General features: G+C 65.5%; 92 protein-coding genes, 1 tRNA gene, 2 pseudogenes and 1 other annotated feature (1 of these 96 running past the window's edge). Of the genes and pseudogenes, 58 read left to right on the forward strand and 37 right to left on the reverse strand.

Going from position 1 to position 115,343, the window contains the following annotated elements:
* Positions 1-195: 195 nt before the first annotated feature.
* Positions 196-2,295 carry an AAA family ATPase gene (locus tag AC56LR_RS09225; RefSeq protein ID WP_497129712.1) on the reverse strand — a complete coding sequence of 700 codons (2,100 nt, stop codon included), beginning with the start codon at positions 2,293-2,295 and terminating at the stop codon, positions 196-198.
* Between the two features lie 147 nt (positions 2,296-2,442).
* Between AC56LR_RS09225 and AC56LR_RS09230 the strand changes: the two genes are divergently transcribed.
* The 4 genes from AC56LR_RS09230 to AC56LR_RS09245 all read left to right on the forward strand — a co-directional run bounded on the left by AC56LR_RS09230 (position 2,443) and on the right by AC56LR_RS09245 (position 5,247).
* Positions 2,443-2,718: a hypothetical protein gene (locus AC56LR_RS09230; RefSeq protein WP_497129713.1), complete on the forward strand. Its 276-nt coding sequence runs from the start codon at positions 2,443-2,445 to the stop codon at positions 2,716-2,718.
* The gene (locus AC56LR_RS09235) at positions 2,718-3,725 is read left to right on the forward strand and encodes a helix-turn-helix transcriptional regulator (protein WP_497129714.1); all 1,008 of its coding nucleotides are present in this window, start codon (positions 2,718-2,720) and stop codon (positions 3,723-3,725) included. The genes AC56LR_RS09230 and AC56LR_RS09235 overlap by 1 nt, the downstream gene beginning before the upstream one ends.
* Before the next feature lie 101 nt (positions 3,726-3,826).
* The gene (locus AC56LR_RS09240) at positions 3,827-4,327 is read left to right on the forward strand and encodes a putative molybdenum carrier protein (RefSeq protein ID WP_497129715.1); all 501 of its coding nucleotides are present in this window, start codon (positions 3,827-3,829) and stop codon (positions 4,325-4,327) included.
* Positions 4,324-5,247: a hypothetical protein gene (locus AC56LR_RS09245; protein WP_497129716.1), complete on the forward strand. Its 924-nt coding sequence runs from the start codon at positions 4,324-4,326 to the stop codon at positions 5,245-5,247. Before AC56LR_RS09240 ends, AC56LR_RS09245 begins: the two co-directional genes overlap by 4 nt.
* Here AC56LR_RS09245 and AC56LR_RS09250 read toward each other — a convergent pair.
* Positions 5,231-6,094 carry an SIR2 family NAD-dependent protein deacylase gene (locus AC56LR_RS09250; protein WP_497129717.1) on the reverse strand — a complete coding sequence of 288 codons (864 nt, stop codon included), beginning with the start codon at positions 6,092-6,094 and terminating at the stop codon, positions 5,231-5,233. The two genes, AC56LR_RS09245 and AC56LR_RS09250, sit on opposite strands and share 17 nt — an antisense overlap.
* A gap of 191 nt (positions 6,095-6,285) precedes the next feature.
* Here AC56LR_RS09250 and AC56LR_RS09255 point away from each other — a divergent pair, with 191 nt between their 5' ends.
* The 7 genes from AC56LR_RS09255 (at position 6,286) to AC56LR_RS09285 (ending at position 20,744) form a co-directional block, all read left to right on the forward strand.
* Positions 6,286-8,100, forward strand: a complete 1,815-nt coding sequence (locus AC56LR_RS09255) for a hypothetical protein (protein ID WP_497129718.1) — start codon at positions 6,286-6,288, stop codon at positions 8,098-8,100.
* 195 nt (positions 8,101-8,295) lie between these two features.
* On the forward strand, positions 8,296-11,760 hold the full coding sequence (gene recC / locus AC56LR_RS09260) for an exodeoxyribonuclease V subunit gamma (RefSeq protein WP_497129719.1): 3,465 nt from the start codon (positions 8,296-8,298) through the stop codon (positions 11,758-11,760).
* Positions 11,757-15,404, forward strand: coding sequence for an exodeoxyribonuclease V subunit beta (recB, locus tag AC56LR_RS09265; protein ID WP_497129720.1), 3,648 nt, complete (start codon positions 11,757-11,759; stop codon positions 15,402-15,404). Before recC ends, recB begins: the two co-directional genes overlap by 4 nt.
* On the forward strand, positions 15,401-17,353 hold the full coding sequence (gene recD / locus AC56LR_RS09270; RefSeq protein ID WP_497129721.1) for an exodeoxyribonuclease V subunit alpha: 1,953 nt from the start codon (positions 15,401-15,403) through the stop codon (positions 17,351-17,353). Before recB ends, recD begins: the two co-directional genes overlap by 4 nt.
* A gap of 85 nt (positions 17,354-17,438) precedes the next feature.
* Positions 17,439-19,223: an McrB family protein gene (locus AC56LR_RS09275; protein WP_497129722.1), complete on the forward strand. Its 1,785-nt coding sequence runs from the start codon at positions 17,439-17,441 to the stop codon at positions 19,221-19,223.
* Entirely contained in the window at positions 19,220-20,593 is a 1,374-nt protein-coding gene (locus AC56LR_RS09280; protein ID WP_497129723.1) for a 5-methylcytosine restriction system specificity protein McrC, read from the forward strand. The genes AC56LR_RS09275 and AC56LR_RS09280 overlap by 4 nt, the downstream gene beginning before the upstream one ends.
* A 77-nt stretch (positions 20,594-20,670) precedes the next feature.
* Positions 20,671-20,744: transfer RNA gene (locus AC56LR_RS09285), tRNA-Cys, on the forward strand.
* Between the two features lie 54 nt (positions 20,745-20,798).
* On the opposite strand, the gene AC56LR_RS09290 is transcribed toward AC56LR_RS09285, so the two are convergent.
* The 4 genes from AC56LR_RS09290 to AC56LR_RS09305 form a co-directional block, all read right to left on the reverse strand.
* Positions 20,799-21,143: a four-helix bundle copper-binding protein gene (locus AC56LR_RS09290; protein WP_497129724.1), complete on the reverse strand. Its 345-nt coding sequence runs from the start codon at positions 21,141-21,143 to the stop codon at positions 20,799-20,801.
* Between the two features lie 150 nt (positions 21,144-21,293).
* Complete coding sequence (locus AC56LR_RS09295) at positions 21,294-23,084, reverse strand: hypothetical protein (RefSeq protein ID WP_497129725.1); 1,791 nt, start codon at positions 23,082-23,084, stop codon at positions 21,294-21,296.
* A gap of 12 nt (positions 23,085-23,096) precedes the next feature.
* Complete coding sequence (locus tag AC56LR_RS09300; RefSeq protein ID WP_497129726.1) at positions 23,097-26,090, reverse strand: caspase family protein; 2,994 nt, start codon at positions 26,088-26,090, stop codon at positions 23,097-23,099.
* A 203-nt stretch (positions 26,091-26,293) separates the two neighbouring features.
* A complete protein-coding gene (locus AC56LR_RS09305) occupies positions 26,294-27,139 on the reverse strand; it encodes an AraC family transcriptional regulator (protein WP_497129727.1) in 846 nt (281 codons plus the stop codon).
* An 87-nt stretch (positions 27,140-27,226) separates the two neighbouring features.
* Here AC56LR_RS09305 and AC56LR_RS09310 point away from each other — a divergent pair, with 87 nt between their 5' ends.
* On the forward strand, positions 27,227-28,441 hold the full coding sequence (locus AC56LR_RS09310) for an MFS transporter (protein WP_497129728.1): 1,215 nt from the start codon (positions 27,227-27,229) through the stop codon (positions 28,439-28,441).
* Positions 28,442-28,447: 6 nt separating this feature from the next.
* Here the strand turns inward: AC56LR_RS09310 and AC56LR_RS09315 are convergent, their stop codons facing one another.
* Entirely contained in the window at positions 28,448-29,341 is an 894-nt protein-coding gene (locus AC56LR_RS09315) for a LysR family transcriptional regulator (protein ID WP_497129729.1), read from the reverse strand.
* A gap of 241 nt (positions 29,342-29,582) precedes the next feature.
* On the opposite strand from AC56LR_RS09315, the gene AC56LR_RS09320 reads away from it, so the two are divergent.
* Positions 29,583-30,569: an aldo/keto reductase gene (locus tag AC56LR_RS09320; RefSeq protein ID WP_497129990.1), complete on the forward strand. Its 987-nt coding sequence runs from the start codon at positions 29,583-29,585 to the stop codon at positions 30,567-30,569.
* On the opposite strand, the gene AC56LR_RS09325 is transcribed toward AC56LR_RS09320, so the two are convergent.
* The gene (locus tag AC56LR_RS09325) at positions 30,557-30,910 is read right to left on the reverse strand and encodes a hypothetical protein (protein WP_497129730.1); all 354 of its coding nucleotides are present in this window, start codon (positions 30,908-30,910) and stop codon (positions 30,557-30,559) included. The genes AC56LR_RS09320 and AC56LR_RS09325 overlap by 13 nt on opposite strands.
* A 36-nt stretch (positions 30,911-30,946) precedes the next feature.
* A complete protein-coding gene (locus AC56LR_RS09330) occupies positions 30,947-31,300 on the reverse strand; it encodes a hypothetical protein (RefSeq protein WP_497129731.1) in 354 nt (117 codons plus the stop codon).
* Between the two features lie 236 nt (positions 31,301-31,536).
* Here AC56LR_RS09330 and AC56LR_RS09335 point away from each other — a divergent pair, with 236 nt between their 5' ends.
* Positions 31,537-34,527, forward strand: coding sequence for a PAS domain-containing hybrid sensor histidine kinase/response regulator (locus tag AC56LR_RS09335; RefSeq protein WP_497129733.1), 2,991 nt, complete (start codon positions 31,537-31,539; stop codon positions 34,525-34,527).
* 50 nt (positions 34,528-34,577) lie between these two features.
* Here AC56LR_RS09335 and paoC read toward each other — a convergent pair whose 3' ends face one another.
* The 4 genes from paoC to AC56LR_RS09355 form a co-directional block, all read right to left on the reverse strand.
* A complete protein-coding gene (gene paoC / locus AC56LR_RS09340) occupies positions 34,578-36,842 on the reverse strand; it encodes an aldehyde oxidoreductase molybdenum-binding subunit PaoC (RefSeq protein WP_497129735.1) in 2,265 nt (754 codons plus the stop codon).
* Positions 36,839-37,801: an FAD binding domain-containing protein gene (locus AC56LR_RS09345; RefSeq protein WP_497129737.1), complete on the reverse strand. Its 963-nt coding sequence runs from the start codon at positions 37,799-37,801 to the stop codon at positions 36,839-36,841. The genes paoC and AC56LR_RS09345 overlap by 4 nt, the downstream gene beginning before the upstream one ends.
* Positions 37,798-38,469, reverse strand: a complete 672-nt coding sequence (gene paoA / locus AC56LR_RS09350) for an aldehyde dehydrogenase iron-sulfur subunit PaoA (protein WP_497129739.1) — start codon at positions 38,467-38,469, stop codon at positions 37,798-37,800. Before paoA ends, AC56LR_RS09345 begins: the two co-directional genes overlap by 4 nt.
* Before the next feature lie 256 nt (positions 38,470-38,725).
* A complete protein-coding gene (locus AC56LR_RS09355; RefSeq protein WP_497129741.1) occupies positions 38,726-39,946 on the reverse strand; it encodes a metal-dependent hydrolase in 1,221 nt (406 codons plus the stop codon).
* 237 nt (positions 39,947-40,183) lie between these two features.
* Between AC56LR_RS09355 and AC56LR_RS09360 the strand changes: the two genes are divergently transcribed.
* Entirely contained in the window at positions 40,184-41,176 is a 993-nt protein-coding gene (locus tag AC56LR_RS09360; RefSeq protein ID WP_497129743.1) for a hypothetical protein, read from the forward strand.
* Positions 41,173-43,539, forward strand: coding sequence for a heavy metal translocating P-type ATPase (locus tag AC56LR_RS09365; RefSeq protein ID WP_497129745.1), 2,367 nt, complete (start codon positions 41,173-41,175; stop codon positions 43,537-43,539). Before AC56LR_RS09360 ends, AC56LR_RS09365 begins: the two co-directional genes overlap by 4 nt.
* A 19-nt stretch (positions 43,540-43,558) precedes the next feature.
* On the opposite strand, the gene AC56LR_RS09370 is transcribed toward AC56LR_RS09365, so the two are convergent.
* Together AC56LR_RS09370 and AC56LR_RS09375 are read right to left on the reverse strand one after the other, a co-directional pair.
* On the reverse strand, positions 43,559-43,957 hold the full coding sequence (locus AC56LR_RS09370) for a TraR/DksA family transcriptional regulator (protein WP_497129747.1): 399 nt from the start codon (positions 43,955-43,957) through the stop codon (positions 43,559-43,561).
* Positions 43,958-44,063: 106 nt separating this feature from the next.
* Complete coding sequence (locus tag AC56LR_RS09375; protein ID WP_497129748.1) at positions 44,064-44,519, reverse strand: hypothetical protein; 456 nt, start codon at positions 44,517-44,519, stop codon at positions 44,064-44,066.
* Positions 44,520-44,723: 204 nt separating this feature from the next.
* On the opposite strand from AC56LR_RS09375, the gene AC56LR_RS09380 reads away from it, so the two are divergent.
* From AC56LR_RS09380 to AC56LR_RS09390, 3 genes are all read left to right on the forward strand, one after another.
* Positions 44,724-46,556 carry a DUF885 domain-containing protein gene (locus tag AC56LR_RS09380; protein WP_497129750.1) on the forward strand — a complete coding sequence of 611 codons (1,833 nt, stop codon included), beginning with the start codon at positions 44,724-44,726 and terminating at the stop codon, positions 46,554-46,556.
* A gap of 90 nt (positions 46,557-46,646) precedes the next feature.
* Complete coding sequence (locus AC56LR_RS09385; protein WP_497129751.1) at positions 46,647-47,075, forward strand: VOC family protein; 429 nt, start codon at positions 46,647-46,649, stop codon at positions 47,073-47,075.
* Between the two features lie 43 nt (positions 47,076-47,118).
* Positions 47,119-47,952, forward strand: coding sequence for a metallophosphoesterase (locus AC56LR_RS09390; protein ID WP_497129753.1), 834 nt, complete (start codon positions 47,119-47,121; stop codon positions 47,950-47,952).
* An 86-nt stretch (positions 47,953-48,038) separates the two neighbouring features.
* Here the strand turns inward: AC56LR_RS09390 and AC56LR_RS09395 are convergent, their stop codons facing one another.
* A complete protein-coding gene (locus AC56LR_RS09395) occupies positions 48,039-49,613 on the reverse strand; it encodes a hypothetical protein (protein ID WP_497129754.1) in 1,575 nt (524 codons plus the stop codon).
* A gap of 289 nt (positions 49,614-49,902) precedes the next feature.
* Between AC56LR_RS09395 and AC56LR_RS09400 the strand changes: the two genes are divergently transcribed.
* The 17 genes from AC56LR_RS09400 (at position 49,903) to pncB (ending at position 65,960) form a co-directional block, all read left to right on the forward strand.
* Positions 49,903-51,369 carry a cytochrome ubiquinol oxidase subunit I gene (locus AC56LR_RS09400; RefSeq protein WP_497129756.1) on the forward strand — a complete coding sequence of 489 codons (1,467 nt, stop codon included), beginning with the start codon at positions 49,903-49,905 and terminating at the stop codon, positions 51,367-51,369.
* A 2-nt stretch (positions 51,370-51,371) separates the two neighbouring features.
* Positions 51,372-52,391, forward strand: coding sequence for a cytochrome d ubiquinol oxidase subunit II (cydB, locus tag AC56LR_RS09405; protein WP_497129758.1), 1,020 nt, complete (start codon positions 51,372-51,374; stop codon positions 52,389-52,391).
* Entirely contained in the window at positions 52,391-52,534 is a 144-nt protein-coding gene (locus AC56LR_RS09410) for a DUF2474 domain-containing protein (protein WP_497129759.1), read from the forward strand. Before cydB ends, AC56LR_RS09410 begins: the two co-directional genes overlap by 1 nt.
* Before the next feature lie 110 nt (positions 52,535-52,644).
* The gene (locus AC56LR_RS09415; protein ID WP_497129761.1) at positions 52,645-53,337 is read left to right on the forward strand and encodes a TorD/DmsD family molecular chaperone; all 693 of its coding nucleotides are present in this window, start codon (positions 52,645-52,647) and stop codon (positions 53,335-53,337) included.
* A 19-nt stretch (positions 53,338-53,356) separates the two neighbouring features.
* Positions 53,357-53,617 carry a formate dehydrogenase gene (locus tag AC56LR_RS09420; protein ID WP_497129763.1) on the forward strand — a complete coding sequence of 87 codons (261 nt, stop codon included), beginning with the start codon at positions 53,357-53,359 and terminating at the stop codon, positions 53,615-53,617.
* Between the two features lie 40 nt (positions 53,618-53,657).
* Positions 53,658-56,480 (forward strand): formate dehydrogenase subunit alpha, encoded by a 2,823-nt coding sequence (locus AC56LR_RS09425; RefSeq protein ID WP_497129764.1) that lies wholly within the window; start codon positions 53,658-53,660, stop codon positions 56,478-56,480.
* A gap of 51 nt (positions 56,481-56,531) precedes the next feature.
* Positions 56,532-57,215 (forward strand): formate dehydrogenase FDH3 subunit beta, encoded by a 684-nt coding sequence (fdh3B, locus tag AC56LR_RS09430; protein WP_497129766.1) that lies wholly within the window; start codon positions 56,532-56,534, stop codon positions 57,213-57,215.
* Positions 57,212-57,442: a hypothetical protein gene (locus AC56LR_RS09435; RefSeq protein ID WP_497129767.1), complete on the forward strand. Its 231-nt coding sequence runs from the start codon at positions 57,212-57,214 to the stop codon at positions 57,440-57,442. The genes fdh3B and AC56LR_RS09435 overlap by 4 nt, the downstream gene beginning before the upstream one ends.
* 9 nt (positions 57,443-57,451) lie before the next feature.
* Positions 57,452-58,567, forward strand: coding sequence for a formate dehydrogenase subunit gamma (locus AC56LR_RS09440; RefSeq protein WP_497129769.1), 1,116 nt, complete (start codon positions 57,452-57,454; stop codon positions 58,565-58,567).
* Positions 58,568-58,575: 8 nt separating this feature from the next.
* On the forward strand, positions 58,576-59,028 hold the full coding sequence (locus AC56LR_RS09445; RefSeq protein WP_497129771.1) for a hypothetical protein: 453 nt from the start codon (positions 58,576-58,578) through the stop codon (positions 59,026-59,028).
* Positions 59,028-59,588 (forward strand): hypothetical protein, encoded by a 561-nt coding sequence (locus AC56LR_RS09450; protein WP_497129773.1) that lies wholly within the window; start codon positions 59,028-59,030, stop codon positions 59,586-59,588. Before AC56LR_RS09445 ends, AC56LR_RS09450 begins: the two co-directional genes overlap by 1 nt.
* A gap of 2 nt (positions 59,589-59,590) precedes the next feature.
* Entirely contained in the window at positions 59,591-60,025 is a 435-nt protein-coding gene (locus AC56LR_RS09455) for a DUF3305 domain-containing protein (RefSeq protein ID WP_497129774.1), read from the forward strand.
* Between the two features lie 12 nt (positions 60,026-60,037).
* Positions 60,038-60,553, forward strand: coding sequence for a DUF3306 domain-containing protein (locus AC56LR_RS09460; RefSeq protein ID WP_497129776.1), 516 nt, complete (start codon positions 60,038-60,040; stop codon positions 60,551-60,553).
* Positions 60,550-62,217, forward strand: a complete 1,668-nt coding sequence (locus AC56LR_RS09465) for a 4Fe-4S binding protein (protein WP_497129778.1) — start codon at positions 60,550-60,552, stop codon at positions 62,215-62,217. Before AC56LR_RS09460 ends, AC56LR_RS09465 begins: the two co-directional genes overlap by 4 nt.
* 306 nt (positions 62,218-62,523) lie before the next feature.
* Positions 62,524-64,209 (forward strand): AMP-binding protein, encoded by a 1,686-nt coding sequence (locus AC56LR_RS09470; RefSeq protein ID WP_497129780.1) that lies wholly within the window; start codon positions 62,524-62,526, stop codon positions 64,207-64,209.
* A gap of 42 nt (positions 64,210-64,251) precedes the next feature.
* Complete coding sequence (locus AC56LR_RS09475; protein WP_497129781.1) at positions 64,252-64,752, forward strand: SET domain-containing protein; 501 nt, start codon at positions 64,252-64,254, stop codon at positions 64,750-64,752.
* Positions 64,753-64,760: 8 nt separating this feature from the next.
* Positions 64,761-65,960: a nicotinate phosphoribosyltransferase gene (pncB, locus tag AC56LR_RS09480; RefSeq protein WP_497129992.1), complete on the forward strand. Its 1,200-nt coding sequence runs from the start codon at positions 64,761-64,763 to the stop codon at positions 65,958-65,960.
* Here the strand turns inward: pncB and AC56LR_RS09485 are convergent.
* The gene (locus tag AC56LR_RS09485; protein ID WP_497129782.1) at positions 65,957-66,121 is read right to left on the reverse strand and encodes a hypothetical protein; all 165 of its coding nucleotides are present in this window, start codon (positions 66,119-66,121) and stop codon (positions 65,957-65,959) included. The two genes, pncB and AC56LR_RS09485, sit on opposite strands and share 4 nt — an antisense overlap.
* A 262-nt stretch (positions 66,122-66,383) precedes the next feature.
* On the opposite strand from AC56LR_RS09485, the gene AC56LR_RS09490 reads away from it, so the two are divergent.
* Together AC56LR_RS09490 and AC56LR_RS09495 are read left to right on the forward strand one after the other, a co-directional pair.
* On the forward strand, positions 66,384-67,133 hold the full coding sequence (locus AC56LR_RS09490; protein ID WP_497129784.1) for a GAF domain-containing protein: 750 nt from the start codon (positions 66,384-66,386) through the stop codon (positions 67,131-67,133).
* 87 nt (positions 67,134-67,220) lie between these two features.
* The gene (locus AC56LR_RS09495) at positions 67,221-67,679 is read left to right on the forward strand and encodes a DUF4019 domain-containing protein (protein WP_497129786.1); all 459 of its coding nucleotides are present in this window, start codon (positions 67,221-67,223) and stop codon (positions 67,677-67,679) included.
* A 1-nt stretch (position 67,680) separates the two neighbouring features.
* On the opposite strand, the gene AC56LR_RS09500 is transcribed toward AC56LR_RS09495, so the two are convergent.
* Both AC56LR_RS09500 and AC56LR_RS09505 read right to left on the reverse strand, forming a co-directional pair.
* Entirely contained in the window at positions 67,681-68,871 is a 1,191-nt protein-coding gene (locus tag AC56LR_RS09500; RefSeq protein ID WP_497129994.1) for a DNA topoisomerase IB, read from the reverse strand.
* Positions 68,872-68,950: 79 nt separating this feature from the next.
* Complete coding sequence (locus AC56LR_RS09505; RefSeq protein WP_497129788.1) at positions 68,951-71,200, reverse strand: hybrid sensor histidine kinase/response regulator; 2,250 nt, start codon at positions 71,198-71,200, stop codon at positions 68,951-68,953.
* Positions 71,201-71,401: 201 nt separating this feature from the next.
* On the opposite strand from AC56LR_RS09505, the gene AC56LR_RS09510 reads away from it, so the two are divergent.
* Genes AC56LR_RS09510 through AC56LR_RS09530 form a run of 5 tightly spaced genes read left to right on the forward strand, consistent with a single transcriptional unit; the run spans position 71,402 to position 76,602 of the window.
* Positions 71,402-73,786 carry a bifunctional salicylyl-CoA 5-hydroxylase/oxidoreductase gene (locus tag AC56LR_RS09510; protein ID WP_497129790.1) on the forward strand — a complete coding sequence of 795 codons (2,385 nt, stop codon included), beginning with the start codon at positions 71,402-71,404 and terminating at the stop codon, positions 73,784-73,786.
* Positions 73,787-73,811: 25 nt separating this feature from the next.
* Positions 73,812-74,666, forward strand: a complete 855-nt coding sequence (locus AC56LR_RS09515; RefSeq protein ID WP_497129792.1) for an enoyl-CoA hydratase family protein — start codon at positions 73,812-73,814, stop codon at positions 74,664-74,666.
* Position 74,667: 1 nt separating this feature from the next.
* Positions 74,668-75,834: an acyl-CoA dehydrogenase family protein gene (locus AC56LR_RS09520; RefSeq protein WP_497129794.1), complete on the forward strand. Its 1,167-nt coding sequence runs from the start codon at positions 74,668-74,670 to the stop codon at positions 75,832-75,834.
* Entirely contained in the window at positions 75,834-76,232 is a 399-nt protein-coding gene (locus tag AC56LR_RS09525; protein WP_497129996.1) for a RidA family protein, read from the forward strand. Before AC56LR_RS09520 ends, AC56LR_RS09525 begins: the two co-directional genes overlap by 1 nt.
* Before the next feature lie 46 nt (positions 76,233-76,278).
* Entirely contained in the window at positions 76,279-76,602 is a 324-nt protein-coding gene (locus AC56LR_RS09530) for a hypothetical protein (protein ID WP_497129795.1), read from the forward strand.
* Positions 76,603-76,731: 129 nt separating this feature from the next.
* On the opposite strand, the gene AC56LR_RS09535 is transcribed toward AC56LR_RS09530, so the two are convergent.
* Entirely contained in the window at positions 76,732-78,972 is a 2,241-nt protein-coding gene (locus AC56LR_RS09535) for a xanthine dehydrogenase family protein molybdopterin-binding subunit (protein ID WP_497129796.1), read from the reverse strand.
* A complete protein-coding gene (locus AC56LR_RS09540) occupies positions 78,969-79,448 on the reverse strand; it encodes a (2Fe-2S)-binding protein (RefSeq protein ID WP_497129797.1) in 480 nt (159 codons plus the stop codon). The genes AC56LR_RS09535 and AC56LR_RS09540 overlap by 4 nt, the downstream gene beginning before the upstream one ends.
* Positions 79,449-79,646: 198 nt before the next feature.
* On the opposite strand from AC56LR_RS09540, the gene AC56LR_RS09545 reads away from it, so the two are divergent.
* Positions 79,647-81,629 (forward strand): diguanylate cyclase domain-containing protein, encoded by a 1,983-nt coding sequence (locus AC56LR_RS09545; protein WP_497129799.1) that lies wholly within the window; start codon positions 79,647-79,649, stop codon positions 81,627-81,629.
* A 203-nt stretch (positions 81,630-81,832) separates the two neighbouring features.
* On the opposite strand, the gene AC56LR_RS09550 is transcribed toward AC56LR_RS09545, so the two are convergent.
* The 7 genes from AC56LR_RS09550 to AC56LR_RS09580 form a co-directional block, all read right to left on the reverse strand.
* Positions 81,833-83,170: an erythromycin esterase family protein gene (locus AC56LR_RS09550; RefSeq protein WP_497129801.1), complete on the reverse strand. Its 1,338-nt coding sequence runs from the start codon at positions 83,168-83,170 to the stop codon at positions 81,833-81,835.
* Between the two features lie 3 nt (positions 83,171-83,173).
* Positions 83,174-83,944 (reverse strand): hypothetical protein, encoded by a 771-nt coding sequence (locus AC56LR_RS09555; RefSeq protein WP_497129802.1) that lies wholly within the window; start codon positions 83,942-83,944, stop codon positions 83,174-83,176.
* A gap of 66 nt (positions 83,945-84,010) precedes the next feature.
* A complete protein-coding gene (locus tag AC56LR_RS09560; RefSeq protein WP_497129804.1) occupies positions 84,011-84,694 on the reverse strand; it encodes a phosphoribosyltransferase in 684 nt (227 codons plus the stop codon).
* A gap of 58 nt (positions 84,695-84,752) precedes the next feature.
* Entirely contained in the window at positions 84,753-85,223 is a 471-nt protein-coding gene (locus AC56LR_RS09565; RefSeq protein ID WP_497129805.1) for an Hsp20/alpha crystallin family protein, read from the reverse strand.
* Between the two features lie 102 nt (positions 85,224-85,325).
* Positions 85,326-86,213, reverse strand: a complete 888-nt coding sequence (gene fghA / locus AC56LR_RS09570; protein ID WP_497129806.1) for an S-formylglutathione hydrolase — start codon at positions 86,211-86,213, stop codon at positions 85,326-85,328.
* A gap of 59 nt (positions 86,214-86,272) precedes the next feature.
* Positions 86,273-86,863 (reverse strand): chromate transporter, encoded by a 591-nt coding sequence (locus AC56LR_RS09575; RefSeq protein WP_497129808.1) that lies wholly within the window; start codon positions 86,861-86,863, stop codon positions 86,273-86,275.
* Positions 86,860-87,495 (reverse strand): chromate transporter, encoded by a 636-nt coding sequence (locus AC56LR_RS09580; RefSeq protein ID WP_497129809.1) that lies wholly within the window; start codon positions 87,493-87,495, stop codon positions 86,860-86,862. Before AC56LR_RS09580 ends, AC56LR_RS09575 begins: the two co-directional genes overlap by 4 nt.
* A 172-nt stretch (positions 87,496-87,667) precedes the next feature.
* Between AC56LR_RS09580 and AC56LR_RS09585 the strand changes: the two genes are divergently transcribed.
* Together AC56LR_RS09585 and AC56LR_RS09590 are read left to right on the forward strand one after the other, a co-directional pair.
* The gene (locus tag AC56LR_RS09585; protein WP_497129811.1) at positions 87,668-87,904 is read left to right on the forward strand and encodes a hypothetical protein; all 237 of its coding nucleotides are present in this window, start codon (positions 87,668-87,670) and stop codon (positions 87,902-87,904) included.
* Between the two features lie 413 nt (positions 87,905-88,317).
* Entirely contained in the window at positions 88,318-90,417 is a 2,100-nt protein-coding gene (locus tag AC56LR_RS09590) for an ATP-dependent helicase (RefSeq protein WP_497129813.1), read from the forward strand.
* Positions 90,418-90,790: 373 nt separating this feature from the next.
* Here AC56LR_RS09590 and AC56LR_RS09595 read toward each other — a convergent pair whose 3' ends face one another.
* Together AC56LR_RS09595 and AC56LR_RS09600 are read right to left on the reverse strand one after the other, a co-directional pair.
* Positions 90,791-90,982, reverse strand: coding sequence for a hypothetical protein (locus tag AC56LR_RS09595; protein WP_497129815.1), 192 nt, complete (start codon positions 90,980-90,982; stop codon positions 90,791-90,793).
* 592 nt (positions 90,983-91,574) lie between these two features.
* Positions 91,575-91,823, reverse strand: a complete 249-nt coding sequence (locus AC56LR_RS09600) for a hypothetical protein (protein WP_497129816.1) — start codon at positions 91,821-91,823, stop codon at positions 91,575-91,577.
* A 45-nt stretch (positions 91,824-91,868) separates the two neighbouring features.
* Here AC56LR_RS09600 and AC56LR_RS09605 point away from each other — a divergent pair, with 45 nt between their 5' ends.
* Both AC56LR_RS09605 and AC56LR_RS09610 read left to right on the forward strand, forming a co-directional pair.
* Complete coding sequence (locus tag AC56LR_RS09605) at positions 91,869-92,057, forward strand: helix-turn-helix domain-containing protein (RefSeq protein ID WP_497129818.1); 189 nt, start codon at positions 91,869-91,871, stop codon at positions 92,055-92,057.
* Positions 92,058-92,060: 3 nt separating this feature from the next.
* A complete protein-coding gene (locus tag AC56LR_RS09610) occupies positions 92,061-92,291 on the forward strand; it encodes a transposase (protein WP_497129997.1) in 231 nt (76 codons plus the stop codon).
* Between the two features lie 341 nt (positions 92,292-92,632).
* On the opposite strand, the gene AC56LR_RS09615 is transcribed toward AC56LR_RS09610, so the two are convergent.
* From AC56LR_RS09615 to AC56LR_RS09640, 6 genes are all read right to left on the reverse strand, one after another.
* Positions 92,633-95,041 (reverse strand): heavy metal translocating P-type ATPase, encoded by a 2,409-nt coding sequence (locus AC56LR_RS09615; protein ID WP_497129820.1) that lies wholly within the window; start codon positions 95,039-95,041, stop codon positions 92,633-92,635.
* A gap of 327 nt (positions 95,042-95,368) precedes the next feature.
* Positions 95,369-96,130, reverse strand: a complete 762-nt coding sequence (locus tag AC56LR_RS09620) for a copper resistance protein B (RefSeq protein ID WP_497129821.1) — start codon at positions 96,128-96,130, stop codon at positions 95,369-95,371.
* Positions 96,127-98,061, reverse strand: a complete 1,935-nt coding sequence (locus tag AC56LR_RS09625) for a copper resistance system multicopper oxidase (protein WP_497129822.1) — start codon at positions 98,059-98,061, stop codon at positions 96,127-96,129. Before AC56LR_RS09625 ends, AC56LR_RS09620 begins: the two co-directional genes overlap by 4 nt.
* Entirely contained in the window at positions 98,058-98,525 is a 468-nt protein-coding gene (locus AC56LR_RS09630) for a four-helix bundle copper-binding protein (RefSeq protein WP_497129824.1), read from the reverse strand. The genes AC56LR_RS09625 and AC56LR_RS09630 overlap by 4 nt, the downstream gene beginning before the upstream one ends.
* Positions 98,526-99,577: 1,052 nt before the next feature.
* Complete coding sequence (locus AC56LR_RS09635; protein ID WP_497129825.1) at positions 99,578-100,327, reverse strand: hypothetical protein; 750 nt, start codon at positions 100,325-100,327, stop codon at positions 99,578-99,580.
* Between the two features lie 3 nt (positions 100,328-100,330).
* On the reverse strand, positions 100,331-102,169 hold the full coding sequence (locus AC56LR_RS09640) for a 2Fe-2S iron-sulfur cluster-binding protein (RefSeq protein WP_497129827.1): 1,839 nt from the start codon (positions 102,167-102,169) through the stop codon (positions 100,331-100,333).
* Between the two features lie 900 nt (positions 102,170-103,069).
* On the opposite strand from AC56LR_RS09640, the gene AC56LR_RS09645 reads away from it, so the two are divergent.
* From AC56LR_RS09645 to AC56LR_RS09680, 8 genes and pseudogenes are all read left to right on the forward strand, one after another.
* Positions 103,070-103,561, forward strand: coding sequence for a hypothetical protein (locus tag AC56LR_RS09645; RefSeq protein WP_497129829.1), 492 nt, complete (start codon positions 103,070-103,072; stop codon positions 103,559-103,561).
* A gap of 308 nt (positions 103,562-103,869) precedes the next feature.
* The gene (locus AC56LR_RS09650; protein ID WP_497129831.1) at positions 103,870-104,094 is read left to right on the forward strand and encodes a DUF2933 domain-containing protein; all 225 of its coding nucleotides are present in this window, start codon (positions 103,870-103,872) and stop codon (positions 104,092-104,094) included.
* Between the two features lie 88 nt (positions 104,095-104,182).
* Positions 104,183-104,848: a methyltransferase family protein gene (locus tag AC56LR_RS09655; protein WP_497129833.1), complete on the forward strand. Its 666-nt coding sequence runs from the start codon at positions 104,183-104,185 to the stop codon at positions 104,846-104,848.
* Positions 104,849-104,921: 73 nt separating this feature from the next.
* Positions 104,922-106,223, forward strand: a complete 1,302-nt coding sequence (locus tag AC56LR_RS09660; RefSeq protein ID WP_497129835.1) for a family 1 glycosylhydrolase — start codon at positions 104,922-104,924, stop codon at positions 106,221-106,223.
* A gap of 273 nt (positions 106,224-106,496) precedes the next feature.
* Positions 106,497-106,775: a periplasmic Cu(I)/Cu(II)-binding protein CopK gene (copK, locus tag AC56LR_RS09665; protein WP_497129836.1), complete on the forward strand. Its 279-nt coding sequence runs from the start codon at positions 106,497-106,499 to the stop codon at positions 106,773-106,775.
* Positions 106,776-107,667: 892 nt separating this feature from the next.
* A pseudogene (locus AC56LR_RS09670) lies at positions 107,668-108,888 on the forward strand (IS3 family transposase).
* Positions 107,946-108,062: a sequence feature (AL1L pseudoknot), on the forward strand. It overlaps the preceding pseudogene by 117 nt.
* An 80-nt stretch (positions 108,889-108,968) precedes the next feature.
* Positions 108,969-111,761 carry a cation-translocating P-type ATPase gene (locus AC56LR_RS09675; protein WP_497129838.1) on the forward strand — a complete coding sequence of 931 codons (2,793 nt, stop codon included), beginning with the start codon at positions 108,969-108,971 and terminating at the stop codon, positions 111,759-111,761.
* Positions 111,762-112,035: 274 nt separating this feature from the next.
* Positions 112,036-112,275, forward strand: a pseudogene (locus tag AC56LR_RS09680) (transposase); the annotation flags it as partial.
* Here AC56LR_RS09680 and AC56LR_RS09685 read toward each other — a convergent pair.
* Positions 112,271-112,801: a response regulator gene (locus tag AC56LR_RS09685; protein WP_497129840.1), complete on the reverse strand. Its 531-nt coding sequence runs from the start codon at positions 112,799-112,801 to the stop codon at positions 112,271-112,273. The pseudogene AC56LR_RS09680 and the gene AC56LR_RS09685 sit on opposite strands and share 5 nt — an antisense overlap.
* Before the next feature lie 415 nt (positions 112,802-113,216).
* Here AC56LR_RS09685 and AC56LR_RS09690 point away from each other — a divergent pair, with 415 nt between their 5' ends.
* Together AC56LR_RS09690 and AC56LR_RS09695 are read left to right on the forward strand one after the other, a co-directional pair.
* Positions 113,217-114,272, forward strand: coding sequence for an NAD(P)-dependent alcohol dehydrogenase (locus tag AC56LR_RS09690; RefSeq protein ID WP_497129841.1), 1,056 nt, complete (start codon positions 113,217-113,219; stop codon positions 114,270-114,272).
* Positions 114,273-114,315: 43 nt separating this feature from the next.
* On the forward strand, positions 114,316-115,343 hold the 5' end (the start) of the coding sequence (locus AC56LR_RS09695; RefSeq protein WP_497129843.1) for a bifunctional acetate--CoA ligase family protein/GNAT family N-acetyltransferase. It continues 1,663 nt past the right edge of the window; only the first 1,028 of its 2,691 coding nucleotides appear in the window; it begins with the start codon at positions 114,316-114,318; the stop codon falls past the right edge of the window.

The raw sequence follows: 115,343 nt of genomic DNA on the forward strand, positions 1-115,343 counted from the left end.
GATAGAAGGTGGTGAGACGCCAGCGTCTCACGAACAGATGACCAAGCGCTTCAATGCACCAAAGTACAGGAGAGACGAAAACTACGAATCTCACTTGACAGTCATCATAGAAGGGTGGGCAAGTCCCTTGCCCACGCTACGGTTCTCACTAATTGACCGGCATTAGGGCATGGCGCTTCCTGCTGGTGCGAATGATCAGCGCAGGAAGCCGATTGCCGACGCCACCGGCGCTTTCAGCGTGCACTCCTGCGCAAGTGCCTGGACGAAGGCCTCCGTCGAGGTGATCGGGCGGAAGCGGTGCTGGCGGACCACGGCCGCGAAGTCGCCGGGAGTGAGATTGCGCAATGCACGCAAGCGCTCAAGCCCGGCCGCGGTCGCCGGCGCGAGTTCCAGGCTTGCCACGTAGCGTGCAAGCAGCAGCGCCGACTGGTCCGGCAGCAGGAAATCGAAGCACACCTTCAAGTCGAACCGGCGCAAGGCCGCGGGATCGAGGCCGCCCATCAGGTTGGTCGACGCGATGAACACACCGGAGTACGCCTCCATGCGGGTCAACATTTCATTGACCATCGTTACCTCCCATGACTGGCGCGCATGGGCGCGGTCCTGCAGGAAGCTGTCCACCTCGTCGATCAGCAGCAGGCCGTTTTCGCTTTCGGCCCGGCGGAACGCGGCGGCGATGTTCTTTTCGCTCTCGCCCACCCATTTCGAGATCAGGTCGGACGCCGTGTACAGCAGGAGCGGCATTCCCAGGCGTTCGGCAAGCCAGCGGCCATAGGCAGTCTTCCCGGTGCCCGGCGGGCCGTACAGGCACAGCCTGGCACGACGGTTGGCGGCCAGCCCGTCGGCAAGCTGCAGCATGTCGGTATCGGCATTGAGCAGCGCAGCGTCGTACTCGGCCGGCAGACGCGCCGCATCGCCTTGCCGCAGCGAGTCGTGTCCCTGGGCTTCGAGCGATTGGTCGATCAGGAATTCGACGGCGCGCGCCGCGCCTGCGGAATCGAGCCGGCTCCCGATCGTGCGCACCACATCGGCCGCGCGGCTGACCACCGCCGGCGCCAGTTGCGGCGAGGACGCCACGCGCCGGATGGCGGTATCGTCGAGCACCCCGGCGCAGGCCTGGCGCACGATGCGTTCACGCTGCTGGCGCGGCGGCACCGGCATCTCGATCACCATGTCGAAGCGCCGCAGGAAGGCCGGGTCGATGCCGTCGATCGTGTTGGACAGCCACAGGGCCGGGACGGAATTTTGTTCCAGCGTGCGGTTGAGCCAGGCCTTGCGCTTTTGCGCCGTGCTCATGCGGCCGAACAGCCGGTCGCCGTCATTGAAGACATCTTCCACTTCATCGAACAGAATCATGGCATTGCGTTCGCCGAAAAAGCTTTGCGCGGCGCGGAAAGCACGAAGGCGCCGTTCGCCCAGCACCGGATCGCCGTCGGAATCTTCACTGGCCACTTCGAACAGTTCGCATTCCAGTGCTTCGGCCAGCGCGCGTGCCAGTTCGCTCTTGCCGGTGCCTGGTGCACCATGCAGGAAGATATTCACGCCCACGCGTCCCGTTGCCAAGGCCTGCTCGAGGTAAGGCGTCAACAGCGCCAGGGACTGGTCGAGATGCCCGTAGTCGGACAGCGCGAGCAGCGCCGGCGTACTGGGCCTGACCGTGTCCTTCAACAGGGTCAGCGGGTCGGCTTCTCCGCCCAGGATCAGGTCTGCAAAACTGTCGGACAGCAGGTCGAGCTTGCCGCGCAGGTAGCCGCTGCTGCCGCGGTCGATCGACAGCAGGCCGGAGCGGGCCAGCACACCCTGCGCACCGAGCGCGCTTTGTACGCATCGGCGGTCGAGGGCAAGCACGCAGGCCAATGCCTCGACGACCTTGAGCGTATTGAGCTGCCCGAGGATATCGCCGCAGTCGTCGAGCACCCTGTCGTGGTGGATCAACGCCGCAAACTCGAGGATACGGCAGTCGACCTCGGACAGCCCGACCAGCTGCGACAGCCGGGCCATGTTGGAACGCAAACCAGGGGGCGGTGCAAGCTGTGGTGCACGCGCCTCGGCTGCCGCGTGCAGCTCGCGCAGCTGGGTGCGAACGGCAGCGCTGTCGAAGTCCAGTTCGTCGTTGTCCAGCCAGTCGCCCACGCCAAGGCGCCGTGCTACCGAGTCCTCCGAAAAGCCGTTACGCAAGACAAACTCTTTATGAGCTGACAAGGGAACGAGGATGCGCAACATCCAAAGCTCGGCAATGGAGTCGATCTCCTTGAGCGAAGGATATTGGGAAGCGCTGCGACGACGGGTTTTCATGAAAATCCTCCTTGAGAGCTACTCATCATAACGAGGCATGCGACAGCCTGTGTCGCATGCATGAACCCCCATGTGTTCCGATGGCAACATTTTTGGTAACATGGCACTCCAAACCGACAAGAGGCGCCGACAAGCACGGTGCATGGCATGCCTGGACTGATTGAACATATCGATGCGATCGCGCGTGCGAAGAAGCGCGCCGCGCTGTACCTGGAATTCCCCTACCTCGGGCAGGTCTATCTGGACGTGCCGTATGACGAGGCCCTGCCTGAGTACCGCATGCAGCGCGATTTTCTCGAGCTGCCGGATGAAACGATGCGCCAGCCCGGCGTGCGTTTTTGCGTCATGCCGCTGGACTACGCGATGCACAATGCCGGGCATGACGAGCCCGGGTACTGGAAGCGCTGGGCGGAGATGTTCTGATGGCGACCAACCAGCAGTCGCTGCTGCGCCAATGGCATATGCTGCGCATGGTGCCGCGTGCACCGGCAAGGATTTCGGCCAGCGAGCTGACCACCCGCTTGCGCGCATCCGACTTCCCGGTAGCCAAACGCACCGTCGAGCGCGACCTCCAGGAATTGTCCGCGGTCTTTCCCATCGTCGCCGACACGCGGGACCGGCCTTACGGGTGGAGCTGGCTGCGCGAGGCGTCGAGCTTCGACCTTCCCGGCCTGACGGTGCCGGAAGCCTTGACGCTCGCGCTCGTCGAGCAGCATCTGCGCCATCATCTTCCACCGGTTACCGTGGCCGCGCTGCAGCCGCATTTCCAGTCCGCGGCCCGCACCTTGTCGACCGTGGGGGATTCGGCGCCGTCGCGCGCATGGCTGGGCAAGGTGCGCAGCGTCGCGCCGCAACAGCCGCTGCTCTCGCCGCGCATGGACGAGGAGTGCCAGCGCCTGGTATACCTGGCGCTCATGCAGGACCGGCAGCTCAAGCTGCACTACCAGAAGCGCGACGCCGACCTGCCGACCCTGTACGCCGCGGTTCACCCGCTCGCGGTGGTGCAGCGTGGCGGCCTGGTGTACCTGGTGTGCATGTTCGGCGACTACGAAGACGTCCGGACGCTGGCGCTCCACCGCGTCAGGCAAGCCGAGGTCCTCTACGACCCGTGCCGTGGCAAACAGGACTTCGACATCGACGCGTACATCGCGTCGGGCCAGTTCGGCGTGATTGCAGGCGCGCCCATCGGCTTGCGCGCCGTGTTCCAGCGCGCCGCCGGCGAGCATTTGTACGAGACCCCGCTCAGCGCCGACCAGGTGCTCACTGCCGGCGCCGACGGACGCCTGCATCTGAGCGCCACCGTGCCGAACACACGTGAACTCGTGTGGTGGCTACTGGGATTCGGCGACGGCGTGGTGGTCGATGAGCCGGCCGGCCTGCGCCAGGAAATCGCCGGGATCGCGGCGCGGCTCGCCACCGCCTATGCATGACCGGAACCGCGCACGCAACGGGGCCGCCGCGGCGCCGTGCGACAGCTCCTGTCGCAGGCCTCGATAGACTGGGCGCCTGACGAGAACGGCATGGAGGACGGATGGATGATGTGTATGTGACGGCGGACGGTTTCAGGATCGTCTCGGGTGGGCAAACAGGCGCCGACCGCGCCGGGCTCGACTGGGCAATCGGCAACGGCCTGCGCCATGGCGGCTGGTGCCCCCGTGGCCGGAAGACCGAAAACGGCGTTCTGCCCGAGGCCTACCTGCTGACGGAAACGCCCGGCGCCGGTTACCTGCAACGCACCGAGTGGAACGTGCGCGACAGTGACGCGACCCTGATCTTCACTCTCGACGATCGACTCGACGGCGGCTCGAAGCGCACTGCGGCGTTCGCGGACAGCCTGGGCAAGCCCTGGTTGCATGTCCGCCCCGGCGTGCACCCGAAGTATGTCGCGCGCTTCCTGCTGCGGCACGGTGTCGCGACCCTGAACATCGCAGGCAAGCGCGCATCGACGGCGCCCGGTATCGAGCAGTTCGTGCACGAGATGTTGTCGCAGGCCGTGCGTGTGAACCAGGTCCCGGCTTGCGCGCAGTCATGATGAATCGCGACCTGGACGAATTTGTCCGTTGCGAACTGTCGCAGTTGAGCGCCGGCGCACATGCGCACGACGCCGAAATCCCGCTCCCGCGCCGCCTGTTCTATCCGTGCGATGCGGCCGAACTGGACGTCGCAATGCGCAGTAGCGCCATTCCCGCCATCGAATGGCGCCTTGGCCTGGATGGGCCTCTGGTCCATTACGGTGTCGGCTTGGTCCGCTCGTTCCTGGGCGCCGCGCCCGAGCCGACCGGTGACGGGCTGCGGCGCCGGTTCCGGGACGATGTTTCCACGCATTTCGATCCCCGCGGGACGCACTTCGACGGCTTTGTCTGCCGCCTGTTCGACCTCGGTAACGGCAGCCCCCAGGACGGCTTGCCGGGTTACGCGCTGGGCATCCCGGGCGACGCCCTGGCGGCGCACGGCGGGACGGCTGCCGGCCCAGGGGCAGTGCGCCTGGCCAGCGCCATTTATTCGGGCGAGCGGCAACGCGCCATCGTGGAGGCCCTGTATCGGCGCTACGAGAACTATCTCGTCACTGCGGTCGAGCGCTTCGGCGAAGGCTGTGCGGACGAGGTGTCGGCAGCCTGCACCGACCGCTTCCGCCGCGATATCGGGGCCTGCATGATGCGGTTTCGCGCCCCGGGCCTGTCCGGCGAGCGCGAGTGGATCGCCGTCGCGCTTGCCGGCGACGATGGGCGGGCGCAACCGGTCCGCTTCGACGTCCGCGCGAACCGCCTGGTGCCTGTCCTTGCCCTCGACCTCGCCGCGCCCGGCCTGCCTCGCGGCAGACGCTCCCTTGTCGACGTCATTGCGGTCGGCCCCTCGCTGCCGTCTGGATCGACGCGCGAAGCCTTGCAGGCTTACCTGCGCTGGCAGGGCCTGCCCGGTGTCGCGGTCGTGGACTTCAACGCCTTGCCGTAAGCAGGCGGTCGATGGCCGACAAGGTGGCCAGTGCGCCCCCTGCGATGCCCACCCCGCGCCCTGGTCCGACCTGCGGTTCGCGTGGATTGATGCGGACCAGCGCCGTATTCTCCCGTCGGGCCAGCCGCTCTGAAAAATGCCGGACCGTGGGGATGTCGAGGCCGGCGCCGATCTCGATGACGACCGGGCGCCGGACCCGCTCGATCCAGGCCTGCCGTGACAGCGCCTGCCGCGCATGCGCGGCGTCGATCCATTCCGAATCGTTGAACATGAGGATGTTCGGCCGCGCCAGTGAGCCGCAGTGCGGGCACAGCGGAAGTGGGCTGACCAGTTGGCAGCGCGCGCCGTCGACGACCGGGACGTAGCCTGAAGCGGGCCATACAGCGTTGGAACATGGCCGAAGGCATTGCAAAGCGTGGATGGACCCGTGGCATTCATCGATCTCTCCGGCCCCGAATCCTGCCCGCAGAAAATGACCGTCCACGTTGCTCGTGAACACGATGCCGGCGAACGGCTTCGATGCGGCCCAGCGCCTGAGCAGCGCATAGCCGGCGTGCGGAGAGGCCTTCCGGTACAGGGCCAGCCTGTGCCCGTAGAAACCCCAGGCGCGCCGCGGATGTTCGTAAAACGCTGCGGGGGAAGCTATATCCATGAACGCGATGCCGCTCGCCGCCAGCGCCGGATAGGCTCGCCAGAATCCGGCGTTGCCACGAAAGTCCGGCAGTCCCGAGTCCACACCCATGCCGGCGCCGGCCGCGATCACCAGGCCGTCCGCCTGGTCGATGAGTTCGGCCGCACGCGCCACGGCCAGCGGATCGGCCGGTTTCCGGCAGTCGGGGTCATCCATTGTATATTCCTCTCGGCCCTGGTTCACATTGCCCGGTGTGCTGTGGCGGCACCGGAGCGGCGCGCCCAGTATCGCCCGGTCCGCGACAAGCGCTGTCGCGGGCGCTCCGGGCAAACCTCGCCTCGCCATGCGACGCCAGTTGTCGCCGGCCCCGTCACACTGCCGGCTGATCGTTCTGCCGCCCCTCCATCATGCACGCTCCTCTTGCCGACCTGTCGCTTTATTTCTCCCGATGCATGCATTGGGTCGCGCGCGACTTCGCTTGCGGACCGCTGCGGTTCCTGCTGATGCATGTGACCGCGGATCCGGCCGGTGTGCTCGAGGATAAAGCGGACTGCCGCTCCCTGGCTTCGGCGCGCTGCGTGCTGCGCAGCGGAACGGTCTATGCGATCGGGTTGCAGGGGCCCCGTGACGCACTCGCGGGAGCGTGCGGCGTCCTGGCCCGTACACTGCCGCAACATGGTTATGACGAAAGCTTCTTCGCCGGCCTCGACCGGGAAATCGCCGAGGCCTTGCGGGCGGCGGGGTATGGCGCGGTCCGGGCCCGGCTGGAGAGGAACGCCGCGGTGCGCCCGCGCCCGGTCCTGGCCGCCGCCCAGGTCGAATGGATGCTGCTGACCGTCGCCACCCGCGTGCGGGCCGCGCGCGGCGAGGATCCACCGGCCTGGCGGGACGATGCAGGACGCGCTCCGTCCGATCCCCGGAAGGACGGAGAGGATCCGGCAATCGGCGCGTACGAGCAGGTCCTTGACGTCCACGCGCTTGCCTACCAGGCGAGCGCCCGGACCGTCTGCGGCCTTGCGCTTGACCGCCTGGCGGTATACAACTTCGTCGCGGCGCGCCCTGGCCGCAGCCGCTACCGGTCCCAGGCCCTGCGTGCGTCGCCGTGGCTGCTGCCGATGCTGACCGCACCCGGGCGCGGCCGCATCTTGCGCGAGGTGGTGGCCATCCGCGCGGCGATCGATGAGGCTTTGCCTTTGTACGAGGCCGTTGCCGACGCCTTCGACGCGTCGCGCGAGGTGGTTCGATGGTTGAGCCGCAGGCCGCTGCCCGCCACCTGGCAACTCAACGAAGTGCGCTTGCGCAGGTTGCTCGCCGCGCTGTCGTGGCTCCCGCCTGAACGCCGCCCCGGGTCATGCGCGCAGTTCGAGGAGCTCGTGCAGCTGTGCACCACGCTGGCCAAGGTCTTCCGTTTTCACGACCATGGCGATCTCACCACGCCGGCCTGGTCGGCGCGTCACGGCCCGTGCATGCGGCGCTGGCTGGCCGAGTGCCTGCAGCCGGGCCGGGTGCAGGACGCGATGCGGCGCGACCCACGCGGATTTGCCGCCGACTGTGCCGATGCGTCCGACTTCGTGGGTACGCTGGTCGAGGCCGCGCAGGACCGGCATGGCAGCGAAAACGAAGCCGCTGTGGCTTGTACGATGCGCTGGGCGGCCGGGATCAGCCTGCGGCGCCTGCTGGAACTGTCACGGCAGTGGCACGCGCACGTCGTTCGCGCGGCGGAGGCGCCGGTCGACCGGGACGTCGTTGCGAACTGGCCTGCGGTTCTTCCCGAATCGATGCGGTTCGGGGAGAGGACGGTGGTCGAGCTGACGGACAGCGCTCGGCTTGCCGCGGAGGGGCGCTTGATGAGGCACTGTGTCGGCTTGTACGACCAGGCCTGTTACCGGGGCCACAGCGCCATCGTCTCGCTGCGCGAGGCATCGGGCGCGGTGCGTTCGACCGCCGAGCTGCGGCTGGTCGAGGAGGGCGGCATGCGCGTCGCCGTCGAGCAGCACCGGGCTGCGGAGAACCGGGCGCCGGACGGCGAGTGCGCGCGCGCGCTCGAGGCGCTCGTGCGGCACCTGAACGCCGGCAGCGCCGAGCCGCTGCTGCGCGCGCGCAGCCTGTTCCAGCGCCAGCACCGGGAACGGCAGCACCGTGAGCAGCGCGGGCGTCGAGGGCAGGCGCACGAGGCCGCGTGGCGCCTTGCCGGGTGTGACCTGGACCGGTTCGCGGCGTGAAGGCGCAAGCGGACCCGTCGCTTTTGTCTCGAATTGGCCTCGTCAGACTTTGCTCTTGGGAAATTTTGTTACATAATTAGATCGGTATGAATTTTAGTGCAGTTCGGGCAATCGACTGTTGCCTGATCCCGGCGGGGATGCGCGTGCGTGCGCTTGCCGCCACATCGTCGTTCCCCCTTCTCATATTGCAGGCATATGGCATCAAATCTCGCTCCCGGTTTTCTCGCCATCCACAGTGACCGGATGGAGCATCTGCGTGATACCGTCTTCGGCTGGCTGCAAGCGAACCCCTTGCCACCCCTGGACCAGGAAGTTTTCCTGGTCCAATCGAACGGTGTCGCCGAGTGGCTCAAGATGTCGATGGCCGACCGGATGGGCGTCTGTTCCGGGGTCCAGGTCACCTTGCCCGCGCGTTTCCTGTGGCAGGCCTACCGCCAGGTGCTCGGCCCGCGCCAGGTGCCGCGCCATTCTCCCTACGATCGCCAGCCGCTGACCTGGCGGCTGATGCAGCTGTTGCCTGCGCTGCTGGGGGAGCCTGGCTTTGCCCCGCTGGCGTATTTCCTGCAAGACGGCTCGTTCGAGCGGCGCCTGCAGCTGGCCCGGAAACTGGCCGACCTGTACGACCAGTACCAGGTCTATCGCGCCAACTGGCTGGCGGCGTGGGCCGACGGGGAAGAGGTGCTGATCGACGCCAACGGACAGCGGCTGGCGCTGGCCGCGGACCAGTGCTGGCAGGCGCGCCTGTGGCGGGCGCTGCGCGAGGCATGCGCCGACGAGCTGCGCGCAAGCGGGCGTGCGGACGTGCACCGCCAGTTCGTCGACACGCTGCAGGGCGGCGACACGGCGGCGGCCGGCAGGCTGCCTTCGCGGGTCGTGTTGTTCGGTGTGGCGTCGCTCCCCTACCAGACGCTCGAAGCGCTGGGCGCGCTGGCCCGCCATAGCCAGGTCATCGTGGCGGCGCCGAACCCGTGCCAGTACTACTGGGGCGATATCATCAGCGGCCGGGAACTGCTCAAGGCCCAGCGCCGCCACCAGCCGCATTCTCCGCGCAGCGGCAGCCTGGCGCAGGTTCCGTTCGAACAGATGCATGCACACTGTCATCCGCTGCTGTCCGGCTGGGGGCGGCTGGGACGCGATTTCATACGGATGCTGGACGAATTCGACGACGTGCATGCGACGCGACGTGCGTTTCCGCTGCTGCGCGTGGACGTGTTCAGCGAAGGGCAGGGCACCACGCTGCTGGGCCAGGTGCAGGCCGCGATCCGCGAGATGCAGCCCGTACCGGGAGAACACGAGGCACGGCCCGTCCTGTCCCCGTCCGACACCTCGATCTGCTTCCACGTGGCGCACAGCGCGCAGCGCGAGGTCGAGATCCTGCACGACCAGTTGCTCGGCATGTTTTCGGAGAACGCGGCCGGCGGGCGCGAGCTGCATCCACGCGACGTGATCGTGATGGTGCCCGAAGTCGACAAGTTTGCGGCCGCGATCCGTGCCGTGTTCGGCCAGTACCCGCGCGGCGATCAACGCCATATCCCCTTCGAGATCGTCGACGTGTCGTCGCGCCGCACCGATCCGGTGCTGGTGGCGCTCGACTGGCTGCTGCGGCTGCCGCAACAACGATGCTTGCAGAGCGAGGTGCGCGACCTGCTGGACGTGCCCGCCATCGCGGCACGCTTCGGGATCGCGCAGCACGACCTGCCGCGCGTGGCGCAGTGGGTCGAAGCGGCAGGGGTGCGCTGGGGGCTGGACGGGGAGCACCGGGCGGCCCTGGAACTGGCGTCGGCGGGCGAGCAGAACGCCTGGCTGTTCGGCATGCGGCGCATGTTGCTCGGCTACGCAAACGGCGCCATGGAGCATTACGACGGCATCGAGCCTCTGGCGCAGGTCGGTGGCCTGGACGCCGCGCTTGCGGGATCGCTGGCGCGGCTCGTCGACAGCCTCTCGACCTGGCGGCATGAGCTCGCGCGCCCGCGCAGCCCCGCCGACTGGGTTGCGTGCGCCGGGCGGCTGCTGCACGCCTTCTTCAGGGCCACCGACGAGGACGATCGCCTGACCCTGGCGCAGCTTCACGGCGCGCTGCAGGCTTGGCTGGCGCACTGCGACGGCGCCGCCTTCGGCGATCCGGTCCCGGTCGCGATCCTGCGCGAAGCCTGGCTCGGGCCGCTGGACGACAAGGCGCTGCACCACCGCTTCATTTCCGGCGGCGTAACCTTCTGCACCTTGATGCCGATGCGCGCGCTGCCCTACAGGGTCGTCTGCCTGCTCGGCATGAACGACGGCGATTTCCCGCGTCGTGGCCAGCGTGCCGACTTCGACTTGCTGGCCCTGCCGGGGATGGCCCACCCGGGAGACCGCTCGCGGCGCGAAGATGACCGCTACCTGATGCTCGAGGCGCTGCTGTCGGCACGCGACCGGCTCTACATCAGCTGGGTCGGCAAAAGCGTGCGCGACAATAGCGCGCAGCCGCCGTCGGTGCTGGTGGCGCAACTGCGCGATTACCTGAAGGCCGGTTGGCAGGGGCTGGACCTGGACCGGCTGACGGTCGAGCATTTCCTGCAGCCGTTCTCGCGCCATTATTTCGAGCAGGAGAGCTTGCGCACCTTCGCGACCGAATGGCGGGCCGCGCACGACGGTGCGGCCGGCAGCGCACCAGCCGCCTTGCCGGCCTATACGGAGGAGGGCGCCGCGGCCTTGAGCGTCACCGAGCTGGCGTATTTCATGAAGCAGCCGGTCAAGCAATTCTTCCGGCGCCGCCTGAAAGTCCAGTTCAGGGAGCATGCGCTCGCCGGCGTCGATGACGAGCCGTTTGCGCTGAACAAGCTCCAGGCTTACCAGATCGGCCAGGAGCTGCTTGCCGACAGTGGAACTCCAGAGCCGCAGGATGAGGTTCGGCAGCGCATGGCCGGCAGGCTGGCGCGCATGCAGCGCGAGGGGCGCTTTCCGATAGGCCAGCTGGCGCTCAGGCTGCAGGACAAACTGGTGGAGGAACTGGCCCCCGTCCGGCTGGCATGGCTGGCGCTCGACCAGCGCCTTCCGCGCAGCGCCGACAAGGTGCGCGTGACGCTGCGTTGCGCCGGCCTGGCGCTCGAGGACTGGATCGACCAGATGCGCGAGGAGGGCGCCGGCAAGGCATGGATGACGGTCACGGCGAGCCGGGTACGCACCGGCAAGGCCGTCAAGGTCGACAAGAAGCAGCTGCGCCCGGAGAAATTGGTCGATGCCTACGTGCGCCAGCTGGTACTGGCCGCGCAAGGGCAGGCCGTGACGGGCTACCTGGTGGCGCGCGATTGCATCGTCGAGTTTCTCCCGCTGGGGCAGGCCGAGGCGCAGGCGCGGCTCGATATCCTGACCGGGCTGTGGCGGCGCGGCATGGATGCACCCTTGCCGACCGCCTGCCGGACTGCGCTTGCCCTGCTGGCGAAAGGCGCTGGCGACGCACGCAAGGCCTTTGACGGTTCGGGCTTCGAGATCGAGGGCATGAAGGCCGAGCGCGCCGAGCCCTGCCTGTCGCGTTTGTGGGCCGATTACGGCGAGCTCGCCGCCGAGCCGGAATTCGAGGACGTGTCCGAAGCGCTGTACCGCCCGCTGCTCGACTGGATTGCCTGCAGCGTCCAGCCCCATCCCCTGAACCACGTGTTTGAACAGGCCTGCGCCGAATGAGCCATCGACTGAACCCGCTTTCTTTCCCGCTGCATGGGACGCGCCTGATCGAGGCCAGTGCCGGCACCGGCAAAACCTGGACCATCGCAGCCTTGTACGTGCGCCTCGTGCTCGGCCATGGCGACGCCCGGACCGGGCTTGGACGTGCTCTGCAGCCTGCCGAGATCCTGGTAATGACCTTCACCAGGGCCGCAACCCGGGAGCTGTCGGACCGCATTCGCGAGCGCCTGGTCGAAGCGGCGCGGTGCTTCCGCGGCGCATCTGCACAGGACGCCGACCCCTACCTGGCGGCGCTGCTCGACGAGTACCGCGGCGATCCGGCCGGCCGCGAGCAGGCTGCCTACCGCCTGGCGCTTGCTGCCGAGGCCATGGACGAATCGGCCGTCTCCACGATCGACGCCTGGTGCTACCGGATGCTGGGCGAACATGCCTTCGACAGCGGCGCCCTGTTCGACGAGGAGCTGGTCGAGAGCGAGCGCGCCTTGTACGGCGTCGCCCTGCGCGACTATTGGCGCAGCCACGTGTACGCGTTGACGAGCGAGCAGTTCGATCAGGTCCCCGGCCGCTGGCGCGACCTGGGCAGTTTCGACAAGGCCGTGCGCGGCCTGGTCGAACGGGCCAGCCTGATCGAGCAAGCGCACTTGGGCAAACCCCTGTCGGACGTGCTGGCCCTCGCCGCGCAGCACATCCTGCGGCAATGTCCGGATCGGCAGGTGTGGGCGGAGCACGCTCGCCTGATGGAAGACTGGTTCAGGCAGCACGAAGGGCGCATCAACGCCAACATTTACCAGCCGGCGACGGTGGATCGCTTCTTTGCGGCACTGCGCGAGTGGGGGCGCAACGACACCCAGGCCAGGCCGGGGGCCGGTTTTTACGCCAACGACGCGTGGTCGAAGTGGGAGACCGGCAAACTGCTCGGCGCGCTCACGGGCGCCCCCGATACGCCCGTGCCGGCCGGTTTCGCGCAGCTCCCCGAGCTCAAGCGCCAGTTTGACACATTGCCGCCGATCGCCCCATTCGTGCTCGCGCATGCCGCCGGCGCGATTGCCGCGCGCATGCAGGAACTCAAGGCGGCCGCACGCACCTTCGGCTTTGCCGACATGCTCGCGCGCCTGAAACGGGCATTGGAAGGCGAGAACGGCGCAGCCTTGCGAAGCCGCATCCTGGCGCGCTACCCGGTTGCCATGATCGACGAATTCCAGGACACGTCGCCTGACCAGTACGCCATTTTCGACATGCTCTACAAGGTGTCTGGCAATGATGCGTACACCGGCCTGTTCCTGATCGGCGACCCGAAGCAGGCGATCTACGGTTTCCGCGGGGCCGACATCCACAGCTACCTGGCGGCGCGCCGCGCCACCGAAGGGCGGCATTATTGGCTGGCGCGGAACTTCCGCTCGACCACCCCGCTCGTGAGCGCGGTGAACCAGCTGTTCGCGCACGCCGAAGGGCAGGGCGGGCAGCCGGGCCATCCGAAAGGCGCATTCGGCTTTCGCGACGGCGGGCACAACGCGCTGCCCTTCCTGGCGGTCGAGGCCAAGGGCCGGGACGAGCGCCTGGTGCGCGCCGGCGCTGGCGTCCCGGCGATGACCATCTGGGCCGGCGCGGCCGACGGCTACGAGAATGCCGACGACATGCAGTCGCAATTCGCAAGCTGCTGCGCGGAACAGATCGTCGCCTTGCTCAACGATGATTCGGCCGGGTTCGACTCTGCGCAAGGAATGCGCCGTCTTGCGCCTGCCGACTTCGCCATCCTGGTCAAGGATCGCTTCGAGGCCGCAGTCATGCAGCGCGCCTTGCGCGCACGCGGCGTGCCGAGTGTCTACCTGTCCGACAGCGACTCCGTATTCGAGAGCGAGGAGGCAACCGACCTGCTGCGCTGGCTCCAGGCGGTCGCCAGCCCGCTCGACGCCTCCCTGGTGCGCTGCGCGCTGGCCACGCGTACGGTCGGCATGCCGCTGGCCGCACTGGCTGCGCTGACGACGGATGACCTGGCGTGGGAGGCGCGGGTTGAACAGCTCAAGTCGTTCAAGCAGGTATGGCAGCGTCACGGAGTACTGGCGATGCTGCGCCGGTTCATACATGAATTGCAGCTGCCCGGCCACCTGCTGGGCAGGCGCGACGGCGAGCGCAGCCTGACCAACCTGCTGCACCTGGCCGAACTGCTGCAGCGCGAGAGCCAGCATCTCGATGGCGAGCAGGGCCTGGTACGCTGGCTCGGCGAGCAGATCCAGAATAGCCTCGAGGTGGGTGAAGAGCACATTCTGCGCCTCGAAAGCGATGCGCAACTGGTCAAGATCGTGACCATCCATAAATCCAAGGGCCTCGAATATCCGCTGGTGTTCCTGCCGTTCGCCGCCGCCTGCCGGCCGGTCACCGCGCAGAAGCGGACCTACCTCGAGTACATGGACCGCGAAGCCGGCTGCCGCAAGATCGATTTCGGGCTTTCCGACGAGGTCTGCGCGATCGCCGACCAGGCCCGCCTGGAAGAGGACATCCGCCTGCTGTACGTCGCGCTGACGCGGGCGCGCCATGCCGTCTGGATCGGCGTCGCCGATGTCGGCGGCAAGTGCCGGCTATCCGCCTTCGGCTACCTTGCCGCCGGCGGCATGGCGCTGCCCGCGGCAGAACTGAAAGCCGCGCTCGGGCGGATGTCGGGCCGCTGCGAGCACATCGAGGTCGTCGACGTGCCTGCGGCAGCGGCTGAAACCTCGCTGTCCCGTACCGGCCGGTTGCCGCCGCTGCGGCAGCTGGAAGAATTCCATTGCGAGTTCGAGCGCAACTGGTCGGTGGCGAGCTACTCTGCCATCGTGAAATCACTCGGCCGGGCGCGTTCGCCGGCCACGCAGACCGAGCAAAAAATGTCGGAACAGACCGGCGCCGCCGCCACGCCGGACGTCGCCGGGCCGAGCGCCTGGCATCGCTTTCCGCGCGGCGCCTTGCCCGGCCTGTTCATTCACGAGATGCTCGAGTGGATGATGGATGAAGGCCTGGAGCAGGTGGACCAGCCATCCTGCCGCGAACAGTTGCGTGCACGCTGCGCCCGCGGTGCGTGGCAGGGCTGGCAGGACGAGGTGGCGGACTGGATGGTTCATGCGGCGGGAACGACGCTGCCGCCGCTGGGAACGTCCCTGTCGCGCCTGGGCCAGGCGCGCGCCGAGACCGAGTTCTGGCTGCCGACCCGCGGCTTGCAGACGCTCGAACTCGACCGGCTGTGCCGGACGCACCTGCTCCCCGGCCTGGCGCGGCCTGCGCTGTCGGAGCGGCAACTCACTGGCATGCTGCACGGTTTCATCGACCTGGTGTTCGAGCACGACGGACGCTACTGGATCCTCGACTACAAGACCAATGCGCTCGGCGGCGACGACAGCGCTTACCACATCGGCGCGCTGCAGGCGGCGGTGGCGGACAAGCGCTACGAAGTGCAGGGCGTCATCTATCTGCTGGCCTTGCACCGCATGCTCAAGAGCCGGCTCGGGGCGTCCTACGACCCGGCGCGCCAGCTCGGCGGCGCGCTGTTCCTGTTCCTGCGCGGCGTGGGCAACCATGTCACGCGCGGATGCTGTCCCCTGGTTGCCGACCTCGTCCTGCTGGACAAACTCGATCGCCTGCTTCCCACCGCCCAACTGGAGTGCGCCCGATGACGGCTGCCGTTTTACTCGATGAACTCGACGCCTGCGCCGACGATGGCGTCCTGCGCAGCCTGGGCTGCGCGTTTGCGCGCTTCATTGCGTCCCTGGCCGAGACGCCGCCGTGCGTGCTGCTGACCTGCGTGATCCTGTCGGAACTGGAGAGCCGCGGCGACACCTGCCTGTTGCTGGACGACCTGGTCGAGGAGCCTTGCGCACGCTTGAACCTGTCTCCGGAACACTGCGCGCGCCTGCATGCGGCCATGGGGGATTTTCCCGGATCGCGCCAGGCCTGGGCCGACGCGCTCACCGGTTGCGCACAGGTGTATGCACCCGGCAAGGAGGACCTGAGCCAGCCCCTGGTTCTGGAAAACGGACGGCTCTACCTGCGCCGCTTCTGGCGCGACGAGCGCAGTATCGCGCGGCTGGTCGCGCAGCGCACGGCTGCGCAGCGGGAAGTCGATCCGGCGCAGACCAAGGCTTTGCTCGACCGCTTGTTCGAGCGCACCCCGGGCGACACGGAGCCGGACTGGCAAAAGATCGCCTGCGCCGTCGCTGCGCGCAGCACGCTCTCGATCATCACCGGCGGTCCAGGCACCGGCAAGACCTACACCGTGGCGCGGCTGCTGGCGCTCGTGCATGCGCTGGCGCCCGATCCCGGACGCTTGCGCTTCGCACTGGCCGCTCCCTCGGGCAAGGCCGCGGTCCGGCTGAAACAGTCGATCGACCAGGCGCTGCAGGGCCTGACGGACGTGTCCGGCGGCGGCATCGACGTGGCGGGCCTGATGGCGAGCCTGCCGACGGCGCGTACCTTGCATAGCCTGCTGGGTGCAAACCCTGCCACGCGTTCGGTGCGCCACCATGCAAGCAATCTGCTGGAGGTTGACGTCCTGGTCGTCGACGAGGCGTCGATGGTGCACCTGGAAATGATGGCGGACTTGCTCGAAGCACTGCCGCCGACCGCCATGCTGGTGCTACTGGGCGACAAGGACCAGCTGTCGTCCGTGGAAGCCGGCGCCATCCTCGGCGACCTGTGCGAAGGCGCGCAATACGGACGGTTTGCGCAGGCCACCGCCGACTACGTGTGGAATGCTTGCGGGGAGCGCTTGCCCCAGGAAATGGTGAGCGGCGGGACGCCGCTGGCCCAGTCCACGATCATGTTGCGCAAGAGCCGCCGCTTCGGGGGCGCGATCGGCGCTCTGGCGCTGGCCGTCAACGCCGGCCAGGCGGACGCAGCCCAGGCCATCCTGCGCCAGGAGGACCGCGACGCCGTGACCTGGCGCGAGCGCGCCCGCCCCGGCGATATTCTCGATCTCGCCCTGGCTGGCCGGCCCGGCGCGGAAGGGGGCTATGCGACCTACCTGAAGCTGGCACAGGCTGGCCCGGCAGCGCAGGACGCAGCCGGGCATACGGCCTGGGTCAGCACGGTACTGAACGCCTTCGACAGCTTTCGCGTGCTGTGCGCGGTGCGCCAGGGAGACTGGGGCGTGGAGGGCGTGAACGGGGCGATCGAACAATGCCTGGTGCAGCAAGGCCTGATCGTGCGCAGCGGCGAATGGTATGCGGGCCGCCCGGTGATGGTCACGCAAAACGATTACGGCGTCGGCGTGTTCAACGGCGACGTCGGCATCGCGCTTCCCGACGCCAGCGGCGAGGGACGGCTGCGCGTGTACTTCCAGAGCGGAGAGCGGGTGAGCAGCGTGTTGCCCACGCGGCTGCCGCATATCGAGACGGCGTACGCGATGACGGTCCACAAAGTGCAGGGTTCGGAATTTGCCCACACCGCCCTCGTGTTGCCTGCGAAGCCGAACGGCGTCGTCGTACGCGAATTGATCTATACCGGCATCACGCGCGCACGGCAGTGTTTCACGCTTGTTACGCCCGATGCCCGGCAGCTTGCCGACGGTATCGGCCGGCAGACGAAGCGCGTCAGCGGTCTGCGCGGATTCATCGGCGGCATGTGAATGAGCTCGGCAAATTTTCTTATGACCCCACAACATCAACAAGGTTCAACATGGCAGTAGATCAGAAAACAGCCGGTATCCCGGAATGCACGCTCAACGAAATTCACGTGGGCGCCCGCCGCATCGCCGCCGCGCGCATGCCGATGCCGGAGGCGCGATGAGCCGGGCAGGTGAGGGGGACCGGGACGCCCTGAAGCAGGACTGGGACGACTTCAAGCGCAAACCGCTCGACGAGCGCGTGGCGGAGGAATGGCGCGCGTTTCTGGAATGGAAAAACGAACACCCGATCGGCACGATGGCGCTCGAACGCTACACGGCCCTGCTCGCGGAAGGCGGGGGGACCTATTTCACCAACCTCATCGAGCGCAAGACCGCGCATTGCGGGCGGTTCCGGGCCGCCAGCAGCGCCAGCTACGGGATCTATCGCACCTGGGCCAATGACGGCAGCGGCGACGACGCCCCGGTGTTCTCGATTCCGTCGTCGAGGAAGGGGCGCGCAAGCAAAGAGCGGGAGCTGATCACCAATCCAAGGGCAAGCGGGTATTTCGAGACGGAAGTTCGTCCCGTGCTCGCGGCGCTGTCCGCTTATGAAGACCTCGAGCAATGGCGCCCGCTGGACATCAACTTCGCCCGCAAGGTCGCCTACATGTACAACCCGCAGCGCATGCTGGCGCTGTACAAGAGCGAAGTCATACGCAGGATCGAAGGTTTTCTGGGCATCCAGGAGACGCGCATTGCCGGTTACAAGGACACGGCGGCGATCAAGAGCAGGCTCACCGAAGCATGGGACGTCGGCACGGAGGACACGTGCTCCTGGAGCATCGATGAACTGCGCGAATGGGGGCTGGACGACGACGGCATTCTCCTGACGCGCGAATTCGAAGTCAGCCAGAAGATGTCGGCCTTCCTGTACCTGCGCTTCGGCGCCACCCTGGACTTCGAGCACAAGAACCAGGTCTTCCACGGGCCGCCGGGAACCGGCAAGACGCACCGGGTCACCGAAGCGATCGCGCAGCGCGCCATTCTGGAAAACCGCAGTGTCGACGCGATGAGCAGGATCGTGCAGTTCCACCCGAGCTATTCGTACGAGGACTTCATCGAAGGACTGAAACCGGTCAACAGCCCCGGCGGCGGCATCGCCCTCGTCCATACGCCCGGCATCTTCATGCGCTTTTGCGAGGAGGCGATGACGGCCCTGCGCGAGGACCGGAGGGCCAGGGTAAAGCATCCCCGGACCTTCTATTTTGTGGCCGATGAAATCAACCGGGCGGAATTGTCCCGCGTGCTGGGTGAAGTGCTGGTTTGCCTGGAAGAGTCCAAGCGTATCGACTTCGACAGCGACGGCCAGGAAACCGGCTTGCGCGTCACCACCCAGTATGGCTACATGGCGGCCCAAGCGAACACCGGCGAGGCCCGGCCCGGCTTCGGTGTGCCTGCGAATCTGTATTTCATCGGTACCATGAACGACATCGACCGGAGCATCGACAGCTTCGACATGGCGCTTCGCCGGCGCTTCGCCTGGGTGAAAACCGGATGCGACTACGAAGTGATCCGGGAATCGGTCAACGCCGACCCGCACGCGGAAACCTATGAAGCCATGTGCAAGGAACTGAACGCCTTCATTCGCGACAAGCTCCAGCTGGGAGAAAGTTATGAAATCGGCCAGGCCTATTTCATGACGATTGCCGAGCGCGGGATCTCCGAGTCCGCACTGGGCGATCTGTTCGACACACGGATCGGGCCGCTGTTGCACGAGTATCTGCGCGCAGAGCACAGCCCCAAGGAGATCAAGGACAATCTGAAGCAGGCTCGCGATATCTTCTCGCTCAATGCAGCGGCGAGGCGGGGCGGGCGCGCAGCCACCAAATGATCAGGCTGCCCGACAATTGCCAGTGGCTTGCGCTGTCAGGCCTGGGGGCGGCGAAGGACAGGGCGGGGATGCTCACCTTGGGCACCTACCTGGCCGGCGGCAACCGCCTGTTCTCGTTCCACGACGCGGACGCGCAGCGGCGCGGCAACCGCAAGCGCGAAGACGAACTGATTGTCGCCTTGATGGACAAGGCCGGCGAGGGGCAGGCTGTCCAGACCGGTAATTACGTGGGCCGCTTTACGTTCCAGAAGCTGCAGTTCGATATCCGCTCGCGATTCGGTAACGCATTCATGCAGCGGATGCTCAATTTTGCCAACGATATCTACGTCGACGATGGATTCGCTGCAGCCGAGCGAGTCGATGCCGGGGAGGCCGATTACGCGCGCGCGCTGCTTTACATGATGTTCGTCCAGGCGCTGGAAAAGGCGTTCTTGCTGGGGCTGCCGAAAGCCTACCGGAGTGTGCAGCACCACGGGCTGGCGCTGCGCGGACGCATCGACATACCCCGCTTCGTCCGGCACGACCTGCCTTTCACCGGCAAGGTTTCCACCATCGCGCGCGAACAGGCGCCCAGCCAGCCCATCATCGATGTCTTGAACAAGGCAATCACGGTCATCGACGGCGGCGGAGACGGCGGCAGTCAGATGCTGCAGCGCATTGCCCATGTCAGGACGCAGCTGAATCAACTGCGCTCGCACCAACCCGTCCGCCGCGCGACAATCGGCAAGGCGAAAAACGACAAGGCGCTGCTCAACCCGGTGTTTGCCTCGTACCGGAAAGTGCTCGAACTGGCCGAGATGATCATCGAACTCGAATGCGCGCGCGAATCCAGCGACGGGAATACCGCCACGCCGGGCTTCCTGATCAATGTGGCCGACTTGTTCGAGATTTACGTGGGCAAACTGCTGGCGCGCCATTTTCCGGAGTGGCGGGTAGGATCCCCGGCGATCCTCCTGCATACGGGCCGGTTTTACCAGCGCAACATCATTCCCGACATCGTCATGGAGCATGCGGACGGGGAGCGCATCGCGGTGCTCGATACAAAATACAAGCGCATGCATTTTCGCGGACGCGACCAGTTCGGCATGGGCGACGTCGACCGCGAGGACTTTTTCCAGATCGCGACCTACATGAGCCATTTCACGCATCTGCCCGGCAAGCGCCTGGTCCTGGGTGGCCTGCTGTATCCGCTCGCCACCCAACCTCAGGCCGAGCTCTGCTACGACCGCTGGATGGGGAACGCGCAGACCTCGTTCATCGTCGATGGGGTCGTCGTGCCGGAAGCGGCCGAGGCCAGCTTCGCCGAAGTGGTCGCCGCGGAGGGAGAGTTCGTCGATCGCCTCGCGCGGCTTCTCGACGAAGGGCAGTGAGCCATCGGACGCCTTATATCGATATGCATTTGACGACGCACATGGACGGCCGGAGGGGCCGGCCTAGAATAGGTTCTGGCGAGGTAGCAAAGAGGTTATGCAACGGCCTGCAAAGCCGGAGAGACAGGTTCGATTCCTGTCCTCGCCTCCAGTTTCAACGGGCCCATCCGGGCCCATTATCGTTTCCGCCGCTCTTCACTCCGGCTCAGATATGCCGTTCTTTCGCATGCTTGTCGCACTCGGCGGCGCAGCGCTCGCAGGCGGCCTGGCAGTCGGCGCAATGCCGGTGCATCGCGGCGTGCTGCGCGCATTTCGCCGCGCAGGCGCGGCAGATGTGGGCGCACAGGGCGCAGAAATCGCCATGGTGGCTCGATCCGCGCGCCAGCACGTTCAGGGTCGCGGTGCAGATGTCGGCGCAGTCGAGGGTGATCAGCGCGCAGTCATTCCTGCCCTCGCGTATGTCGGCGGCCGCACAGGCCTGGCAGGCCCGCAGTGCGTCCTCGCAGGCTTCGATGCACGACTGGATATTGGCTTGTTCCGATCCGCTCATCACGCGTCTCCTTGTTGGGTTGATAATAGACAGATCCTGGCGCAATGGTTTCTTGCCGAGCGTCCGATACCATGGTGAAACCTTGCCAGGCGCCGGACGCAAGCTGCCGGCTTGCCCCGGCGGGGCGCGGCATCATTGCTTTGCTCGTCCTCACTGGTGCAGGATCTGGAACATCGACTTGCGCATCCGATAGCGCTTGCCTTCCAGGCTCCAGTAGCGCCGGCCCGCCTTTGATGCCATGAAGGCGAGCCGGCGCGCCGGCCGGTCCTTGCCGACCGCGCTCTTGGACACGATGTAGCGGATCGCGCCGTCGGGACCGAGGATCACGGTCGCGCCCCCGAACAGCGCATAGGCAGGCTGGCCGCCCCGAGCCGGCACGATGCAGCGCTGGGTGATTTCCGCCACCAGGTCGAACACGATCTCGCGGTCCGGCCCGATCCTGCGCGAGGCCCGGATCGAGGCGACCTGCGGCAGTTCCGCACTGGCGCCTTCCAGCCCGGGCGCGCCTTCAAGCGTCAATCCGAATTCCTGCAGATGCTCCGGCCGGGTGGCGAATTCGCCCAGTATGGCGGCCTGCCTTTCCAGTTCCCGGGCGCCGGCCGGGCAGGCCGGGTCGCTGCCGAAGCGCAGGTGGGCGAAATCGAGCTCCTCGATGGGACTGAGCGCGAGCCGCGGCGCGCGCCACAGCAGCGCATGTTCGGACAGGGTGCCGACGTCCTCCGGGTAGATGCGGCGCTTCATGAAGGCATCGACCAGCGCTTCGCGATAGGCCCAGGGGTCGAGCGGCACCAGGTCGTGGTCGGCCGTGACCAGGGCGCGCAGGTATTCGCCCAGGTGGATGTCGACCGGCGGGCAGTAGTCGATCGCGCGGATGACCAGGGCCTGGAACTGGCGCGCGAGGCTGGTTGCGGCTTCGGTCAGCAGCTCGGCCAGGTCGTGGGCCAGTTCGCCCGGCGGCAGGATGCCGCTGCCCTTGCTGGCCAGGCGCCGCAAGCGTTCGGTCTTGCGCCGGAACACGGTGAGGTAGGCCTCGAACACGGCGCCGGCCAGCACGCTGCCGATCTCGTGGGCCTCGGCGTCCGGGTCGTAGGCCCGTGCGCTCATCACGTCGCGCACATACTGCCTGCCGCTGGCCATGCCCAGTTGCTGGCCCAGCACGCCCAGCAGGCTGGACTCGTCGAGCATCCCGTGCGACTTGCGGATGGCGACCGCGACCACCTCCTTGTAGCGCATGCGCTGGAAGATCGTGACCAGGTCGCAGAAGCCTTCGTGGAAGCCCGCCACGTCGGGGCCGGTCGGGATGCTGAAATTCGACCGCAGGCCGTCCAGCAGGGCATGGGTGATTTCGTGCGCGACGACGTCGTGCGACAGGCAGGCGAACACCGTCTCGCCGGGCAGCGCGCGCGCCGAGCGGGTCGAGCCGGGCATCGCGACATAGCCGAAGCCGATGCAGCCTTCGAGCTTGTCGTAGTAGGCGTTCGCCGCCCGGAAGGCGAACGGACGCAGGTGGAGCAGGTGGTCCTCGCCGCGCGGCCTGAAGCCCCAGGACAACTGGCGCCCGAGCGCATCCCGGAAGCTGGCGCAGACGCTGCTGCAGACGGCATACACCATCTGCTCGTGGAAGCGCGGGTCGGCGGGCGAGGGATCGTAGCCGTCCTTGAGCAGCACGTGCACGTCGTCGAGATCGGCCTTTTTGTAGAGCACCGCCTGGCCGTAGTCGTAGCCGTCGACCTTGAACAGGCGTCCCTGCGGGCCCGGCTCGAGCGGCTCGTAGGGCACCTCGATGCAGGCGACCGATCCTTCCAGGCGCGAGGCGGTCGGGTCAAGCGTCAACACGCGGAGCAGCCGGTACTGCGGATCGCTGGGCCGCCGCCGGTAGGCCGCCGGGATCGGGCGGGTTACCGACGGGGCGATACGGTAGCGCAGCGCGTGCGCGGCCATGAAGCTCACCCCTCAGTGTGGCGGTCCGTATTGCTGGAGCAGCTGCTTCATGCCCTGGATCAGGAGCTGGGCCTCGCCGCTCCACGCCGGCCGGGAAGCGCCCATCGCAGCCTGTGCCTGCAGCGGCGCGAGCAGGCCGAGCGCCGCAGCTCCTTCGCTGCTGTAGAGCCGCGGCTGCTGGCGCGGCGAGGGGCCGAATTCCTGGGTGACCAGGCGCGCGAAGTCGGCGTTGCTGATGCTGCCCGGGCTGCCCGCCATGCGTCCCAGCACCCCGGTCGCGCGCAGGGTGAATTCTCCCTGGCCGCGGCTCTCCCAGGCCTTTTCGCTCGACAGGCAGGCCGCGAACACGACTTCGCGCATGCGCGCCGGGCCGCGCGGGAGCGTCCGGCCCTGGGGCGCGCCGGCGCGGTAGCGCCGGTGGGCGTTCTGCAGCTCGGGACCGGCAACGATGAAGCGCGCGCGGTCGCCCGGGTCGTGGGCCGTATTGCTGGGGTTCTTGCCGACCCCGAAGCGCGAGGCCGTGCCGGAGTGGCAGCAGTCCATGAAGCAGGTCAGGTTGACCCCTTCGGGCAGCAGGTCGAAGATCCGGCCGATGTCGTCGTCGAGGATCAGGGCGCCGGTCTCGTAGTCCACCGGGCAGATCGCCTCGTCGTCGGCGGGCGTGTCGCCGCCCGCCTCGTCGCCGCCCAGGTCGATCACCGTGGTGCCATGCCCGGCATACTGGAACACGATGACGTCGCCCGGCCGGCTGCCCTGCACCAGCTGCCTGAGCTGCTCCAGGATCGCATCGTGGGTGGCATGCTCGTTGAGCAGGGTGGCGATGTCCTCGAAGCCGAGCCGGCCCAGGGTGCGCGTCCATGCCTCGACGTCGGCCAGGCAGCCGGTGAGGGGATAGGTCGGATAGCGGTTGATGCCCACGCACAGGGCGCGCCGGCGCCCGCCGCCCATGGCCGACGCCTGGAGTACAGTTGCGGCGCCGGGGTAGTAGCCGCCCCCATTGCCGCCGTTGCCGCCATTGGCGTGCTGGCCGCTGCCCGGGACCGCCTCGGCAACCAGGGCCGGGGCGGGGCGCAGCAGGATGTCGGTCGGCAGCGCGACTTCCAGGTTCCAGGCGTCGACGCCGCGGCCGCCATCCAGGCCCGGGCGGTATTCGACGATGCGGTCGGCGTCCGAGCGCGCCAGGATGCGGCGCGCGATGCTGCCCATGGTGGCGGGGTCGTCGTCGAAACCGCCATGGGTGCCGGAGCGCGATGCGCTGCGGCCCTGGTCCGCCGCGGTTTTCGACCAGACCACGTCGGCCGCCGGCGGCCTGCCGTCCAGGCCGAACAGCGCAATGAGCTCGCGGTCCGCGCGCAGGCTTTCTTCCAGTCCCAGTAACGGCGTGCGGCGCTGGGGCTCGAGCGCGTGGTGGATCAGGTAGAGCAGCGACTTGCGATAGATCCCGGCGCAGTTGTCATCGAGCTCGTAATCCTTGTGCATGGCGTAGACCGTCAGCTGTTTGACGCCCGGCTGGTCGGGTTTGAGGAAACGGGCCAGCGTCGCCTTGAACAGGTCGGTGCGGATCGCCGGCGCCATCAGGTGTACCGACTCGAAGGGACCGGCGCCGAACTGCAGTACGCGGGGAATGAAATAGGCCTGGAAGATCGCCCCGGCGCTGTGGCCGACGGCATGCAGTTCTACTCCCTCGCGGTGCAGCCTGCAGAAATCGCGCAGCTTTTGCGCGACATAGCAGGCGCCGCCCTGGAAGCGGCCGTCGCCCTCGTTGCCGTTGCCGATGACATCCAGGGCCGACGCGCGTTGCGCGCTGAGCTTCATGGCGCCCCAGACGTGCTGGCCCTGCAGGGCCCGCACCCCTTCCTCGATCAGGGGATCGGTCAGCAAATCGAACACGTCGCGCGGCACGCCGCGGGTGGCGCCGTCGCGCACCCGCCGCAGCAGCTGGCCGATGGTTTCAAAAGCGCCGGTCTCCCACACGAAGTAAAGCGGGTAGATATTGTTGGCCATCCACCAGTCCACGCTCTTCTGGGCGATCGCCAGGCCTGCCGCCTCGTTCACCAGGCCGCCGTGGGCCTGGACCACGATCCGCAAGGGCAGCTCGAGCGCCTGCGCGCGTTTGAACGCGGCCTCCAGGTGCTCGCCGAAGATCGCATCGACGTCGCCCTGCGAGGTCGTGTACTCGCCCTCGTCGGAGAGTTCGCCCATGGTCAGGTTGACCAGGTGCGGCCGCAGTGCGGCCAGCTGGGCCGCCGTAGGGCCGGCCCGGCGCGCGGCGCCGATCTCGATGGGGCGGTCGGCGCGCATTTCGCCCTCGTCGATGCCGGGCGCCGCGCGGGTATGGGCGCAGGCCTCGGCATCCTCGGGATCGCGCTGCGATGCCGGCACCCTGCCGAGATCTTCCAGCGCCTCGGCGATGCTGCGGGCGTCCGGGTCGTCGATGGCTTCGTCGGCGAAGGTGGCGCTGCGGCTGCGTGGTCCCCATTGTTCGGGCTGGTCATGCTCGCGCTGGACGTCGGCCAGGATCGCGCGGTAGTCGATGCTGCTGCCGGGGCAGGACTTGCTGGACAACATATTGTGGAACATCAGGCTGCCCGGCGCCAGGCCGAAGCGCTTCTGCACCAGGGCGATCACCTTGATGACGGCATCGCGCTGCGGGCCGTCGAAGGGGTCGCAGCCCTTGTCGAAGTCGCCGATCATCTCGAACATGAAGGGACCGGCGTGGCTGTCGCCGTTCTGCCCGGTGGCGCTGGCCGGCGCGGCATTCCAGTTGCGTCCCAGCCAGATGAAGCCTTGCGGGTCGATCGTGATGTGCTGGGCGATGTCCGACCATTTGTTGTGCTGGGTGTGATAAGTCCACATCGAGACGATCGACTCGTGGCCCCTGAACTGGCTGTGGTTCGGGCGCCAGGTATGGTGCATGTGGACGGCGTTGATCTTGCGGGTGAAGGGGAAACGCTGGAGCAATGTGGCGAACTGGTCCAGCGTGAGCCGCTTGAACGGGGCGGGCATGAGCGTCCTCCATTGTCTGGCACCGGCCGCGACCCCGGCCGTTGGGAATCGTCCTTGCGGGCGGCCCCGGAAACTCAGCAAAAAACGGGGGGGCTCTACCGTAAATTTATGCACGATGGGTTGATTCTGCTCCAAATGCCATGACAAAAAAACACCGCGGACCGTGTCGCGGTGTAAAAACAACAAGGAAAAAGTTCAAACTATTAGGGGAGATTGACTTCTGCTTCTCCCTGGCGCCCGGACGCGCACTGCTGGCCGCGCCGCTGCTCGCCGGCGAAGAAGGCCGATGGCGTGGTCCCAAAGGTCTTCCTGAACATCGCCGTGAAGGCCGATTGGCTGGCATAGCCCAGCTGCTGCGCCACCTGCCACAGCGGCAGGCCGCGCGCGATCAGCGAGGCCCCGTGCGCGAGCCGCACCTGCTGGCGCCACTGGCCGAAACTCATTCCCAGTTCGCGCTCGAACAGCCGCGCCAGCGTGCGCTCGGATGCGCCCACCTCGCTGGCCCAGTTGCCCAGGGTCTGGGTGTCGCCCGGCTTGTCGATGAGTGCCTGGCACAGGCCGCGCAGCCGCTTGTCGCGCGGCAGCGGCACCCGGATCGGCCGGGTCGGCGCACGCGCCAGTTCGTCCAGGATCAGCTCCCCGACCAGGGTGGCCCGCCGGGGAGGCAAGGCTGCGCCGCCGGCCACCATCACCGCGAGCAGTTCGCGCAGCAGGCTGCTTACTTCCACCACGCGGCAGGTCTCGCCCGGGAACAGGGCGCGCGAAGCGTGGATGCGCAAGGGGCTCAGGCATGCCGGCTCCAGCAGCGTGACCTCGTGCTCGATATGTGGCGCGATCCAGATCGCCCGCTGCGGCGGCACGATCCAGCTGCTGCCGTCGGCGCTCACCCGCAGCATCCCGTTGGCGGCATAGGTCAGCTGCGCCCATTCGTGGCTGTGGGCGCCGATCGAGACGTCGGCCGGCAGGTTGCGCGAGGCCAGGGTGACCGGACAGGCGTCGGTCGGCCCGGGGCCGGGAATGGGCGGTAAGAGCGGGCGCGGCAGCGACATGGCAGGTTCTCGACAAATCTTGACGCGCTATCTTAAATCGGACGCCCGGGATCTGCCTACACTGGGATCTTCGATAAAGGGCATGGCATGGACAACAACAACACCCTGCGGCAGGACGCCCGCGTGATCGGCCTGGTGGGCCTGGCGCACGGCACCTCGCACTTCTACCACCTGATCCTGGCGGCGCTGATCCCCTGGCTCAAGCCCGCCTTCGGCCTGAGCTACACCGAGCTGGGCCTGTTGATGACCATGTTCTTCGTGGTCTCCGGCATCGGGCAGGCACTGGCCGGCTTCGTGGTCGACCGCTTTGGCGCCCGCGCGGTGCTGTTCTTCGGGATCTCGATGCTGGGCGTGTCGGCCGTGGTGCTCTCCGGCGCCGACAGCTATGCGGGCCTGGTGGCCGGCGCCCTGATCGCCGGCGCCGGCAATGCGATCTTCCACCCGGCCGACTACACGCTGCTCAACCAGCGCGTCTCTCCCGCCCGGCTGGCGCACGGCTTTTCGGTGCACGGCATCGTCGGCAATATCGGCTGGGCCGCGGCGCCGGTCTTCCTGGCTTCGATCGCCGCGGTGCAGGGCTGGCGCACCGCGCTGCTGGCGGCGGCCGGGCTGCCGCTGGCGGTGCTGGTGCTGCTGGTGCTGAACCGCCACGCGCTGTATCCCGACCCGATCGTGCGCCATGCCGCGGGCACGCAGGGCAATACGCTGGCGTTTCTCAAGCTGCGCGCGGTGTGGCTGTGCTTCGCCTTCTTCCTCCTCACCGCGGTCGCCCTGGGCGGCATCCAGAGCTTTGCGACGATCAGCCTGGAGTCGCTGTACGGGATCTCGCATGCGCTTGCCACCAGTTCGTATACCGCCTACATGCTGGCTTCGGCGCTGGGCATGGTGGCGGGCGGTTTCCTCGGTGCGGGCTCAAGCCACCATGACCGCACCGTGGCGCTGGCCTTCAGCGTTGCCGCGCTGCTGGCGCTGGTACTGGCCTTCGGCGCGGGCCCTGGCTGGATGGCATTGCCGCTGATGGGATTGATCGGCCTGTGCTCGGGCGTGGCCGGGCCCTCGCGCGACCTGATGATCCGCGCCGCCGCGCCGCAGGGGGCGACCGGGCGCGTGTACGGCGTCGTGTATTCGGGACTGGACAGCGGGCTGGCGATCGGGCCGCTGCTGTTCGGGCTGGTGATGGATGCGGGACGCCCTGGCTGGGTGTTCGCCGGCGTGGCGCTGTTCCAGGCGCTGGCGATCGCCACGGCGGTGGGCGTGGGCGGGACCACCCGCGCGCGCCAGTTGCAGGCGGCCGGCGCTTGAGCCGCTTCAGGCGCGAAACTTCAAGGCATCGACCAGCAGGGAAAATGCGGCGGTGGGCTGGCGGCGGCTCGGATAGTAAAGGTGGTACCCGGACAGCGACACCGACCAGTCGGCCAGGACGCGCACCAGTCTTCCCGCAGCAAGGTGCTGGCCGACGACGTCCTCGGGCAGGTAGCCCAGTCCCAAGCCGGCAAGCGCGGCGTCGAGTTGCAGCGTCATCGTGTTGAACGACAAGGGGCCCGCGGGCCGCAACTTCAGTTCGTGGCCGTCCTTGACGAAGGGCCAGGACCACACTCCCCCGGAAGTCGGCAGGCGCAGGGAAATGCACAGATGCCTGGTGAGCTCGTGCGGCGTGCGGGGGCTGCCATGCCGCGCGAAATACGCCGGCGTGCCGACCACGCATTGCTGGAAATCCGGCCCGATGCGCACCGCAATCATGTCTTGCGCCACCTGTTCGCCCAGGCGAATGCCGGCATCGAATCGCTCCGCGACGATGTCGGCGAGGCTGTAATCGTTGATCAGCTCGACCGCGATGTCGGGATAGTCGGGCAGCAGCCTGGCCAGCGCCGGGAGCACGATGGTGTGGGAAGCGTGTTCGACCGACGTGATGCGCAGGCTTCCGGCCGGCTTGTCGCGGTAATCGCCCAGGTCGGCCAGGCTCGCGGCGATCCCGTCGAAATGCGGCCCGATCGATTGCAGCAGCCGTTGGCCCGCTTCCGTGGTGGAGACGCTGCGCGTGGTCCGGGTCAGCAAACGCACCCCCAGCCGCGCTTCGAGCGCCGTGATTTTTGCGCTGAGGGCAGGTTGCGACATGCCCAGCTGCGCCGCTGCGCGGGTGAAGCTGCGCTGGCTGGCCACGGCCAGGAAAGCAGCGAGGTCGTCCAGGCTCTCTTTCGTCATCTATAACCGGTTCTTATAAGTGTCAGAGCATTATCGCATCTAATCATATGGATCGCGCGCTGCTATCTTGATCGTCCTGGGGCCGTCATGGCCCGCTTCCAACAGCAAGGACCAACTTATGGCAACGAACAACGAACGCCGCGCATTCATGAAGGACGCGATGGCAGTGGGCGCGGCAGTCGCCGCAGCGCCGGCCATCAAGGCCCACCCGACCGGTCACCCCGCCACCAAAGGAAACGATATGAACCAGCGCAGCCTGGGAACGATGCAGGTCTCGCCACTCGGCCTGGGATGCATGAATGTGGCCGGCAACTACAATGCGCCGGTTCCGAGGGCCCAGGCGATCAGGACCATCCGCGCGGCCTTCGAGAACGGGGTGAGCTTCTTCGATACCGCCGAGGTCTACGGACCCTACACCAGCGAGGAATTCGTCGGCGAGGCCCTCGCGCCCTTCCGCGACAAGGTGCAGATCGCCACCAAGTTCGGCTTTGCCATCGACGGCACGACAGCTTTGAACAGCCGTCCCGAGCATATCCGCCGGGTGGTGGAAGCCTCCCTCAAGCGCCTGCGCACCGATCGCATCGACCTGTATTACCAGCATCGCGTCGACCCCGGGGTGCGGATCGAAGAGGTGGCCGGCGCGGTCAAGGACCTGATCAAGCAGGGCAAGGTGCTGCATTTCGGCCTGTCGGAAGCGAGCGCCGCGACCATCCGGCGGGCGCATGCGGTGCAGAGGGTCGCGGCAGTGCAGTCGGAGTATTCGCTGTGGACCCGCAACGTTGAACTCAACGGCGTGCTGGATACCTGCAAGGCGCTGGGCATCGGCTTCGTGCCGTGGTCTCCGCTCGGCGCGGGCTTCCTGACCGGCACCATCGACACCAGGACGACCTTCGATCCGGCGCTCGATTTCCGTGCGGGCTTCCCGCGCTTCTCTAAAGACTTCTTGAAGCTCAACATGCCCATCGCGGACTGGCTCAGGACCTATGCGGCCGGGAAGGGCGCGACGCCGGCGCAGGTGGCCCTGGCCTGGCTGCTGGCCAAGGGCCCGCACATCGTCCCCATTCCCGGTACGCGCAGCGAGGCGCACCTGCTTGAAAACCTGGGCGCGCAGCGCCTGCGCCTGAGCGCGGCCGACGTGCAGGAAATCGAAACCGTTCTCTCGCGCTACCCGGTGTACGGGGACCGCATGGGCAAGGACCACATGAGCAGCATCGACTACAGCGTGTGAGGATGCTCGGCTTCCGGCTCGGGCAGGAAGCTCGCGCGCGCGTCCTCCACCACCGACAGGATGGTGCGCACGCAGGCCATGGTCGGGGCGCCCGAGTGCGCGTCGGCGCCCTTCGCATATTCGCGGGCGATGCGCGTCGCCGCCGCCGCGCCCCCGGGCACCTGCTCGCGGAACAGCCGCATCAGGGTCACCACCGTCTCATGCAGCGCATGGTGGGCCGAGCGGGCGATGTTGCGGCTCCCCCCATTCTGGTGGAGCGAGTCGGCGACGACCTGTTCGAGCTGGCGTTCTGCCCTGGCGATGAGCATGGCAACCTGGCCGGGAGTGTACGAAATTCGCATGGGTGCTTACCTTGTGGTGCGTGGACGTGTCGTGCTTCATGCCGCTTCCTTTGCGCAGGAGCCGGCAGCCAGGGGCGCCGTGGCCGCCGGGCGCGGCATGACCCGCGAGGGCCGCACCCGGGGCGGCGGTGGCGGCGGGGAGAAGGGCCGGATCTGGGTCAGGGTGCCCTTGAAGGGCGCCACCGTATCCTCGATCTCGACAGCCTCGCCGCGCAGTCCGCGCAGGAACTGGGCGATCGCGATTCTGACCAGCGTGCGGTTGGTGAGTTCCGCGCCCTGGCCGACTTTGCGGCTGTGATGGAGATAGGTCGAGGTCACGCCATCCGGCGCGGTGATGTCGACCTTCTTCGGCAGGGAAAAGCCGTAGCGCCCGCTGGCCCAAAGCTTCACCAGGCAATCGCCGCTGTGTGGAGTTGAAAAGCTGAAGTTCATGCATTTATCGTAAGCCCGGCAGCGCGACTGCACGACTCGAAATTGTTCCAAACCGTAACGGGCGAAACAACGGTTTCCGTAGAGAACGCCAGGCTTGCAGTTGTGCCGTATAGCAACATCCGTATCGCGCTCGTCCGTGATGCCGGCCCCCTCCGCTATACTGTGCGGCACTTCACTCCGATCCCATTGACGACATGCACGCTGCCGATTGCGACAAGTTCTCGCCTGCCCCGGCAGCCTTCCTGGCCGGCGGCGGCGAAATGGGTGCGCTGATACGCGCCTTCGACTGGCGCACCACGCCGCTGGGCGATCCCGAGCTCTGGCCGGCGGCCCTGCGCACCACGCTGCGGCTGCTGCTGTCCTCGCACCACCCGATGTTCATCTGGTGGGGCCCCGAACTCATCCAGTTCTACAACGACGCCTACCGCGCCACGCTGGACACGGCGCGCCACCCCGCGGCCCTGGGCCAGCGCGGACGCGAATGCTGGAACGAGGCGTGGCCGATCATCGGGCCGCAAATCGCGCAGGTGATGTCCGGCGGCGCGGCCACCTGGCACGAACACCAGCTGGTGCCGCTGGTACGCAACGGCGTCCTGAGCGACGCCTGGTGGACCTATGGCTACAGTCCGATCGAAGACGGCGGCGGCGTGCGCGGCGTGCTGGCGATCTGCAACGACGTCACGCAGGAGCACCGCAACGCGAGGGCCCTGCAGGAGCTGAACCGCCGGCTCGAGCAGGAAGTGGCGCAGCGCAAGCTGGCCGAGGCCGGGCTGGCGCGCGCCAAGGCGGAAACCGAAGCGGCGCTGGCCGCCGCCGAGCAGCGGCTGGCGCGCCAGGTCGAGGAATGGCAGGACCTGCTCGCGGTGAGCCGCCGGTTCGAGCAGCGCCACCGCCTGTACGAAACCTTCCTTTCGCACACGCCCGACCTGGCCTATGTGTTCGACCTCGAGCACCGCTTCACCTATGCCAACGAAGTGCTGCTCAGGATGTGGGGCCGCAGCTGGGACGATTCGATCGGGAAGACCTGCCTCGAGCTGGGCTACGAGCCCTGGCACGCCGAGATGCACGGACGCGAGATCGAGCAGGTCAAGGCGAGCAAGGCGCCGATCAAGGGCGTGGTGCCGTTCGACGGCACCTTCGGGCGCCGCATGTACGAATACATCTTCGTCCCCGTCATCGGTCCCGATGGCGAAGTCGAGGCAGTAGCCGGCACCACGCGCGACATTACCGAGCGCCTGCAGTCGGAAGAAGCGATCCGCCAGAACGAGGAGCGTTTCCGCTCGCTGATCGTGGCCTCGACCCAGGTGGTCTGGCACTGCGGTCCGGACGGCGCGATCGAAGCCGACTCCCCGACCTGGCGCGCCTACACCGGCCAGACCTACGAGCAATGGAAGGGATATGGCTGGGTCGATGCGGTCCACCCGGACGACCGGGGGCCGGCGCTGGCGCGCTGGAAGCGCTGCGTTGCCGAAAAACGGCTGTACGAGGGCAAGCAGCGCCTGCGCAGCGCCGGCGGCGAGTATCGCTGGACGGCGGCGCGCGCGGTGCCGATCGTCGGCCAGGACGGCGAGGTGCGCGAATGGGTTGGCACGACCAGCGACATCCACGACCGCCGCCAGGCCGAGATGGACCGGCAGCGCTTCGTTTCGCTGGCCGAGCGCAGCGAAGACTTCATCGGCATGGCGGGCCTTGACCTGCAGCCCTTCTTCCTGAACCCGGCCGCGGTGCGCCTGGTCGGCGCCGCCTCGCTGGACGAGGCCATGGCCACCCCGGTCGCCGGCTTCTTCTTCCCGGAAGACCGCGCTTTCATTACCGACGAGTTCCTGCCGCGCGTGGCGCGCGAAGGGCATGCCGAGACCGAGATCCGGATGCGCCATTTCCGCAGCGGCGAAGCGGTCTGGATGATCTATACCGTGTACGTGATCCGCGACGCCGGCGGCGAACCGGAAGGCTATGCCACCGTCAGCCGCAACATCAACGAGCGCAAGCTGGCCGAAGAACGCCTGCGCCAGGCGACCGTGGACCTGCTCGATGCGAACAACCGCAAGACCCGCTTCCTGGCGACGCTGGCGCACGAGCTGCGTAACCCGCTGGCCCCGCTGCGCACCGGCCTGGACCTGATGCAGCTGCCCGGCTGCACCCCGCAGGCGCTGGAGAGGGCGCGCGCGATGATGGACCGCCAGCTGCGCCAGATGGTGCACCTGATCGACGACCTGATGGACATTGCACGGATCGACAGCGGCAAGATCGAACTCAAGCCCGAACGCATCGCGCTGCGCCAGGTGATCGCAATCGCGATCGAAGGCGTCATGCCCATGGTGGACCGGGCCGGACACCGGCTCGAGGTCGACCTGCCAGCCGACGACGTGTGGCTCGATGCCGACCAGACCCGGCTGGCGCAGGTCCTCACCAACCTGCTGACCAATGCCTGCAAGTACACGCCGGCCGGGGGGACGGTGTCGCTGGCGGCCGCCGTCGATGCAGGTAGGGGTGCGCCCGAACTCGTGTTGTCGGTACGCGATTCCGGCATCGGCATTCCGCACGACGCGCTCGAAAACGTGTTCGAGATGTTCAGCCAGGTCTCGCAGAATATCGAGCGCGCCCAGGGCGGCCTCGGGATCGGGCTGGCGCTGGTGCGCAGCCTGGTGCAGATGCATGGCGGCACGATCAGCGCCGCCAGCGCCGGCGTGGGGCAGGGCAGTACCTTTACCCTGCGGCTGCCATTGGCATCGCCGTTGCCGGCGTCGCTGCCGGGCGGGGACGGCGGGCCGGCGACGCCGGACGGCCGCACACCGGCGCGCACCGGTGCGGCGAGCGCGCTGCGCATCCTGGTGGCGGACGACAACCGCGACGCCGCCACCATGCTGGCGGCCGTGCTGGGCGCACGCGGCCATCGGGTGACGCTGGCGCACGAAGGCGCCGAAGCGCTGGCGCTGGCGCGAGCGGCAACCTACGATTTGCTGATCCTGGATATCGGCATGCCGGGAATGTCGGGCTACGAGCTGGCGCGTGCGGTCCGCAGCTTGCCGCACCTCGACGGCGCGCTGGTGGCCGCGCATACCGGCTGGGGCGCGGAACACGACCGCAGCCAGGCGCATGCCGCGGGCTTCGACGCCCACTTGACCAAGCCGGCGGGGCTCGACGAGATCGATGCCCTGCTGGGCAGGTTGAACCGGGGAGCGTAAGGTGGGCGGGAGAACCCGCCCACCTTGCGAAGATCAACACCCGTTCAGGGTCACACCGGCATCGGCATCTTCGTAATGAGCTTGTCCAGCGTGATCGGATACTCGCGCACCCGCACGCCGGTGGCGTTGTAGACCGCGTTCGCGATCGCCGCCGCTACCCCGCAGATGCCCAGCTCGGCGATGCCCTTGGCCTTCATTGGGGAAGACGTCGCATCCGTCTCGTCCAGGAAGATGACCTCCTGGTGCGGGATGTCGGCATGCACCGGCACCTCGTAGCCGGCCAGGTCGTGGTTGACGAAATAGCCGAGCCGCTTGTCCACCGCGAGTTCTTCCATCAGGGCCGCGCCCGCGCCCATGGTCATGGCGCCGATCACCTGGCTGCGCGCGGTCTTCGGGTTCAGGATGCGGCCGGCCGCGCACACCGCCAGCATGCGGCGGATGCGCACCTCGCAGGTCACGCTGTCGACCGCCACTTCCACGAAGTGGGCGCCAAAAGTCGATTGCTGGAAGCGCTTGTGGATGTCGCCGTATTCGATCAGGTCTTCGGCCACCAGTTCGCGCTCGCCCACGGCCTCGGACAGCGGCAGGCTGCGCTCGCCGGAGCGCACCAGGCCATCGGCGAAGATGGCGCGCGCCGGGTCGAAGCCCACCTTGGCGGCGATGGCTTCGCGCAGCTTCATGCAGGCCGCGTACACGCCGGCCGCCGAGTTGTTGCCGCCCCACTGGCCGCCCGACCCGCACGAGGCCGGGAAGCTCGAGTCGCCCAGCCGCACCTTCACCTTGTCCATCGGGATGCCCATGGTCTCGCTGGCCGTCTGCGCCAGGATGGTATAGCTGCCGGTGCCGATGTCGGTCATGTCGGTTTCCACCGTCAGGATGCCGCGCCGGTCCAGGCGCACGCGCGCGGCCGACTTCATCAGCAGGTTGTCGCGGAAGGCCGAGGCCATGCCCATGCCGACCAGCCAGCGGCCATCGCGCACCTTGCCCGGCTGGCTGGATCGCTTGTCCCAGCCGAACTGCTTGGCGCCGGTCTGCAGGCACTGCACGAACTGGCGCTTCGAGAACGGCGGATGCGGATTGTGCTTGCTCTTTTCCTCGGGCTTTTTCGACTGCGGGTCGGCGCCGGCGGGTTTTTCCGGATTGTCCGGCACCACCTGGGTGTCGTTCAGGATGCGGAACTGCACCGGGTCCATGCCGAGCTTTTCCGCCATCTCGTCCATCGCGATTTCGAGGGCCGCCATGCCGGGCGCTTCGCCCGGCGCGCGCATCGCATTGGCTTCGGGCAGGTCCATCTCGACCACCCGGTTGGCAGTCATGCGGTGCTCGCCCGCGTACAGCGAGCGGGTCTGGGTCGCCGCGTTTTCCGGGCTGCCGCTTGGCAGGTTGCCCGAGGCGCTTTCGTGGCCGATGGCGGTGATTTTTCCCTCCCGGGTGGCGCCGATGCGGATGCGCTGGTAGGTGGCCGAGCGGTGGGTGGTGTTGTTCGGGATCAGGGCGCGCTGCAGGCTCACCTTGACCGGGCGGCCCGCCGCCTTCGCGCCCAGCGCGGCCAGCACGGCGTCGGCGCGCAGGAACAGTTTGGAGCCGAACCCGCCGCCGATATACGGCGACATCACGCGCACTTTGGCCTTCGGGATGCCGAGGGTCTTGGCCAGGTCGCCCACGCTCCAGGCCACCATCTGGTTCGAGGTCCACAGGGTGAGGGCGTCGCCGTCCCAGGCGGCGACGCTGGCATGCGGCTCCATCATCGAATGCGATTCGTGCGCGGTGGCGTATTCGGCGTCGTGGCGCACCGCGCTCGATGCAAACGCGCCGGTGAAGTTGCCGACGCTGGTCTCGGCGACATCGCCCTTCTTGGGCGCGGTCGCCTTGTTCTTGACCGCGTGCAGGTCGAACACGCCCTTGTCGCGCTCGTAGCGCACGCGCACCAGGTGGGCGGCGTCGCGCGCCTGCTCGAAGGTTTCGGCCACCACCAGGGCCACTGCCTGGTGGTAGTGCTCGACGCGCGGGCCGGCCAGCAGCATCGCGGTATTGAAATTGCCCTTGTTGATCTTGCCGGCATTGGCGGCGGTGACCACCGCGATCACGCCCGGCGCGGCTTTCGCGGCGGCGGCGTCGATCGAGACGATGCGGCCCTTGGGGATGCTCGAGCCGAGCACGTAGCCGTGCGCCTGGTTCGGCACCACGTCGTGGCGGTCCATCGCATACGGCGCCGTGCCGGTGGTCTTGAGCGGGCCGTCGATGCGGCTGAGCGGCTGGCCGACGACCTTGAGCTGGTCGATCGGGTTGGTCGTTGCGGGTTCGTTGAATTTCACAGCGGGCCTCCCTGGGCTTTTGCGTCAGCGATGATGGACGCCAGCGTGCGTTCCACGAGCGGCAGCTTGAATGCGTTGTCTTCGGTCGTGCGTGCGCCCTGCAGCAGCGCGCCGGCGAAGGCCTGGGCGCCGCGCGCGAGCAGGCTTTCCGCGGCTTCCACGCGCCATGGCTTGTGCGCCACGCCGCCGAGGGCCACCCGGCCGCCGCCGGGCGTGATGACGGCAGCCACCGACACCAGGGCGAAGGCGTAGGAAGCGCGGTCGCGCACCTTGCGGTAGACCTGCACGCCGCCCAGCGGCGCCGGCAGCGTGACGGCGGTGATCAGTTCACCGGGCTGCAGGTTGTGGTCGATGTGCGGGGTCTTGCCCGGCAACCGGTGGAAATCCGCGATCGGGATGATGCGGGTGGCGCCGCCCGGGTTGATGGTCTCGACCTGGGCGTCGAGCACCCGCATGGCCACCGCCATGTCGCTCGGGTGGGTGGCGATACAGGCATCGCTCTGGCCGACGATGGCGTGCAGCCGGGTGAAACCGCCAATGGCGCTGCAGCCGCTGCCCGGGTTGCGCTTGTTGCAGGGCTGGTTGGTGTCGTAGAAATACGGGCAGCGGGTGCGTTGCAGCAGGTTGCCGGCGGTGGTGGCCTGGTTGCGCAGCTGGCCCGAGGCGCCGGCCAGCAGGGCGCGCGCCAGCACGCCGTAGTCGCGCCGCACGCGCATGTCGGCGGCCAGGTCGGAATTGCGCACCAGGGCGCCGATGCGCAGGCCGCCGTTCGCCAGCGGCTCGATGCGGTCGAGCGCGAGGTCGTTGACGTCGATCAGGTGGGTCGGCGTTTCGATCTGCAGCTTCATCAGGTCGAGCAAATTGGTGCCGCCGGCAATGAAGCGCGCGCCCGGGGTGCGGGCGGCGCTGGCCGCGGCTTCGGCCGGGGTTTTCGCGCGTTCGTAGGTAAAGGCTTTCATCGCCTGGCTCCCGCTGCGCTCGAGGGCATGCCGGCAACTTCGGCGATCGCTTCCTGGATGTTGGAATAGGCGCCGCAGCGGCACAGGTTGCCGCTCATGCGCTCGCGGAACTCCATGTCGCCGGGTTGGGTGCCGGCAGTCAGGTCGGCCGTCACATGGCTCGGCATCCCGGCCCGTACTTCGTCCAGCATGCCCACGGCCGAGCAGATCTGGCCCGGGGTGCAGAAGCCGCACTGGAAGCCGTCGTGCTTGATGAAGGCGGCCTGCAGCGGGTGCAGGCTGCCCGGCGTGCCGAGGCCTTCGATGGTGGTGATGTCATGGCCTTCCTGCATCACCGCCAGCGTCAGGCAGGAGGTGGTGCGGCGGCCGTCGATCAGCACCGTGCAGGCGCCGCACTGGCCCTGGTCGCAGCCCTTCTTGGAACCGGTCAGCTGCAGCCGCTCGCGCAGGGCGTCGAGCAGGGTGGTGCGGGGGTCGACCATCAGCTGGTGCTCCTTGCCGTTCACGCGCAGCAGCACACTCATCAATGCGGGCGTGGTGCGCGCCGGGGCCGACGGGGCCGCGGCGGCTGCCGCTTGCGGCGCGAATCCGGAGGCCGCGGCGACGCCGCCGACGGCGGCCGTCGAGGCCTTGAGCAACTGGCGCCTGTTTGGATCGAAGTCGGGCATCGGTATTCCTTTCTGGAGAGTGTTTGGACGAGCGCGTGCTGGGAGTCAGGGGATTACAGGAACATAACGCTTTTCGTATTTGGGCGGCGTGCAGTTCGCTTGACGGCTTCCAGCGCCCACGGCGTGTCCGCCACGCGATACGCGGCCGCACCATGGTAGAGCGTGCGAGGCGTGCGCACGCATGGCGGAAATGTTAAGGCTTATGAATGCCCGTCATGAATGGGCACGATGGTTGATGACTCGGGGTCAGTAAGCCTCAAGGGGTGGCGTGCGTCTGCCCCAGCAGGTCGGCGCGCGGATAGCCCCAGCGGGCCACCGGCGCCGGGCAGGGCTGGCCGGCCGACTGCGCATACGGCAGGGTCGAGAAATTCGGCTCGCCGGGCGCGCCGAAGCGCAGGTCGGTGGCGCTGCCCCCAAGCAGCGAGGGCACCCGCGCAAAGCGCAGCCAGGCATCCAGATGGCAGTTGGCCTTTTGCAGGCTGCGCAAGCCGGCCAGGCTGCCGGTCTCGCTGAATTTCCAGGCGAGGTCCGGGGCCGTCGCGCCCGGCTGGCCGCCGAACCGCGCCGGGCAGTGCGATACCGGGGCGATGCCGGGCGCAAGGCTCAGTACGCCGACGCGCAGCATATAGTTGCCGGCAGCCGGGCCTTCGCTGACGATCGCGAAAGACCAGCACAGCGGATTGGCAGGGAACGAGGACAGCGGGATGTCGAGCACGCGGCTGCCCGGAGCGGTGTGGGCCAGTGCGGCGCGGATCTCGCCGCGCGCCAGCTGTCCGGCCACGGCCTGGATGCCGACGAAGCCGATGCAGGCGGCGACCGCCGCCACCAGGCCAGCACGCGGCCCGGCGCGGTGGGCGGCCCCGACCAGCAGCATGATGCCCCCAAGAGCCGCCACCGAACCCCATTGCAGCAGCCCGAGCCAGGCAAACAGCAGCGGCATGGCGCCGAAGAAGGCCAGCGACAGCCGGCGCAGGCGGCGATTGCGGGCCGCCAGGGCCAGCGCGCACCCGAGCGCGGTCCAGAACACCGGCTCGACGATGAACACCAGGTCGCCGTAGAACCAGCGCGCATCGAAGGGGTAGAACGGGTGGACGCCGTACACGTTCAGGGCGTCGAAGGCCAGGTGCAGCGCCATGCCGAGCAGGGCGGTGCCCAGCATGGCATACCTCGCCTTGCGATCGGTGTGCAGCAGCCGGCGCGCGCCCGGCCACAGCAGCCAGGTCAGGGCCAGCAGCAGCGCGACTTGCGGCAGCGCATACAGCAGCGTGTGGGTATGGCCGCGGTGGTGGACCAGGTAGCCGAGCGGCGCCGGCAGCAGCGGCGTGAGCACCAGGTCGAGATCGGGAAAATTGCTGGCGAGCAGACCGGTGACGAGCAGGGCGCGGCGGCGCAGGTGGCCGTGGGCAGCGTTGCGCGGGGCGGGCAGGGCGCGTTCCGCCAGTTCCCCGAGTGCGAGGCCGACGAGCGAGTGGGTCATGTTATCCATGGCGCGAGCTTACACGAATGACAAGTTCTTGACGTAGATCAAACTTCGGTCTGGAGCACGCGCCGTGCGGCAAAATGGGTCTCCGGCAGGGCTGTCCAAGGCGGAATAAAATTTCCCGTGAGCATTTGATACAGGTCAACAGTTCCAGCGACGCGGCTCAATACACTGCGTGATGACCGGGCCGGGTTTGCACTTGCGCAAACCGGCGGACGCTGGAGCAGACACCTCATGCATGCAGACACCTACGCGGGCGCGGCCCGCACGCCGCCTTCGCCACCGGCGGCGCTTCTTGCTCCGGCCCCCGCCGCCGGCCATCACGCTTACCTGGAAGCGCCCGCCCGCCTGCCCCCGTGCAGCCCGCGCCTGCTGTCCCTGCGGATGCACATCCCGTGCTTCGACGAGATGCCGGTGCCGGTCTTCGGCGGGCTGGCGACCTATCTTGCCTACCTCAAGCGCGAAGCGGCCATGCGTGCCGCCCTGCTGGACGGAACCGAGGAGGTCGCGCAACTGCGTTTCGACGGCCTCTCGCCGGCCTGCCTGGACGCCGCGCAACTGGAGGGCCTGATCGCCCACCTGCGCCGCCATTTCCGTTTCGCTTCCGATGAAGCGGGCGAGTTCGAGGTAAGGGCCGACCCGCGCGGCGCCAGTCCCGAGCGCATCGCCCGGCTGCGTCGCCTCGGATTCAATTGCATCGGCCTCGACGTGCGCGACGATGGCGCCGAACCGGCGCGCGTGCGCGGGGTCGCCGCGGCCGCGCGCGCCGCGGGCTTCCGTTCGCTGCGCGTGGTGCTCGGCTACGGGCTGCCGGGGCAGGGCGCCGACCTGCTGCGCCGCATGCTCGCCACCATCGTCAAGGCCGGTCCGGACCGGGTCACGCTGCGGCCCCACGGAGGCGGCGCATGCGGCGGGGTCGCGCAGCGCATGCGCCTGCAGGGCGTCGAGCAACTGCGCGCCGCCGGCTATGTGGACATCGGCGGCGACTGCTACGCCCTGCCGGACGGCCAATTGGCCGGGGCGCCCCGCGATGCCTGCGCGCCGTCTTCCGTGTTCGGCATCCCCCTGCATGGGGTGGCGCAGACCGTCGGCTGCGGCGTGGCGGCAATCGGCATGACTGGTGCGCTGCGCAGCCGCAACGTGGCCGCCCCTGGCGACTACTACGCCCTGTTGGAGCGCAACGAACTGCCGCTCGCGCGCGGCCTGCACGGCATGGCGGCGGCATGAAAACCATCCAGGGACTGTGCCATCGCGCCGCGAGCCTCGGCCTGCCGGTCGCCGGCCCGCAGCGGCGGCGCGCACCGGAGACTGCGCCGGCCCGCATCCGGCCCGGCGACCAGGGCAGCCCCACGCACGGCGCCGCCGCCGCCCATGCCGAACCGGAGACGGCGGCCGCGGACGGCGCCGGCGGGCGCAGCAGGACGCGCCCGCCGGCCGGCCAGGCCGGCTTCACCATTGACGGCATGCGCGGGGCGGCCTGCGCCTGGCTGATCGAACGGCGCCTGCGCCGGGTGCCGGGCGTGCGGCGGGTGGCGGTCGACGTCGGCGCCGCCCGCGCCTGGGTGCGCTGGGACCCGGAAGCCTGCGGCCTGCGCACCGTGCTGCGCGCGCTGCGCGGACTCGGTTACGGCGCCTGGCCCTATGACGAACGGCGCCATGGGGCGCGCCTGGAGCGCGCCTGGCGCAAGCTGGGGCGGCGCCTGTTCGTGGCCGGCCTGGCGCTGGCGCAGCTGATGATGTACGCGCTGCCGGCCTGGCTCGCGGGCGAGGGGGCGGCAGTGCGCACCGGCGCCGGCGCGGTGGCGCTGGTGCACTGGATCTCGCTGGCGCTGGCGCTGCCGGTGGTGTGCTATTCGGCGCTGCCGTTCTACCTGGGCGCATGGCGCGACCTGCGGCGCGGCCTGCCGGGCGCGGACGTGCCGGTGGCGCTGGGCATCGGCGCCGTCTTCGCCTGCAGCTGCGCCAGCCTGGCCACGGGCCGGGGCGAGGTGCATTTCGTGGCCCTGGTGGCCTTCATCTTCCTGCTGCTGGGCAGCCGCTGGCTGGAACAGGATGCACGGCGCCGCACGACCGAGGCGCTGGACGCCTTCCGCGACGGCCTGCCGGCCGCCGCCCTGCGCCTGCGCGGCGACCCGGCCGCGCGCGACACCGACACCGTGGCGGCGTCAACCCTGAAGGCGGGCGACCTGGTGCTGGTGCAGCCGGGCCAGGCGGTGCCCGCCGACGGCGTGATGGTGGAAGGCGTGACCGAGATCGACCTGGCCCTGCTCACCGGCGAGAGCCGCACCCAGCGCAAGAGCGCGGGCGACAACCTGCCGGGCGGTGCGGTCAACGTGGCCCAGGCCATCGTGGTGCGGCTCACCGCCGGCGCCTGCGACAGCACGCTGGCGATGCTGGTGGGACTGGCCGAAAGCGCGGGCCAGGGCAAACCGGTGGCGGCGCAGTGGCCCGAGCGCATCGGCGTCTGGTTCGTGCCGGCGCTGCTGCTGCTCGATGCGGCCGTATTCTGCATCTGGCAGGCGGTCGACCCGGCGCGCGCCTGGCAGGCCGCGATCGCGGTGCTGGTAGTGTCCTGCCCGTGCGCGCTGTCGCTGGCCACGCCCGCGGCGCTGGCGGCGGCCACCGGCCGGCTGCTGCGCGGCGACGTGCTGGCGGTGGCGCCGCACACGCTCGAGACCTTCGAGCGCGCCACCCACATCGTCTTCGACAAGACCGGCACGCTGACCCTGGGCCGCCCGGTGCTGCACCAGACGCTCCCGGTCGGCCCGCTCGGCGCCGCCCACTGCCTGCGCATCGCCGCCGCACTCGAAGCGGACAATGCGCACCCGATCGGCGTGGCCCTGCGCGCGGCCAGCGGCGCCCCCGGCCTGGCGGCGCGCCGGCTGGTCTATGAAGTGGGGCAGGGCATCGAGGGCAGTATCGACGGCGTGCTGTACCGCGTCGGCAGCGCCGCCTTCGTGGCCGGACTGGCGGGCGGGATCGCGCGTTCGGCCGCGCCGCCGGGCACCACCTCGGTCTGGCTGGGCAGCAGCGGCGCCTGGCTGGCCCGCTTCGACCTGCAGGACGTGCTGCGCGACGATGCCGCCGCCGTGGTGCAGCGCTTCCGCAAGGGCGGCAAGACCATCGTGCTGCTCAGCGGCGACGATGGCCGCGCCACCCAGGCCGTGGCCAGCCGGCTCGGCATCGCCAGCGCTTTCGGCGGCAGGCTGCCGGGCGAGAAACTGGCCTTCGTGCAGAAGCTGCAGCAGGAGGGGGCGGTGGTGGCGATGGTGGGCGACGGCGTCAATGATGCGGCGGTGATGCGCGGCGCCGACGTCTCGTTCGCGATGGGACACGGCGCCGAGCTGGCCCAGCTGCATGCCGACGGCATCCTGCTGGGTGACGGCCTGGCCCCGCTGGCGGACGCCGCCGACACCGCGCGCCGCACGCTCGCGGTGATCCGCCAGAACCTGGCCTGGGGGGCGATCTACAACCTGGTGGCGATTCCGGCGGCAGCCGCGGGCATCCTCAGCCCCTGGCTGGCCGGCGTCGGCATGGCCGCCAGTTCGGCGCTGGTGGTGCTCAACGCGCTGCGCCTGAGGAAGAACTGAGTCCCCGACGCCGGGGCGCCTACATCGACGGGCCGCGGCCGGTGTGCTGGTCTTTCTCGAGCTGTTCCTGGCAGGCGATGCACAGGCGCACGGTAGGCGTGGCCAGCAGACGCGCCTCCGGGATGTCGCAGCCGCAGGATTCGCAGATGCCTGCCCCGCCCGATTCGAGCTTGCCGATGGCGACGTCGATCTCGTGCAGCAGCGCCGATTCGTGGTCGGCCAGGTGTTGCTCGTTATGGCTGAGCATCTCGGACTGGGGCGCGTCATCGGACTGGCCCTGGTGGGCCAGCGGGCCGATGGCCGGCGCTTCGTCGTCCGCCGAACCGGTGCGCGCGCGCAGCGACTTCAGCAGGTCTTCGCGCGCCTGGTGCAGGCGCTGGCTCAATTGTTCGGATACCGAATGCGATAGAGGCGGCATTAGCTTGCTCCCGTTCGACGATGGAAGATAGGTCAGGTGTGTCGAATCGAGTCTAAACGATAACGCCCTGAGTGCGCGCACGGCCCGGGCCTTGCCGGCCCCGGGGCTAGGGCGAGACGGCGGCCAGCACCACGATGTTGAGCAGCAGGAAGGCGGCCACCGCCGCCAGGCCGGTCACCAGGGCCAGGCCCCAGGTGCGGCGCGCATAAGCTTCGCCATGGTGCAGCGCCACGTGTTTCACTTGTGCATGGGCCGACATGCAGTACCAGACGGCCAGCAGCGCCAGGCTCACCGAGGACGGGATGCTGAAATCCGAGCCGATCGCGGTAGCGATCGCCACCACGACCAGGTTCACCAGGCTGACCACGCAGATGGCGACCACCCAGGCCTGGGCTTGCCTGGCCTTTTCCGGGTAGCCGAGCCGCTCCCAGTTGCGCGCGTGCAGCCAGGCGCCGAAGGCGGGCGTGAGCAGCAGGCTCCAGAGCGCCGCGGCCATCGGGTTCCACAGGGCGATGGCGTCGTCGCCGGCGGCTGCGGCGGTCTTGCTGGCGGTGGTGTCCATCGGTCTCTCCGGTAGTTGCGATATGGAAAGATCTTAGGCCAGGCCGCGGGGGCGGCCTTGATGCCCGGCAGCCAACGGCCAGCGCCGGCGCAACAGCCCTGTACGTACTACGTGCGCATTGTTGAACTGCTCTTTTCCATGTTAGATTCCCCGGCGGAAAAGCACGGCAAGAATCCACGATCAACGACAAGGAAGAGACAAACGATGCCATCCCCAAGCCAGCGCAGCCTGCGCGCCCTCATCGGCGCCCTGTTCATCCCCGCCGCGATCGCCGTGGCCAGCCTGCCGACTGTGGCGCTCGCGGCGCCTGCTGCGAAGGCGGCCGCCGCCAAGCCGAACAAGGCCTTCGATACGTGGGCCGACAAGTTCGCCGAGGACTGGGTACGCCTGAATCCCCAGGGCGCAACGGCCACGCAATACTTCAGCGGCGCCGAACAGGCCAAACTGGACCGCGAGCTGACGCCGCTGACCAAAGCGCAGCGCCAGAAGACGCTGGCGCACGCCAAAGCGGGCCTGGCGCGCCTGGACAAATGGATGGCCGGCCCGCTCGACGAGAACCAGCGCGTATCAGCCGCCGTCATGCGCTGGTCGCTGCAGAACGTGGTGGCCAACGAGCCCTTCGAGGACCATTCCTTCATCTTCTCGCAGTTCAGCGGCGTGCAGGTCGGCCTGGTCAACTTCATGACCACCACCCACCCGCTGCGCAACGCGCAGGACGTCGACAGCTATCTGGCGCGCCTGGAGCAGGTCGGCTCCCGCATGGACGAAGCGCTGGCGCGTGCGCGCGATGCCGCTGCCCGCTCCCTGATTCCGCCGCGCTTCATCCTCGAGCGCGCCCAGTACCAGGTCGACACCTTCCTCAAGCCTGCCGCTGCCGACAATGTGCTGGTCACCTCGCTGGCGCAGCGCACCGAGAAGATGGAAGGCTTGAGCGTCGATGCGCGCAAGGCCGCACTGGCGCGCGCCGCCCAGATCGTGGAAGCGCGCATCCGCCCGGCCTACAAGCGCGTGCAGGACTTCATGCTCGAGATCCACCCGCGCACCGGCGACGTGGCCGGCATCTCGCGCCTGCCCAACGGCGCCGCGGCCTATGCGCGCGCGGTCGAGAACTTCACCAGCACCAGGCTGACGCCGAACGAGATCCACGAGATCGGCCTGCGCGAAGTGGCGCGCATCGAAGGCGAGATGGACCGCCATTTGCGCTCGCTCGGCCTGACGCAAGGGAACATCGAAGAGCGCATGAAGCAGCTCGATGCGCGCTTCCAGCCGAAGGGCGAGGGCGACCCGCGCCCGGCGATTCTGGCCAGCTATGTCGAGATGGTGAAGGACGCCGAACGCAGGAGCGCCCCGCTGTTCAACCTCAAGCCGCGCGCACCGGTCGACGTGCGCCGCGAGCCGCCGCTGACCGAACCGTCGGCCGCCGCGCACTACTCGATGCCGGCGCCGGACGGCACCCGTCCCGGCATCTTCTGGGTGCCGATGCGCGGCCCGACCTTCGACATGATCCGCATGCGCAGCCTGTCCTACCACGAGGCGGTGCCGGGCCATCACTTCCAGCTGGCGATCCAGCAGGAGCTGACCGGCATCCCGAAATTCCGCAGCCAGCGCATCTTCAGCGGCGGCAGCGCCCATGCCGAGGGCTGGGCGCTGTACACCGAGCGCCTGGCGGTGGAGCAGGGCTGGTACGAAGGCGACGTGCCGGGCCTGCTGGGCGCGCTCGGCTCGGAACTGTTCCGCGCACGCCGCCTGGTGGTCGACACCGGCCTGCACTCGAAGGGCTGGACCCGCCAGCAAGGCATCGACTACGGCATCGGCGCCCAGGAAGTCGAGCGCTACGTGGCCTGGCCGGGCCAGGCCAACGCCTACATGATCGGCATGCTGCGCATCGTCGAGCTGCGCGAAAAGGCCAAGAAGGAACTGGGCAGCAAGTTCTCGCTGCCGGGCTTCCATGACATGGTGCTGGGTGCGGGCTCGGTGCCGCTGGACGTGCTGGGCGAACTGGTGGACAGCTGGATTGCTCGCCAGAAGAAGGCCTGAGCTGCTCCCGTCCCGGCGTGCGGATGTCTACCGCCGCCGGGTGCGTCCAGGTGCAGTCTTTCTCATGATCGTCTTCTCCAGGAGAGTAGGATGGAAACAATGAAATTGCATCGCGGGCGCCTGATCGACCACGTCCAGCTGGTGGTGCGCGACTTGGCCGCTTCCCAGGCCTTCTACAAGGCGGTGTTCGCGGTCCTGGCGGTGCCGCTGGGCGGGGCCGGCGACGGCTGGTTCTGGTACGACGAACTGTTCGTTTCCAGCGTCGACAGCGAGGCGGCCATGGGCGTGACCACCGGCCGCCACCACCTGGCCTTCCAGGCCCGCGACCGCAAGATGGTCGACGCCTTTTATCACGCTGCCCTGGCTGCCGGCGCCAAGGACAACGGCGGTCCCGGCGAGCGCCCCTACCATCCGGGCTATTACGCCGCCTTCGTGCTCGACCCCGACGGCAACAACATCGAAGCCGTCTTCCACGGCGACGCCAGACGCAGCGCGCCGTCGGTGGTGATCAGTTTCTGAAGCGGGCCGGAGAGCAGGCGAAAGCGGCTATACTGCGCCGACCATGCGCATCCAGCTTTTCTCCGACCTGCACCTCGAACGCTATCCGGCCTTTGCGCCGTTGATTTCCCCCGACACCGACGTCGTCGTCCTGGCCGGCGACATCGGCTCCTACCAGGCCGGCTCGCGCCTTTCCACCAGCGAGTTCGGGCTGGAGCGCTTCTCGCCGCTGCGGGCAGGCGCCATGCCGGCGCGGGTGCTCTATATCCCCGGCAACCACGAGTTCGACGGACTCGAGTTCGACGAGGCCTACGCCCGCCTGCGCGCCACCTGCGAGCAGCTCGGTATCGAATGGCTGGACCGCGAGACCATCACGATCGGGCAGGTGCGCTTCATCGGCACGACCCTGTGGAGCGACTTCGACGCGCTGGCGCTGCAGGAGCAGGAGCTCACCAAACAGTTGCAGCGCCGCGAGAAGGCCTTCCGCGCCGCGAACTACTACCTGGCGAAGAACACCACGCTGAAAGACGGCGCGCAAGTGCTGGCCGAAGGCATCCGCGCGATGTCGCTCGATTGCCAGGACTGGCTGCGCGGCGCGCTTGGCGTGCCTTTCGAGGGCGTCACGGTGGCGGTCACCCATTTCGCGCCCAGCCTGCAAAGCGCCGACCCGCGCTATGGCCTGACGCCAGGCACGGCCGGCTTTTGCAATGCGCTCGACGCGCTGTTCCCGCTGGCCGACGTCTGGATGCACGGACACCTGCATTGCGCCAACGATTACGTGGTGGCGGGCGAGGAGGGCGGCCGGCCCTGGTCCTGCCGCGTGGTGGCCAATCCGCTGGGCTACCTGAGCAAGGGCGAGCAGGACGCCTTCCGCCCCGAACTGATCATCGAACTCTAGGCCGCGCGCGCGGGCAGGACAGCACCCAGGCCGCCGGAGCCTAACGCCGGCGGCCTGGGTGCTAGGGTGATGCTGGTACCCGGATCTTAGCCCACCGACTTCATCCGGTAATACTCCTTCTGGCCCCGGGCGCGCACGGTACGCGACAGCTTGGCCGCCTCGACCGCCGCCTGCTTCACGAACGCAAAGGCGTCCGGCGCGTTCGCCAGGCCGTCGATCACCTGCTCGGCATCCGCGCGCCCGGCCAAGGCCAGGCCGAAGGTGGCCGAGACCGCCAGTTCGGCCGCCAGTTCCTCGATCGTCGGCGCGGCAAGCGTCAGGGCGGCCGCCTCCTGCGCCGCCTTGTAGGCCTGGGGCGCGGCCAGGGCCTTGGCCGTCTCGGTGCCGGTCGCGACCAGGGTCAGGAAGTCGAGTGCGGCCCGGCTGCCGCAGCGGTTGGCCAGGTCGCCCAGGTGGATCAGGGCGGCATTCTTGGCATTGAAGGCGGCGCGGCCGGCCCAGGGGCTGTGCACGAAATCGACCAGGGGCTTGACGGCCAGTTCGCTGCCGATGAAGCAGAGCGTGGTGACGAGCTCCGGCAGGAATTGCTCATGCTGCTCGGGCTCGTTGGCCAGCCATTCGAGCAGCAGCTTCGCGTCGGACTCGCCGTATTGCGTGGCGACCGCGTAGGGAATCCCTTCGACCCAGTGGCGCGAGACGAAGTCGCGGACATCCTTCGGCGCCTGGATCCCTTCGCCATCGCAATTGCATGCCGGCATGACGGCGCCGGTGATGGTGACGGGGCCGGCCAGGTAGCGCTCGGACTCCATGCCGTTGATCACGTTGTGGTCCGGGCCGATGCTCGGGTACATGATTGCCCGCGGGTCGTCGGTGCGGTGGCCGATGCCGGCGTTATGCCCATATTCGTGCACCCAGAGGATGCCTTCCATGCTCGGGGTGAAGCGCACCGCCATGACGTTCACCGTCGGGCTGCCGAGCGGGGCGCAGCCGATGATCGACCCGCCGGGGCCGCCGCACCAGCGGATGGCCTGGACGATCTTGACGCCCGTGCCCGCATTGAGCAGGTCGATCAGCTGGGCTTCGGTCTGGATGGTCCCGGCGATATGTGGAGGCAGCACCTGTACCGGTCCGTTGCGCACGAACTGGACCCGGGTCGCCACGTCCGCGGCCGAATCCGGGCTCTGCAGCGTGCTGCCCATGTCGGCCAGGATGCGGTCGGCGTCGGCTTCGTCCAGGGCCACGCTGCTGTGGCGCTGCACGACCACCTGCACCGTCCGCGCCGTGGTGTCCTCCGGGTTGACCACCAGGTAGTCGACATAAATCGGAATGTCGGCCTCCCACTCGATGTTGACCCAGATGTCCACGCCCCGGGTGCGCGGCGCCACGTTGTGCACGGTGTAGCGGGCCGCCCCGATGAACTTGCCGGCGTCCGGCCCGCCCGCGACCCCTTCGCCGATGGCCACGAACACCTGCGAGCGGGGATTCACGTCCGGCCAGTCGAGCAGGAGCAGCCATTCGCCGCGCCGCGCGCCCCAGTCGTGGCGGTAGGTAAAGCCGGTGCCGTTCAGTGCCGGCGCCAGCGCGCTTGTGGCAACCTCGGCCTTGGCCGTCCTCTGCTGCGCCGGCGCCTTCAGGGTTTCGTTACGATCATCTTCCGACATGCCTGTTCTCCTTGCACGCTCGCAGCGTGGTGGTGTGGGGGGGTGTGGTGTCGAGCTCGCTTGTAGCCACACAAATATAGACAAGGCCCGGCATGCCGGAAGAAGCATTCGACGGCGGCCTGACCTGCCTCAGTACCCGCCCGTTTCCGGCGGCCGGGAACAGTTCTGGCGCCGAAGCACACGGCTGGCGTATCAAAAAAACATCGGGCAAGCGTGCGCGCCGGCCTGGCATGCTAGATTCGGACACACCCGACGAGTAGCACCGGCATGACCCAACCGAGGAGCCTGCATGTTCGGTATGTCCGCTTTGGATCTGGCGCGCATCCAGTTTGCGTTCACGATGTCCTTCCACATCCTGTTTCCGGCAATCACCATCGGGCTGGCCAGTTACCTTGCCGTACTCGAGCTGTGCTGGCTGCGCACGGCGCGCCAGGTCTACGTCGACCTCTATCATTACTGGCTCAAGATCTTCGCCGTCACCTTCGGCATGGGGGTGGTGTCGGGCATCGTGATGGCCTACCAGATCGGCACCAACTGGAGCTATTTATCCGAATTCGCCGGCAGCATCATGGGGCCGCTGCTGGCCTATGAAGTGCTGACCGCCTTCTTCCTCGAAGCCGGTTTCCTCGGCGTCATGCTGTTCGGCTGGACCCGGGTCGGCCCCGGCCTGCATTTCGCCGCCACCTGCGCGGTGGCGGTCGGGACCCTGATCTCGGCCACCTGGATCCTGGGCGCCAACAGCTGGATGCAGACCCCGCAGGGCTATGCCATCGAAGGCGGGCGCATGGTGCCCGTCGACTGGCTGGCGATCGTCTTCAACCCGTCCTTCCCCTACCGGCTGGTGCACATGGTGCTGGCCGCCTACCTGTGCACCGCGCTGGTCGTCGGCGCGTCCGGCGCCTGGCATTTGCTCAAGGGACGGGACAACCCGGCGGTGCGCAAGATGCTGTCGATGGCCATGTGGATGATCCTCGGCGTGGCCCCGGTCCAGGCCGTGGTGGGCGACTTCCATGGCCTCAACACCCTGAAGCACCAGCCGGCCAAGCTGGCGGCGATGGAAGGGCACTGGCAGAACGCACCGGGCGAGGCGGTGCCGTTGCTGCTGTTCGGCGTGCCCGACATGGAGCAGGAGCGCACGAAGTACGCGCTGGGCATCCCGCATGTGGGCAGCCTGATCCTCACCCACAGCTGGGCCGGGCAGATCCCCGGCCTGAAGGAGTTCCCGCGCGAGCAGCGGCCCAATTCGCTCATCGTGTTCTGGAGCTTTCGCATCATGGTCGGCCTGGGCGTGCTGATGATCCTGCTCGGGGCCTGGAGCCTGTGGCTGCGGCGGCGCGGGCGAATCTGGAGCAAGCGATCCTTCCTGCGCTTCGCCCTGTGGATGGGCCCGGCCGGGCTGGTCGCCATCCTGGCCGGCTGGACCACCACCGAGGTGGGGCGCCAGCCCTGGGTCGTGTACGGGGTGCTGCGCACCGCCGACGCGGTCTCGCCGCACGGCGTGGGGCCGCTGGCACTCACCCTGGCGCTGTTCGTCGTCACCTATTTCTTCGTGTTCGGCACCGGCACCACCTATGTGCTGCGCATGATCCGCAAGGGCCCGCAGCGCTTCGAGCTGCAGCGCCCCACCGAGGGCGGCCCGGGCGAAGAGCGCACGCCGATGCGGCCGATGTCGGCGGCGGACGTCGGCAACGACGACGACGCAGGTCCGGACGGCCCGCACCGGCCGCACGACGATGCGACCGTGAAGGGGAGCTAGGCATGGGCATCGACACCTCCATCATCTGGGCCGTCATCATCTTCTTCGCGGTCTTCATGTACGTGCTGCTGGACGGCTTCGACCTGGGCATCGGCATGCTGTTCCCGTTCACGCCGCACAAGCGCGACCGCGACACCATGATGAATACCGTGGCGCCGGTCTGGGACGGCAACGAGACCTGGCTGGTGCTGGGCGGGGAAGGGCTGCTGGCGGCCTTCCCGGTGGCCTATTCGATCATCCTCTCGGGCCTCTACCTGCCGCTGGTCTTCATGCTCATCGGCCTGGTGTTCCGCGGCGTGGCCTTCGAATTCCGCTTCAAGGCCAAGGAACACGAGCGCCACCTGTGGGACAAGGCCTTCATCGGCGGCTCGGTGGTGGCCTCCTTTTTCCAGGGCGTCTCGCTGGGCGCCTTCCTGGACGGCATCGCGGTCTCCGGCCGCAGCTATGCCGGTGGGCCGCTCGACTGGATCGCTCCCTTCCCGCTGCTGGCCGGCTTCGGCGTGATGATCGCCTACACCTTGCTGGGTGCGACCTGGCTGATCATGAAGACCGAGGGCGAGCTGCATGCGCGCATGGTGCAGGTGGCGCGCCCGCTGGCGCTGGCGCTGCTGGCCGCCATCGTCGTGGTCAGCATCTGGACGCCGGTGCGCGACCCGGCCGTGGCCGAGCGCTGGTTCACCTTCCCCAACCTGGTGTTCCTGGCGCCGGTGCCGGTGCTGGTGCTGGTCTCCATCGCCTTGTTGCTGCGCTCGCTCGCCGGGAAGGACGCCCACCAGCCGCACCGGCTGCCCTTCGTCGCCGCGCTGGCCCTGATCTTCCTCGGCTACAGCGGCATGGCGATCAGCATCTGGCCGCACATCGTGCCGCCCGCGATCTCGATCTGGGAAGCGGCGTCGCCGCCCGCCAGCCAGGGCTTCGCGCTGGTGGGCACGCTGTTCATCCTGCCGGTCATCCTGATGTACACGGTCTGGTCGTACTGGGTCTTCCGCGGCAAGGTCAAGGCCAATGCGGGCTACCACTGATGGACGGGCCGCGCAAGGTCGCCCGGCGCGAATGGATGCGGCGGCTCGGCTGGATGGCGGCGCTCTGGGCGGGCGGGGTAACGGCGCTGGCGGCGGTGGCCTACGTCATCCGCGTGCTCATGCATGCGCTGGGCATGCGTTGAGGGTGGACCGGCAGCGGGCCGGGAGCGGGGCCTGCCGGTCAACCGTGCGCGGCCTGTCGCAGGGGAGGACTACACTTCCCGTAACGCTTTGCTAACAGGAGAGCAGCACCGTGTCCCATCCCGACGCGCCGTCCATCGACCGTCCCGCTGCCCCCATGGCGTCCGCTACCGCGTTCACCGCAATCTCGCTGCCGCTGTCCGGCGAGGACCAGGCGCGCGCCGACCTGTACGCATTGCTGGCGCGCCTGCTGCTGAGGGCGCCCGACGGCGCGCTGCTCGACGCCCTGGCCGGCGCCGACCCTGTTCTGGCAGAAGGCGGCGACCCGGCACTCGAGCAAGCCTGGGAACAGCTCACGGCCGCCTCCAGCGTCATGGACCCGGCCGCCGTGGCTGACGAATTCGACGCCCTCTTCATCAGCATCGGCACGCCCCCGGTCAATCCCTACGGTTCGCGCTACCTGTCCGGCTTCATGAACGACACCCCGCTGGCCGAACTGCGCACCGACCTCGCGCGCTATGGCGTGCAGCGCGTGCGCGGCGTGGGCGAGTTCGAAGACCACCTGGGATCGCTGTGCGAGACCATGCGCGTGCTGGTGGCCGGCGCGCCGGGCATCGCGCGCCAGCCGGTGGCGCGCCAGCAGCAGTTTTTCGAGGCCCACATCGCGCCCTGGTATGCGCGCTGCGTGGCCGACATCGCCGCCGCCGAAGGCGCCAATTACTACCGGCTGGTCGCGCGCCTGGCCGGGGCCTTTCTCGACATCGAAGCCGAAGCCTTCGCGGTCGGGGAAGCCGTCGCAGATTAACCACTACGAGGCAAGACCCATGAAACAGCAATCGTCAGGGCAGGAACCGGCGCCCACCGCACCGGAAGCCAAGCCCGGCGCCGCAGCCGGGGCGCCGGACCCTGCGCGCCGCAGCTTCCTGAGGGCCGCGCCGCTGGGCGCGCTGGCCGTGGTCGCCGGCGGCACGGGCGCCGCCGAGGTCCCGGCCGCGGCCCCGGTTGCACGCGAGCCGGAAGCCAAGCGCGGCTACCACGAAACCGAACACATCCGTCGTTACTACCAGACCGCCGCCTATTGGTGAGCAGGCCTGGGCACATCCCGAGCGCAACCGGAGAGCCAGCATGTCCCTTGTGAAGACCACCCGCGATAGCGGACTGAAACGGCGCCGCTTCCTGGTCGGGGCCGGCGTAGCGGCCGGCGCCGGCGCACTGGCGCGCCAGTTGCCGCTGAACGTCATCGAACCGGCAGCGGCAGCCGACCCGGTGGCGGGCGCCAAGGTGCCCACTGAAATCAAGCGCACCATCTGCAGCCACTGCTCAGTGGGCTGCTCGGTCGATGCCGTCGTGGCCAACGGCGTCTGGGTGCGCCAGGAAGCCGCCTTCGATTCGCCCATCAACATGGGCGCCCACTGTGCCAAGGGCGCCTCGGTGCGCGAGCACGGCTTCGGCGAGCACCGCCTGCGCTATCCCATGAAGCTGGTCGGCGGCAAGTACGTGCGCATCTCCTGGGACCAGGCGGTGAATGAAATCGGCGACAAGCTGCTGCAGCTGCGCCAGCAGGCCGGCCCTGACGCCCTGATGCTGATCGGCAGCTCCAAGCACAACAACGAGCAGGCCTACCTGCTGCGCAAGTGGGCGGCCTTCTGGGGTTCCAACAACTGCGACCACCAGGCCCGCATCTGCCACTCGACCACGGTCGCGGGCGTGGCCCAGACCTTCGGCTACGGGGCGATGACGAATTCGTTCAACGACCTGCACTACAGCAAGGCAGTGATGTTCATCGGCTCCAATCCGGCCGAGGCGCACCCGATCTCGATGCTCCACTTCCTGCACGCGAAAGAGCTCGGCGCCAAGATGATCGTGGTCGACCCGCGCTTCACCCGCACGGCGCGCTTTGCCCATCACTTCGTCCGGGTGCGCCCCGGCACCGACATCCCGCTGGTCTGGGGCATCCTGTGGCACATCTTCAATAACGGCTGGGAAGACAAGGAGTACATCGCCGCCCGCACCTACGGCATGGACGACGTCCGCAAAGAGGTGGCGAAATGGACCCCCGATAAAGTCTCCGACGTCACCGGCGTGCCCGAATCCTCGGTGCGCATGGCGGCCGAGATGCTGGCCAAGAACAAGCCTTCGTCGGTGGTCTGGTGCATGGGCATCACCCAGCACCATGTCGGCACCGCCAATGTGCGCGCGCTGGCCATCCTGCAGCTGGCACTGGGCAATATCGGCGTGCCCGGCGGCGGGGCCAACATCTACCGCGGCCACGACAACGTGCAGGGCGCCACCGACGTCGGCCCGAACGGCGATTCGCTGCCGGGCTATTACGGCATCGCCGAGGGCGCCTGGAAGCATTTCGCCAGCGCCTGGGGCGTCGACTACAACTGGATCATGTCGCGCTTCGGCTCGAAAGAGCTGATGGAAAAGCCCGGCATCACGGTGTCGCGCTGGTTCGACGCGGTCAACGAGCAGAACCAGTTCGTCGACCAGCCGAGCAATTTGCGCGCCGTGTTCTACTGGGGCCACGCCCCCAACAGCCAGACCCGGCTGCCGGACATGAAGGCGGCCATGCAAAAGCTCGACATGCTGGTGGTGGTTGACCCCTACCCGAGCATGACGGCCGCCATGCACGGCCGCACCGATGGCGTCTACCTGCTGCCGGCCGCTTCGCAGTTCGAGACGCAAGGCTCGTGCACGGCCTCGAACCGCTCGATCCAATGGCGCGAGCGCGTCATCGCCCCGCTGTTCGAGTGCAAGACCGACCACGAGATCATGTATTTGCTGGCCAGGAAGCTCGGCTTCCACAACGAGCTGTGCCGCAATATCAAGGTGGTGCAGAACGAGCCGGTCATCGAAGACATCCTGCGCGAGATCAACCGCTCCTGCTGGACCATCGGCTACACCGGCTGCTCGCCGGAGCGCCTCAAGCTCCACATGGAGAACAAGCACACCTTCAACCCCACCACCATGCGCGCCGATGACGGTCCCTGCAAGGGCGACTACTACGGCCTGCCGTGGCCGTGCTGGGGCACGCCGGAAATGAAGCACCCGGGCACGCCTATCCTCTACGACACCAGCAAGTCGGTGGCCGAGGGCGGCCTGCCGTTCCGCGCCAACTGGGGCGTCGAGCACAACGGCGTGTCGCTGCTGGCGGCCGACGGCTCCACCAACAAGGACAGCCAGCTCGACACCGGCTACCCCGAGTTCGACCACGTGTTCCTGAAAAAACTGGGCTGGTGGGCCGAGCTCACCCCGCAAGAACAGGCCCTGGCCGAAGGCAAGAACTGGAAGACCGATTCCTCCGGCGGCATCATCCGGGTCGTCATCTCGCACGGCTGCGCGCCCTTCGGCAATGCGCGGGCGCGCTGCAATGTCTGGAATTTCCCCGACCCGGTGCCGGTCCATCGCGAGCCGCTGGCGTCCCCGCGCCGCGACCTGGTCGCCGCCTATCCGACCTACGACGACAAGGCCAATTTCTGGCGCCTGCCGACGCTCTACAAATCGGTGCAGGCGGTGGACTATTCCAAGGACTTCCCGATGATCATGACCTCGGGCCGCCTGGTCGAATACGAGGGCGGCGGCGAGGAAACCCGCTCCAACCCCTGGCTGGCCGAGCTCCAGCAAAACATGTTCGTCGAGATCAACCCGAAGGATGCGGCGCAGATGAATGCCCGCATCGGCGACTACGTCTGGGTCGAGACGCCCACCGGGGCGCGCATGAAGATGATGGCGATGGTTACCGAGCGGGTGCCGATCGGGCTGGTCTGGATGCCTTTCCACTTCGGCGGCTGGTGGATGGGCGAAGACCTGGAGCGCCACTACCCCGAAGGCGGCGCCCCGACCGTACGCGGCGAGGCCTGCAACACCGGCTGGACCTACGGCTACGACGCCGTGACGATGATGCAGGAAACCAAGGTATCGCTGTGCCGGGTGGTTCGGGCCTAGTGAGCGCATAGGGACCGAAAGAGTCAGACCAAGAGAATTGAGGAGGGTGGCATGGCCGCAAGGATGAAATTTATTTGCGATACCGAGCGTTGCATCGATTGCAATGGCTGCGTGACCGCATGCAAGAACGAAAACGAAACGCCTTGGGGCGTGAACCGGCGCCGCGTGGTGACGATCAACGACGGCATCCCGGGCGAGCGCTCGGTGTCGATCGCCTGCATGCATTGCACCGACGCGCCCTGCATGGCGGTCTGCCCGACCAACTGCATCTACCACACCGAAGACGGCATCGTCCTGCACAGCAAGGACCAGTGCATCGGCTGCGGCTACTGCTCCTATGCCTGTCCCTTCGGCGCGCCGCAATTCCCGGAAACGGGCCTGTTCAACCACCGCGGCAAGATGGACAAGTGCACCTATTGCGCCGGCGGCCCCGAGCCCGACACGTCCGAGGCCGAATTCAAGAAATACGGCCGCAACCGCATCGCCGAGGGCAAGCTGCCGGCCTGCGCCGAGATGTGCGGCACCAAGGCGCTGCTGGCGGGCGAAGCCAACCTGATTGCCGACATCTACCGCCAGCGCGTCGAGACGCGCGGCTACGGCCCCGAGCTGTGGGGCTGGAAAATTGCCTATGGCCGCCCGAAACGCGGCGGCGAGGTGCAGGCCAAGGGCGACCTGCCGCGCCGCAACCAGGTGCCCGGCGACACCCAGAACGGCGGTGGAGGGTTCCCGCAATGAGCCATCCTTCCATGACCCGACTGCGGCTTTGCCTGCTGGCGCTGCCGATCCTGCTGTCCGGCTGCCTCGAAGTCGACCAGCATCCCGAATGGCTGCGCGGCCAGTACGCCGGCAAGCACGACAACCGGCATTTCCAGGTGCGCTTCCATAACGACCGGCTGGCCTGGGCGGCCGCCATCAACAACCGCAACCAGAAGCAGAACGAGTACAACCGGGCCAATCCCTAGGAGCCGACGATGCACGCCAACCCGCTTCGAATCCATGCTTTCCTGGCCAGGCTGTTTTCCCTGCAGGTCTCCTGCGTGCTGCTGGCCCTGGTGGCGACCTTCATGCTGACGCCGGCCTTCGCAGGCGTGCCCAACAAGGACGCCAAGCCCGCCTATGCCGAGGAGCAGACCATGCTCCAGATCGAAGGCGATTCCGTCGTGCGCGAGCCCGGCCTCGCCAACCCGGCCTCGGGGCGGGTGCACATGGACCGCCACTTCCTGGGCCAGTACGGGGCCACCGAAGCGAACGTCATCGTCCAGCGCGGCGGCAATACCTGGCGCCACCTGCGCAACGGGCCGCTCGCCACCATCGCGGGCTTCATCCTGCTGGTCGTGCCTTTCCTGATCTTCGTGTTCTACAAGGCGGTCGGCCCGGCCCGCGAAGAGCCGGGTTCCGGACGCCGCATCCAGCGCTTCACCGCCTGGGAGCGCCATGTGCACTGGGCCACGGCCTATACCTTCATCGCACTGGCCGTCACCGGCATCATCATCATGTACGGCAAGAAGATCATGCTGCCGTGGATGGGGCACGGCCTGTTCTCGTGGGTCGCGATCATCTCGAAATACCTGCACAACTTCGTCGGGCCGCTGTTCATCCTGTGCTCGATCCTGATCTTCATCACCTTCTTGCGCCGTAATTTCTTCAACCGCAACGACTGGCAATGGGTGAAGCAGGGCGGGGGGCTGGTGTCGCACAAGCACGTGCCCGCCGGCTTCTTCAACGCCGGCGAAAAAGCCTGGTTCTGGCTTGGCGTCACGCTGCTGGGCATCCTGATGTCGATCACCGGGCTGGTGCTCGACTTCGTCACCTTCGGCCAGACCCGCTACGTGCTGCAGGTGGCCAACGTCCTGCACGTGGCCGGCGCCGCCCTGTACATCGCCGCCGCCATGGGCCATATCTATATCGGCACCTGGGGCACGCCCGGCGCCTACAAGGCCATGCGCGAAGGCAGCGTGGACGAAGAATGGGCCAGGGCCCACCACGCGCTCTGGTACGAGCAGGTCAAGAACGGGACCGCGCCCGGCGCCCATCCCGACGGCGGCGCTCCCGTGCGTCCAAGGCCACGCCCGGGCCCGGTTCATTGAGGAAGACCATGAAACCATCGACCATCCTGATGCATTGCGCGCTTGCCGTGCTGGTCCTGTCGGCCGGTGGCTGCGACCGTGGCCGCAACCCGAGCGTGGGCGGCATCGCGCAGACCAAATATCCGGGCCAGGTGACAAGCGGCGGCCAGAGTTCCGGGGCCATCATCGCGGCCACCGCCAAGCCGGTAACCGATGCCACCTATGCCGGCGGCACGCCCGGACACGCGGGCGGTGCCGGCGGCACCAGTTCGGGCGCGGAAACGGCCGGCACCGTGCGCGAGACCGGCCAGGGCCCGTCGACCGGCGTGACCGCGCCATCGGGCGCGCAGGCCGGCACCCAGAAGCCTTCCGGCGACAACCGCCCCGCCGCACCCGCGCCCGGCACCGTGCAGTCGACGCCGGCCTCCAACGCGGCGCCCCAGGGGCCGGCCGCGCCGAGCCAGCTGAAAGGCAAGCAATGATGAAACGATTCTCCCTCAAGGCAGGCGCCATCGCCGCGTTCGCGGGCCTGCTCGCCTGCGGTACCCCGGCATGGGCCGGACTGCCCAAGCCGGTCCTGACCCCGGCGCAGCAAGAGGCGGCCGCGCTCAAGAAGGCCGAGGCCGACGCCAAGCTGGCCAGGGATAAAGAAGCCCTGACCGCCTCGATGGATGCGCTCAGCACGCGCTGGCGTTCCCAGGCCCCCTCGAAAGGCTGGCGCGTCAATCCGCCGATCGCCATCGCCGCCGCGCCTGCCGCGGCACCCGGGGCGCCCGCGGGCGTGACGCCACCGTCCGCCGGCATGCCGGCAGCGGCGCCTTCCACGGCGGCGCCCGGCACGGCCGCGGCAGCACCCGCCACGGGCGCCGCGCCGCTCAGCCGCCAGGCGCTGAACGCCGCCAACGTCCCGATCAAGAGCGAGAAACTGGGCAACGTGGCGCCGAGCGAAGACGTCAAGAAGCAGCAGACCCGCTCCGTGCCGCGCGGCGTGGGACCCGCCGTCGAGCGCGACAGTACACCCACCACGGCGAACAAGAAATGAAAATGGATTCGATGCCGATCGCGGTCATCATGCAGCGCCGCGCCATCCAGCACCGCTGGGCCGACGAGGCCTGGGCCGCGGTGGGCGTGGTGCCGGACCGCGGCAACCTGCCGCGCCTGCAGGTGCTCAGCGAAAGCCCGGAGCGCGACTACTACCTGGTGTCGGGTCTCGAGCTCGAACTGTACACCGACGAGAACGACGGCTACTACGAGAACATGGTGGCGCCCGAATCGAAGGTATTCGTGCTGTGGCACATGGAGGAAGGCAAGGCCATTCCGGCGCGCGCCTCGGTCAGCTATGTCGAGGGCACCCGCATGTTCGACTCGGGCGAAGCGGCCGATGGCGTGACCATGCCCGCCGAGATCTATACCTGGGTGGCCGAATACCTGCGCCAGCACTACCAGCCCAAGCCCCGGCGCGGCCGCCAGCACGGATGAGCGGAGCAGACTATGTCCGATGAAGGATTCTTCCGGCGCTGGGCGCGCCTGAAATCGACCGGGCCCGCCGACGACGAGGCCGGGCCGGTGCACGCGCCTGCGCCTCTGCCTTCCGCCGACGCGCAGGCGCCGCGCGCCGCGCTGCCAGTCGGCCCTGCATCCGGTCCGTCCGGCGCAGTGCAGCCGCAGCAGGCACAGGCCCGGCCGCTTCCCACCCTCGAAGATGCTGCCGCCCTCACGCCTGACGCCGACTTTTCGGCTTTCGTGGGCAGGGGCGTCGACAAATCGGTGCAGCGACTGGCCCTGAAAACCCTGTTCGCCGACCCGCATTTCAATCTCATCGACGGGCTCGACGTGTACATGAGCGACTATAACAAGGCGTCGCCGCTGACCCCAGTCATGCTGGCGTCGCTCCAGCATGCACAGGGCCTGGTGGCCCGGCTGCTGGACGACCAGCGCCAGGACGCAGAAGAACAGGCGGCGCTCGATGGCGCAGCGCCGCCGACCACCGAACAAGGGACCGCATGAACATCCGTTTCACCGACACTCCACCCCTCGACCCGGTACAGGACGGGGTTGACGCCCAGGCGCGCAGCGCCGCCATCCTCGCGGCGGACGCCATTCCCGTGTTCGAGGCCTCGGTCACCGTCGACTACCGCTCCAGCGGGCGCACGCTGGTGGTGGGTTCCGCCGCGAACGCGCTGCCCTGGGCCGACCGCCTGGCCGGCATGCTGCCGGTCACGGTGCTCCTGCTCGACAACCACGAGACCATGCCGGTGCGGCCCTATCCGGTACACATCGCGCGCACCGTCGCCGTGGCCGGCTGGCTCGGCTCCTTCGAGGCGCGCTGGCAGGCGCCCGGCAAGCCGGTGGAGCAGGGCCGCTTCGACCTGGTGCTCGATCTCAGCCCCGCCCGCCTGATCCCCAGCCACCAGCGCCCCAACGGCTATTACGCGCCCGGCTACGACGACGCCGCCCGCGCCGAGGCCGTGGAGGCCATGCTGGAGATGGTCGGCGAATTCGAGAAGCCCAAGTATTTCTCGTACAAGGAACGCATCTGCGCCCACGGGCGCAACGGCCAGAAGGGCTGCACCGCCTGCATCGACATCTGCTCGGCCTCCGCGATCGCAAGCGACGGCGACAAGATCAAGGTCAATCCCTACCTGTGCGCCGGCTGCGGCGCCTGTTCGACCGTCTGCCCGACCGGCGCCATCAGCTATGCCTTCCCGCCGGCGGCGCTGACCGGCAAGCGCATCCAGGCGGCCCTGCGTTCCTACCGCGAAGCCGGCGGCCAGGAGCCGGTGCTGCTGCTGCACGACCCCGAGCATGGGGCCGCGCTGCTCGCGCAAATCGGCAATGCGATTCCCGGCCGGGTGATCCCGCTGGCGCTGCAGCACACCGCGTCCACCGGCATCGACGTCTGGTTCGCCGCGATCGCCTATGGCGCCTCCGGTATCTCGGTGCTGATGACGGGCATTGAAGCGCCGCAGTACACCGCCGCGCTGGACCAGCAAATGGAAATCGCCCAGGCCGTGCTCGACGGCCTCGGCTACGACGGCCCACACCTGCAACTGCTGCGCGTCGATGCGCCCGAAGAACTGGCGCTGGCCCTGCGCCACGCCCCGCGCGGCCTGACCCCATCCGAGCCGGCCGTCTTCCACCTGGCCAACGACAAGCGCAACACGCTCGACTACGCGCTCGACCACCTGCACCGCCACGCGCGGGAGCAGCCCGGGCAGGTCGCGCTGCCGCCCGGCGCGCCCTTCGGGGCGATCGAGGTCAAACGCAGCGCCTGCACCCTGTGCATGTCCTGCGTCGGCGCCTGCCCGGCAGGCGCGCTGCAGGACGGGCAGGGCGCACCGCTGTTGCGCTTCATCGAGAAGAACTGCGTCCAGTGCGGCCTGTGCGCCACCACCTGTCCCGAGAATGCCATCACGCTCGCGCCGCGCCTGTCCTTCATGGAGACGCGCAACCAGCCGGTGGTGCTCAACGAAACCCAGCCCTTCCACTGCATCCGCTGCGACAAGCCCTTCGGCACCCTGCAGATGGTCGAGAACATGCTGGGCCGCCTCGGTTCCCACCCCGCCTTCGCCGGCCACCTCGACCGCCTGCGCATGTGCGGCGACTGCCGCGTGATCGACATGATGGAGCCTGAGGGCGAGATGCGGGTGACGACCCTGCGGCGCGATTGACGGGCGCGGCGCATCTCCCCCGGCACGTTGCACCGTGTTATCCCGTAGGGTGGGCAAGTCCCTTGCCCGCGCGTTCAACCAGTGCTCGGGTTGTGACGACGCTTGGTTCATTTGGTCGCGGCGGCGGATTGTCTGATTGAACGCGCGGGCGGCGGATACGCCCCGTAAAATCCCGTTTTCCGGTCGAGCCGCCCAACCTACGAAACGCCTTCCACCGCCCACCCAAACAATGGCAGAATAGCCACGACACCCACGTCGGCACCGCCCATCCGCGCCCGCCACCCGACCCAGCGACCAGGAGACACCATGACGCCAACCCAGCGCTTCGTCCAAGCCCGCGACTTCCTGCAGCAGCACCGGCTCGACTACGAGACCGCCTACCGCGGCTACCAGCCGCCCCAGCTGGAGAACTTCAACTGGGCGCTCGACTTCTTCGACCAGCAGGCAAAAGACAATCACGCGCCCGCGCTATGGGTGGTGGAAGAGGACGGCTCCGAGCGCAAGATCTCGTTTGCCGACATGGCCTCGCGTTCCTGCCAGGTGGCCGAATACCTGCGCCAGTGCGGCGTGCGGCGCGGCGACCGGGTGCTCCTGATGCTGCCGAACCGGGTCGAGCTGTGGGAAATCATGCTGGCCGGGATCAAGCTCGGCGCGGTGCTGGTGCCCACCACGATGCTGGTCTCCGGCGCCGACCTGCAGGACCGCCTCGAGCGCGGCCGCGTCAGGCACGTCGTCGCCCAGGCCTCCGAGGCCTTCAAGTTCGAGACGATGCCGGGCAGTTTCACCCGCATCGCGGTCGGCGGCGCACCAGGCGGCTGGCACGACTATGAGGATAGCCGCGACATCCTCACGGTGTTCGACCCGGAAGGCCACACCCGCGCCACCGATCCGCTGCTGCTGTACTTCACCTCCGGCACCACGGCCAAGCCCAAGCTGGTGCTGCACAGCCACCAGAGTTATCCGGTCGGCCACCTGTCGACCATGTACTGGATCGGCCTGCAGCCCGGCGACGTCCACTGGAATATCTCGTCGCCCGGCTGGGCCAAGCACGCCTGGAGCTGCTTCTTCGCCCCCTGGAATGCCGGCGCCACCATCTTCGTCTACAACTACGAGCGCTTCTCGAGCAAGGCGGCGCTCGATACCATCACCCGCTGCGGCGTGACCTCGCTGTGCGCCCCGCCCACGGTCTGGCGCATGATGATCCAGGAAGACCTGAGCCAGTGGACGCCGCCGCTGCGCGAGCTGGTCGGGGCAGGGGAGCCGCTCAACCCGGAGGTGATCGAACAGGTCGAGAAGGCCTGGGGCATCCGCATCCGCGACGGCTTCGGGCAGTCGGAGAGCACCGCGCAGATCGGCAACGCGCCGGGCCAGCCGATCAAGCCCGGCTCGATGGGCCGGCCGCTGCCGGGCTACAGCGTCACGCTGCTCGACATCGACGACGCCCCGGCGCAGGAAGGCGAAATCTCCTTGAGACTCGACCCGGCCCCGCTGGGCCTGATGATGTGCTACGAGGGCGACGAGGAAAAGACCGCCAATGTCATGCGCGCCGGCCACTACCATACCGGCGACACCGCCACGGTCGACGAAGACGGCTATTATTTTTACGTCGGCCGCAACGACGACGTGTTCAAGTCCTCCGACTACCGCATCAGCCCCTTCGAGCTGGAGAGCGTCCTGATCGAACACGACGACGTGCTGGAGGCGGCCATCGTGCCGAGTCCCGACCCCTTGCGGCTGTCGGTGCCCAAGGCCTTCGTCACCCTGCGCCAGGGCGTCGCCCCGAGCCGCGAGGTCGCCGCCTCGCTGTTCGCCTTCGCCCGCGCGCGGCTCGCCCCCTACAAGCGCATCCGCCGCATCGAGTTCCGCGAGCTGCCGAAAACCATCTCCGGCAAGATCCGCCGCGTCGAGCTGCGCAAGGAAGAAGCCGGCCGCAGCGAGGGCGCGCAGCAGCAGGGCCTCGAATACCGCGAGGAAGACTTCCCCGCGTCATAAAGTGTGCGGCACCGCCGCGAGCAATACCGCCATAATAGAGATATGACAACCACCAAACCCGCCGCCAGGCTTGACCTCCCCTACGAAGTCCGCACCTCCCCCGTCCACGGCAACGGTGTCTTCGCGCTGAAACCCATCGGCGCGGGCGAGCGCATCATCGAATACCGCGGCGAGCGCATCACGTGGGACGAAGCGACCCAGCGCGCCGCGGATGCAGGCGGCCCGATCAACCACACCTTCTATTTCACGCTGGCCGACGGCCGCGTGATCGACGGCGGCAGCCGCGGCAACGCGGCGCGCTGGATCAACCACGCCTGCTCGCCCAACTGCGAAGCCTTCGAGGACGAGGGCCGCGTTTACATCCACGCCATGCGCGACATCGAGCCGGGCGAAGAGCTGAACTACAACTACGCGCTGATCTACGACGAACGTCACACGCCGGCCCTGAAGAAACAGTTTGCCTGCCGCTGCGGCACCCCGGGCTGCACCGGCACCATGCTCGCCCCGAAAAAGCGCGCGAAGAAACCGGCGGCAACTGCGTGATGGAGGCGATGAACCCGGTCGTGCGCAGCCTGTTGGAGACCGACCTGTACAAATTCACGATGTGGCAGGCGCTGTTGCACAGCCACCCGGGCGCCGATGGCGAGTACGAGTTCCGCTGCCGCAACCAGCCGGCCTATCCGCTCGCCGATCTCAAGGATGACGTCGAGCGCGAGCTCGATCATCTCTGCTCGCTGATGTTCACCGAAGCGGAAGTCGACTACCTGCGCGGCCTGCGCTTCATCAAGAGCGATTTCGCCGATTTCCTCACGCTGTTCCGCTTCCAGCGCAAGTTCATCGAGGTCTCGGCCGACGGCCCGCACCTGCGCATCCGCGCCGCCGGTCCGATCGTGCACGTGATGGGTTTCGAGATTTTCGTGCTGTATATCGTGAACGAGCTGTACTTCCGCCGCTTCGAGCGCGAGGCGGCGATTCTGGAGGCGCGCGGGCGGCTGCAGCAGAAGATCGACGAGCTGCGCGCCTTCGGGCAAGAACCGCAACGCGCCACGCCCTTTGAATTCTTCGATTTCGGCGTGCGCCGGCGTTTTTCAGGGGAGTGGCAGGACGAAGTGGTGGCCACCCTCGCGCGCGAGCTGCCCCAGTTCTTCAAGGGCACCTCGAACGTGCACCTGGCGCGCAAATACGGCCTGGTGCCGATCGGGACCATGGCCCACGAATACCTGCAGGCCTACCAGGCCTTTGGCGTGCGCCTGCGCGACTTCCAGAAGGCCGCGCTGGAAGACTGGGTGCAGGAATACCGGGGGGACCTGGGCACGGCGCTGACCGACGTGGTGGGCATGGATGCCTTTTTAGACGACTTCGATCTGTATTTCGCCAAGCTGTTCGACGGCCTGCGCCACGATTCGGGCGACCCGGTGGAGTGGGGCGAGAAGGCGCTGGCGCACTACGCCCGCCTGCGGATCGACGCGCGCACCAAGCGCCTGGTGTTTTCGGACGGCCTGACGGTGTCCAGGGCCCTGGAGCTGTACCGGCATTTCGCCGACCGCACCATGCTGGGCTTCGGCATCGGCACCAAGCTGACCAACGACACGCCTTATCCGGCGCTGAACATCGTCATGAAGCTGGTGCGCTGCAATGGGCAGCCGGTGGCCAAGCTGGCCGACACGGCGGGCAAATCAATGTGTACCGACGAGACGTTTCTGGCCTACCTGCGCCAGGTGTTCAACCACCCGGAGGGCAGCCGCGGCTAATCGAGTTCGGCATTGCGCACCGCGTCGGCGCTGTGCAGGGCGTTTTCGATGCTGTTCACGCGCGACACGGCAAAAGCGGCCAGGATAAGGGTCACCGACAGGATGAGGGCGAAGGCCGGGTACAGCCGCGTCGCAAGGCCGGCGTGCTGGAAGAAGGTCATGAGGGATCCCGTTGAGTAGGCTGGGCTGCTCGACGGTAAGCACTTTGATAAATTCGGCACGGATTCTGTCAGCTCAATTTCTATTTGGCAACTGAATATTTGGAATATTTGTTTAAATTGCGGTGATTTTGAGCAATGTATTTCACAGAAATTAATTTAATTTGACGGAACTGATAATATTTGAGCGCAATATCGATGAATTTCCGTTACCATTGGGAATTTCGGCAGATCGGCTATACTATGCGCACACATAGGATTGCGAATGCCAAGCAAGTTCAACGAAGAAGACCCGATCCTCACCACCAGCGCCGCGGCGCGGATGCTGGGCGTCGCGACCAGCACCGTCCAGCTATGGATGGAAAGCGGCGCCATCGCCTCCTGGAAAACGCCGGGCGGGCACCGCCGCACGCGCCAGAGCACGATCGCAGCCATGCTCGAGCGTGCAGGACCATTGTCGGGCTCCCTGTCCGGCGAATCGGACGCGCCCGTGCCCACCGATCCCGAATTCCTGTCGTCCGGAGACGAAGCCTATCCCATCGGTCCCAACGAAGCGCGCCGCCTGGCGGCGCTCGCGGTCAGCGGCATGATCGACAGCCCGCCGGAAGAACGCTTCAACCGCATCGTGCGCCTGGCGGCCACGGTGACCGCCTCGCCGATCGCGCTGGTCTCGCTGCTGACGGCGCGGCGCCAGTGGTTCAAGGCGCGGGTCGGCCTCGAACCGCAGGAGACGCCGCGCGAGTGGGCCTTTTGTTCGCACGCCATCCTCCAGGATGCGCCCTTCATGGTCGAAGACGCCTCCACCGACGAGCGCTTCCGCGACAACCCGCTGGTGCTGGCCGACCCGCGCATCCGTTTCTATGCGGGCGTGCCGCTGCGCGACCGTTCCGGTTTGCCGATGGGCACCTTGTGTGTGATCGACCGCGAGCCGCGCCGCCTGCGCACGGCCGAACTGCAGGCGCTGTGCGACCTGGCCGACATCGCATCGGGCGAAATGCAGGCCAAGCACTCCTGATCGGTGTGCAGGGCGTGAGAATGCGTGGATAAGGCGCGCGCCTTTCGCGTTATGCTGGCGGCTCCACTTTATCGCCGAGGTCCGCCCATGAAATTCGCCGCCGCCGCCCTGACCCTTGCCGCCACCTTTGCCGCGTTCGCCCTGCCGGCTGCCGCCGCGCAGCCTGGCGCCGCCGCTGCCCCTGCGTCCCTGGATGCCGCCGGCAGCGCCGCGGCCAATGGCGCCGCTCTTGATTTCCTCGCGCTGCTCGACGCCGGCAAGTTCGGCGACTCGTGGAGCCAGGGCGCGGTCCTGATGCGAGGCGCGGTGCCGCAAGACCAGTGGAGCGGCGTGGTCGGCTCGATGCGCAAACCGCTGGGCGAGGTCAGGTCGCGCAAGCTGCTTTCCTCGACCCATACCCGCAGCCTGCCCGGTGGGCCCGACGGCGACTACGTGGTCGTCCAGTACCAGACCGAGTTCGCCAACAAGGCCGGGGCGGTCGAAACCGTCACGCCGATGCGCGAGCCGGACGGCAGCTGGAAAGTGGCGGGCTACTTCCTCAAATAAGCTAAGCGTTCGCGCCGGTCGCGTCCTTCTGGCGCCGCGGCTTTAGCGACTCACGCGTATTCTTCGCCGGCCTGATCTTGCGCTCGCATACTCGTTTCTGCTCTTCTTCCTGCTCGTGGCGCAGGCGCTGCTGCAGCATGGCCAGCACCGCCGCTTCCTCGGGCTGCAGCGCGTGCAGGTCTTCCTGCAGCTGCCGCTCGGTGCGTTCGCGCAGCACTTCGAGCACGGTGCCTTCCAGGTAGGAATCGAGCACCGCCGGGTGCACATAGCACTTGCGGCAGATCGAGGGCGTATTGCCGAGCTTTTCGGAAACCGACTCGATCGCCCGCACGATGTTCTTCTTCGCCTGGGTTTCGGAATCGAATTTCTCGAATTCCTGCAAGGCCAGCGCCGCCAGCACGGTGCCCGACCAGGTGCGGAAATCCTTGGCCGTGTATTCCTCGCCGGTGATGGCGCGCAGGTAGTCGTTGACCTCGCTCGAATCGATGCTGCGGGTCTCGCCCTCGTCGTCCACGTACTGGAACAGTTCCTGGCCGGGCAGGTCGCGCGCGCGCGCGATGATGCGGGCCAGGCGGCGGTCCTGCACCTTCACCTTGTGATAGACGCCGCTTTTTCCCCGGAACTTGAATTCGACGGCGCTGCCTTCCACGCTGACGTGGCGGTTGCGCAGCGTGGTCAGGCCGAAGGATTTGTTGGTGCGGGCATATTCTTCGTTCCCGACCCGCATCATGGTCGCTTCCAGCAGGTAGACGATGGTGGCCAGCACCTTCTCGCGCGGCAGGCCGGGAAGGCCGAGTGCGCGGTCGACTTCCTTGCGGATGCCTGGGAGCGCATTGCCGAAGTTGAGCATGCGCTCGTACTTCACCTCGTCGCGTACGGCGCGCCATTTCGGGTGGTAGCGGTATTGCTTGCGGCCCTTGGCGTCGCGCCCGGTGGCCTGCAGGTGGCCGTTGGCCTGGGGGCAGATCCAGACGTCCGTCCAGGCCGGGGGAATCACCAGCGACTTGATGCGCGAAAGCGTGGCCTCGTCGTCGACGGACTCGCCCGCGCTGTCGAGGTAGCGAAAACCTTCGCCCGCCTGTTCGCGCCGGATGCCGGGGCGGTCGTCCAGGACGTAGCGCAGTCCGGCCGCCTTGGCGGCGGTGGGCGGGTCGCTGAGCGGGTTATCGGCGGTGGCGCGGTCTTCGAGCATGGCGGGGCTTTTTCGCATGGGGTCGCCCCGATCCTACGCCGAACGGAGCAGTCGCTCCGTTAGCGAACACACCTTGCCATCAGCCGCAGGCCGGGCGCTGTTCGGTGACGCTGCCTGCCTGGGCCAGCAATTCGCTCAGCTGCAAGGTATTGACCGGCTTGACCATGTAATGGTCGAAGCCCGCCTCGCGTGCGGCGTCGCGGTCCTGCTGGCGCCCGTAGCCGGTGGCGGCCACCAGCATCGCCCCGGCGGTCTGCGGCAGGCGGCGCAGGCGGCGCGCCAGTTCGTTGCCGTCCATGTCGGGCAGGCCGATGTCGAGCAGACAGACCTGGGGCGCGAACACCTTGGCCACTTCCAGCGCGTCGAATGCGTTGTAGGCGATCTCGATGCGGTGCCCGGCCGCGGCCAGGAACAGGTTCAGGGTGTGGGCGGCGTCGAGGTTGTCGTCCACCACCAGCACCCGCAGCGGCGCGCTCACCGTGGCCGCCTGGCGTACGGCGGCGTCGATCGAGCTCTCCACATGCTGGGTAAAGCGCGGCACGCGCACGGTGAAGCTGCTGCCCTTGCCGGGGCCGGCGCTGGCGGCGCTGACGCTGCCGCCGTGCAGCTCGACCAGGCTCTTGGCCAGCGCCAGGCCCAGTCCCAGCCCGCCCTGCGAGCGGTCGGGGGTGCGCTCGGCCTGGGTGAACAGGTCGAACACGCGCTCGACCAGCGAGGCATCCATGCCGATGCCGTCGTCGCTCACCGCCAGCACGTAATCGTCGCCGGCCGCGCGCAGCGTCAGCTGGATATGGCCGCCCTCGGGCGTGTACTTGGTGGCGTTGTTGAGCAGGTTCGCCACCACCTGCACCAGCCGCTTGTGGTCGCCCTTGACGTTGGCAGGCAGGGGCGGCAGGTCGAGCACCACCTTGTGGCGCCGCGCAGTGATGAGGGGGCGGATCTGCTCGGCCGCGTCGTCGACCACGTGGCGCAGGTCCAGCACCTGGGTCGACAGCGACACCAGCCCGCGCGTGACGCGCGAGACGTCCAGCAGGTCGTCCACCAGGCTGGTCATGTGCTCGACCTGGCGCGCGATGATGGCGCAGGTCTGGGTGATCTGGGCGTTATCCGAGTGCAGCAGCTTGAGCAGGTGGGCCCCGGTGCTGATCGGCGCCAGCGGGTTGCGCAGCTCGTGGGCCAGCATCGCCAGGAATTCGTCCTTGCGCTGGTCGGCCGCGCGCAGCTCGCGTTCGGCCAGGCTGCGCGCCGCTTCCTTCTTCTGCAGCGTGGCGGCCATCTCGTCGACGGCCGCGCCCAGGCGCCCGATCTCTTCGCGGCCATAGGCGATGCCCGAACGCGCTTCCAGGTCGCCGGCCGCGATGCGGCGCGCCGTGTCCATGAGCTTGCGCACGCGCTGCACGATCAGGATGTCGCCGGCCAGCCAGGCCGCCAGCAGGGCCAGCATGGTGGTCACGCCCAGGCCCAGGAGGGACATCCACTGGGCGTCGCGCGCCTCTTCGGTGATCACGCCGAGCGGCACGCCGATGGTGACCGTGTATTCGGACAGCGAAGGGCCGCCCACGCGCGCGAAGGCGTGCAGGCGTTCGATGCCGTCCTCGCCGCGCAGCAGCACGGCGTCGTGGGTCGGGCTGCGCATGGCCGCCAGCAGGGCCGGGCTGACCTTCTTGCCGAACCAGCGCTCCGGGTCGGGGCGGCGCGAAATGATGGCGCCGGAAGAATCCGCCGTCTCCAGGATCGAGCCGGCCGGCAGGTTGATGTCGTTGACAAAGGTATCCAGCCCGGCCAGGTCCATGGCCGCGAACACCACCGCGACCACGCGCCCGGCGCGATCGATCACCGGATAGGTGAGGTTGATGGTGTGCTTGCGGATGACGCGCCCGAAGATGTAGTCGCCGGCGATGAAGCGGCGCTCGGCGATGGCGCGCTTGAAGTGGCGGCGGTCGCCCAGGTTCACCGGGTGCAGCATAGGGACCGCGCTGCAGCTGATGTCGCCATTGAGCTGGATGAGGCCGAAGTTGATATAGCCTTCGTTGCGGTCCAGGACGTCGGCCAGCAGGGCGTTGCAGCCTGCGCTATCGCCCATCAGGTCCGGCACGCTCACCAGATCGACCAGGATCTGGCGCGCGCGCTCGATCGACTGCGCCTCGTTGGCCGCGGCCAGGCTGGTGAGGCGCTGCAGGTTTTCCTGCGACGCGCGGATCGCCGTTTCGCGTTCGCGCACCCCGCCCAGCACCGTCATGACGGCGATGGGCGTGATCGCCAGCGCGACCAGCAGCATCAGGCGGCTGCGCAGGCTGTTCAGGCGGAAGCGCGAAAGCAGTGTACTCATTACAATCTCAGGAGGTGGGGCCGCTTGCCGGGTGCAGCGAGTCGACGCGTAAGTTTCCCTATTGTACTAAAACGTCGAGCGGGACGAGGCATACGAGCCGGGTTTGCCCCACATTCCGTTGCAATGGCGGGACATGCGCTTAGTTGACACTTAAAGCATCTGCCCATGTAATATACGCGCAACACCAGAATGGGAGCGGGAATGAACATCGTGTGCGTTGGCGGCGGCCCTGCCGGCCTCTACTTCGGATTGCTCATGAAGAAGCGCCATCCGGACTACGCGGTCACTGTCGTCGAACGCAACCGGGCCAGCGATACCTTCGGCTGGGGCGTCGTGTTTTCCGACCAGACGCTGGGCCACCTGGCCGGCGCCGACGAGGAAAGCGCGCGCGCGATCCTGCAGTCGTTCAACCACTGGGACGCGATCGACGTCCATTTCCGCGGACACACCGTCAGCTCGGGCGGGCATGGCTTCTGCGGCATCGGCCGCCGGCGGCTCCTGAACCTGCTGCAGGAACGCTGCGCCCAGCTCGGGGTGCGGCTCGAATTCGATACCGAAGTGCGCGACGAGGAAGCGCTGGCGCGCCAGTTCGGCGCCGACCTGGTGATTGCCTGCGACGGCGTCAACAGCGCCATCCGCAGCCGCCATCCCGAGGTCTTCCAGCCCGAGGTCGAACGCCGCCTGTGCCGCTTCGTCTGGCTCGGCACGCGCAAGAAATTCGACGCCTTCACCTTCGCCTTCGAAGAAACCGGGCATGGCTGGTTCCAGGCCCACGCCTACCAGTATGACGGCGACACCTCGACCTTCATCATCGAGACGCTCGATTCGACCTGGCAGGCGGCCGGGCTGGAGGCGATGGAGCAGGCGGAGGCACTGGCCTTCTGCGAACGCCTGTTCGCGCGCTATCTCGACGGCCACCCCCTGATGGCGAACGCCGCCCACCTGCGCGGCTCGAACATGTGGATCCGCTTCCCGCGCATCGCCTGCCGCCAGTGGGTGCATTGGAACGAGATCGACGGGCGCCGCGTGCCGGTCGTCCTGATGGGCGACGCCGCCCACACCGCCCATTTCTCGATCGGTTCCGGCACAAAACTGGCGCTGGAAGACGCGATCGAGCTGGCGCGCTGCCTGATTGATCCTGCGGCGCCCCTGGAGAGCGCGCTGGCAAGCTATGAAGCTGCGCGCCGCATCGAAGTGCTCAAGCTGCAAAGCGCCGCGCGCAATTCGATGGAATGGTTCGAGAACGTGTCGCGCTATACCGCGATGCAGGCCGAGCAGTTCGCCTATTCGCTGCTCACGCGTAGCCAGCGCCTGTCGCATGAAAACCTGCGCTTGCGCGATCCGGCATATGTCGGCGAGTTCGAGCGCTGGTTCGCCCGGCAGGCGGCGGCTCAAGCCGGCCTGCCGGCGCCGGATGGCCCGGTGCCCCCGATGTTCACGCCCTATAAAGTGCGCGGGCTGCTGCTCAAGAACCGCGTGATCGTCTCGCCGATGGCACAGTATTCGGCGGTCGATGGCACGGTGGGCGATTTCCACCTGGCCCACTTGGGCGCCCGCGCGCTGGGCGGCGCCGCGCTGGTCATGGCCGAGATGACCTGTGTCTCCGCCGACGCCCGCATCACGCCCGGCTGCCCGGGGCTGTACGCGCCCGAACACACGGCCGCCTGGAAACGCATCGTCGACTTCGTCCATGCCAACAGCGACGCGAAGATCGGCGTGCAGCTCGGCCACGCGGGCGCCAAGGGCTCGACCCGGCCCATGTGGGACGGCATCGACCTGCCGCTCGAGAGCGGAAACTGGCCGCTGGTGTCGGCATCCAGCCAGCAGTATTTGCAAGGCGTGTCGCAGGTGGCGCGCGAAGCGAGCCTGGCGGACCTGGACGCGATCAAGGCCGCTTTCGTCGCCGCGGCGCGGGCGGCCTTCGAAGCCGGCTTTGACTGGCTGGAACTGCACTGCGCCCACGGCTATTTGCTGTCGAGTTTCATCTCGCCGCTGACCAACCGGCGCCAGGACGCCTATGGCGGCAGCCTGGAAAACCGCTGCCGCTATCCGCTCGAGGTGTTCGCCGCGATCCGCGCGGCGTGGCCATCGGAACGCCCGATCAGCGTGCGCATCTCGGCCCACGACTGGGTCGAGGGCGGGATCACGCCCGACGATGGGGTAGCCATGGCGCGCCTGTTCAAGGCTGCCGGCGCCGACATGATCGACTGTTCGTCCGGCCAGGTCAGCAAGGAGGAACAGCCGGTGTACGGGCGGATGTTCCAGACCCCGTTCGCCGACCGCATCCGCAACGAAGCCGGCATCCCGACCATCGCGGTCGGCTCGATCTACGAGGCCGACCACGTCAACGGCATCATCTCGGCCGGACGCGCCGACCTGTGCGCCGTGGCGCGCCCGCACCTGGCCAACCCGGCCTGGACGCTGAACGAGGCGGCCCGCATCGGTTACACGGGCGCGGCCTGGCCGCGCCAGTACCGCCCCGGCAAGCTGCAGATCGAGCGCAACCTCGAACGCGAGCGCCAGGTGCAGGCGGCCAGCGCCGGCTTGAGCCCGCAGCAGCTGGCCGCGCGCCTGCTCGAGGGTTGAACGAATTTTTTCAGGAGTACACCGCATGCATTACCTACCGGGCGAATCGCACCGGCTGCCGGGCAGCCGCGCCGGCCTCGCCGATTACCAGCCAGCCCATTTCCAGTACACCGTAGAGGACAAGGTCGCCACCATCACCTTGAACCGGCCGGAGCGCAAGAATCCGCTCACCTTCGAGTCGTATGCCGAGCTGCGCGACCTGTTCCGCGCGCTGGCCTACGCCGACGACGTCAAGGCGGTGGTCATCACCGGCGCCGGCGAGAATTTCTGCTCGGGCGGCGACGTGCACGAGATCATCGGTCCGCTGACCAAGCTCGACATGCCCGGGCTGCTGGCCTTTACCCGCATGACGGGCGACCTGGTCAAGGCCATGCGCGCCTGCCCGCAGCCGATCGTCGCCAGCGTGGACGGCGTCTGCGCCGGCGCGGGAGCGATCCTGGCGCTGTCCTCGGACATCCGCTACGGCACCGCGCGCAGCCGCACCGCCTTCCTGTTCACCCGGGTCGGCCTGGCCGGCTGCGACATGGGCGCCTGTGCGCTGCTGCCGCGCGTGATCGGCCAGGGCAGGGCGGCCGAGCTGCTCTACACCGGCCGTGCGATGAAGGGAGACGAGGCCGAGCGCTGGGGCTTCTTCAACCGCCTGTGCGAGCCGGGCGAGGTACTGGCGCAAGCCCGGGCGTTTGCGGACGTTCTCGCCAATGGCCCGACCTTCGCCCACGGCATGACCAAGAAGATGCTGCAGCAGGAGTGGAACATGGGCGTGGATGAAGCCATCGAAGCGGAAGCCCAGGCGCAGGCGATCTGCATGGCGACCAACGATTTTCATCGCGCCTACCACGCCTTCGTGGCGAAACAGCAGCCCGATTTCGAGGGAGATTGAAATGCCCGACCGCGATTACCTCGACTGGCCTTTTTTTGAACCGCGCCACCGCGCGCTGGCGCTCGAACTCGATGCCTGGGCCGCCGAAAACATCCGGCAGGCGCACGGCCGCGACGTCGATGCCGCCTGCCGCGCGCTGGTGGCAACGCTCGGGCGCGGCGGCTGGCTGCGCCATGCGATTGGCGGCGCCGGCAGTGCGATCGACACCCGCGCCATCTGCCTGATCCGCGAAACCCTGGCGCGCCATGCCGGCCTGGCCGATTTCGCCTTTGCCATGCAGGGCTTGGGCAGCGGTGCGATTTCGCTGTTCGGCTCCACAGCCCAGCAAGAAGCCTGGCTGCCGCGCGTGGCCGCGGGCGAGGCGATTGCGGCCTTTGCCCTGTCCGAGCCGCAGGCCGGTTCCGACGTCGCGGCGATGCAGTGCGCCGCGCGCATGGAGGGCGACAGCTATGTGCTCGATGGCGAAAAGACCTGGATCTCGAACGGCGGCATCGCCGATTTCTATATCGTCTTTGCCCGCACCGGGGACGGCGGCGGCGAGGGCGGGCGCGGTTCGAAAGGCATCTCGGCCTTCATCGTCGAAGCCGATGCCCCGGGTTTCACGATCGCCGAACGCATCGAGGTCATCGCCCCGCACCCGCTGGCGCGCCTGCGCTTCGACGGCTGCCGCGTGCCGGTCGCCAACCGCATCGGCGAGGAAGGGCAGGGCTTCAAGGTGGCGATGGCCACGCTCGACGTGTTCCGCACCTCGGTGGCGGCGGCCAGCCTCGGGTTTGCCCGCCGCGCGCTGGATGAAGCGCTGGGGCGCGCGAAAGACCGGCCGATGTTCGGCAAGACCCTCGCCGACTTCCAGCTCACCCAGGCCAGGCTGGCCGAGATGGCGACCGGCATCGACGCCGCGGCGCTGCTGACCTACCGCGCGGCCTGGCTGCGCGATCAAGCCAGGCGCGTGACGAAAGAGGCGGCGATGGCCAAGCTCACCGCCACCGAAACGGCCCAGAAAGTCATCGACGCCGCGGTGCAGATGTTCGGCGGCCAGGGCGTGGTCAGCGGCGAGACCGTCGAGACGCTCTACCGCGAGATCCGCGCGCTGCGCATCTACGAAGGCGCGAGCGAGGTGCAGCTCCTGATCATCGCGCGCGAACTGCTGGCCGGGGAGGGCAAATGATGGAGATCCTGCAACCACCGGGCTGGCCGCGCCCGAAAGGCTATGCCAACGGCGTCGCCGCCAGCGGCCGCCAGGTCTACGTGAGCGGCATGATCGGCTGGGATGCCGACGGCCGTTTCCAGACCGACGACTTCGTCGGCCAGGCCCGCCAGGCGCTGGAAAATGTCGTGGCCGTGCTGCGCGAGGCCGGCGCCGGGCCCGAGCACATCGTGCGCATGACCTGGTATGTGCTCGACCGCAGCGAATACCTGGGCGCCGGCGCGGCGCTGGGCGCGGCCTATCGCGACGTGATCGGACGCAACTATCCGGCCATGAGCGCGGTGCAGGTGGCCGGATTGATGGAAGAGCGGGCGCGGGTGGAGATCGAGGTCACGGCCGTGGTCCCGGACGCCGTCTAGCGGTCGTTTCTGCTACCGTGGCTGCAACAGAATCGATGGAGCAGCCATGAACAAGCAGATCGTACGGGTAATCGAAAACTTCGAAGACGCCGAGCGCGCCCGCCAGGCCTTGCTCGACGCCGGCTTCGACCGCGAGGGGATCGAGATCACCCATACCGGCGACGAGGCCGGGCCGTCCGAGGCCAATTTCACGGTGGGCGATTCACCCAAGGTGAAGGGCGGGACGGACTACAAGGACGTGTACACGCCGGGGCTGGAGATCGGCAAGTGCGTCATCACGATTACCGGGAACGAGCAGCAGCTCGAACATGCGGCGTCGATCCTCGACTATCACGGGGCGAAGGATAACGACCCGGCGCACGGCCACTAAGTAGGGTGGGCGGGTCTCCCGCCCGCGCGTTCAACGATCGTGTGCGGATCGAAACGCGCCCTTGCTTCGCGAACGTGATTTGAACGCGCGGGCGGCAAAGCCGCCCACCCTACGACCTGGTCCGACGTCTCAACTCCAGCTCAAATCCGTCTTGCTCAGCGGCAGCTGACGCACCCGCTTGCCCGTCGCGGCAAAGATCGCATTGCACACGGCCGGCGCCAGCGGCGGCAAGGACGGCTCGCCCAGCCCGGTCACCGGGTTCGCCGTCTTGATGAAATGGGTCTCGATTTTTGTGGGCGCATCCGGCATGCGCAGCAGGCCGTAGTCGTGGAAGTTGCTCTGCACGATGCGCCCGCCCTCGATATCCAGCGCCGGGAACATCAAGGTCGACAAGCCGTCGATCACCGAACCCTCGACCTGGTTCTCGGCGCCCGACAGGTTGACGATCTGGGCGCCGATGTCGGCCGCCACCACCACCCGGTCCACCTTCAGCTTGCCGTCGCGCGACACGGTGACTTCGGCCACCTGGGCCACATAGCCGCGGTGGCTGAAGTGGAAGGCGATGCCGGCGCCCTGGCCGCGCGGGAAGCTGCGCTTGCCCCAGCCGGCGCGCTGCGCCACTTCCTGCAGCACGTGGCGCATGCGCTTGACGTCATAGGCCAGCCCGCGCTCGACGGTGGCCGGCATCAGATCCTTCTCGCCCAGCAGATCGAGGCGGAAGGCCAGCGGGTCGCGCCCGGCGGCATGGGCCAGTTCGTCGATGAAGCTGTGGAAGACCCAGGAGAACACGCAGCTGCCGGGCGCGCGCCATGGTCCCATCGGGATGCGGCACTCGAGCAGGGTCTGCTCGAGCTGGCAGTTGACCAGCCAGCGTCCGGGGAATTCGTCGGCGGACAGGCTGGCGCCGCTGCCCGGCTGCAGCACGCTTTTTCCCTCGCGCTCGACGCGGTTGGCGAAGCTGACGAAGTGGTTGTGCCAGGCCACCGGCTTGCCGGCCGCATCGACGCCGCCGCGCAGGAAATGGAAACCGCCCGGGCGGAAGTGGTCGTGCTGCAGGTCGTCCTCGCGGGTCCAGGTCAGCTTGACCGGGGCCGCGACCTTGCGCGCAATCGCCGTGGCTTCGACGATGAAGTCCGAGCTCAGGCGCCGGCCGAAACCGCCGCCGCTGCGGATGATGTGCAGGACGATCTTTTCCTTCGGGATGCCGAAGGTGGTCGTGACCAGGGCTTGCCCCGAGCCTGGGTTCTGGGTCGGCGCCCACAATTCCAGCGAGCCGTCCTCCGGCTTGAACCAGGCGGTGCAGTTCTGCGGCTCCATGCTGGCATGCGAGATGAAGGGGTAGCTGTAGGCCGCTTCCACCACTTTTGCCGCACCCGTGAGCGCCCCAGCTACGTCGCCGTCCTTGCGCACCACGGCGGTGCCGGGCTTCTTCGACGCCGCCACCGCCTGGGCGGCAAAATCGGCCCAGCTATGGCCGGCGCCTTCGCCTTCGTCCCACTTCACGTCCAGCGCGCGGCGCGCGCGGATCGCGGCCCAGGTCGAGGTGGCGACGATCGCCACGCCCGGACGCAGCCCGTTCAGGTTCGGCGTGCCCTCGACGATGAAGGCGTCCTTCACGCCCGGCATGGCCTTGATCGCATCCAGGTTGGCGCTCAGGGGCTTGCCCCCGAAGACCGGACATTTGACATACACCGCGTACAGCATGCCCGGCAGGCGCACGTCGATGCCGAACAGAGGCTGGCCGCTGACGATGGCTGCGTTGTCCACGCCGCCGATGCGCTTGCCGAGCAGGGTGAAGGTGGCTGGATCTTTCAGCACGACTTGCGCGGCATCCGGCACCGGCAGCTTCGAGGCAGCTTCGGCCAGCATGCCGTAGCCGAGCCGGCGTTTGGTCGGGCCGTGGATCACGGCGCCGGCGCTGGCGCTGCACTCGTTCAGGGGCACGGCCCAGGTATTTGCCGCGGCCTGCACCAGCATCGTGCGCGCGGTGGCGCCCAGGCGGTGGAAGTTCTCGTAATTGGTCGGGGTCGAGGTTGAACCGCCCGCGCCTTGCGGTCCGTAGCGGGCGGTATCCAGGTCGCCCTGCACGATGCGCACGTTCTTCCACTCGACTTCGAGTTCTTCCGCGATCACCATCGGCAGCGAGGTCTTGATGCCCTGGCCGATTTCAGGCTGCTTCGAGACCAGGGTCACGCGGCCGTCGCGGCCGATGCGGATGAAGGCATTCGGCACGAAATCCGGCGCGTCGGCCGCGCGTGCGGCGGCTCCCAGCGCGCCTTCGGCCGACATGCCGAGCATGAAGGCGCCAGTCGCGGCGCTGGTGCGCAGGAAGCTGCGGCGCGCAGGAGAAAGGGGCGTGGCGCGGCTCATTTCTTGCCCTTTCCGGCAACGGCGATGTCGGCGGCGCGGTGGATGCCCGCGCGGATGCGGGTATAGGTCGCGCAGCGGCACAGGTTGCCCGCCATGGCCTCGTCGATCTGGGCGTCGGTCGGCTTCGGGTGCTGCTTGAGCAGGTGGCAGGCGCTCATGATCTGGCCCGACTGGCAGTAGCCGCATTGCGGCACGTCGAGTTCCTGCCAGGCCTGCTGCAGCGGATGGCGGGCCTGCGCGTCCAGGCCCTCGATGGTGGTGATCTTTCCCTTGCCCAGGCTGGAGACCGGCATCAGGCAGGAGCGCGTGGGCACGCCGTCGATGTGGACCGTGCAGGCGCCGCACTGGCCCATGCCGCAGCCGTACTTGGTGCCGACCAGGCCGAGCGTATCGCGCAGCGCCCACAACAGCGGGGTATCGGGCTCGACGTCGACCGCCTGGGTCTTGCCGTTGATGTGGAGCTGGTATTTACTCATGGCGGTTTCCAATGGGCACGGGGAATCCAACATGCTAATCGAAAATGCCGTAGCTCAACAGTGGCAGCGGCGGATGGGAAGCCGCAATGTGGCGAAATCGGGCGGGCTGCGTCCGCTGAGTTGCAACGCGGAATCATGAAACAAGGGCGGCCGGGATATGTAATACTTTGTCATCTAGAGATCAGTTAACTCATTATTGTGCCCACCGGTTCGCGCCTCTCGTCCGCCAACCTCAAGCTCCGCCTTGCCTGCGTGGCTGCGGTGCTGGTGTTCGCCGCCACGCTGCTCGTCACGCTGTCCACCCTGTCGGTTGCCGAGCGCGGCATGAAGAGCGTGATCGGCGACCAGCAATACACCCTGCTGTCGGGGGCCGCCTCGTTCATGGACGACCGGCTGGCCGAGCGCCTGCGCCAGGTCGATGCGCTGACGGCCGGCATTCCGCCCCGCGTCCGCAGCGACTGGGGCGCGCTGCTTCCCTACCTGGTCGAGCAGATGCGCCTGTGGGGCGACGACCAGTACCTGAACATCGTCATTTTCGACGCCAGAGGCGAACTGCGCCTGTCCACCCGCCCGCTGCCCGGCCAGGCGCTGCTCAATGCGCGCGGCACCGACTATTTCGAGCAGGTGCTGGCCAGCCGCAAGAGCACGATTTCGCGCCCCGTCCGCAGCCGGCTGACGGGCAACCACGTCGTGATCTTCAGTGCGCCGCTGTTCGATGCGGCCGGCAAGGTCGAGGCGGTGCTCACGGCCAGCGTCGACCTGCGCCGCTCGGGCTTCCTGCGCCAGATCGGCAGCCTCAAGCCGGGCAAGACCGGCTACCTGTTCCTGATGACGGCCGACGGCGTGATCATCGACCACCCGGACGAAACCCGCCTGTTCCAGCACGTCGGCAGCGCGCCGGGCGTGAACCGCGGCACCGAGCGCGCGCTCGACGGCTTCGAAGGCTGGCTCGAGACCCGCAGCAAGGACGGCGTCGAATCGATCTATGCCTACAAGCGCCTGCGCACGACCGGCTGGATCCTGGCCGCGCGCTATCCCACCGCCGAAGCCTTCGCGCCCATGATCGCCATGCGCCACAGCGCCTTCTTCAGCGCCGGCGGCCTGGCGCTGGCGGCCGGGCTGCTGGCCTGGGTGCTGGTGTTCCAGCTGCTCGCGCCCCTGCAGGCGCTGCGCGACAGCGTGGTCTCGATACGCGACGACGGCACCGGCATCGACGTGCTGCGCGACGGCCGCAAGGATGAAATCGGGGAGCTGGGCCGGGCCTTCCATGCCTTGATGGCCGAGCGCGAGCGCGCCGAGAGCGGGCGCACCGCCAGCGAGAAGCGGCTGCGCCTCATCGCCGACAATCTGCCGGTGCTGATTTCCTATATCGACCGCAAGCACTGCTTCCGCTTCGGGAATGCCACCTACGAAAAATGGTTCGGCGTCGCGCCCGACCAGATGGACGGCATGCCGGTGGCGCAGTTGCTGGGCGAGGAAGTCGCGCGCGGGATCCACCCTCACCTGGAAGACGCCTTCACCGGACGCCCCATCACCCACGAGATCCGCATCCCGCTGCGCGGCGAGCCGCGCATCCTGCAGGCCACCTATATCCCCGACCTGCAGCCCGACGGCAGTGTGGCCGGCATCTATGCGCTGGTGCACGACATGACCCACGTGAAGGAGGTCGAGGAGCAGCTGCTGCAGCTGGCGCGGGTCGATACCCTGACCGGCATCGCCAACCGCCGCATGTTCGGCGAGGCGCTGCACCACGCCCTCGACCGCGCCCGCCGCAGCAGCAAGCCGCTGGCCCTGGCCTATCTCGACATCGACCACTTCAAGAAGATCAACGACACCCATGGCCACGGCGTGGGCGACGAAGTGCTGAAGGAGTTCGCGCGGCGCCTGAGCGCCGGGGTGCGCGCCACCGACACCGCGGCGCGCCTGTCGGGCGACGAATTCGTCGTCATCCTCGAAGAAATCGGCAGCCGCGCGGAGGCCGAGCACACCGCGGCCAAGATCGTCGAGGGCATGCGCCTGCCGTTTCGCACGAGCGCCGGCCTGCTGAAGGTCTCGACCAGCGTCGGCATAGCGCTTTCGCAACAGCGCCAGACACAGGAGCAGTTGCTGGCGGCGGCCGATAGCGCGTTGTATGCGGCCAAGGGGAAGGGGAGGGATGGGTATGCGTTTTTTGAGGGGTGAACGCGACCTTGGAGCAGTCGCCATCCCGTAGGGCGGGCGTTCGCAATTTCGGGCAATGCCCGGAATTGCGAACGCCCGCGCGGTGATAGTTGCGATCCGATCAGCCGCACGGGCTGCAGCAACGTGATTTGAACGCGCGGGCGGGGAACCCGCCCACCCTACGATTTCGCGAGACTCCGTGGCGTCGTCCAACGCGACTTGCTTCACAAGCCCTGCGGGTAGGTCTCCGGCGGCTCGCCCGAATGCCAGCCGCTGGTCGCGTCGAGCGGCGTCACGGCGGTGGTGTGGTCGATGTGGATCACGGCGTCGAACTGGCTCGGGAGCTGGGCCATGAAGTAGTGGCTCTGGCGCTCGCTGCGCGGCAAATAGAGTACGCCGATGGCCCGCTCCAGGCGCTCTTCCATCAAGAGGTCGCGCGCCGCCCCCGGCGTGCGCAGCGGCAGGAAGAAGCGCTCGAGTCCCACGCTGTGCAGCAGGTGCTCGTAGCTGCCCGCCATGCCCGGACGCACATGCTTGTGCAGGGCGGGGCCGTCCCATTCCGAAGCCGCGGTCACGCGGCCGTCGTAGGTGGTGAAGCCGATCAGGCAGGCGTCGAGCCCATAGGCCTTGCGCGCCAGCTCGCCGACATTCCATTCGCCCTGGCGACCGATCTCGGTGGCGCGCGCGTCGCCGATATGCGAATTGTGCTCCCACACGACGATCTTCGCCGGCTTGCCGTCGCGCGAGAGGTGGCGCGCCAGGGCGTCGAGGGTTTCGGCCATGTGGCTGTCGCGCAGGTTCCAGGACGAGATGCGGCCCTTGAACATGGTGCGGTAATACTCTTCGGCGTTCTTCACCAGCCGGGCATTTTGCTGGGCGTAGAAATAGGCGTCTTCGGCCCTGGCGCCGTCGGCCTGCATGTAATCGAAAGCGCGCTGCTGGAGTTCGTGCAGCGTGGCCTGCACGCCCTGGTGGCAGGATTCGGACAGCCCGACCGCGGCCGCATAGCCATACTGCTGGCTGTCCTCGCCGTACTGGTCGAAGCAGGCGTAGCGGCGGCGCGTCTCCTGCGCGGCCACCGGGTCGACGCCTTCGAGGTAGCGCAGCACTTCCTGGATCGAGGTGAACAGGCTGTAGAGGTCGAGGCCGTAGAAACCGGCCTTGGCCCCTGGCGTGGCGTCGTTGCGCTGGCGCAGCCATTCGACGAAGTTCAGAACCGAGGTGTTACGCCACATCCAGGCGGGGAAGCGCTCGAAGCCCGACAGCGCCGCGCGGCCGTCGGCATCCTGGCTTTCGGCGCGCACGTAGCGGTTGACGCGCCAGGCATCGGGCCAGTCGGCTTCGACGGCGACCGCCGTGAAGCCTTTTTCTTCGATCAGGCGCCGGGTGATGCGGGCCCGTTCGTCGTAGAACTCGGCCGTGCCGTGGGTGGCTTCGCCCAGCAGGACAAAGCGCGCGTCGCCGACCAGGTCGAGCAGCGGACCGTAGTCGCCGGCGCTGCCTGTGAGCGGATGCGCCGCCGCGCGGATCGCACCCAGGTCATGGTCGGTGACGGACCCCATGGCTCAGTGCAGGTAGTGCTTGCCCTGTTCCGTGCTGGCCGGGACGAAAGGCGCGGATTCGCCCTCGTCGGCGGCGCCGGGCGCCGTGGTGCTGACTTTATAGGTCTGGGTGCCGGCGCCGCGCGTGAGCAGGTAGATGCCGGCCAGTCCGACCAGCAGCGCCGCCGGCTTGCGCCGCACCAGCCCGAGCAAGCCGACCATGCCGCCGCCCAGCAGCGCCGGATTGGTGCCGCGTGCGCCGCTCAGGCTGTCGAGCATGCCTTGCAGCATCTGCGACAGGCCGCTGCCGCCCTCGTGGCTGGCCGTGTCGCGGCTCGCCTGCTGCTTGCGGTCGCGGTACTGGCGATCCGCATAATGGCGGTCGGATTCGTAGCTGTTGCGGCCGGCAGGTGCGGACTCGCGGCTGGAACCGAGTTTGTCGCGGGCGCGGCCGGCTTCGTGCCCGATGCGACGGCTGGCCTGCTGCGCGCTGTGCTGGGCACGCACCAGCAGGGGCGCAGCCTCGGCCTGCAGACGGTCGGCGCCGCGCGACAATGCGCTGGCGGCGCTGTCCTTGAGCTCCACCAGGCGCTCGCCGGCATTGTGCAGCGCATGGTCGACGCTCGCACCGGTGCGGGCGCCCGCATCGCGCACCACCGACACCGCATGCGCCCGGCGTGCGCGACCGCGCTCCGGATCGAGCACATACATCAGCAGTGCACCCGCGGCGGCTGCTCCCAGCCATTTGCCCACGTTGCCTACATCGGTTGCCGTTTCGGTTGGAATTGGTTTCATGTGTGCTCCTTTCTGTTGTTCTGATTGTCGTCCTGGGCTTGCCCTGTTTCGCCAGCCAATGTTTCGCTAGCCCTTGTTCTGCTTGCCATGCGCGGCGGGCTGGGCCCATGCCTGCGCCAGCAGGTCCTGCACTTCCTCGTCTTCGGTCTGGCCGAAATGGCGGTAATACTGGCCGACCGCATGAAAGCGCGGCGGAGCCAGCGGGCAGACCACTTCGTCCGCTTCCTGTTCCAGCAGCTGCAGCGTGTCGGGCGCGCCGACCGGTGCGGCCACGACCAGGCGCGCCACCCGGTGCTTGCGTACCACCTGCACCGCCGCCAGCATGCTGGCCCCGGTGGCAATGCCGTCGTCGACCAGGATCACGCAGCGGCGGTCGAGCCGGGGCAGGGGCCGCGCGCCGCGGTAGCGCAGCTCGCGCCGGGCCAGTTCGGCCAGCTCGCGCTCGGTCACCTGATCGACCTGTTCCTGCGTGACGCCCATCAGTCCGGGCACGCCGGCCTGCAGGACGCGCACGCCGCCGCTGCCGATCGCGCCCATCGCGTATTCTTCGTGGTGGGGCAGGCCCAGCTTGCGCACCAGCAGCACGTCGAGTTCGGCGCCGAGCGCCTGGGCGACTTCGAAGGCGACCGGCACGCCGCCGCGCGGCAGGCCCAGTACGATGGGGTCGCCTTGCCCGGCAAGGTGGCGCAGCCTCCGCGCCAACTGCTTGCCGGCATGGGTGCGGTCTTGATAGCCTTCGGTTTCCAGCATGGTGCAAGCTAACGAAAACTGTCGACCTGCCGCCGGCGCCTGCCTGCCGGCGAGGCGCTCATTGGATGGTCAGGCGGCGTGCTTCCGTGCCCTGCTTTTTTGGCAGGCTCAGCTGCAGTACGCCATTCTCGAGTTTCGCCTGCGCCGCGGTGTCGTCGACCTCGGTGGGCAGGGCAAAGCTGCGCATGAACCTCGATGCGGTGCGTTCAGCATACACCACGGTTTCCCCCTCGCGGCGTTCGTTTGCCTTGCGGCATTCCGCCTCGATCGTGATGCGCTGGCCGTCGACCGAAACCTTCACATCCTCCTTCTCCACGCCCGGCAGTTCGGCCTGGATTTCGAAGGATTTCTCGGTTTCCCTGATGTCCAGGCGGGGCGCCAGGGCGCTGTCGCTGCCCCATTGCTGGCCTGCCGCGAGCGGGGCAAAGAAATCCTGGAACATGCTCTCGACCATGCGTCCGAAGCCTTCCTCGACCGGGTTCGGGCGGTAGGCCTGAAGCGCAGGGTTGGCTCTCCTGATGAGATTCATGATGGCCTCCGTGGATGAATATTGATGGGATCGCCGAGCGGTGCCGGCAATATATTTATAGGGCAGGGCAAAGCGGTTTTCAAGCAGCCTCGAGGCACATGCTCAGCCGAGCTGGCGGCGATGGAAGCGCAGGTGGTCTTCGACGAAAGTCGAGATGAAGTAATAACCGTGGTCGTAACCGGCGTGGCGGCGCAGTTCGAGCGGCTGGCCGGCCCTGGCGCAGGCTTCTTCGAAAGCGTCCGGATAGAGCTGCTCGGCCAGGAATTTGTCCGCCAGGCCCTGGTCGACCAGGATGCCGCCGGGGAAGGGCGCCGTGCGCATGCCCGCCATCAGTTGGGTAGCGTCGTATTGGCGCCAGAGGCTTTCATCGGCGCCGAGATAGCCACCGAAGGCCTTCTTGCCCCAGGGACAGCGCATCGGGGCGGCGATCGGCGCAAAGGCCGACACCGAGCGGAACAGCCCGGGATGGCGCAGCGCCATCATCAAGGCCCCGTGCCCGCCCATCGAATGGCCGAAGATGCCGACCCGCGCCGGGTCCGCCGGCAGGTTCGCCAGGGCCAGTTCGCGTAGTTCCAGGATGTGGCTGTACATGCGGTAGTGGCGCGACCAGGGTTCCTGGACGGCGTCGACATAAAAACCCGCGCCCGCGCCGAAGTCCCAGCTGTCGGTCTCGCCCGGCACACCGGCGCCGCGCGGGCTGGTGTCGGGAGCGATCAGGATCAGGCCTTCCTGCGCCGCCACCCGCTGGGCGCCGGCCTTGGTCATGAAGGTCTCTTCGGTGCAGGTCAGGCCGGCCAGGTAGAAGAGTACCGGCAGGCGATCCTGCGGCAGGCGATCCTGCGGCAGGCGATCCTGGGGCAGGCGCTTGCCCTCGGCGCCCGGCGGCAGATAGACCGAGAAGCGCATCGGCAGGCCGATGGCTTCCGATTCGAAGGAGTAGAAACGCTGGAGGCCGCCGAAACAGGCGTGTTCGTTCAGGAGCGTGAGCATGGGTTCGTCCGGAATGGGGGAAGAGCGCCAGTATGCCTGCCGGCGCCCCGGCTTGCCAGTCAGACGAATCCGAGCGCGCCGAGCAGGGCGCCGGCAGCCAGCATCCACAGCAGGTGCAGCCGGGTGCGCCAGATCACCAGGCAGCTGGCGGCCGCCAGCAGCCAGAGCGGCCAGCTGCCCTGGTCGCGGCCGGCGGTGGCCAGCAGCCAGCTGGTGGCCAGCAGCATCGCGATCACCAGCGGCGCCATGCCCTGCTTGAAGGCGCGCACCGCGCGCAGCTCGCGGTTGCGGTGGCCCCATTGCGACACCTGGTAGGTAAAGATGGTGGAAGGCAGCATGATGCCGAACATGGTCAGCGCCACACCCGCGAAGGCCGCGGGCAGGCTGCCCGTGTTCAGGCCCACGTGCCAGCCCATCAGCGCGACGAACAGCACGTTGGGACCGGGCGCGGCCTGGGCCAGCGCGATCGAATCGGAGAACTGCGCCTGGCTCAGCCAGCCCTTGTCCTCGACCAGGTAGCGGTGCATGTCCGAGGTGGTCGAGATCGCGCCGCCGAGCGACATCAGCGACAGCATCATGTAATGGGCGAACAGGCCCAGCCAGTCGTTCCAGCCCAGCACGAGGTGGGGAGCCAGCTGCGCCGCGCTCATGGCCGCAGCCCGCGCCAGGCCAGCACGCAGCCCAGCCCCCCCAGCGCCGGAAGCACCCAGACCAGCGGCAGCCGCAGCCAGGCCAGCAGCACGAAGCCGGCAGCGCAAATGGCGATGCACCAGGGCAGGGGCACCGGATTCCTGGCCAGCGCGCCGGTGAGCTTGAGCCCGACGGCGGCGATCATGCCGGCCGACACCGCCGCCATGCCGCGCAGCGCGCCCGCCACCGCCGGAAGATCGGCAAAGCGCGCATGCAGCGCCGCCAGCAGCAGCACCACGACCAGCGGCAGCGCGATCATGCCGGCGATCGCCGTCAGGGCGCCGGCCAGGCCGAACCAGCGCGCGCCGATCATCATCGCCAGGTTGACCACGTTCGGTCCCGGCATGATCTGAGCGACCGCCCAGCCTTCGATGAATTCCTCGTGCGTCAGCCAGCGCTTGCGCTCGACGATCTCGCGCTGCACGACCGGCAGCACGCCGCCGAAACCCTGCAGGGCCAGCAGCGTGAACGAGACGAACAGGTCGCCCAGCGAACGGGGGCGCGGCCGCGCCTGCGGCTGCGCGCCAGGCGACGCGCCAGGCGACGCGCCAGGCGACGCGCCGGCAGGAAGGTCGGGAAGCGGGGCGGTCATCCGGGCATTATCGCCCGGTGGCGCCGGGACTGTCCACGCAGCGCCCGTCAGCCTCCGCGGCCAAGCACGGAAATGAATAGGGGTGTTTGATTCAGATCTGATATTGACATTGTCCCGCCTTCGACCATACTCCGTGCAGCACACCTTCTTTCCCCAGAAAGGCCAGGCGCACATGAACCTACACCGCAACCCGCCGCTCGCACTTGATGGGGCCGCCGGCGCCGTCGATGCCCGACACGACCTGCGCCAGCGCGATATCGTGGACGACGCCCTGGCCCTGATGCATGCGGTCGGCACCTTGTCCGCGCTCGAATACCTGAAATCGCACGCCGTCGAAGGACCCGTCATTGCGCGGGTGCTGCTCGAACCGTCCAGGCGGCGCAGCCAGCAGGGACTCGCGGCCGCCTGAGCAGCTCCAGCTTGCGTCATGCGGGGCAGTCGCGGGTCGGGTCAACATGGCTTATGCACATAACTTGCCTATAATTATTTTTCGTCCTCAGTACAATTCACTTGCGGCATGTGCGCGTAAACCCTTGATTTCAGGGGCTAAGGCAGATGCCTTCCCAATAGGCAAATTGTTGAAAGCCGCATCCTTGGCCGCTGTCGGCGTGTCAAGCCCCTGGTTTTCCACATAGTTATTCACAGACTTTGTGGATATCCGGAAAATATTTGAAGAATCCGCCACTTAAGGCGGGTTTCGCATGTCTTGCATGACTGCGACGCCAGGGCGATTCTTGCGAGCTTTGCAATTGCCCGGCATTTCTGCTTGCGCATAACAACTGGATAAATGTACAGTATGTCATTTCCACGCTCCCAGCCAGTATGCCTGCCGTCCTCGACCAGCCCGCCACCACCGACGATCCATTCGCCAGCCTGAACGCGGAGCAGCGCGCGGCAGTCGAGCACGACATCGGCGCCGACATCGTGCGTCCGCTGCTGGTGGTCGCCGGCGCCGGTTCCGGCAAGACCAATACGCTGGCGCACCGCGTCGCGCGGCTGATCCAGGCCGGCGCCGATCCCCAGCGCATCCTGCTGCTGACTTTCTCGCGCCGCGCCGCGGGCGAAATGGGCCAGCGCGCCAGCGGCGTGCTGCAGCGCCTGCTGCGCGGCAGCAGTTCGGCCTACGGCTCCCAGTCCCAGGTCACGCTGCCCTGGGCCGGCACCTTCCACGCGATCGGCGCGCGCCTGCTGCGCGAATATTCGGGCCGCATCGGCCTGGATGAATCCTTCACCATCCACGACCGCGGCGACTCGGAAGACCTGATGGGACTGGTGCGCCACGAGATCGGCCTGACGCAGACGGAGAAGCGCTTTCCGCTGAAGGGCACCTGCCTGTCGATCTATTCGCGCGTGGTCAACAGCCGCGAGCCCCTGGACAAAGTGCTGCAATCGACCTTCCCGTGGTGCAGCGAGTGGGAAGAGCAGCTCAAGCGCCTTTTCGGCGCCTATGTCGATGCCAAGCAGGAACAGAACGTCCTCGACTACGACGACCTGCTGCTGTTCTGGTCCGAGATGGCGAGCGACCCGGAACTGGGCTTGGCGCTCGGCGCGCTGTTCGACCACGTGCTGGTCGACGAATACCAGGACACCAACCGCCTGCAGGCCTCGATCATCACGGGCATGAAGCCGGGCGGCGAGGGCGTGATGGTGGTGGGCGACGACGCCCAGTCGATCTACGCCTTCCGCGGCGCGACGGTACGCAATATCCTGGACTTCCCGAAGGAGTTCACGCGGCCCGCCGAAGTCATCACCCTGGAGCGCAACTACCGCTCGACCCAGCCGATCCTGGACGCCTCGAACGCCATGATCGGCGGCGCCCTCGAGCGCCACGCCAAGACCCTGTGGACCGACAAGGTCTCCAGCATCAAGCCGCAGCTGGTCCTGATCCCGGACGAGGCCGAGCAGGCGCGCTGGGTCTGCAACCGCATCCTGGAGCACCGCGAGGCCGGCATCGCGCTCACGGCGCAGGCGGTGCTGTTCCGCGCCGCCAGCCACAGCGCGGCGCTGGAACTGGAGCTGATGCGCCGGAACATCCCCTTCGTGAAGTTCGGCGGGCTGAAATTCCTGGAAGCGGCCCATATCAAGGACGTGCTGGCCGTGCTGCGCTTTGCCCAGAACCCGAACGGGCGCATGGCGGGCTTCCGCGTGGCGCAGCTGATCCCGGGCATCGGGCCGGCCACCGCGACCCGCCTGCTCGATCTGGTAGCTGAAGCGGCCGACCCGCTCACGGCAATCGAGGCTTTCGTGCCGCCCGGCAAGAGTGCGGCGGACTGGGAAGCCTTCAGCGCCCTGTACCGGCGCCTGCGCACGCCCGGCCTGCGCTGGCCGGCCGACATCGAGCTGGTCAAGGCCTGGTATCTGCCGCATCTGGAGCGCATGCACGACGACGCCCAGGTACGCGCCGCGGACGTCGAGCAGCTGGCGCAACTGGCCGGTGGCCACGCCACGCGCGAGAGCTTCCTGGCCGAGATCACGCTCGACCCGCCCGAGGCCACCAGCGACCGCGCCGGCCCGCCGCTGCTGGACGAAGATTATGTGATCCTGTCCACCATCCACTCCAGCAAGGGGCAGGAGTGGAAATCGGTGCACGTGCTGAACGTGGTGGACGGCTGCATTCCCTCCGACATGAGCACCGGCAACCAGGACGACATCGAGGAAGAGCGCCGCCTGCTGTACGTGGCCATGACCCGCGCCCGGGAGCACCTGCAGCTGGTCGTGCCGAACCGTTTTTTCATCAAGCAGCAGGCCCAGATGGGCGACCGCCACGTGTACGCGGCGCGCACCCGCTTCATCACCCCGGCCATGCTCAAGCATTTCGACGAGCATACCTGGCTCAGCGCCGACACCTTGCAGGTGCGCAAACCGGTGCCGGAGACGGTGCGAATGATGGTCAGGGACCGGGCGCGGAACAGCTGGAAGTGAGACGGGAGCGGCAGACGAAAATGCGCGCAGAAGAGCACCTGTTAGCGGCCGAACCGGACTTGCAATCCCTAGTTATCCCCCGCCAGCAATTTTTGTAGGAATTTGCCCTATAGACCTATGTTGCACGAAAGCGGTGCAAAGCTAAGTCATTGATTTGATTAGCGTTTCATTTTGCCTCCAGAACGGGCATTTTGTTGAAACCCGCACGGATACTGGACTTACGGCTTGTCAAGTGGGCCTTGTCCACATAGTTATCCACACAAGTTGTGGATATTGGAAAATACTCAACTAAATCAGGTATTTAGCTTGAGCTATTGATCTGCGTCAATATCCGTTGCGGAAAACGGGGCAGGCATGCAGGGCGGCCTCGCGCTCAGGGAGCATGGCCGGTGGCGGCCTTCAACCGGTCGAGTTCGGCCAGAAAGCGCTCGGCGGCCAGTCCGGGAGGCCAGGGCTCCCAGGGCGTGCAGCCGTAATGCGCCGCCAGCGGATCCTGTTCCAGTACGTGCGCGCGGATCTTGAGCGTGCGCCGCACTTCCTCGCGCGTCCAACCGGTGACGTGCACGGCTTCGGTGGCCGCGGCCAGGCGGTTCCAGCCGGCGGGTCAGGGCGCGGAAGCCTTCGCCCAAAAAGGGCTTGATGACCGACACCGCGTCGAAGCCGAGCAGCCCTTCTTCGGCGTCGTGCAGCAGTTCGCGCAATTCTTGCAGCGGCGTCGGCCGCGGGGCCAGCGCACGCCGCAGCAGCATCACGGCGATCGAGTGCTGGGCCACCGACAGCGGCAGAACATGTCCCCCAAAACCACTATGACAAATCGCACGGCGTCCTATGACGAAGCTGGGCGCCAAGATTATTATGTTTAACATTTCACACTAGCATCGCGTACAGGGCTTTGTGTTGTTAAAATGCAACGTCCACACGGGTGTATGACCTAAGATGCATAGATTGAAATTTTCCGGGGCAAGTCAGCTTGATCTTCCTGAACATCGTCAACTTTGAGCCAGCACTAAGCAAAGCCGTTGCGCATCCCAACCTACTCGCCGAAACGTGGGCCTAAAGGTTGCAAGCATCGCCAGTGTATAGGGTGTTGGTGACGCTTAATCTATCGTTAGCGATTTTGGCTCGACATTAGAATTAGCCAAATTCGGGATGGCGCTCTACGGCTGCCGGTAAAGAGATGAATTTTTACCGTTCACTTGTTCAAAAGCTGCCGTGCCCGTATGGAAGACTTTGTCGAAAAGGACGCTCGTAATCACCGATTCCTTATGTGGTTGTAGTCGGCCCCAGGGGCGAATTTGTTGATTATTTGCTATCCGGCGATCGACATCACGCATGACTATTGTTGAAATCATGTTGTAGACATGGGGGTGAGAATAAGTTCCTTCCTGTACTAAGTAGTCGCTCATTTTTTGGTGTCAAAGTCTAATTGGCAATGCAGCAGGAGCTGAGCGATGAAGCACTTGGAACTGTCCGAGCACGAGCGGCGTACGCTGCGTGAGATGGGCGTTTTTCACCCGCACCCCAGGACACGGATGCGAGCTCAAGGAATTTTGCGGTTGAGCGAGGGATTGACCCTTCAAAAGACTGCCGACGAGTTTGGTGTGCATTTGAATAGCGTCGAGCAGTGGCGCCAGCGCTAAGGGATTCACAAAGGTAAGCCCATGGAAAAGAAGCGCCGCCAGTGGGCGAGACACGGGCTGTACTTGTACTATTTGCCGCCTTACAGCCCAGAGCTCAATCGTATCGAGATTCTGTGGAAGCACGCCAAGCATTTCTGGCGCCGCTTCGTCGCCAAAAACGGGGCAGACCTGCTTGACGAGGTTCAGTCCTTGACGAGCGGTTTCGGAAGCAAGTTCACGATAAATTTTGGGTGACTACTTAGGCCTTAACAAATGGCCCCGCACACAAAATTCCTGACAGGCTCCACGAACACGAAATACAAGCCTAAATCTACCAATGTCACACCACCCAAACTTAGCACTTTAGATGAGTGCGGCACAAATCGCGCTAACCTTTTCATCGTTAAATTGCTCACCGCAGAACTTTCCGATTGCCCCGAGGGATGGAATAAGCCCCGAAAATCTGGGTCAAGATAGCTGCACTGGAGCTGTCCCGGTACTGTTGGATGCGCTTCAGTTCTGGTTCCGTTTTCGTTCTTTTTGCCCGCTCATCCTGTGCGAGCACATGGTTTGTACTAGCTCGCGGACGGTTGCGTTCAACCATGGGTGCCAACATCGTTGCCGGCGCCCTTGGATGTGCCTCTCAACCGTAAAGCATTAGTGATGACGGAAACCGAACTCAAGCTCATTGCCAACGCGGCAATCATCGGTGATAGAAGCTGTCCGGTGAACGGGTATAGTAAGCCGGCAGCCAGCGGAATACCAAGGGCGTTGTAGATGAACGCAAAGGCTAGATTCTGCCGCATGTTGCGCACCGTCTCAGTGGACAAAATTCGCGCCCTCGCGATTCCGCGCAAATCGCCCTTGACCAAGGTGATGTGCGCACTGTTGATAGCGACGTCGGTGCCCGTGCCCATAGCTATCCCAACATCGGCCCTTGCTAACGCAGGAGAGTCGTTGATTCCATCGCCGACCATCGCTACCTTCCTGCCCTCGCGCTGGAGCTTTTCAACCAGCAGCAGCTTGTCTTGAGGCTTTACCTCGCCATAGACTTCGGTAATGCCCAGCCTTGCCGCTACCGATTTCGCCGTTGTCACACCGTCGCCTGTCGCCATGACGATATGCAGGCCGTCTTTCCTTAATGTCGCAAGCGCTTCTGGCGTACTCGCTTTTACCGGGTCTGATACTGCAAGAAGCCCAGCCAAGCGGCCGTTCACCGCCAGATACATCACGCTGGCGCCCTGCGTCCTCAGTGCCTCAGCCTGATCGGCTAGATTGTCCCATCCGACTTTTTCGGTGTCCATCAATGCAGTGTTACCTATGGCGATACGGCGGCCGGCTACAGTGCCGCGGACGCCGATACCACTGGATGACTCAAATGTCTCTGGCTTATCCAAAGTCAATCCACGCTTGTGAGCCTCGGCAACGATGGCGTGGGCCAGTGGGTGCTCGCTTCCCTGGTCGATGCTGGCAGCTATCTGCATCACCTCGCCCTCGGTAAAGCCCGACGCCGCCACCACGCTGTCAAAAGCAGGCCTGCCTTCGGTTAGTGTCCCGGTCTTGTCGACAATCAGGGTGTCAATTTTTCTCATGCCTTCAATTGCAGCTGCATCCCTGAACAAAACACCCTGAGTAGCTGCGCGGCCAGTCGCAGCCATGATGGACATTGGCGTGGCTAGTCCGAGAGCGCAAGGGCAGGCAATGATGAGGACGGCGACCGCATTCACAAAGCCGTACACCCAACTTGGTTCCGGCCCGAAGAATCCCCATACCAGCAAGGTGAGCAAGGCAATACCGACCACCACGACCACGAAATAGCCAGCAACGACATCCGCCAGGCGCTGCATTGGGGCGCGTGAACGTTGGGCGTTGGATACCATCTGGACGATTTGGGAAAGCATGGTTTGCGAACCGACCTTGTCTGCCCGCATTATCAAGCTGCCGCTGGTGTTGATGGTTGCCCCAATCAGCTTGTCACCTGGGCGCTTGGTCACTGGAATTGGCTCGCCTGTGAGCATGGATTCGTCCAGGGCGCTTTCGCCTTCCAGAACGGCACCGTCCACTGGCACTTTCTCCCCCGGGCGAACGCGTAGCGAGTCTCCGATGTGGACATGAGTAAGGGGAACGTCTTCCTCGTTGCCGTCCTGCCCGATTCTACGGGCCGTTTTCGGCGCAAGCCCGAGCAGTGACTTGATTGCCGCGGAAGTCTGAGACCTTGCCTTCAATTCGAGTATTTGACCGAGCAGCGTCAGCGAAATGATGACTGCGGCCGCCTCGTAGTAAACACCGATGCGGCCGTGCATCAGAAAAGTTGGCGGGAACAGACCCGGCGCAAAGGTAGCAACCAGGCTGTAACCATATGCAGCAGCTACCCCGGTTCCTATCAAAGTCCACATATTGGGGCTTCGATGGATTAGAGAGAGAACGCCGCGAACGAAAAACGGCCAGCCCGCGTACAGGACCACCGGGGTACTAAGCGCTAGCTCAATCCAGCTCTGGCCAACCAAGCCCTGGGGGAAGATACGATGACCGGCCATAGCCAGGATGGTAACAATCACAGTCAAAGGCAGTGTCCACCAGAACCGCCGCCGGAAATCGACCAGTTCGGGATTTTCCTCCTCATCCAGCGATGGCATAACTGGTTCAAGTGCCATGCCACAAATGGGACAGCTTCCTGGCTCCTGTTCTCGTATTTCAGGATGCATCGGACAGGTATAAATCGTGCCTTGGGGCGAAGTGGCTGTCAGCTCAAGCCCGCCTGGGGTAACGAACGCCTGTGGGCTCGCGCGAAACTTTTCCATACAACGCGCGCTGCAGAAGTGGTATGTCTCGGCCCCATGCTGGATTTTTCTCTGCGGGTCGGGAGCTACTTTCATCCCACAGACGGGGTCGGTGAACGGCTTCGCCGCGTCCAGCACGGCATCGTGGTGTTCGTGTGCATCTCCATGCCGATGGGTAGTTTCATCGGCAGAGATACGGTCGTGCAATGGCGTAGGACTATTCATATCGTTCCAATGGCAACCTATTTTATAGTGCGGTTAGCGTGTTTCGGAACCGTGGGAAAACGTCGGCGCACGACCGTGATATCGCTTGTATTCACCGCCGAACTCGGCAATTGAATCGCGCGCTTCTGCCTTTGCAAGCCGTGCGTAGACCAATTCCATACAGGGAACATTGCAAGCGTAATGCGCGTTGGCCATTGCAATAGAAAGCCGGACATAATCAAAACAAATCCTACGTAGCAATGGATCTCGCCTAACTGAGCTGAGAGACGGGCGCAAGAGAGCACGCTGACTGCAGCCTTCCTGTCCCGCCGCTGCAGCACACGCGATCTAGAACCACACGCGAAGTCCCGCGAGAACGCTCCATCGGGCGACGTCTTCCCCGCGATCCTGCGCAAACCGGGCCGCTCTGCCGTAACGTTTTTGCCACGTCAGTCCCACGTATGGCGCCAACTCGCGCTTTACCTCATAGCGTAATCGAAAGCCGAGCTCGATGTCGTTCACACCCCGCCCGACGCCCTGTTCCTTCACTTCCTGAAGCGCGAAATTAGTCGCGAAGCGCGGCTGCAGCACCCAGCGCTGGGTTAGCAGAAGGTCATACTCGATTTCAGCCCGCCCGGAAACCTCAGCATGTTCGCTCAGGAAGGCCGCCGCCTGGACCCCTAACCGATAGGGCGCGAGTCCCTGCACTCCGACCACCGCGTACTTGCGCGAGGGGATGCCCGGCCCTGGCTTGACATACCGCAGGCCCGCTTGAAGGTCCCAGAAGGGAGCCACTAATCGACCGTAGAGAAACTGAATGTCTACATCTTCGGGCTTGCCATTGTCGGGTTTGTTCGCTTCGGTGTAGATCCAGAGACGATTGTAGTCGCCACCAATCCACGCTGTTGAATTCACGCGAAGTCCATCCCGGCTCGCGCCCCCTTCGCGGGCGGCGGTGCGTTCGAGCTGGTCAATCAGAACGAAGCTGCGAACTGGACTGTCCTCAACAGGTTCCGTTTCCTGGGCTTCGGCGAAGGCGCCTGGCATCGTGCACGCAAGTGCGATGGCGCAACGAGTGAGGGTGTATTGGACATTGGCTACATGTTTCATCCCGGCCTCCGTCCTGAGCGATCGACCACGGACACGACACGGAACATGCCAAGCTCCATGTGAAAGAGCAGGTGGCAATGGAAGGCCCACTTGCCTACCTCGTCGGGCTCGACATCGAACGACAGCCGCTCGCTGGCTTTCACATTGATGGTGTGCTTCAGGGGCCCCTTCGCGCCCGCGCCGTTCGCCAGCATCATCCACATGCCATGCAGGTGCATCGGATGGTCCATCATCGTGTCGTTGACGAAAGTCACGCGTAGACGCTCGCCGTAGTCGAAGGGGATGGGTTCCCTGGCCTCGGAGTATTTCTTACCGTCGAACCCCCAGATTTGCCGATCCATGTTCCCAGTGATATGCAGCTCGATCTGCCGTTCAGGTACACCTTCTGGCTCGGGCGCCGACAAGCGCCGTAAGTCTCCATACACGAGAACCCTGCGACCAGCGTCCCCGAGTCCGGTTCCAGGTTCGCCAAGCCGGCTGGCGGGCATCTCTGCGATCGTCGAATTACCCGGCCCGTGGCGATCCGGACCATGAGGTTTCGACTGCGAGATTGCGACCTGTGCTGACATGGCATTCTGCTGCGCTGCTCCGCCATGTGTCGTATGCGTGATACCGGAGGGCGACGGTGTACCTGACGTTGCCGGTTTGGGGCCCGCTGGCATCGTTATGCCGGACTTTCCAGGCTGGGGCGCGGATGGCATTTCCATGCCGGCCATTGCGTTTCCGGGACCTGATGGCGTGGGCGCACCAGCCATTGCAGCGCTCGGCGTGGCCGCGGCGGTGGCCATGGACATTCCCCCCATCGCCTCGCCCGACATTCCCATGTCGGCCATGGTCCGGAGCGGGCGTAGGCGGCGCTCCGGAATCGGCGCACGCAACCCTGAGCTGCGCGCGAGCGTGCCGGCTGCGTAACCGCTGCGATCCATCGCTTCGGCAAAGATGGTGTACGCCTCTTCGGTACGCGGTTGGACAATCATGTCATAGGTTTCGGCTGGAGCAATCCGGAACTCGTCGACCGTCACTGGTTCGACGTTCTGGCCGTCAGCCTGTACAAGTGTCATGTCCAGGCCCGGGATGCGCACATCGAAGTGCGTCATTGCCCCTGCGTTGATGAAGCGAAGTCGGATGCGTTCGCCCGGTTCGAAGAGCCCGGTCCAGTTCTGGTTGGTTGATCGGCCATTGAGCAAGTAGGTATATGTAAAACCCGTTACGTCCGCGATATCGGTCGGATCCATCCGCATTTTGCTCCATTCCAGGCGGTCAGCGAACATCGCCCGCCAGCCGTCGCGTGACGCGTCTCGGAAAGCGTCGCCAAGGGTGCGTCGGTTAAAGTTGTAATACGAGCCTACCTTTTTCATCTTGGCCAGGACGCGGGCTGGATCCTCGAAAGTCCAGTCCGACAGCATGACGACGAATTCACGGTCGTAAGCATATGGATCCGGCACGACGGGGTCGATGATCAAAGGGCCATACAGCCCAGCCTGCTCCTGATTGCCCGAATGGCTGTGATACCAGTACGTGCCGCTCTGACGCAGCCGGTATCGATAGGTGAACGTCTCGCCGGGCCGAATGCCATTAAAACTTACGCCGGGTACACCATCCATATCCGGCGGGACGATCAGCCCGTGCCAATGGATCGAGCTTGTTTCCTGCAACTGGTTCGTCACGTGAATTGTTACGCTTTCTCCCTCGCGGAACCTCAAGACCGGGCCAGGCAGCAAACCATTGACCAGGGTTGGCGTGGCGATTTTTCCGTTGATGTTGAGCTTGCTCCGAGCGATCACGAGTCGGCTGACAGGGCCGGCCTCCGACGGGGCCGGTGCATTGACTGACACGCCCGGCGGCGCCCATGCCCGCCCGGCAGCCGTGGCGCCAAGTGCGGTACCCGCCGCGGCCGCCGTGGCTTGTAGAAAACGTCGGCGCGTGCTCATGTCATCGTCCTGCAGCTCTTTGCACAGCGCTGGCATTGCTCGACACAGTCGCGCATGTCGCCCACTTGCTCACAGCTCTTGGCGCACGCCTCGCACGCTTCGGCACAAATCAAGCAAACCCTGCCATGCAATGGCGAATCGCTCAGCATAAAATTGGCCGACGTTTGGCATAGCTCGGCGCAGTTGAGCAGCAGTCGAAGATGCGCCTTCGCCACGTGTCGGCCGCCTCGGTCCAGGCAGTAGCCCGTTGCCATCCGAAGACACATGCTGTGGCAATCGAGACACGATTGAATGGCCTCCTTCATTGACGGCATTACTCCGGAACGGGAGGTGGATGCTTGCCCCATGGCTGCGGATGCTGTCGAGCTCGCGGCGAGCGCCAAGCTCATTTGTAGAAGTCGACGGCGATGTTCCCGCGGCTCTGAATGCATTTGACGCTCCTCATGCGATACACGGCTGATCATGATGGTCCTTTCGACGTTGGGTGGGGAATCACTGATGGCATGGCCTTCCGAAATCCAGAAGGCGCTGCATGGCCGTCCTGCTACACGTCTTTTTTCCTCGATCCTTATTTCTTGTTAGCTAACATTAGTGATGGTCGAGCCGCCCCAGCCCCTTAATATCGTTCCACGAGGTCGATTGGTGGCAGAGGTAGCATTGATGCACTTTTGCGTTCGGTTGGCGCGCCATGGGCGCGGACATCATTGAGAAGTGCATCATGTTGTGGCTCGGAGGGGGGCGATGACATTGCGCGCATTCTGTTGACCGTACTGACGGATGGCGGAAATCGACGACCTTCCACTGATCTGTAGCGTGACACTGCATGCAGTTGGGCCCTAGCAGGCCCTGGTGCCGGTCCTTGGTCGCGTGGCAGCTTACGCAATTGAGCATCGACTCGGTCGGGCCGGAGTGTGGATGCTTACCCGGTAACGCACTTCCACTGGTTGGCCGGTTTGCGCCTGTTGCGGGAGTACAGTCGCCAGTACTTGCGCAGCCGTTCGGCTGGGCGCTTGCTCCGGGGGCATCCGGAGCAGGAGGCCGCGAAGCAGGCAAACGGTCCAACATGTTCACGACCGTCTCAATGTCCTTCGCACTCAGGCGAGAATCAGCAGGCCCGCCGCTGAGTGAAACACGTAATTCGCGATGCGCAGTTTTGGAAAGCAGCGCGTGGTCCATTGTTGTCGGCATTCTCGCCATGCCTTGATGTTCAAGGTGACAACCACTACAAACCTGAATGTTGGCATGAAACGCTGTGGGTTGGCGTTGTAGAAGCTCGGTATTATCTCCGTGACAAGATATGCACAGCGCCGGCTCGACACCTTTGACAGGTGTATGGCAAGCGGAGCAGCTATTAGCTAGAAACAAATGTGACTGCGAAAGTTTGCCAGGGGAGACGGCTTGCTGCCAAAAACTGAGAAGCTTTGCTTCCCCCATGGTCCCGTAAATGCCGATCCCGATCCCGATCATGACCAGGACAGACAGGACTGTTGCAAAGATGAGTTTTGGTCTGGGCATATCAGGAAACCCACCTTAGCCCATACTGCACGCCAGCGCCGATATGAAGGGCGAGGAAGATATAGAAAAACACCGAGACCGTAATGTGTAGCGTGAGACACCGGCTGAACCACGGTTTGATAAACTCGTGCATACGGACGGAATACTCAAGGTCAGCAACCGATTCTGCGATTCGAGTGACGTCCCCCAGCCGAGCGCCACGCTCACCAACAAACCCCAGCGATGCTAAGCCTGCGGCCAGGACATCTGAGCTCGGTACAGTTTCCCGTTGATCCGGAATGCGTCCAAGTGCGCCCCAAGCGTTGTCCAGATCGCCGCGGGCGGTCTGCAGCAGCGCCAGTTTGTCCTTGATTTCATGAGAAACAAAGGTGAGTAGATAACGCACAACAAAGCCACTGATTACAACGAGCAGCATGGCCGCCGTCAGCACAATTCCCAGCCAACTGTCAAACTTGTGCCCGGTGTGGACGATCGCAAGCAAAGGGCCGACGATGCCTGCATAGACGTGCATGGTGAGCAGCGCCTTCATCGACACGTGATCCACAATGCGAGTGTTCAGGGCGCGCACACGTTTTGCTATTGGATATCCGAGTGGAGCGAGCATCAATACCGCCCCGGATATTCCAAAGACTGCACCGAGTCCACTGCCCGGGAATCGCGGGGAACGATGAAGGAAAAAGCCAAGCCAAGCCAGGAGCAAGGTAATCAGCACGCCACTGACGATAATGATTTCACGCTGATTGTTCTTCATGGTTCATGCCTCGACCGTAACAGGGACTCGCGCCCTGGCCTGGCACGCAAGGATAAGGCCGCTGGCCTTCTCATCAGAATCCAGCCCATCCTCGACCGCCATCTCGACTTCACCTGAGATCATCTTTACCTTGCAGATACCGCAGGTGCCGACCCGGCAAGCGAATTCAATCCCAATGCCAAGCTCTTCCGACAGTTCCAGAACGGTCTGGTCGGTATGAATTTTTGCCGACTTATTGCTGGTGGAAAATGTGACTAGCGGGCCGGTTGCCGGGCTGGTAGTTTTGACTGTCGTTCCGGCCAAGGGGGATGGCGCGGCAGTACCAAAGTCCTCGGTCTTTACTTGTTCACCGGGAACCATCAGCTCCGTGAGAATCGCTTTAACCGCGCTCATCATCGCGGGGGGACCACAAAGATGAATCCTTCGCGAAACAAGATCGGGAACTGTCTGTACGAGCAAGTCCTTGGTAAGTCGTCCGGTTCGCCCGCGCCAGTCCGTCCCTTCAGGGCGTTCCATGATGACGGTTACGTGAAGCTTCGGATTGATAGTTTGTAGCGTGCCAAGCTCTTTCGCAAAGATGAAGTCAACCGGAGCCCGGCATGCATATATGAAGTAGATGTCATGCGGCCATAACTGGTCCGTTAGATAGCGCGCGATACTCATCATCGGAGTAATTCCTACGCCGCCAGAGATCAGCACTATGCTGTCCGCTTCAGTTCCGTTGAAAGTGAAGCGCCCAACGGGTCCGCTTGCTTCGAACTGGTCGCCAACTCTTAGCAGATCAACAATGTGACGTGAAACGGCGCCGCGGGGCTCGCGTTTCACGGTCAGGTCAACATAAGCGCGCTGGGTTGGAGATGACGAAATGGAGTAGGAACGATTCATTCTTGCTCCTCCGATCGAGAACGCCACGTTAAGGAATTGGCCCGGTTGAAACGTGAAGGGCATAGCGTAATCGGCCAGCGCTGGACAAAGTCGAAGCGTCTTGACGCTTGGCGTTTCCTCGATAACGGCGCCAATACGAAGCTGCCCCCGCCACTTCTCTCTCGGGGATGGGGCAGAACGCGGATCATTAGCTACTTTCGAACGGTTTTCATCACCGGAATCGGGCGGCGCCACTCGATTCTCGGCGAGAGCTTTGACCAGGGGACGGGGCGTGTGACCGGGGAGTGGCTGCGCGTCCGCACTCGTCCCCGCCGGATCGAGCCCGGGTTTTGGAGGCACTCCAGACACCGGAGGTGCCGCTGGCGGCGATGGGCCAGGAGTCCCGGTAAGGGGCGGCGATGCCCCGACCGGCGAAGCTCCTCCCGTAGCCTCGATCCTGCTGAAGAGCGCTGCTGTGCGTCGCATCTTAAAAAAATACATGACGACCATCGCTAACGAAAATGCGATTAGGAGCGCCATTGTGAGGAGATGCAGTGGCGAAATGCCATGAGCTGCGCGTAGAGCTTCGTTTGAATCAAGTCGGGATACGCCCATCTCATTTTTGAACCATCGCAAAGCGGCGTTTTGAGGTGGTGTTCCGTCCTTGAGCAGCCTGTTTGCGGCCACCCCGCTGGCAACATGGCCGAGTCCAACCCGCATCTGCTGCATCGCGCTCGTTGCCACCGCGTGGTCGCCCCTATCGATCGCGGTGGCAAGGCGCCTTTGCGCCGTTATCAGAAGGGAAGTTCCTTCTTCGATACGCTCCTCGGAGAGACGCCGCACTTCTGCGCGCTGCTCCGGCGTAGGATCCGGCAGGCTCATCAAAAAAGGGTAAAGCTCGTTGCGAGCTTGTCCGCCGCAGCAGCCGCCTCCCTCGCCACCCATCATTCCTTCCATCGCCCCCATGTCAGAAGGCATGATTGCCGTTGACTTTGGAGCGGGCACTTCAGGTTTTGCGGGTATGCCCACCAGACTAGGCGGCACCTTTAAGGTAGCAGCGGGCGCAGCCGCACCAGGCGCTTTCGGGGTTGGATGATGGGCGTCATGCTCCGCCCCGCTTGACTGAGCCAAGGCGTACGTGCTGCTACACGTGAACATCCACCCGGACAAAAAGACAATTCCACACAGGCGCATGCGCCCAATCTGGAGTATGCGTCTCAATCGATGAACGAAATCGCCCAGGACTATCACGCGTTTGCCTTTCAATTCCAAGAAGTTAATTCCCGGACGACACTATCAATTTAAGCATTCCCTGGTCATCGTGAGGCAAGTCTACGCTCGTTCTCGTCATGAAAGTGGTAGAGTTTTCTATGTTTTGGTTGGGGATGCGCTAAGCCCGTATTGTAACTTGCCAAAAAACAGTTGCGTCGATGGAGCATCGGGAAACGGGCTAGTTCACCTATAGGAGATGCATTGGCTTACCGGTTTCTGAAATACATTGTTTGATTTTATCAATTGCAAATTTTTCCTCTCCCTCATTTCTGAATAAATTGCGTATTGCTAACGACGCTGCTTGTAGCTTCAGGTATGGCATCCGCATCTGAAGAGTGGATAACGGTCGCCAGACGTGTGTAACATCGGCTAGTTCCAGTAAAAAATTTTTTAACTGATGGCGGTTGAGAATTATCAATTGGTCGACGGCAATTGGAGCTTCGAGTTTGCTCTTGATACAAAAAATTTTAACGACAATCACTAATAAATATTTTTAGCCCAATGTGCGATGCCGCACGGACGTAAAAGGTAGGAGGTAGGATACCAAATGAATGACGAAATATGGTTTTTTCCTTAATTTCCGATCAACGTTTGTAGAGGTGCAACATGAAAACCGCCCTTATGTGCACGTTAGCCGTTGCCACTGTTTTGTTTGCTCAGCGGCCTTTGGCGCAGGAACATCAAATGTCGAAAGACTCTGGAATGAAAATGAATATGGGGAAGCCAGCTCAAGAAATGCCGATGGCGATGAAGCCTGGGACGGACACGACCACGCCTGAGTTACCAGTTCAGGCAGAAATGGAAAAAATGCAGCGTCAGATGGACAAAATCATGGCAACAACAGACCCGAAATTACGCCGAAAACTCCTAGAGGAGCATATGGAGACCATGCAAAAAAGCATGAGCGCAATGCAGAACATGCAGGGTTCGTCAATGAGAGGGAAAGCTCAGTCAGGTCGCGCGTCTATGGGGAATATGAAAGACAAGGATATGCAGAAACGCCAGGAAATGACAGAAACGCGGATGAATATGATGCAAATGATGATGGATCAAATGATGCAGCGCGATAAGGCGATGAATGCAATGCCCCATATGTAAGCCAACGACGAATCTCTCCTTAAGAAACTGGATCGCAACTCGGTACTGTCTTGTTCCTTGTGGCGGCAGGTTTAAATATTCGCCGGAAACTGATGTTCGCCTTGGCCTGTAAAGCGTCTGGCATTTCAGTCGGCCCTGAACTCGCTTTTCGAGCTGTATTTTTAGAGCAGCCCTGGAGAAAATCACATGACGCTACTCACCACGAATTGGTGATCCCGTCGCCATGCGGTTGATCCTTACTCGGTAACAAAGACTTTTCTTGGACAAACGCAACAGAAACGTTGACGACAACACGCATGGAGAAGTAAATGGACCGACCGATAGACGATTGTGACAGACGCCGTAGTCGCACGGCCGAAAGACTGGCGTTTTTTGTATTCGCGATGATCGCGCTGTACTTCTTGCTTACCCAGCACAGAGCCCACCTGATCAGCGCCCTGCCGTACCTGTTGTTGGCTGCATGCCCGCTGATGCATGTGTTCCATCACGGTGGAAATCGACACCATCGCGACAGCAAGGACCATGCCGAATAGCCACTACCAGAAATAGACCGCGCGCTGGGCGGCGATGACATCACAGCAAGACACCACGGTTAAAAAATAGCTTTTCAGGAGCCACTTTGTGGAACAGTTTGACACCGCACCCGCATATGGCCTTTGGACCCTGGTGATCATTAACTCGCTGGTTTTCATCATTTTCGCTTTCAGTTTTGCAAAGCCGCGAAGCCGGCGCGACTGGCGTTCACTGGGCGCGTTTTCCGCTTTCCTGGTGGCGCTTTTCACTGAAATGTACGGATTTCCATTGACAATCTATCTATTGCTGCCTTGGCTATCCGAGCGTTTTCCCGGCATTGATTTCCTCTCCCACGATGCAGGCCATTTGCTGGAGACTATGTTCGGATGGGACGTGGACCCACACTTTGGACCGTTCCATGTCGCTAGCAATATCATGATCCTTGCCGGTTTCTTCCTGCTGTCGAGTTCATGGAGCGTTTTACACGACGCTCAGCGCAGGCGCGTTCTGGCAAAAAGTGGCCCTTATGCCCGGGTTCGACATCCGCAGTACGCAGCCTTCGTGATCATCATGTTCGGGTTCCTGCTGCAATGGCCAACGCTGGTTACGTTGTTGATGTTTCCGATACTGGTGCTGGTATATGTGCGACTCGCACGCGCCGAAGAACAGTGGGCGCTGACGGAGTACGGAGAAGCATATCGGCGTTACTGCGAGCGTACCCCAGCTTTCCTGCCAGCTCTTGGGAAAAAGACCGAGAGCAGCGCGGGCCTATGAGCGCCAATTGCTGTGGGTAAGCAATAGAAACCCGTTGACCAGCAGTTGTCGCCGTCCCGGATAAGAGTCGATCGTGGATCCTGCGCGCCACCTGGTCGCATTCGGGCATATGCTAGTTGAAGGCGCGCGTTTGCGTGAGAAGCGAGTTTTTTCAGAAGCGAGGCACAGAGTGCAACCGTTTCTTTTTGCCACTGGTATCGAAAACAGCTACCCCGTCATCGGGTCGCCGGACGGCGGCCGCCAGCGCGTGGATGAGATGGAGAAAACTGGCCACTACGCCCTGTGGAGGCAAGATCTTGGCCTGGTGGTTGAACTTGGTATCCGGGTCCTGCGTTATGGCCCGCCTTATTACTGCACCCACCTTGGTCCCGGGCGGTATGATTGGGAGTTTGCCGATCAGGTTTTCCTTGAGCTGAAGCGTTTGGGTATTACTCCCATTGTCGACCTTTGTCATTTCGGTGTGCCCGATTGGTTAGGTAGCTTTCAAAACCCTGACTTCCCTGTATTATTTGCCGAGTATGCAGAGGCATTCGCCCGACGCTTCCCTTGGGTGACGTTGTATACGCCGGTCAACGAAATGTATGTCGCCGCCAACTTTTCCGCGCGTCTCGGCTTGTGGAACGAATGTCTGCGGTCAGACGCGTCTTTTGTTACCGCCACAAAGCATTTGGTTAAAGCGAATATTTTAGCGACTGAAGCGATCCAGAATGTCCAACCGTACGGCAAGTTCATTCAATCCGAATCGTCCGAGTATTTCCATGCAGCCGAACCGGCGGCGATGAAAACCGCCGCACACTTGAATGAGTTGCGATTCCTAGCACTCGACTTGAATTATGGTTACAACGTGTGTGCAACCATGTATGAGTACCTGCTGGATAATGGCATGTCGCGCGCCGAATATCATTTCTTTCTCGACCGAAATGTAAAATCGGTATGCATCATGGGCAACGACTACTATGCCACCAATGAGCATATCGTTTACCCGGACGGAAGCACGTTTGGTTGCGAAATGTTTGGATATTATGTCATAACCAAACAGTATTATGACCGCTATCGGCTACCAGTGATGCACACAGAAACGAACAATCGCGAGGCCGGACGAGGCGAGAAAGACGCGCGTATCTGGCTCGAACAGCAGTGGTCCAACGTTGTCAGGCTGAAAAATGATGGCGTTCCAATCGTTGGATTTACCTGGTATAGCTTGATAGACCAGGTCGATTGGGATAGCTTATTGACCACCAATAACGGCAACGTGAATCGTTATGGGCTGTTCGACCTCGAGCGCAAGATCAGGCCAGTTGGCGAGGCGTACCGTGAGCTGATCAGGACTTGGTCAAGTCAGGTAAATAGCGGTCTGATGTGCCTCCGAAGATAGGGACGGCAGATACTATGCTGCGAAAAGGAAAACGAGTCCTACCGCGGACCGCATTTACATTATTATTCGCTATAAAAGACAGTTCTCATGAAGGTAGTGGTTGTGAGGTCGAGTGTAAGACTGTAGCTACAACGATGACCGCGAACGAAATGACGAGGATGCGTGAACTGAATTACGGAATTAGCCAACATCAGATCCAAAACGGCGTATTATTAGGGTGCAGTTTCTCGTATGCTCTAGGGTTATTTAACTTTAAGTTGACCGGAGGTAAAAATGATCAAGAAATGCGTAGTGATTGTGGCCAGTGCTATCATCGCCTTGTCAGCTCATGCAGTCGATACTAGCAAAGTCGAAAAATCGTTCGAACTTAAGGATGGCTCGACCGTCTACATTTTTAAAGATGGCAAGATGGCAATGGAGGATAAGCACGGGAGAGTAATTAGTATGAAAAAAGGGCAGGTTATGGAGACCAAAGATGGTCAGCGGATCATTATGATCGGCAATGAACTGTCGCGGCTTGAGCCAATATTGCACGGAGATCACAAAGGCTGATCAGTTTTTAGGGGTCGGTGCAATTGTCGTTTGACTCCAGTTTCGTCTTTTGAACACGGAATTTATCCGACCACCGAAATCCAGCAGCATTGGCTCTGCGTGGATCGGACTGGTTTGGTGCGTCCGCTCTGCATTGCGCGATTGGACTTTGTTGCGCACATCAGCTGAGCACGTGATGTCCTCAACCCAAGACGGAATTGCGGCGTGACAATGGTCGTAGGTGCCCAACCGCGTGAAGCGGTTTAGGATGGCGGCGCTTATCTGCACTCGGCAACCTGACGGTAGGAGTTACGTTCCATGAGACAAACCTAAAGGGAAACTATTATGGGAATTCGATTAATTTTTGCAGCGTTTTCGCTTATAAGCCTCGTCGCTTGCACAACTGTTGCCCCGACTAGCAATGAAATTCCGGAAGCCATTGCAAGTGCGTCAACGTCGGCTGACCACGAGAGAATCGCCGCTTTCTTTACTCAGAAGGCTGTGAGCTATGACGCCGAGGCTTCCTGGCACAGTCGAATGGCAAACGCCTACGCTGGTCCGAAAGGCAATGGGAGGGATGAGCGCCCATTGCAACCGTATGCGTGATCAATTTCTGGCGGCTGCACAAGAGGCGCGCGCGCTAGCGGCCGAACACCGGAGAATTGCGGCTCAAGGACGATAGAAATTTGTAGACTAGCGAGGACTACCGGGTGCCTAAATCGCCCCTAGTATCTCGAGATGTGAGCGCACTGCTAAGCGCGATTACTTCGCTTTCCTGGAAGACCAGTGCACGTGAACGATCGCCCAACCTTCGCCCTTCCTTTGGTGAACCGCCGTGCCGGTTCCAAACACTTGCACAGTTTTGAATCGCCCTGGGTTTTGTAGAGGCTCCATTCTTTGAGAAAATGGAGCTATGAAAAAGCAACCCAAGTATTCCCCAGAAGTCATCGAGCGCGCCGTACGCATGGTCAGCGAGGCCGGCAGCCAGTACGAGTCGCAGTGGGCAGCAATCACGTCGATCGCGGCCAAGATCGGCGGCACGCCGGAGACGTTGCGTCGCTGGGTACGCCAGCAGGAGCGCGATACCGACCAGCGTCCAGGACCGACCACTGCCGAAGAGGAGCGCGTCAAGGCGTTCGAGTGAGAGGTGCGCGAGCTGCGCAAGGCGAACGAGATCCTGCGCCTGGCGAGTGCGTTTTTCGCCCAGGCGGAGCTCGGCCGCCACTTCAAGCCGTAAGGGCTTTTATCGACCGGTACCGCCGTGCCTACGGTGTCGAGCCGATCTGCAAGGTGATGCAGGTCGCACCGTCGGGCTACTGGCGCCACGCGGCGCAGCAGCGTAATCCGGCATTGCGCTGTGCCCGTGTCCAGCGCGACGACGTTCTGAGCGTCGACATCGAGCGGGTCTGGCAGGCGAACCTGCAGGCCTATGGAGCCGACAAGGTGTGGCGCCAACTGCGACGTGAGGGAATTGACGTTGCCCGCTGCACGGTGGAGCGTTTGATGCGCAAGGCCGGCCTGCGTGGCGTCATGCAAGTCAAGGTCGTGCGCACGACGGTAGCCGATGCGAAGGCACCATGCCCGCTGGAACGCGTTAACCGCCAGTTCACGGCCAACGACCGAACCAGCTATGGGTCAGCGATTTCACCTATGTATCGACCTGGCAGGGTTTCGTGCACGCGGCCTTCGTCATCGACGTCTTCTCCAGGACAATCGCCGGCTGGCGCGTGAGCAGCTCGATCCGGACCGACTTCGTGCTCGATGCCTTGGAACAGGCGCTGTACTCACGTCAGCCGGAACGAAACGAGCTGGTCCACCATAGCGACAGGGCTCGCAATACGTATCGATAAAGTACAGTGAGCGCCTGGCGGAAGCTGGCATCGAGCCGTCTGTGGGCAGTAAGGGCGACAGCTACGACAATGCCCTGGCCGAAACCATCAACGGGCTCTACAAAGCTGAGCTGATCTACCGCCGCGCTCCTTGGAAAACGCGTGAGGCCGTCGAGCTGGCCACCTTGGAATGGGTTTCCTGGTTCAACCACCACCGCCTCCTGGAACCGCTCGGCTATATACCGCCAGCCGAAGCTGAGGCAAACTATTACAAGCAACTGAGCAGTCAAGCCGTCCCGGTCTGACTCACACTAACCGGCCTCCACGAAAGCCGGGGCGGTTCAGTTTGATGTTCCAGCCCACGAAGCGCCTATCTGGACGAGAGATGCATATTCCAAACACAATCGAAGATTTTTCTCTTCAAGAGATCGATGACGTTGTCAATGCACTCAACACTGATCTTAAAAACGGCCTGACATCAGACGCGGTTAAACGTCGACTGGCGGAGGAGGGGCCCAACGAGTTGCGCGCCGCACCACGCCAGCCGCTCTGGCGACGGTTCATGTCGCATTTCCAGGATCCGCTGGTCTACCTGTTGCTAGCCGCAGTGGCAATTTCACTGTCAGCCTGGCTCATTGAAGGTGCGGTAGGGTGGCCCATCGACGCGGGTGTCATCGGGGTCATCGTGCTCCTAAACGGCATCCTAGGTTATGTACAGGAAGCGAAGGCCGAGAATGCGGTTGCGGCGCTGGGGCGGATGACCGCCGTTTCGTCTTCGGTAATTCGAGAGGGAAAGGTGATTCGCGTACCCAGTGCCCAACTCGTGCGCGGCGACCTGCTCTTGCTGGGGGAGGGAGATGCAGTAGGCGCCGATGCGCGCCTCGTTGGCACTGCGTCCTTGCGAGTCCAGGAAGCATCGCTCACCGGCGAAAGCGAAGCCGTGCTCAAAGACCAGTCGACACTACCCGGCCCGGTTTCGATTGCGGACCAGGTGAATATGGTCTTCAAAGGCACGGCAGTCGTCCAGGGAACCGGTCGCGCTATCGTCACCGCGACCGGCATGGCAACACAAATGGGCTCGATCGCCGGAATGCTTGACGCCACGAAGGAAGAGCTCACACCCTTGCAGAAAGAGATCGCTCGGATCGGTCGTATGCTCGGCATGGCGGTTGTCGTAATCGCCCTGATTGTGGTCGGGACCATTCTGTTGCTGTCCGATATCAGAACGAGCAGCGACGTTGTTAATGCTTTGTTAATAGGCGTCTCCCTTGCTGTCGCAGCGGTTCCGGAAGGGCTTCCGGCAACCTTGTCTGTCGTACTGGCGATGGGGGTGCGGCGGATGGCAGCCCATAACGCCATAGTCAAAAAGCTGTCATCTGTAGAAACGCTGGGGTCCGCAACCGTCATCGCTTCTGACAAGACCGGCACCCTGACACGCTCCGAGATGACCATCGAGCGCATCATAACGGCTTCGGGCACCACTTACGTCACCGGTGTCGGCTACGCTCCAGAAGGCAAAGTGGAGGACGAGGGAGTGGCTCTGGGCATTGGACCACTGTTGGCGGAAAATATCGTTCTTCTCAGCGGCGGAAGTCTTGCAAGCAACGCGCAGCTACAAGAGACGGGGCAGGGGAAATGGGAAATACAGGGCGACCCGACCGAAGCCGCGTTCCTCGTCGCCGAGCGAAAGCTGGGTGTTGCCGGGCGGCGTCAATGCCGCTTTTCGCGTATCAGAGAAATCCCGTTCTCATCCGAGCGAAAAATGATGTCCAGCCTCGAAGTGGACCATGAACATAATGATGAGCTCGTTGTAGTGACCAAGGGTGCCCCCGATGTACTGCTGCATCGGTGCACCAGGATGAGGATCGGCGCTGACGTGGTTCAACTTGACGACGATTTGCGCAAGCGCATTCTGGCCGACGTCGATACGCTTTCCGATGCCGCGCTGCGCACGCTGGCAGTGGCTTACAGGCCACTCGTATCAGGCGAAGACAGCGCTTCCGACGAACTTCTCGAGCAGGAGCTTATCTTCGTCGGTACGGCCGGCATCATCGATCCGGCCCGCGAAGAAGCAGGCCAGGCCATTCGGGAGGCTCGTCGAGCCGGCATCCGAACCGTGATGATTACTGGCGACCATCCGCGCACGGCTGGCCGGATTGCCGCTGATCTCGGCATCGTCGAAGCCGGCGCTCCGGTGCTGACGGGTCTCGATATCGACAAGCTAGACGATGTTAGTTTCGCCGAGGCGGTACGCGATATATCTGTTTACGCGCGGGTAGCGCCGCAACACAAGTTGCGGATCGTCGATGCACTCCAGGCTAATGGCAATGTGGTGGCGATGACCGGCGACGGAGTCAACGACGCCCCGGCGCTGAAGTCGGCGGACATTGGGATCGCAATGGGCGTGACCGGCACAGAGGTCACCAAGGAAGCCGCAAAGATGATCCTGGCCGATGACAATTTTGCGACCATCGTCCACGCAGTACGCGAAGGACGGGGGATTTTCGACAACATCAGGAAATTCCTCCGTTACCTGCTGTCTTCGAACATGGGTGAGGTCTTGACGGTTTTTCTGGGCTTGGTGTTTGGTGGGGTTATCGGCCTTGCTGACGCAGGGGGAACGGTAGCACTTCCCCTGCTGGCAACCCAGATCCTGTGGATTAATCTGTTAACCGATGCAGGCCCTGCTCTGGCCATGGGCGTCGACCCGCAGACCGATGACGTCATGGCACGCAAACCCCGGCTGCTGAGCGATAGGGTGGTTGACGCGATCATGTGGATAAGCGTGCTCCAGACGGGCCTTGTCATGGCGCTTGTCACGCTTTTGACGATAGATATATATCTGCCCGGCGGGCTGATCGAAGGGACGCGGGATATCGATAGTGCCCGTACCGCTGGCTTTACAGTGCTTGTATTCGCACAGTTATATAACTGCTTTAACGCTCGATCGCACACCGAAAGTGCCTTCCGCCATCTGTTTGCGAACCGGTGGTTGTGGGGAGCGGTTGCCTTGTCATTTGTCCTGCAGATCTGTGTGGTCCACCTTGGGTTTCTCAACACTGCGTTCGGCACGGTTCCGCTGGACTTCGATCAGTGGCTGGCGTGCGCGGCGATGGCCAGTATCGTCCTGTGGTCCAGCGAGCTGCGCAAGCTAGTGAGCCGGGCAGCGCCTCGCTGAGTGCGGGTGTTCCAGGTCTGGCTGAGTGCCATCGCTACCGAGCCTAATACGCGGTCGTGGCAGCGATCCACGAGCTTGCCTGCGCAGCCCTAACGCTCAAGTACATATCGCCCGGGGGGCGGGTTCCAGGCTTGGCGCCTGTCAGATTTTCTGTGTGGAACGGGGTCATGAAATAATGCCGAAAGGATTGTTCCATCACCGACGAAATGACCACCAAGAAGCCGAAGAAGCAGAAAGCAGAAAGCAGCGTATCCATTCCCAGTCGAGCTAGAACAAGGACGCTGAATCGATCCATGGCGAATCCGGCCTGGCCGGACAGTTGAAGATGATGCTGGCCGAGCGCATGCTGTCTGCCTAGTTGACCCATCACCTTGCCAGCGAAGGCGAGCGCGGCAGAAACCATCGAAATGGCACGAGCCCGAAGAAGGTGCTGACGTCAGGCGGGGAACTCGATCTGGACATCCCGCGCGACCGCTTGTCGAGCTTCGAGCCCAAGCTGGTCGCCCTGTTCAGATCTTCCTCGACGGCTTTGCGCTCGATGAAAGTGCGCAGTGCCTGCGGAACCAAGGAACTCGAATAATGCCCCTGGACAGGTACCCTTGAGCACCCCGCTGTACTGCTTCCCGGGCGAGAGTCCCTCCGTCGCGCTCGGCCAGCGTCATGATCGGTACATGACTTGCCCGCGCGAACAACTGATCGAACAGCACGATACCACTGGTATCAGGTAAATCAAGTTTGGCCAGGATGATATCGACACCTCCTTTGGCGATACGGTCCAGTGCCGCTGAGAGCACGGTTTCGCATTCCGTAACGAACGGTCCACCTGAGGCCTCTGCAAGCGTGGCGACCAACACCTGAGCCTGGTCGTCGTCGGTGACGATAAGAACGTGAGATATATGCACTTTCGATTCGTACACTCCAGCGTTCGGACCAACGCCCGATCCGAAGGCGGGGGCCGAAAAGCAGCGTGTGGGAGGGCCCCATAGTCCTAGATTACAGGTATCGGTCTGAGTACCATGCACGAATGCGCTCAAAGGCATGTTTTTCTGAGCGGCATGGGCAAATGGCTGAGCTACGATTGGAACAGCATTCCGACTTGCTTATGGTCGGGCCTTTTGTCTTGTTTTCTAGCACCGCCGGGAGTTCAACGATGCGGGCGGCATTTGCGGACACTATCATTTCGCCAAGGCATTGATTTTAAGTATTTTGCTAATTTCCTCTGTGCTCCTGATAAAAAGGCGCATAGTGTCAACTGTTTGCACAAGCCGTTTAGGATTGCCGCATCCGCGTAGCAACTCGCGCCTATCTTCCCGGCTCGCCTTCGCAACGTAAAGCGATTGGCCAGCTTGACCGTGCCAGAGCAATCGCAGCCCACGCTGTGTCTTCTCCCGACCGCTTGCCGCCCCCCCCCCCGAGCCGCCGCCCTGCCGTCCGCGAAAATTTACAAGGAATGCCATGCGTACCATGAAAGCAGCGGTCTTTCTCAAGCCAGGAAAAATACAGCTGGCACAAAAGCCTGTTCCGACTGCCGGGCCAGGAGAAGCTGTCGTAAAAATCACGACCACCACGATTTGTGGAACCGATATCCACATCCTCAAGGGCGATTACCCTGTCCAGGAAGGCCTGACCATCGGTCATGAGCCTGTCGGCGTGATCGCGGCGCTTGGTGCAGGCGTCACGGGCTACGACATCGGACAGCGGGTGGTAGTCGGTGCCATTACGCCGTGTGGGCAGTGCAGCCCCTGTCTCGATGGCCATCAAGCGCAATGCGGAGGCAAGGCGGCGGGGGGCTGGCGCTTCGGCAACACGATCGACGGATCGCAAGCGGAATACCTGCTTGTACCCCATGCGATGGCAAACCTCGAAAGCATCCCGGACGGGCTCACTGACGAACAGGTGTTGATGTGCCCGGATATCATGAGTACCGGGTTTGGGGGAGCAGAGAGCGGTGGCATCCGCATCGGCGATACCGTTGTCGTCTTCGCGCAGGGGCCGATTGGTCTGTGTGCAACTGCCGGCGCCAAACTCAGGGGCGCCAGCCTAATCATTGCGGTTGATGGGATCGAAGCACGCCTGGAGGTATCGAAACGGCTTGGTGCTGATGTCGTAATCGACTATACCAAGGTCGACCCGCTGACCGAGATCATGCGCTTGACGGGCGGGCGGGGCGTGGATGTCGCCATAGAGGCGCTAGGTACCCAGCAAACGTTCGAGAGCTGCCTGCGGGCGCTAAAACCCGGCGGCACGCTGTCGAGCCTTGGCGTCTATTCGGGAAAGCTGTCCTTGCCTCTCGACGCATTCGCCGCCGGCCTGGGCGACCATCGTATCGTCACCACGCTTTGCCCGGGGGGCAAGGAGCGCATGCGCCGGCTTATGAATGTCGTGGCCTCAGGGCGGGTCGACCTGGAGCCGATGGTGACCCATCGCTTCAAGCTCGATCAGATCGAAGAGGCTTACGACTTGTTTGCGAACCAGCGCGACGGCGTCTTGAAAGTCGCAATCACGATGTAAGCCTCCGCTCGGCCAACATACCTACCTTCTATCAAAGGCTGCCATGAGCGTACGGAATCTCGAATACTTGTTTTCCCCGCGTTCGGTAGCGGTCATCGGTGCATCCGATAAGCCCCACAGCGTGGGTGCGACCGTGTTGCGCAACCTGGTCGAAGGCGGTTTCCAAGGCGCGATTTACCCCGTCAACCCCAGGCACGATGCGCTGGCCGGCCGCAGGACCTACCCCAGCGTCGCCATGCTGGACGAAGCGCCCGACCTGGCGATCATCTGCACCCCCCCGGCCACGGTGCCTGGGATTATTGCCGAACTCGGTGCGGCCGGAACGCGCGCCGCGATCATCCTCACTGCCGGCCTTGGCGCTCTGCGCGATGCTTCAGGGCGGACCTTGCAGCAGGCCGCCCTCGATGCAGCCAAACCCTACCTGCTGCGCCTGCTTGGGCCGAACTGCGTCGGCCTGCTCGTGCCCGGGATTGGCCTCAATGCGAGCTTCGCGCACACCGGTGCGCTGCCGGGCCGGATCGCGTTCGTGTCGCAGTCCGGCGCGCTGGTGACCGGTGTGCTGGACTGGGCCCGGTCGCGCGGCATCGGCTTTTCCAAATTCATATCGCTGGGCGACAGTGCCGATGTCGATTTCGGCGACGTCGTCGATCACCTCGCTAGCGACCCCGCCACCGACGCCATCCTGATGTATATGGAAGACTTGAAGCACGCGCGCAAGTTCATGTCGGCTGCGCGCGCGGCGGCCCGTAGCAAACCGACGCTCATCCTAAAGTCAGGCCGTGCGCCGGAGGGGGCCAGGGCCGCCGCCTCGCATACCGGCGCGCTGGCCGGTGCCGACGATGTCTACGGTGCAGCGATCGCGCGTGCGGGCATGTTGCGCGTCTTTTCCACCGAAGACCTGTTCGGCGCAGTGGAAACCCTGGCGCGTGCGCATCCGCTGCACGGCGAACGTCTGGCCATCCTGACCAACGGCGGCGGACCCGGCGTCATGGCGACCGATGAGCTCGTTTGCAGTGGCGGCAGCCTGGCAAGCTTGTCGCCCGTCACGCTAGCCCGGCTCGACGAGCTGCT

Source organism: Telluria sp. ZT3P39 (genome assembly GCF_059685935.1).

Bases quoted from the DNA above. Each gene is read 5' to 3' on its own strand.
- AC56LR_RS09225 (WP_497129712.1), bottom strand. From the start codon at position 2,295: ATGAAAACCCGTCGTCGCAGCGCTTCCCAATATCCTTCGCTCAAGGAG.
- AC56LR_RS09230 (WP_497129713.1), top strand. From the start codon at position 2,443: ATGCCTGGACTGATTGAACATATCGATGCGATCGCGCGTGCGAAGAAG.
- AC56LR_RS09235 (WP_497129714.1), top strand. From the start codon at position 2,718: ATGGCGACCAACCAGCAGTCGCTGCTGCGCCAATGGCATATGCTGCGC.
- AC56LR_RS09240 (WP_497129715.1), top strand. From the start codon at position 3,827: ATGGATGATGTGTATGTGACGGCGGACGGTTTCAGGATCGTCTCGGGT.
- AC56LR_RS09245 (WP_497129716.1), top strand. From the start codon at position 4,324: ATGATGAATCGCGACCTGGACGAATTTGTCCGTTGCGAACTGTCGCAG.
- AC56LR_RS09250 (WP_497129717.1), bottom strand. From the start codon at position 6,094: ATGGATGACCCCGACTGCCGGAAACCGGCCGATCCGCTGGCCGTGGCG.
- AC56LR_RS09255 (WP_497129718.1), top strand. From the start codon at position 6,286: ATGCACGCTCCTCTTGCCGACCTGTCGCTTTATTTCTCCCGATGCATG.
- recC (WP_497129719.1), top strand. From the start codon at position 8,296: ATGGCATCAAATCTCGCTCCCGGTTTTCTCGCCATCCACAGTGACCGG.
- recB (WP_497129720.1), top strand. From the start codon at position 11,757: ATGAGCCATCGACTGAACCCGCTTTCTTTCCCGCTGCATGGGACGCGC.
- recD (WP_497129721.1), top strand. From the start codon at position 15,401: ATGACGGCTGCCGTTTTACTCGATGAACTCGACGCCTGCGCCGACGAT.
- AC56LR_RS09275 (WP_497129722.1), top strand. From the start codon at position 17,439: ATGCACGCTCAACGAAATTCACGTGGGCGCCCGCCGCATCGCCGCCGC.
- AC56LR_RS09280 (WP_497129723.1), top strand. From the start codon at position 19,220: ATGATCAGGCTGCCCGACAATTGCCAGTGGCTTGCGCTGTCAGGCCTG.
- AC56LR_RS09290 (WP_497129724.1), bottom strand. From the start codon at position 21,143: ATGAGCGGATCGGAACAAGCCAATATCCAGTCGTGCATCGAAGCCTGC.
- AC56LR_RS09295 (WP_497129725.1), bottom strand. From the start codon at position 23,084: ATGGCCGCGCACGCGCTGCGCTACCGTATCGCCCCGTCGGTAACCCGC.
- AC56LR_RS09300 (WP_497129726.1), bottom strand. From the start codon at position 26,090: ATGCCCGCCCCGTTCAAGCGGCTCACGCTGGACCAGTTCGCCACATTG.
- AC56LR_RS09305 (WP_497129727.1), bottom strand. From the start codon at position 27,139: ATGTCGCTGCCGCGCCCGCTCTTACCGCCCATTCCCGGCCCCGGGCCG.
- AC56LR_RS09310 (WP_497129728.1), top strand. From the start codon at position 27,227: ATGGACAACAACAACACCCTGCGGCAGGACGCCCGCGTGATCGGCCTG.
- AC56LR_RS09315 (WP_497129729.1), bottom strand. From the start codon at position 29,341: ATGACGAAAGAGAGCCTGGACGACCTCGCTGCTTTCCTGGCCGTGGCC.
- AC56LR_RS09320 (WP_497129990.1), top strand. From the start codon at position 29,583: ATGAACCAGCGCAGCCTGGGAACGATGCAGGTCTCGCCACTCGGCCTG.
- AC56LR_RS09325 (WP_497129730.1), bottom strand. From the start codon at position 30,910: ATGCGAATTTCGTACACTCCCGGCCAGGTTGCCATGCTCATCGCCAGG.
- AC56LR_RS09335 (WP_497129733.1), top strand. From the start codon at position 31,537: ATGCACGCTGCCGATTGCGACAAGTTCTCGCCTGCCCCGGCAGCCTTC.
- AC56LR_RS09345 (WP_497129737.1), bottom strand. From the start codon at position 37,801: ATGAAAGCCTTTACCTACGAACGCGCGAAAACCCCGGCCGAAGCCGCG.
- paoA (WP_497129739.1), bottom strand. From the start codon at position 38,469: ATGCCCGACTTCGATCCAAACAGGCGCCAGTTGCTCAAGGCCTCGACG.
- AC56LR_RS09355 (WP_497129741.1), bottom strand. From the start codon at position 39,946: ATGACCCACTCGCTCGTCGGCCTCGCACTCGGGGAACTGGCGGAACGC.
- AC56LR_RS09360 (WP_497129743.1), top strand. From the start codon at position 40,184: ATGCATGCAGACACCTACGCGGGCGCGGCCCGCACGCCGCCTTCGCCA.
- AC56LR_RS09365 (WP_497129745.1), top strand. From the start codon at position 41,173: ATGAAAACCATCCAGGGACTGTGCCATCGCGCCGCGAGCCTCGGCCTG.
- AC56LR_RS09370 (WP_497129747.1), bottom strand. From the start codon at position 43,957: ATGCCGCCTCTATCGCATTCGGTATCCGAACAATTGAGCCAGCGCCTG.
- AC56LR_RS09375 (WP_497129748.1), bottom strand. From the start codon at position 44,519: ATGGACACCACCGCCAGCAAGACCGCCGCAGCCGCCGGCGACGACGCC.
- AC56LR_RS09380 (WP_497129750.1), top strand. From the start codon at position 44,724: ATGCCATCCCCAAGCCAGCGCAGCCTGCGCGCCCTCATCGGCGCCCTG.
- AC56LR_RS09385 (WP_497129751.1), top strand. From the start codon at position 46,647: ATGGAAACAATGAAATTGCATCGCGGGCGCCTGATCGACCACGTCCAG.
- AC56LR_RS09390 (WP_497129753.1), top strand. From the start codon at position 47,119: ATGCGCATCCAGCTTTTCTCCGACCTGCACCTCGAACGCTATCCGGCC.
- AC56LR_RS09395 (WP_497129754.1), bottom strand. From the start codon at position 49,613: ATGTCGGAAGATGATCGTAACGAAACCCTGAAGGCGCCGGCGCAGCAG.
- AC56LR_RS09400 (WP_497129756.1), top strand. From the start codon at position 49,903: ATGTTCGGTATGTCCGCTTTGGATCTGGCGCGCATCCAGTTTGCGTTC.
- cydB (WP_497129758.1), top strand. From the start codon at position 51,372: ATGGGCATCGACACCTCCATCATCTGGGCCGTCATCATCTTCTTCGCG.
- AC56LR_RS09410 (WP_497129759.1), top strand. From the start codon at position 52,391: ATGGACGGGCCGCGCAAGGTCGCCCGGCGCGAATGGATGCGGCGGCTC.
- AC56LR_RS09420 (WP_497129763.1), top strand. From the start codon at position 53,357: ATGAAACAGCAATCGTCAGGGCAGGAACCGGCGCCCACCGCACCGGAA.
- AC56LR_RS09425 (WP_497129764.1), top strand. From the start codon at position 53,658: ATGTCCCTTGTGAAGACCACCCGCGATAGCGGACTGAAACGGCGCCGC.
- fdh3B (WP_497129766.1), top strand. From the start codon at position 56,532: ATGGCCGCAAGGATGAAATTTATTTGCGATACCGAGCGTTGCATCGAT.
- AC56LR_RS09435 (WP_497129767.1), top strand. From the start codon at position 57,212: ATGAGCCATCCTTCCATGACCCGACTGCGGCTTTGCCTGCTGGCGCTG.
- AC56LR_RS09440 (WP_497129769.1), top strand. From the start codon at position 57,452: ATGCACGCCAACCCGCTTCGAATCCATGCTTTCCTGGCCAGGCTGTTT.
- AC56LR_RS09445 (WP_497129771.1), top strand. From the start codon at position 58,576: ATGAAACCATCGACCATCCTGATGCATTGCGCGCTTGCCGTGCTGGTC.
- AC56LR_RS09450 (WP_497129773.1), top strand. From the start codon at position 59,028: ATGAAACGATTCTCCCTCAAGGCAGGCGCCATCGCCGCGTTCGCGGGC.
- AC56LR_RS09455 (WP_497129774.1), top strand. From the start codon at position 59,591: ATGGATTCGATGCCGATCGCGGTCATCATGCAGCGCCGCGCCATCCAG.
- AC56LR_RS09460 (WP_497129776.1), top strand. From the start codon at position 60,038: ATGTCCGATGAAGGATTCTTCCGGCGCTGGGCGCGCCTGAAATCGACC.
- AC56LR_RS09465 (WP_497129778.1), top strand. From the start codon at position 60,550: ATGAACATCCGTTTCACCGACACTCCACCCCTCGACCCGGTACAGGAC.
- AC56LR_RS09470 (WP_497129780.1), top strand. From the start codon at position 62,524: ATGACGCCAACCCAGCGCTTCGTCCAAGCCCGCGACTTCCTGCAGCAG.
- AC56LR_RS09475 (WP_497129781.1), top strand. From the start codon at position 64,252: ATGACAACCACCAAACCCGCCGCCAGGCTTGACCTCCCCTACGAAGTC.
- pncB (WP_497129992.1), top strand. From the start codon at position 64,761: ATGAACCCGGTCGTGCGCAGCCTGTTGGAGACCGACCTGTACAAATTC.
- AC56LR_RS09485 (WP_497129782.1), bottom strand. From the start codon at position 66,121: ATGACCTTCTTCCAGCACGCCGGCCTTGCGACGCGGCTGTACCCGGCC.
- AC56LR_RS09490 (WP_497129784.1), top strand. From the start codon at position 66,384: ATGCCAAGCAAGTTCAACGAAGAAGACCCGATCCTCACCACCAGCGCC.
- AC56LR_RS09495 (WP_497129786.1), top strand. From the start codon at position 67,221: ATGAAATTCGCCGCCGCCGCCCTGACCCTTGCCGCCACCTTTGCCGCG.
- AC56LR_RS09500 (WP_497129994.1), bottom strand. From the start codon at position 68,871: ATGCTCGAAGACCGCGCCACCGCCGATAACCCGCTCAGCGACCCGCCC.
- AC56LR_RS09505 (WP_497129788.1), bottom strand. From the start codon at position 71,200: ATGAGTACACTGCTTTCGCGCTTCCGCCTGAACAGCCTGCGCAGCCGC.
- AC56LR_RS09510 (WP_497129790.1), top strand. From the start codon at position 71,402: ATGAACATCGTGTGCGTTGGCGGCGGCCCTGCCGGCCTCTACTTCGGA.
- AC56LR_RS09515 (WP_497129792.1), top strand. From the start codon at position 73,812: ATGCATTACCTACCGGGCGAATCGCACCGGCTGCCGGGCAGCCGCGCC.
- AC56LR_RS09520 (WP_497129794.1), top strand. From the start codon at position 74,668: ATGCCCGACCGCGATTACCTCGACTGGCCTTTTTTTGAACCGCGCCAC.
- AC56LR_RS09525 (WP_497129996.1), top strand. From the start codon at position 75,834: ATGGAGATCCTGCAACCACCGGGCTGGCCGCGCCCGAAAGGCTATGCC.
- AC56LR_RS09530 (WP_497129795.1), top strand. From the start codon at position 76,279: ATGAACAAGCAGATCGTACGGGTAATCGAAAACTTCGAAGACGCCGAG.
- AC56LR_RS09535 (WP_497129796.1), bottom strand. From the start codon at position 78,972: ATGAGCCGCGCCACGCCCCTTTCTCCTGCGCGCCGCAGCTTCCTGCGC.
- AC56LR_RS09540 (WP_497129797.1), bottom strand. From the start codon at position 79,448: ATGAGTAAATACCAGCTCCACATCAACGGCAAGACCCAGGCGGTCGAC.
- AC56LR_RS09550 (WP_497129801.1), bottom strand. From the start codon at position 83,170: ATGGGGTCCGTCACCGACCATGACCTGGGTGCGATCCGCGCGGCGGCG.
- AC56LR_RS09555 (WP_497129802.1), bottom strand. From the start codon at position 83,944: ATGAAACCAATTCCAACCGAAACGGCAACCGATGTAGGCAACGTGGGC.
- AC56LR_RS09560 (WP_497129804.1), bottom strand. From the start codon at position 84,694: ATGCTGGAAACCGAAGGCTATCAAGACCGCACCCATGCCGGCAAGCAG.
- AC56LR_RS09565 (WP_497129805.1), bottom strand. From the start codon at position 85,223: ATGAATCTCATCAGGAGAGCCAACCCTGCGCTTCAGGCCTACCGCCCG.
- fghA (WP_497129806.1), bottom strand. From the start codon at position 86,213: ATGCTCACGCTCCTGAACGAACACGCCTGTTTCGGCGGCCTCCAGCGT.
- AC56LR_RS09575 (WP_497129808.1), bottom strand. From the start codon at position 86,863: ATGAGCGCGGCGCAGCTGGCTCCCCACCTCGTGCTGGGCTGGAACGAC.
- AC56LR_RS09580 (WP_497129809.1), bottom strand. From the start codon at position 87,495: ATGACCGCCCCGCTTCCCGACCTTCCTGCCGGCGCGTCGCCTGGCGCG.
- AC56LR_RS09585 (WP_497129811.1), top strand. From the start codon at position 87,668: ATGAACCTACACCGCAACCCGCCGCTCGCACTTGATGGGGCCGCCGGC.
- AC56LR_RS09590 (WP_497129813.1), top strand. From the start codon at position 88,318: ATGCCTGCCGTCCTCGACCAGCCCGCCACCACCGACGATCCATTCGCC.
- AC56LR_RS09600 (WP_497129816.1), bottom strand. From the start codon at position 91,823: ATGAGCGACTACTTAGTACAGGAAGGAACTTATTCTCACCCCCATGTC.
- AC56LR_RS09605 (WP_497129818.1), top strand. From the start codon at position 91,869: ATGAAGCACTTGGAACTGTCCGAGCACGAGCGGCGTACGCTGCGTGAG.
- AC56LR_RS09615 (WP_497129820.1), bottom strand. From the start codon at position 95,041: ATGAATAGTCCTACGCCATTGCACGACCGTATCTCTGCCGATGAAACT.
- AC56LR_RS09620 (WP_497129821.1), bottom strand. From the start codon at position 96,130: ATGAAACATGTAGCCAATGTCCAATACACCCTCACTCGTTGCGCCATC.
- AC56LR_RS09625 (WP_497129822.1), bottom strand. From the start codon at position 98,061: ATGAGCACGCGCCGACGTTTTCTACAAGCCACGGCGGCCGCGGCGGGT.
- AC56LR_RS09630 (WP_497129824.1), bottom strand. From the start codon at position 98,525: ATGATCAGCCGTGTATCGCATGAGGAGCGTCAAATGCATTCAGAGCCG.
- AC56LR_RS09635 (WP_497129825.1), bottom strand. From the start codon at position 100,327: ATGAAGAACAATCAGCGTGAAATCATTATCGTCAGTGGCGTGCTGATT.
- AC56LR_RS09640 (WP_497129827.1), bottom strand. From the start codon at position 102,169: ATGCCTTCTGACATGGGGGCGATGGAAGGAATGATGGGTGGCGAGGGA.
- AC56LR_RS09645 (WP_497129829.1), top strand. From the start codon at position 103,070: ATGAAAACCGCCCTTATGTGCACGTTAGCCGTTGCCACTGTTTTGTTT.
- AC56LR_RS09650 (WP_497129831.1), top strand. From the start codon at position 103,870: ATGGACCGACCGATAGACGATTGTGACAGACGCCGTAGTCGCACGGCC.
- copK (WP_497129836.1), top strand. From the start codon at position 106,497: ATGATCAAGAAATGCGTAGTGATTGTGGCCAGTGCTATCATCGCCTTG.
- AC56LR_RS09675 (WP_497129838.1), top strand. From the start codon at position 108,969: ATGCATATTCCAAACACAATCGAAGATTTTTCTCTTCAAGAGATCGAT.
- AC56LR_RS09685 (WP_497129840.1), bottom strand. From the start codon at position 112,801: ATGCCTTTGAGCGCATTCGTGCATGGTACTCAGACCGATACCTGTAAT.
- AC56LR_RS09690 (WP_497129841.1), top strand. From the start codon at position 113,217: ATGCGTACCATGAAAGCAGCGGTCTTTCTCAAGCCAGGAAAAATACAG.